The 113570-nt window shown below is 66.2% G+C and carries 103 protein-coding genes and 3 tRNA genes (1 of these 106 running past the window's edge); 59 read left to right on the forward strand and 47 right to left on the reverse strand.

What is annotated here, in order from left to right; translation table 11 throughout:
- Positions 1-107 precede the first annotated feature (107 nt).
- Both SSA01S_RS03435 and SSA01S_RS03440 read right to left on the reverse strand, forming a co-directional pair.
- Positions 108-593 carry a hemerythrin domain-containing protein gene (locus SSA01S_RS03435; RefSeq protein WP_058715197.1) on the reverse strand — a complete coding sequence of 162 codons (486 nt, stop codon included), beginning with the start codon at positions 591-593 and terminating at the stop codon, positions 108-110.
- Positions 594-659: 66 nt separating this feature from the next.
- Positions 660-1904 (reverse strand): putative DNA modification/repair radical SAM protein, encoded by a 1245-nt coding sequence (locus tag SSA01S_RS03440; RefSeq protein ID WP_061779243.1) that lies wholly within the window; start codon positions 1902-1904, stop codon positions 660-662.
- Between the two features lie 106 nt (positions 1905-2010).
- On the opposite strand from SSA01S_RS03440, the gene SSA01S_RS03445 reads away from it, so the two are divergent.
- Genes SSA01S_RS03445 through SSA01S_RS03455 form a run of 3 tightly spaced genes read left to right on the forward strand, consistent with a single transcriptional unit; the run spans position 2011 to position 3855 of the window.
- The gene (locus SSA01S_RS03445) at positions 2011-2724 is read left to right on the forward strand and encodes a DUF4163 domain-containing protein (protein WP_061779244.1); all 714 of its coding nucleotides are present in this window, start codon (positions 2011-2013) and stop codon (positions 2722-2724) included.
- Positions 2721-3416, forward strand: a complete 696-nt coding sequence (locus tag SSA01S_RS03450) for a VIT1/CCC1 transporter family protein (RefSeq protein ID WP_061779245.1) — start codon at positions 2721-2723, stop codon at positions 3414-3416. Before SSA01S_RS03445 ends, SSA01S_RS03450 begins: the two co-directional genes overlap by 4 nt.
- A gap of 7 nt (positions 3417-3423) precedes the next feature.
- Complete coding sequence (locus SSA01S_RS03455) at positions 3424-3855, forward strand: GFA family protein (protein ID WP_061779246.1); 432 nt, start codon at positions 3424-3426, stop codon at positions 3853-3855.
- Between the two features lie 51 nt (positions 3856-3906).
- Here the strand turns inward: SSA01S_RS03455 and SSA01S_RS03460 are convergent, their stop codons facing one another.
- Together SSA01S_RS03460 and mnmA are read right to left on the reverse strand one after the other, a co-directional pair.
- Entirely contained in the window at positions 3907-4179 is a 273-nt protein-coding gene (locus SSA01S_RS03460; protein ID WP_061779247.1) for a UvrB/UvrC motif-containing protein, read from the reverse strand.
- Positions 4180-4194: 15 nt separating this feature from the next.
- Complete coding sequence (gene mnmA, locus SSA01S_RS03465) at positions 4195-5313, reverse strand: tRNA 2-thiouridine(34) synthase MnmA (RefSeq protein ID WP_061779248.1); 1119 nt, start codon at positions 5311-5313, stop codon at positions 4195-4197.
- A gap of 153 nt (positions 5314-5466) precedes the next feature.
- Here mnmA and SSA01S_RS03470 point away from each other — a divergent pair, with 153 nt between their 5' ends.
- The 3 genes from SSA01S_RS03470 (at position 5467) to SSA01S_RS03480 (ending at position 6508) form a co-directional block, all read left to right on the forward strand.
- Positions 5467-5697, forward strand: coding sequence for a hypothetical protein (locus SSA01S_RS03470; RefSeq protein WP_058715190.1), 231 nt, complete (start codon positions 5467-5469; stop codon positions 5695-5697).
- A gap of 95 nt (positions 5698-5792) precedes the next feature.
- A complete protein-coding gene (gene sciP / locus SSA01S_RS03475) occupies positions 5793-6092 on the forward strand; it encodes a CtrA inhibitor SciP (protein ID WP_058715229.1) in 300 nt (99 codons plus the stop codon).
- 158 nt (positions 6093-6250) lie between these two features.
- The gene (locus SSA01S_RS03480) at positions 6251-6508 is read left to right on the forward strand and encodes a GlsB/YeaQ/YmgE family stress response membrane protein (protein ID WP_042483991.1); all 258 of its coding nucleotides are present in this window, start codon (positions 6251-6253) and stop codon (positions 6506-6508) included.
- A gap of 141 nt (positions 6509-6649) precedes the next feature.
- On the opposite strand, the gene SSA01S_RS03485 is transcribed toward SSA01S_RS03480, so the two are convergent.
- Positions 6650-7402, reverse strand: coding sequence for an SIMPL domain-containing protein (locus tag SSA01S_RS03485; RefSeq protein ID WP_061779249.1), 753 nt, complete (start codon positions 7400-7402; stop codon positions 6650-6652).
- Positions 7403-7603: 201 nt separating this feature from the next.
- On the opposite strand from SSA01S_RS03485, the gene SSA01S_RS03490 reads away from it, so the two are divergent.
- The 11 genes from SSA01S_RS03490 (at position 7604) to SSA01S_RS03540 (ending at position 22227) form a co-directional block, all read left to right on the forward strand.
- Complete coding sequence (locus SSA01S_RS03490) at positions 7604-8782, forward strand: efflux RND transporter periplasmic adaptor subunit (RefSeq protein WP_061779250.1); 1179 nt, start codon at positions 7604-7606, stop codon at positions 8780-8782.
- Position 8783: 1 nt separating this feature from the next.
- Positions 8784-11993 (forward strand): efflux RND transporter permease subunit, encoded by a 3210-nt coding sequence (locus SSA01S_RS03495; RefSeq protein WP_061779251.1) that lies wholly within the window; start codon positions 8784-8786, stop codon positions 11991-11993.
- A gap of 275 nt (positions 11994-12268) precedes the next feature.
- On the forward strand, positions 12269-13474 hold the full coding sequence (locus tag SSA01S_RS03500; protein ID WP_061779343.1) for a DUF445 domain-containing protein: 1206 nt from the start codon (positions 12269-12271) through the stop codon (positions 13472-13474).
- A 97-nt stretch (positions 13475-13571) separates the two neighbouring features.
- Positions 13572-14678: an ABC transporter permease gene (locus SSA01S_RS03505; RefSeq protein WP_061779252.1), complete on the forward strand. Its 1107-nt coding sequence runs from the start codon at positions 13572-13574 to the stop codon at positions 14676-14678.
- Positions 14678-15595: an ABC transporter ATP-binding protein gene (locus tag SSA01S_RS03510; RefSeq protein WP_061779253.1), complete on the forward strand. Its 918-nt coding sequence runs from the start codon at positions 14678-14680 to the stop codon at positions 15593-15595. The genes SSA01S_RS03505 and SSA01S_RS03510 overlap by 1 nt, the downstream gene beginning before the upstream one ends.
- Entirely contained in the window at positions 15595-16557 is a 963-nt protein-coding gene (locus SSA01S_RS03515) for an MlaD family protein (protein ID WP_061779254.1), read from the forward strand. The genes SSA01S_RS03510 and SSA01S_RS03515 overlap by 1 nt, the downstream gene beginning before the upstream one ends.
- 44 nt (positions 16558-16601) lie before the next feature.
- On the forward strand, positions 16602-17162 hold the full coding sequence (locus SSA01S_RS03520) for an ABC-type transport auxiliary lipoprotein family protein (RefSeq protein WP_170171463.1): 561 nt from the start codon (positions 16602-16604) through the stop codon (positions 17160-17162).
- 272 nt (positions 17163-17434) lie between these two features.
- Positions 17435-18910, forward strand: a complete 1476-nt coding sequence (locus SSA01S_RS03525; RefSeq protein WP_061779256.1) for an efflux transporter outer membrane subunit — start codon at positions 17435-17437, stop codon at positions 18908-18910.
- Positions 18910-20301, forward strand: a complete 1392-nt coding sequence (locus SSA01S_RS03530; RefSeq protein WP_061779257.1) for an efflux RND transporter periplasmic adaptor subunit — start codon at positions 18910-18912, stop codon at positions 20299-20301. The genes SSA01S_RS03525 and SSA01S_RS03530 overlap by 1 nt, the downstream gene beginning before the upstream one ends.
- A 43-nt stretch (positions 20302-20344) precedes the next feature.
- A complete protein-coding gene (locus SSA01S_RS03535; protein ID WP_058733152.1) occupies positions 20345-21022 on the forward strand; it encodes an ABC transporter ATP-binding protein in 678 nt (225 codons plus the stop codon).
- A complete protein-coding gene (locus tag SSA01S_RS03540; RefSeq protein WP_058733130.1) occupies positions 21022-22227 on the forward strand; it encodes an ABC transporter permease in 1206 nt (401 codons plus the stop codon). The genes SSA01S_RS03535 and SSA01S_RS03540 overlap by 1 nt, the downstream gene beginning before the upstream one ends.
- Here SSA01S_RS03540 and SSA01S_RS03545 read toward each other — a convergent pair.
- Genes SSA01S_RS03545 through SSA01S_RS03565 form a run of 5 tightly spaced genes read right to left on the reverse strand, consistent with a single transcriptional unit; the run spans position 22196 to position 27487 of the window.
- The gene (locus SSA01S_RS03545; protein WP_061779258.1) at positions 22196-22819 is read right to left on the reverse strand and encodes a nucleotidyltransferase family protein; all 624 of its coding nucleotides are present in this window, start codon (positions 22817-22819) and stop codon (positions 22196-22198) included. The genes SSA01S_RS03540 and SSA01S_RS03545 overlap by 32 nt on opposite strands.
- The gene (locus SSA01S_RS03550) at positions 22806-23729 is read right to left on the reverse strand and encodes an XdhC family protein (protein ID WP_061779259.1); all 924 of its coding nucleotides are present in this window, start codon (positions 23727-23729) and stop codon (positions 22806-22808) included. Before SSA01S_RS03550 ends, SSA01S_RS03545 begins: the two co-directional genes overlap by 14 nt.
- On the reverse strand, positions 23729-25966 hold the full coding sequence (locus SSA01S_RS03555; RefSeq protein WP_061779260.1) for a xanthine dehydrogenase family protein molybdopterin-binding subunit: 2238 nt from the start codon (positions 25964-25966) through the stop codon (positions 23729-23731). The genes SSA01S_RS03550 and SSA01S_RS03555 overlap by 1 nt, the downstream gene beginning before the upstream one ends.
- 4 nt (positions 25967-25970) lie before the next feature.
- Positions 25971-26954 carry an FAD binding domain-containing protein gene (locus SSA01S_RS03560; protein WP_061779261.1) on the reverse strand — a complete coding sequence of 328 codons (984 nt, stop codon included), beginning with the start codon at positions 26952-26954 and terminating at the stop codon, positions 25971-25973.
- Positions 26951-27487 (reverse strand): 2Fe-2S iron-sulfur cluster-binding protein, encoded by a 537-nt coding sequence (locus SSA01S_RS03565; RefSeq protein ID WP_058752873.1) that lies wholly within the window; start codon positions 27485-27487, stop codon positions 26951-26953. Before SSA01S_RS03565 ends, SSA01S_RS03560 begins: the two co-directional genes overlap by 4 nt.
- Before the next feature lie 113 nt (positions 27488-27600).
- On the opposite strand from SSA01S_RS03565, the gene SSA01S_RS03570 reads away from it, so the two are divergent.
- Together SSA01S_RS03570 and SSA01S_RS03575 are read left to right on the forward strand one after the other, a co-directional pair.
- On the forward strand, positions 27601-28599 hold the full coding sequence (locus SSA01S_RS03570; protein WP_061779344.1) for a glycerophosphodiester phosphodiesterase: 999 nt from the start codon (positions 27601-27603) through the stop codon (positions 28597-28599).
- A gap of 14 nt (positions 28600-28613) precedes the next feature.
- On the forward strand, positions 28614-28922 hold the full coding sequence (locus SSA01S_RS03575) for a hypothetical protein (protein ID WP_061779262.1): 309 nt from the start codon (positions 28614-28616) through the stop codon (positions 28920-28922).
- Here SSA01S_RS03575 and SSA01S_RS03580 read toward each other — a convergent pair.
- Positions 28916-29626, reverse strand: coding sequence for an esterase/lipase family protein (locus SSA01S_RS03580; RefSeq protein ID WP_156477655.1), 711 nt, complete (start codon positions 29624-29626; stop codon positions 28916-28918). The two genes, SSA01S_RS03575 and SSA01S_RS03580, sit on opposite strands and share 7 nt — an antisense overlap.
- Positions 29617-30312 carry a TIGR02117 family protein gene (locus SSA01S_RS03585; RefSeq protein ID WP_061779263.1) on the reverse strand — a complete coding sequence of 232 codons (696 nt, stop codon included), beginning with the start codon at positions 30310-30312 and terminating at the stop codon, positions 29617-29619. The genes SSA01S_RS03580 and SSA01S_RS03585 overlap by 10 nt, the downstream gene beginning before the upstream one ends.
- Positions 30313-30326: 14 nt before the next feature.
- Between SSA01S_RS03585 and phhA the strand changes: the two genes are divergently transcribed.
- The 11 genes from phhA to SSA01S_RS03640 all read left to right on the forward strand — a co-directional run bounded on the left by phhA (position 30327) and on the right by SSA01S_RS03640 (position 43386).
- Positions 30327-31196, forward strand: a complete 870-nt coding sequence (phhA, locus tag SSA01S_RS03590; protein ID WP_061779264.1) for a phenylalanine 4-monooxygenase — start codon at positions 30327-30329, stop codon at positions 31194-31196.
- A 50-nt stretch (positions 31197-31246) separates the two neighbouring features.
- The gene (locus SSA01S_RS03595; protein ID WP_061779265.1) at positions 31247-31822 is read left to right on the forward strand and encodes an ATP-dependent Clp protease proteolytic subunit; all 576 of its coding nucleotides are present in this window, start codon (positions 31247-31249) and stop codon (positions 31820-31822) included.
- 108 nt (positions 31823-31930) lie between these two features.
- Positions 31931-32710 (forward strand): succinate dehydrogenase iron-sulfur subunit, encoded by a 780-nt coding sequence (locus SSA01S_RS03600; RefSeq protein ID WP_058715170.1) that lies wholly within the window; start codon positions 31931-31933, stop codon positions 32708-32710.
- A 171-nt stretch (positions 32711-32881) separates the two neighbouring features.
- On the forward strand, positions 32882-34018 hold the full coding sequence (gene zapE, locus SSA01S_RS03605) for a cell division protein ZapE (protein ID WP_061779266.1): 1137 nt from the start codon (positions 32882-32884) through the stop codon (positions 34016-34018).
- Positions 34019-34139: 121 nt separating this feature from the next.
- Complete coding sequence (gene mdh, locus SSA01S_RS03610) at positions 34140-35102, forward strand: malate dehydrogenase (RefSeq protein WP_061779267.1); 963 nt, start codon at positions 34140-34142, stop codon at positions 35100-35102.
- Positions 35103-35161: 59 nt separating this feature from the next.
- A complete protein-coding gene (locus SSA01S_RS03615) occupies positions 35162-35458 on the forward strand; it encodes a GIY-YIG nuclease family protein (RefSeq protein ID WP_061779268.1) in 297 nt (98 codons plus the stop codon).
- Between the two features lie 53 nt (positions 35459-35511).
- The gene (sucD, locus tag SSA01S_RS03620; RefSeq protein WP_042484035.1) at positions 35512-36396 is read left to right on the forward strand and encodes a succinate--CoA ligase subunit alpha; all 885 of its coding nucleotides are present in this window, start codon (positions 35512-35514) and stop codon (positions 36394-36396) included.
- 130 nt (positions 36397-36526) lie between these two features.
- Positions 36527-39520 carry a 2-oxoglutarate dehydrogenase E1 component gene (locus SSA01S_RS03625; RefSeq protein WP_061779269.1) on the forward strand — a complete coding sequence of 998 codons (2994 nt, stop codon included), beginning with the start codon at positions 36527-36529 and terminating at the stop codon, positions 39518-39520.
- A 112-nt stretch (positions 39521-39632) separates the two neighbouring features.
- Positions 39633-40862, forward strand: coding sequence for a 2-oxoglutarate dehydrogenase complex dihydrolipoyllysine-residue succinyltransferase (gene odhB, locus SSA01S_RS03630; RefSeq protein ID WP_061779346.1), 1230 nt, complete (start codon positions 39633-39635; stop codon positions 40860-40862).
- Positions 40863-40973: 111 nt separating this feature from the next.
- Entirely contained in the window at positions 40974-42368 is a 1395-nt protein-coding gene (lpdA, locus tag SSA01S_RS03635) for a dihydrolipoyl dehydrogenase (protein ID WP_061779270.1), read from the forward strand.
- Between the two features lie 133 nt (positions 42369-42501).
- On the forward strand, positions 42502-43386 hold the full coding sequence (locus SSA01S_RS03640) for an AraC family transcriptional regulator (RefSeq protein WP_334316358.1): 885 nt from the start codon (positions 42502-42504) through the stop codon (positions 43384-43386).
- A 240-nt stretch (positions 43387-43626) separates the two neighbouring features.
- On the opposite strand, the gene pyk is transcribed toward SSA01S_RS03640, so the two are convergent.
- Positions 43627-45096 carry a pyruvate kinase gene (gene pyk / locus SSA01S_RS03645; RefSeq protein ID WP_061779271.1) on the reverse strand — a complete coding sequence of 490 codons (1470 nt, stop codon included), beginning with the start codon at positions 45094-45096 and terminating at the stop codon, positions 43627-43629.
- A 72-nt stretch (positions 45097-45168) separates the two neighbouring features.
- Between pyk and SSA01S_RS03650 the strand changes: the two genes are divergently transcribed.
- The 4 genes from SSA01S_RS03650 to SSA01S_RS20140 all read left to right on the forward strand — a co-directional run bounded on the left by SSA01S_RS03650 (position 45169) and on the right by SSA01S_RS20140 (position 46546).
- Positions 45169-45471, forward strand: a complete 303-nt coding sequence (locus SSA01S_RS03650; protein WP_056437009.1) for a DUF1244 domain-containing protein — start codon at positions 45169-45171, stop codon at positions 45469-45471.
- 145 nt (positions 45472-45616) lie between these two features.
- Complete coding sequence (locus tag SSA01S_RS03655) at positions 45617-45877, forward strand: DUF2312 domain-containing protein (RefSeq protein WP_037570224.1); 261 nt, start codon at positions 45617-45619, stop codon at positions 45875-45877.
- A gap of 169 nt (positions 45878-46046) precedes the next feature.
- Positions 46047-46310 (forward strand): hypothetical protein, encoded by a 264-nt coding sequence (locus SSA01S_RS03660; RefSeq protein WP_061779272.1) that lies wholly within the window; start codon positions 46047-46049, stop codon positions 46308-46310.
- A 101-nt stretch (positions 46311-46411) separates the two neighbouring features.
- Complete coding sequence (locus SSA01S_RS20140) at positions 46412-46546, forward strand: hypothetical protein (RefSeq protein WP_272867541.1); 135 nt, start codon at positions 46412-46414, stop codon at positions 46544-46546.
- Between the two features lie 98 nt (positions 46547-46644).
- Here the strand turns inward: SSA01S_RS20140 and SSA01S_RS03665 are convergent, their stop codons facing one another.
- Entirely contained in the window at positions 46645-48108 is a 1464-nt protein-coding gene (locus SSA01S_RS03665; RefSeq protein WP_061779273.1) for a helicase HerA domain-containing protein, read from the reverse strand.
- 71 nt (positions 48109-48179) lie between these two features.
- Between SSA01S_RS03665 and SSA01S_RS03670 the strand changes: the two genes are divergently transcribed.
- From SSA01S_RS03670 to ruvA, 4 genes are all read left to right on the forward strand, one after another.
- Positions 48180-48719: a DUF1003 domain-containing protein gene (locus SSA01S_RS03670; protein ID WP_061779274.1), complete on the forward strand. Its 540-nt coding sequence runs from the start codon at positions 48180-48182 to the stop codon at positions 48717-48719.
- A gap of 27 nt (positions 48720-48746) precedes the next feature.
- Positions 48747-49490: a YebC/PmpR family DNA-binding transcriptional regulator gene (locus SSA01S_RS03675; protein WP_042484083.1), complete on the forward strand. Its 744-nt coding sequence runs from the start codon at positions 48747-48749 to the stop codon at positions 49488-49490.
- A 55-nt stretch (positions 49491-49545) separates the two neighbouring features.
- Complete coding sequence (ruvC, locus tag SSA01S_RS03680) at positions 49546-50064, forward strand: crossover junction endodeoxyribonuclease RuvC (RefSeq protein WP_061779275.1); 519 nt, start codon at positions 49546-49548, stop codon at positions 50062-50064.
- A gap of 221 nt (positions 50065-50285) precedes the next feature.
- Positions 50286-50885, forward strand: a complete 600-nt coding sequence (ruvA, locus tag SSA01S_RS03690) for a Holliday junction branch migration protein RuvA (protein ID WP_056437027.1) — start codon at positions 50286-50288, stop codon at positions 50883-50885.
- A gap of 25 nt (positions 50886-50910) precedes the next feature.
- Here the strand turns inward: ruvA and SSA01S_RS03695 are convergent, their stop codons facing one another.
- Positions 50911-51816 carry a 2-hydroxyacid dehydrogenase gene (locus SSA01S_RS03695; RefSeq protein WP_061779277.1) on the reverse strand — a complete coding sequence of 302 codons (906 nt, stop codon included), beginning with the start codon at positions 51814-51816 and terminating at the stop codon, positions 50911-50913.
- Between the two features lie 143 nt (positions 51817-51959).
- Here SSA01S_RS03695 and ruvB point away from each other — a divergent pair, with 143 nt between their 5' ends.
- The 3 genes from ruvB to SSA01S_RS03710 all read left to right on the forward strand — a co-directional run bounded on the left by ruvB (position 51960) and on the right by SSA01S_RS03710 (position 55269).
- Positions 51960-52985, forward strand: a complete 1026-nt coding sequence (ruvB, locus tag SSA01S_RS03700; RefSeq protein WP_061779278.1) for a Holliday junction branch migration DNA helicase RuvB — start codon at positions 51960-51962, stop codon at positions 52983-52985.
- Between the two features lie 330 nt (positions 52986-53315).
- The gene (locus SSA01S_RS03705; protein ID WP_061779279.1) at positions 53316-54530 is read left to right on the forward strand and encodes a toxic anion resistance protein; all 1215 of its coding nucleotides are present in this window, start codon (positions 53316-53318) and stop codon (positions 54528-54530) included.
- Positions 54531-54534: 4 nt separating this feature from the next.
- Positions 54535-55269 carry a hypothetical protein gene (locus SSA01S_RS03710; protein WP_244885547.1) on the forward strand — a complete coding sequence of 245 codons (735 nt, stop codon included), beginning with the start codon at positions 54535-54537 and terminating at the stop codon, positions 55267-55269.
- A 601-nt stretch (positions 55270-55870) separates the two neighbouring features.
- Here SSA01S_RS03710 and SSA01S_RS03715 read toward each other — a convergent pair.
- Positions 55871-56401: a hypothetical protein gene (locus SSA01S_RS03715; protein WP_061779280.1), complete on the reverse strand. Its 531-nt coding sequence runs from the start codon at positions 56399-56401 to the stop codon at positions 55871-55873.
- A 125-nt stretch (positions 56402-56526) separates the two neighbouring features.
- Between SSA01S_RS03715 and SSA01S_RS03720 the strand changes: the two genes are divergently transcribed.
- Positions 56527-56898 carry a PRC-barrel domain-containing protein gene (locus tag SSA01S_RS03720; RefSeq protein WP_058718338.1) on the forward strand — a complete coding sequence of 124 codons (372 nt, stop codon included), beginning with the start codon at positions 56527-56529 and terminating at the stop codon, positions 56896-56898.
- A gap of 186 nt (positions 56899-57084) precedes the next feature.
- On the opposite strand, the gene uvrB is transcribed toward SSA01S_RS03720, so the two are convergent.
- The 9 genes from uvrB to SSA01S_RS03765 all read right to left on the reverse strand — a co-directional run bounded on the left by uvrB (position 57085) and on the right by SSA01S_RS03765 (position 63595).
- Positions 57085-59277 (reverse strand): excinuclease ABC subunit UvrB, encoded by a 2193-nt coding sequence (uvrB, locus tag SSA01S_RS03725; RefSeq protein ID WP_061779281.1) that lies wholly within the window; start codon positions 59275-59277, stop codon positions 57085-57087.
- Between the two features lie 100 nt (positions 59278-59377).
- On the reverse strand, positions 59378-59734 hold the full coding sequence (locus SSA01S_RS03730) for a hypothetical protein (RefSeq protein ID WP_061779282.1): 357 nt from the start codon (positions 59732-59734) through the stop codon (positions 59378-59380).
- A 148-nt stretch (positions 59735-59882) separates the two neighbouring features.
- Positions 59883-61073 (reverse strand): MBL fold metallo-hydrolase, encoded by a 1191-nt coding sequence (locus tag SSA01S_RS03735; RefSeq protein WP_061779349.1) that lies wholly within the window; start codon positions 61071-61073, stop codon positions 59883-59885.
- Between the two features lie 11 nt (positions 61074-61084).
- Positions 61085-61831, reverse strand: a complete 747-nt coding sequence (locus tag SSA01S_RS03740; RefSeq protein WP_061779283.1) for an SDR family oxidoreductase — start codon at positions 61829-61831, stop codon at positions 61085-61087.
- A gap of 16 nt (positions 61832-61847) precedes the next feature.
- Complete coding sequence (locus SSA01S_RS03745) at positions 61848-62246, reverse strand: DUF4345 domain-containing protein (RefSeq protein ID WP_061779284.1); 399 nt, start codon at positions 62244-62246, stop codon at positions 61848-61850.
- Entirely contained in the window at positions 62246-62698 is a 453-nt protein-coding gene (locus SSA01S_RS03750) for a DUF2721 domain-containing protein (protein ID WP_058715716.1), read from the reverse strand. The genes SSA01S_RS03745 and SSA01S_RS03750 overlap by 1 nt, the downstream gene beginning before the upstream one ends.
- Before the next feature lie 266 nt (positions 62699-62964).
- Positions 62965-63273, reverse strand: a complete 309-nt coding sequence (locus SSA01S_RS03755) for a polyhydroxyalkanoic acid system family protein (protein ID WP_058715717.1) — start codon at positions 63271-63273, stop codon at positions 62965-62967.
- A 120-nt stretch (positions 63274-63393) separates the two neighbouring features.
- A tRNA-Gly gene (locus SSA01S_RS03760) sits at positions 63394-63467 on the reverse strand.
- 42 nt (positions 63468-63509) lie between these two features.
- Positions 63510-63595: transfer RNA gene (locus SSA01S_RS03765), tRNA-Tyr, on the reverse strand.
- Positions 63596-63766: 171 nt separating this feature from the next.
- Between SSA01S_RS03765 and SSA01S_RS03770 the strand changes: the two genes are divergently transcribed.
- A complete protein-coding gene (locus SSA01S_RS03770; protein ID WP_061779350.1) occupies positions 63767-65377 on the forward strand; it encodes a M20/M25/M40 family metallo-hydrolase in 1611 nt (536 codons plus the stop codon).
- Positions 65377-66120 (forward strand): 23S rRNA (guanosine(2251)-2'-O)-methyltransferase RlmB, encoded by a 744-nt coding sequence (gene rlmB, locus SSA01S_RS03775; protein WP_061779285.1) that lies wholly within the window; start codon positions 65377-65379, stop codon positions 66118-66120. The genes SSA01S_RS03770 and rlmB overlap by 1 nt, the downstream gene beginning before the upstream one ends.
- Before the next feature lie 467 nt (positions 66121-66587).
- Here the strand turns inward: rlmB and SSA01S_RS03780 are convergent, their stop codons facing one another.
- Positions 66588-66905 carry a 2Fe-2S iron-sulfur cluster-binding protein gene (locus tag SSA01S_RS03780; RefSeq protein ID WP_061779351.1) on the reverse strand — a complete coding sequence of 106 codons (318 nt, stop codon included), beginning with the start codon at positions 66903-66905 and terminating at the stop codon, positions 66588-66590.
- Between the two features lie 69 nt (positions 66906-66974).
- Here SSA01S_RS03780 and SSA01S_RS03785 point away from each other — a divergent pair, with 69 nt between their 5' ends.
- A complete protein-coding gene (locus SSA01S_RS03785; RefSeq protein WP_061779286.1) occupies positions 66975-67604 on the forward strand; it encodes a DNA-3-methyladenine glycosylase family protein in 630 nt (209 codons plus the stop codon).
- A 3-nt stretch (positions 67605-67607) separates the two neighbouring features.
- On the opposite strand, the gene SSA01S_RS03790 is transcribed toward SSA01S_RS03785, so the two are convergent.
- The gene (locus tag SSA01S_RS03790; protein ID WP_061779287.1) at positions 67608-67787 is read right to left on the reverse strand and encodes a hypothetical protein; all 180 of its coding nucleotides are present in this window, start codon (positions 67785-67787) and stop codon (positions 67608-67610) included.
- Between the two features lie 30 nt (positions 67788-67817).
- Positions 67818-68984 (reverse strand): hypothetical protein, encoded by a 1167-nt coding sequence (locus tag SSA01S_RS03795; RefSeq protein ID WP_061779288.1) that lies wholly within the window; start codon positions 68982-68984, stop codon positions 67818-67820.
- Between the two features lie 115 nt (positions 68985-69099).
- Here SSA01S_RS03795 and SSA01S_RS03800 point away from each other — a divergent pair, with 115 nt between their 5' ends.
- Both SSA01S_RS03800 and SSA01S_RS03805 read left to right on the forward strand, forming a co-directional pair.
- The gene (locus SSA01S_RS03800) at positions 69100-70446 is read left to right on the forward strand and encodes a TldD/PmbA family protein (protein ID WP_061779289.1); all 1347 of its coding nucleotides are present in this window, start codon (positions 69100-69102) and stop codon (positions 70444-70446) included.
- Positions 70433-71224, forward strand: a complete 792-nt coding sequence (locus SSA01S_RS03805; protein ID WP_061779290.1) for a 3'(2'),5'-bisphosphate nucleotidase CysQ — start codon at positions 70433-70435, stop codon at positions 71222-71224. Before SSA01S_RS03800 ends, SSA01S_RS03805 begins: the two co-directional genes overlap by 14 nt.
- Here SSA01S_RS03805 and SSA01S_RS03810 read toward each other — a convergent pair.
- Genes SSA01S_RS03810 through SSA01S_RS19930 form a run of 3 tightly spaced genes read right to left on the reverse strand, consistent with a single transcriptional unit; the run spans position 71214 to position 73275 of the window.
- On the reverse strand, positions 71214-71915 hold the full coding sequence (locus SSA01S_RS03810) for an NAD-dependent deacylase (RefSeq protein ID WP_061779352.1): 702 nt from the start codon (positions 71913-71915) through the stop codon (positions 71214-71216). The two genes, SSA01S_RS03805 and SSA01S_RS03810, sit on opposite strands and share 11 nt — an antisense overlap.
- Before the next feature lie 32 nt (positions 71916-71947).
- A complete protein-coding gene (locus SSA01S_RS19005; protein ID WP_244885549.1) occupies positions 71948-72259 on the reverse strand; it encodes a hypothetical protein in 312 nt (103 codons plus the stop codon).
- The gene (locus SSA01S_RS19930; protein WP_082794911.1) at positions 72256-73275 is read right to left on the reverse strand and encodes a hypothetical protein; all 1020 of its coding nucleotides are present in this window, start codon (positions 73273-73275) and stop codon (positions 72256-72258) included. The genes SSA01S_RS19005 and SSA01S_RS19930 overlap by 4 nt, the downstream gene beginning before the upstream one ends.
- A 325-nt stretch (positions 73276-73600) precedes the next feature.
- Between SSA01S_RS19930 and dapB the strand changes: the two genes are divergently transcribed.
- From dapB to SSA01S_RS03830, 3 genes are all read left to right on the forward strand, one after another.
- Positions 73601-74329 carry a 4-hydroxy-tetrahydrodipicolinate reductase gene (gene dapB / locus SSA01S_RS03820; protein ID WP_061779292.1) on the forward strand — a complete coding sequence of 243 codons (729 nt, stop codon included), beginning with the start codon at positions 73601-73603 and terminating at the stop codon, positions 74327-74329.
- Positions 74330-74334: 5 nt separating this feature from the next.
- Positions 74335-75003 (forward strand): endonuclease III, encoded by a 669-nt coding sequence (gene nth, locus SSA01S_RS03825; protein WP_061779293.1) that lies wholly within the window; start codon positions 74335-74337, stop codon positions 75001-75003.
- 46 nt (positions 75004-75049) lie between these two features.
- A tRNA-Arg gene (locus SSA01S_RS03830) sits at positions 75050-75126 on the forward strand.
- Positions 75127-75398: 272 nt separating this feature from the next.
- Here SSA01S_RS03830 and SSA01S_RS03835 read toward each other — a convergent pair.
- Positions 75399-75980 carry a hypothetical protein gene (locus SSA01S_RS03835; RefSeq protein ID WP_061779294.1) on the reverse strand — a complete coding sequence of 194 codons (582 nt, stop codon included), beginning with the start codon at positions 75978-75980 and terminating at the stop codon, positions 75399-75401.
- A 92-nt stretch (positions 75981-76072) separates the two neighbouring features.
- Between SSA01S_RS03835 and SSA01S_RS03840 the strand changes: the two genes are divergently transcribed.
- Positions 76073-76750, forward strand: coding sequence for a helix-turn-helix transcriptional regulator (locus tag SSA01S_RS03840; protein WP_061779295.1), 678 nt, complete (start codon positions 76073-76075; stop codon positions 76748-76750).
- Between the two features lie 161 nt (positions 76751-76911).
- On the opposite strand, the gene SSA01S_RS20145 is transcribed toward SSA01S_RS03840, so the two are convergent.
- Positions 76912-77178 carry an alpha/beta hydrolase gene (locus tag SSA01S_RS20145; RefSeq protein WP_338124149.1) on the reverse strand — a complete coding sequence of 89 codons (267 nt, stop codon included), beginning with the start codon at positions 77176-77178 and terminating at the stop codon, positions 76912-76914.
- Between SSA01S_RS20145 and SSA01S_RS20030 the strand changes: the two genes are divergently transcribed.
- Positions 77113-77349 (forward strand): hypothetical protein, encoded by a 237-nt coding sequence (locus tag SSA01S_RS20030; RefSeq protein ID WP_061779296.1) that lies wholly within the window; start codon positions 77113-77115, stop codon positions 77347-77349. The genes SSA01S_RS20145 and SSA01S_RS20030 overlap by 66 nt on opposite strands.
- A 355-nt stretch (positions 77350-77704) precedes the next feature.
- Here SSA01S_RS20030 and SSA01S_RS03850 read toward each other — a convergent pair whose 3' ends face one another.
- The 3 genes from SSA01S_RS03850 to SSA01S_RS03860 all read right to left on the reverse strand — a co-directional run bounded on the left by SSA01S_RS03850 (position 77705) and on the right by SSA01S_RS03860 (position 79638).
- Complete coding sequence (locus SSA01S_RS03850; RefSeq protein WP_061779297.1) at positions 77705-77944, reverse strand: DDE-type integrase/transposase/recombinase; 240 nt, start codon at positions 77942-77944, stop codon at positions 77705-77707.
- A gap of 105 nt (positions 77945-78049) precedes the next feature.
- Entirely contained in the window at positions 78050-79057 is a 1008-nt protein-coding gene (locus SSA01S_RS03855; RefSeq protein WP_240954694.1) for a FecR family protein, read from the reverse strand.
- 11 nt (positions 79058-79068) lie between these two features.
- Positions 79069-79638: an RNA polymerase sigma factor gene (locus SSA01S_RS03860; RefSeq protein WP_240954695.1), complete on the reverse strand. Its 570-nt coding sequence runs from the start codon at positions 79636-79638 to the stop codon at positions 79069-79071.
- A gap of 222 nt (positions 79639-79860) precedes the next feature.
- Between SSA01S_RS03860 and SSA01S_RS03865 the strand changes: the two genes are divergently transcribed.
- The 3 genes from SSA01S_RS03865 (at position 79861) to SSA01S_RS03875 (ending at position 87851) form a co-directional block, all read left to right on the forward strand.
- On the forward strand, positions 79861-83043 hold the full coding sequence (locus tag SSA01S_RS03865; RefSeq protein ID WP_240954696.1) for a TonB-dependent receptor domain-containing protein: 3183 nt from the start codon (positions 79861-79863) through the stop codon (positions 83041-83043).
- A 207-nt stretch (positions 83044-83250) separates the two neighbouring features.
- Positions 83251-86112 carry a M16 family metallopeptidase gene (locus SSA01S_RS03870; protein ID WP_061779300.1) on the forward strand — a complete coding sequence of 954 codons (2862 nt, stop codon included), beginning with the start codon at positions 83251-83253 and terminating at the stop codon, positions 86110-86112.
- Positions 86113-86195: 83 nt separating this feature from the next.
- Positions 86196-87851 (forward strand): peptide-N4-asparagine amidase, encoded by a 1656-nt coding sequence (locus SSA01S_RS03875; protein ID WP_061779354.1) that lies wholly within the window; start codon positions 86196-86198, stop codon positions 87849-87851.
- A 6-nt stretch (positions 87852-87857) separates the two neighbouring features.
- Here SSA01S_RS03875 and SSA01S_RS03880 read toward each other — a convergent pair whose 3' ends face one another.
- The gene (locus SSA01S_RS03880; protein ID WP_244885550.1) at positions 87858-89603 is read right to left on the reverse strand and encodes a DUF6055 domain-containing protein; all 1746 of its coding nucleotides are present in this window, start codon (positions 89601-89603) and stop codon (positions 87858-87860) included.
- Between the two features lie 505 nt (positions 89604-90108).
- On the opposite strand from SSA01S_RS03880, the gene SSA01S_RS03885 reads away from it, so the two are divergent.
- The gene (locus tag SSA01S_RS03885; RefSeq protein ID WP_061779302.1) at positions 90109-91023 is read left to right on the forward strand and encodes a LysR substrate-binding domain-containing protein; all 915 of its coding nucleotides are present in this window, start codon (positions 90109-90111) and stop codon (positions 91021-91023) included.
- Positions 91024-91052: 29 nt separating this feature from the next.
- Here the strand turns inward: SSA01S_RS03885 and SSA01S_RS03890 are convergent, their stop codons facing one another.
- On the reverse strand, positions 91053-93830 hold the full coding sequence (locus tag SSA01S_RS03890; protein ID WP_061779303.1) for a TonB-dependent receptor plug domain-containing protein: 2778 nt from the start codon (positions 93828-93830) through the stop codon (positions 91053-91055).
- A 155-nt stretch (positions 93831-93985) separates the two neighbouring features.
- On the opposite strand from SSA01S_RS03890, the gene SSA01S_RS19020 reads away from it, so the two are divergent.
- Both SSA01S_RS19020 and SSA01S_RS03900 read left to right on the forward strand, forming a co-directional pair.
- Positions 93986-95926, forward strand: a complete 1941-nt coding sequence (locus SSA01S_RS19020) for an isoaspartyl peptidase/L-asparaginase (RefSeq protein ID WP_244885553.1) — start codon at positions 93986-93988, stop codon at positions 95924-95926.
- A complete protein-coding gene (locus tag SSA01S_RS03900) occupies positions 95913-96365 on the forward strand; it encodes an Lrp/AsnC family transcriptional regulator (protein WP_058715504.1) in 453 nt (150 codons plus the stop codon). Before SSA01S_RS19020 ends, SSA01S_RS03900 begins: the two co-directional genes overlap by 14 nt.
- Positions 96366-96371: 6 nt before the next feature.
- Here the strand turns inward: SSA01S_RS03900 and SSA01S_RS03905 are convergent, their stop codons facing one another.
- The 8 genes from SSA01S_RS03905 to SSA01S_RS03940 all read right to left on the reverse strand — a co-directional run bounded on the left by SSA01S_RS03905 (position 96372) and on the right by SSA01S_RS03940 (position 108922).
- Complete coding sequence (locus tag SSA01S_RS03905; RefSeq protein WP_061779304.1) at positions 96372-99254, reverse strand: FAD-binding and (Fe-S)-binding domain-containing protein; 2883 nt, start codon at positions 99252-99254, stop codon at positions 96372-96374.
- Positions 99254-100630, reverse strand: a complete 1377-nt coding sequence (gene hglS, locus SSA01S_RS03910) for a 2-oxoadipate dioxygenase/decarboxylase HglS (RefSeq protein WP_061779305.1) — start codon at positions 100628-100630, stop codon at positions 99254-99256. Before hglS ends, SSA01S_RS03905 begins: the two co-directional genes overlap by 1 nt.
- Before the next feature lie 21 nt (positions 100631-100651).
- On the reverse strand, positions 100652-101668 hold the full coding sequence (locus tag SSA01S_RS03915; RefSeq protein ID WP_061779306.1) for an arginine N-succinyltransferase: 1017 nt from the start codon (positions 101666-101668) through the stop codon (positions 100652-100654).
- On the reverse strand, positions 101665-103086 hold the full coding sequence (gene astD, locus SSA01S_RS03920; protein ID WP_061779307.1) for a succinylglutamate-semialdehyde dehydrogenase: 1422 nt from the start codon (positions 103084-103086) through the stop codon (positions 101665-101667). Before astD ends, SSA01S_RS03915 begins: the two co-directional genes overlap by 4 nt.
- Positions 103083-104279 carry an aspartate aminotransferase family protein gene (locus SSA01S_RS03925; RefSeq protein ID WP_061779308.1) on the reverse strand — a complete coding sequence of 399 codons (1197 nt, stop codon included), beginning with the start codon at positions 104277-104279 and terminating at the stop codon, positions 103083-103085. Before SSA01S_RS03925 ends, astD begins: the two co-directional genes overlap by 4 nt.
- Positions 104280-104408: 129 nt before the next feature.
- Positions 104409-105551 carry a succinylglutamate desuccinylase/aspartoacylase family protein gene (locus tag SSA01S_RS03930; RefSeq protein WP_061779309.1) on the reverse strand — a complete coding sequence of 381 codons (1143 nt, stop codon included), beginning with the start codon at positions 105549-105551 and terminating at the stop codon, positions 104409-104411.
- A 392-nt stretch (positions 105552-105943) separates the two neighbouring features.
- Positions 105944-106264, reverse strand: a complete 321-nt coding sequence (locus tag SSA01S_RS03935; RefSeq protein WP_061779310.1) for a hypothetical protein — start codon at positions 106262-106264, stop codon at positions 105944-105946.
- A 201-nt stretch (positions 106265-106465) separates the two neighbouring features.
- Positions 106466-108922 (reverse strand): S9 family peptidase, encoded by a 2457-nt coding sequence (locus SSA01S_RS03940; protein WP_061779311.1) that lies wholly within the window; start codon positions 108920-108922, stop codon positions 106466-106468.
- A 366-nt stretch (positions 108923-109288) separates the two neighbouring features.
- Here SSA01S_RS03940 and SSA01S_RS03945 point away from each other — a divergent pair, with 366 nt between their 5' ends.
- Positions 109289-112360 carry an autotransporter domain-containing protein gene (locus tag SSA01S_RS03945; protein WP_156477656.1) on the forward strand — a complete coding sequence of 1024 codons (3072 nt, stop codon included), beginning with the start codon at positions 109289-109291 and terminating at the stop codon, positions 112358-112360.
- Between the two features lie 45 nt (positions 112361-112405).
- Here SSA01S_RS03945 and SSA01S_RS03950 read toward each other — a convergent pair whose 3' ends face one another.
- A protein-coding gene (locus SSA01S_RS03950) for a M13 family metallopeptidase (RefSeq protein WP_061779313.1) crosses the window boundary here: on the reverse strand, positions 112406-113570 show its 3' portion. 881 nt of this gene lie beyond the right edge of the window; 1165 of the gene's 2046 nt are visible here — the last part of the coding sequence; the start codon falls outside the window, past its right edge; its stop codon occupies positions 112406-112408.

The raw sequence follows: 113570 nt of genomic DNA on the forward strand, positions 1-113570 counted from the left end.
GGGGGGGGGGGGGCGTGCCACACGGGTCATCCTTCGCGGCAAGCCCCCTCCACCATGCTTCGCATGGTCCCCCTCCCCGTGCCGGGGAGGATCAAGGTCCCTCCCAATCAATCGCGCTCGTCGCCGCCCGGTGGGTTGGCCTTGGCTTCCTTCGCCTCGATCGGCTTGCGCTCCTCATAGATTTCCGCGAGCTTTTCTTCGGTCGCGTCGTCGAGTTCCTTCTCGGCGGCGGGGAACATCTCTTCCTCTTCCTCGTCGATATGATGCTCGTAGCGATGGCGCATATGGAAGAATTTCGACTCCCACTCGTCCGACGCGAAGTCGAGGTCCATCATCTCGCCGAGCAGATCGTCGATCTCCTTATGCTCGGACACCGAATGGCGCGCATCGTCGCGCAGTTCGGGTTCGCCCAGCATGGTGGCGTAGAGCGATTCCTCCTCGGCAGCGGCGTGGCTCTGCACCTCGACGCGGAACGTCTCGAACAGCTTCTTGCGCTTGGCGCTGTCGCCCTTCAGCTCGGCGAGCTGCTTCAGCATGTCGCGCTGCTTGTCGTGGTCGCGCTTCAGGTCGGCATAGATGTCGGCGGTGGCCATGATCGTCTCCTTCGCGGAGCGTAACGGCGCACGATGACGCCCGTTTCACCCGCGAATCACTCTCATTCAGGCAAAGAGTTCGAGCTGCTTGTGCGCAGGCTTGACCAGCGGCCTCAGGTCCGCCCGCTCGGCCAGCGCGACCGGACGCCAGTCCTCGGCGATCAGGAAGGGACGCAGCTTGGTGATCGACACGGTGAGCCGCCCGACATCCTCCAGCCGCAGCTTGCGCCATTTGCGGGTCGCGATGATCCGGTCCACCGCCTTCACGCCCAGCCCCGGCACGCGCAGCAGCATCTCGCGCGGGGCGCGGTTGACATCGACGGGAAAGTTCTGCCGGAATTTCAACGCCCAGGCGAGCTTGGGGTCGATGTCGAGCGGCAGCATCCCCGTCGCCTCGTCGGCCGCCGCCGCGACCTCGTTCGGCTGATAGTCATAGAAGCGCATCAGCCAGTCGGACTGGTACAGCCGATGCTCGCGCATCAACGGCGGGCGCTGCAACGGCAGGACGGCGGAGGCATCGGGGATCGGGCTGAACGCCGAATAATAGACACGGCGCAACCGGAACCGGTCGTACAGCGTCGCCGCTCGCCCGACGATGTCGCGGTCGGTGGCGGCATCCGCGCCGACGATCATCTGGGTCGACTGTCCGGCGGGAGCAAAGCCGGGGGCGGACTTGTACTTCTTGGCCGCATCCGTCCGATCCTCGATCGCGGTCTTCACATCCGCCATCGCACCCTCGATCCGACCCGCGTCCTTTTCCGGCGCAAGGCGACGTAGACCGCCGACGGTCGGCAGCTCGACATTGATCGACACGCGGTCGGCATGGACCCCGGCCAGGCGCACCAGCTCGGGATCGGCATCGGGAATGGTCTTCAGGTGGATATAGCCGCGAAAGCCGTGATCCTCCCGCAGGCTGCGTGCGACCTCGACGATCTGCTCCATGGTATAGTCGGACGATTTGATGATGCCCGAGGAGAGAAATAGCCCCTCGATATAATTGCGCCGATAAAAGGCGAGCGTCAGGTTCACCACCTCCTGCGCCGTGAAGCGCGCGCGGCGGACGTTCGACGACTTGCGGTTGATACAATAATGGCAGTCGAAGATGCAGCTGTTGGTCAGCAGGATCTTGAGCAGCGAGATACAGCGGCCATCGGGCGCATAAGCATGGCAGATGCCCATGCCCTCGGTCGATCCGATCCCCTTGCCGTCGCGGCTGTTACGCTTCGACGTGCCGGATGACGCGCAGGAGGCGTCATATTTCGCGGCATCCGCGAGGATCGCCAGCTTTTCACGGGTGTCGAGTTGCGCCATCCGTTCTATATACGTTCCCTGATTGTCGCTCTCAAGAGGAACCGTGCCGCTCATCGCCCGTACAGCGCGTTTGATACAGGAATGAGCCTTTTTGGGGAGATCGGTGATGCGGAACGGATGGATCGCGCTGGCCTTGGTCGGGTGTGCAAGCCCGGTGCTGGCGCAGGACGAAGTGCCGACGGTAAAGACCGCCGATTATGAATTCGGCTATGCCTATCCCGCCGCCGCAGGCCGGGTACCGGGGCTGAAGGCGTGGCTGGAGGCCGATCGCGCGCGGCTTCGTGCCAAGACCATGCGGGACGGCGCGGCCGCGCGGCGCGAGGCGGCGAAGTCGGGCTTTCCTTATCGCCGCTATTCCTATGTGCAGAGCTGGAAGCTGGTGACGCAGACGCCGCGTTTCGTCAGCCTGTCGGGTGACAGCTATGACTATACCGGCGGCGCGCATGGCCAGCCCGCATCCTATGGTCTGGTCTGGGACAAGGCGACGGGGCGGCCGTTGCAGCCCAGGGCGCTCTTCACCTCCGAAGCGGCGCTTCAATCGGTGACACGGACCAGCTATTGTGCGCGGCTGAAGGCCGAGCAGATGCGGCGCACTCAGGGAACGGTGTCGTCCATGAACAGCTGTCCGTCGATCAAGGAGCTGACGCTGTTGCTGGGATCGAGCAACGGCCGGGCGATTGACCGGATCGGGCTGATTGCCGATCCTTATGTCGCGGGCTCCTATGCCGAGGGGACTTATGAGGTGACCTTGCCCGTGACGCCCGCGATCCTGAAAACGGTTAAGCCCGCCTATCGCGCCGCCTTTGCGGTGCGGCCGTGACCGCCCCGCATCGCGAACGCCACCGGATCGACCGGGTCGGCTGGCTGCGCGCGTCGGTTCTGGGGGCCAATGACGGGCTGTTGTCGACCGCCAGCCTGGTGGTCGGTGTGACGGCCAGCGGCGCGGACCGCCCGGCAATCCTAGTCGCGGGGCTGGCCGGACTGGTCGCGGGCGCCTTTTCGATGGCGGCGGGCGAATATGTCTCGGTCAGCTCGCAGGCCGATCTGGAAGCCGCCGACCTGGCCCGCGAGAAGGCCGAGCTGGCCGCCGATCCGGTTGCGGAGGAGGCGGAACTGGCCGCCATCTATCACGCGCGGGGTCTGAGCGAGGCGACCGCCCGGCTGGTCGCGCGGGAGCTGATGGCGGGCGATCCGCTGGCCGCGCATGCGCGCGACGAACTGGGCATCACCGACGAAGGGGCGGCACGACCGGTGCAGGCGGCGCTGGCCTCGGCGGCGTCCTTCTCGGTGGGGGCGGCGGTGCCGTTGCTGCTGGCGATCCTGGTGCCGCACAGCGCGGCTTTGTGGGGAATCGTGGCGGGCGTGCTGGTCTGCCTGGCCGCACTCGGGGCGGTCAGCGCGACGGCGGGCGGGGCGAGCCAGTCGAGAGGCGCGGTGCGCGTGCTGATCTGGGGCGTGCTGGCCATGTCGGCGACGGCGGCGATCGGGCATCTGGCGGGGACGGCGTTGTAGGGGAACGATGATGGATGCGGGGAAGGTGCGCATTTCTGGTCAATGCCATTGCGGCAGGGTGCGCTTTCAGGCGACACTAAGCGATGGTTTCCGAACAGTGCGTCGCTGCACCTGTTCCTACTGCCGGATGCGAGGTGCCGTTGCCGTTTCGGCGGATATGGGGGGTGTCGTCGTCACGGAGGGCGAAGAGTTTCTCACCCGATATCGCTTCAACACGGGTCAGGCAGAGCACTTCTTCTGCTCAGCCTGCGGTATTTACACCCATCACCAGAGGCGCTCGAACCAAAATCAATATGGGGTCAACGTGGCATGCCTGGAGGGCATATCGCCATTCGACTTTACGGATGTGCCGGTCAATGACGGGATCAATCATCCAAGTGATACCAACGCCCCGGCGCGACAGGTCGGGGTACTTCGCTTCATCCCGTCGAACGGCTAGTCGCAATACCGGCGGGGTAGGAAATACTCCTCGGCAGGCCGTAGGCCACCGCTAACCCTGCCGCCGCCCGCGCCCCTTGGTCATCGGGTCGGGCTTTTTCGGTGGGACCCAGCCTTCCGGGCGTTCGGGACGCGACTGGCTGGTGCCCAGGCCCATGGTGCCGGGTTGCTGGCGAGTCAGGCCGCTGGTGTCGACGTGCGCATCCGCCGCACCACCGCGCAGCAGGTTGATGCGGTCACGCAGGCGCTTGGCCTCCTCGAAGTCGAGGCGTTCGGCGGCCGCTTCCATCTGGCGGCGCAGGTCTTCGATGCTGGGGCCGGTCATGAGGCGGGAAACGCCTCAGGCGGCGATCCGTGCCGCCTCGGTCTCGGCGATCCAGCCGCCGCCCAGCACCCGGTCGCCGTCATACAGCACCGCTGCCTGGCCCGGCGACACGCCATATTCGGGCGCGTCGAAGACCAGCCGGTCGCCGACCATGCGCGCGGGCACCGGCTTGGCCATCGAGCGGACCTTGGCGAAGAGCGGTCCGTCGAGCGGGCCGAGCACATTCATGCCGGTCAGCCGCGCTGCCTCCACCGCCAGCGCGGTGCGCGGGCCGACGACGACGCGCTTCGTATCCGGCTCCAGCCGGACGACGTAGAGCGGCTCGGGACTGCCGCCGATCTCCAGCCCGCGCCGCTGGCCGACCGTGTAGTGGATCAGGCCACGATGCTCGCCGAGCTTGGCGCCCGACAGATCGACGATGTCGCCGCGCGTATCCGCCTCGGGGCGCAGCTTGCGGACCAGCCCGGCATAGTCGCCATCGGGCACGAAGCAGATATCCTGGCTGTCGGGCTTGGCCGCGACCCCCAGGCCGAGTTCGGCGGCGATCTCGCGCACCCGCGCCTTGGGCAGCGCGCCGAGCGGGAAGCGCAGAAAGTCGAGCTGACCTTGCGTCGTGGCGAACAGGAAATAGCTTTGGTCACGCGCCGGATCGGCGCCGCGATGCAACTCCGCTCGTGCCGCCCCCTCGACCCGGCGGACATAATGGCCCGTCGCCAGGCAATCCGCGCCCAGGTCGCGCGCCAACTTCAGCAGGTCGGTGAACTTGGGGCCCATATTGCACTGGACGCACGGGATGGGGGTACGCCCCGCCAGATATTCGTCGGCAAAGCGGTCGACCACCTGCGTCCGAAAACTGTCTTCATGGTCAAAGACATAATGCGCGATGCCCAGCCGGTCGCAGACCGCGCGCGCGTCGCGAATGTCGCGCCCGGCGCAGCAGGCACCCGCCCGCCCGACCGCTTCGCCATGGTCATAGAGTTGCAGGGTGACGCCGATCGTCTCGGCCCCTGTGGCATGGGCGAGCGCCGCCACGACCGAGCTGTCGACGCCGCCCGACATCGCGACCACGATCCGCTTGGCTCGCGGGTCGCCCCCAAGCTGGAAATCCACCATCTGCTCCATGGTCGCGTCCATACGCCTTTCGCGCCGTGCATGCAAAAAAGGCAAAAAAGACGGGCGGCCCCGTGAATAAGGCGTGCGAAAAAGTGGACATGCTTTCCGGCCTTTACCCGGCTTTCATATCCACCCGATAACAGGGGGCTTCACCAGTCGGGATGGATTGCGCTTTTGGACCTCAGCTTCAACCGGTTTGATCGGGATACCGAACTGACGGTGCTACCGCCCGACCTGGCGGTGCTAATGGTCGGCGCGACCACGCGGCAGGCCGCCAGCCGGACCGCCGCGGTCCAGGCCGGATTCACGCGCGGGGCCCCCGATCCGAGCCTGTTCGCCCCCTTGGACGGGGCGTTCAACGGACCTATGGCACGGGCCCTCGCACGCTGGGGCAGGAATGAATGACACGTTAACCTTTCGATTTTAGGTGATGTTCAAGGGCCCGGGTTATGCAGGGCCAACAGACGACATGGGGTGGGGAGCCCCAGTGAGGTTGCATGATGATCGAGAACCAAAAGATCCGCCCTGCCAAGGTAATCGGGCCACTCGGCGAACCGCTGACGCTCGAAAATCTGCCGCCGCCCAGCACCACACGCTGGGTCGTCCGTCGCAAGGCGGAGGTGGTCGCGGCCGTCAATGGCGGGCTGCTCTCGGTCGACGAGGTCTGCGACCGCTATGGCCTGACCGTCGAGGAATTCGCCGGATGGCAGCGCGCCATCGATCGATCGGGAATGCCCGGCCTGCGCGTGACCCGCATCCAGCATTATCGCTCGCTCTACGAACGCCAGCAGAAATATTGATCGCGGCACCGCTTGGGAGCGAAGCGGCATAAAAACGATCGCATCATTGACTTCTTGAAAACGGTTCATCGAATCGCCGGTACGGGGACGGAACAATAACCGGCATTCGCACGTCTTCCCCCCGTGTCCCGCTCGCGGGCCCAACGGAGGGAAAGACAATGGGTATTATCCTGTGGCTTATCGTCGGTGGTGTCATTGGCTGGCTGGCCAGCATCATCATGCGTACCGATGCTCAGCAGGGCATCTTCCTGAACATCGTCGTCGGTGTCGTCGGCGCGTTCATCGGCGGCCTGATTTTCGCAGGTGGCTCGATCAACAATGCCGGTCTGACGCTGACCTCGTTCCTCGTTTCGCTGCTGGGCGCTGTCGTCCTGCTGGCGATCGTGAACCTGGTTCGTCGCGGTCGGGTGCGTTAAACAACGCATCTGCTCGTTGAGCCAGAAAAAGCCGTCCGGGCGACCGGGCGGCTTTTTTCGTGTGTCGGGTATGGCGCGGACCTTGATCTGCCCACCGGAACGGTCGCCCCCATGCCGTCAAGGCGATGGGGGCGTCATCACTCAGTTCAGCAGGAAGCGGACCGAGACATTGACGGTCACGTCGCGCTCGCCGGGGGCGATGCTGGTTTTTTCCATCGCGTCGGAGCGCATCGCCATCGTGCGGATCATCATCGGCGGCTGCGGGCCACCCGCATCCGCGCCGTTCTCGGTGATCGAGACGATCCGCGTCACCCGCATCCCCGCCGCCTTGGCATAGAGCTCGGCGCGGGCGCGGGCGCGCTGGACCGCATCGGCCCGGGCCTCGTCCAGCGCGGCATCGGGCTTGTCGATCGACAGGTTGGGCCCCTCGATCTGGTTCGACCCTTGCGCGACCAGGGCGTCCAGGATGCTGCCCGACTTGGCGATGTCGCGGAAGCGGATGCTGAGTGTGTTGGTCGCCTGATAGCCGGTGATGGCCGGCGGCACATTATCACCATAGCGATATTGCGGCTGGAGCTGGACGATCGCGGTCTGAATGTCGCGGTCGGCGACTCCGGCACGCTTCACCGCCGCCAGCACACGAGCCATGCGCTGGGCATTGTCGCTGAGCGCGGCGGCGGCGGTCGCGCCCTGGCTGACCACACCGGCGCGAATGGTCGCGATGTCGGGCACGCGCGTCGTGCGCCCCTCGGCCGAGATGTCGAGCACGGTGCCGGCGGCGGGGACCAGCGGTTCGACGGTGGTCGGCGCGGACGCGCTTTGCGCCTGTGCCATGCCGGGAATCAGCGCGGCGGGGGCCAGCGCGGCGGCAAGCAGGATCTTGTTCATCATCATCTCCCTTTGATGCGGCCAAGGCTTTGGCGGACATCGGCAAAACGTGCGATGAACGCGTCGGAATCATCTTTGAGCCAGCTTGATCCAGACATGTGCAAAGATGCTTGTACAGGGTGCTATATTTCTATAACACAGCCGTTAATGGCGCCTTCTGCGTAGGTTGCACGCAATGGGAATGCGGGTCGGGGATCGGTGACAAACATGAATTACGAGACGGGGGCGATTGGTGGCGGCCAGCATCTGGGTCTGGAAGGGCCCGCGCCCCGGCGGCGCGGACGCTGGATCTGGGTGGTCGTGGCGATCGTTGCCGTGGCGCTGCTCGGCTGGGTCCTGTTCGCGCCCAAGAAGCATGAGGCGGGCCAGGGAGCGGGTGCGGGAACGCAGGTGCCCAACATCACCGTGGTCGTGCCGGGCCAGCAGTCGGTCAGTCGCGAAATCTCCGCGACCGGCACACTGGCGGCGCGGCGCGAGATGCCGGTCGGCGTCGCGGGCGAGGGCGGCATGATCACCCGCGTCCTGGTCGAGCCGGGCCAGTGGGTCCGCGCCGGACAGGTGCTGGCGACTGTCGATCGCTCCGTGCAGACCCAGACCGCCTCGGCGCTGAATGCGCAGATCGCGGTGGCCCAGTCGGACCAGAAGATCGCGCAGGCCGAACTCGACCGCGCCCAGCAGCTGGTCGATCGCGGTTTTATCTCCAAGGCGGACCTCCAGCGCCGCGCCGCGACCCGCGATGCCGCCGCCGCGCGCGTCCGGCAGGCGCAGGCCTCCTATAAGGAAGCCCTGGCGCGCAACGGCCGCCTTGACATCCGTGCGCCCGCCGAAGGGCTGATCCTGACCCGCGCCGCCGAGCCGGGCCAGATCGTCAGCTCGGGTTCGGGCGTGCTGTTCCGCATGGCGATGGGCGGCCAGATGGAGCTGCGGGCCCAGTTGGCCGAATCCGACCTAGTCGGCCTGGCCGTGGGCGCCCCCGCGACCGTCACGCCGGTCGGCGGCGCCAAGAGCTTCAAGGGCGAGGTGTGGCAGGTGTCGCCGGTCATCGACCCGCAGACCCGCCAGGGCGTGGCGCGCATCGCGCTGTCCTATGACCCCGCGCTGCGTCCCGGTGGTTTTGCCGCCGCCACGATCCGCGGCGGCACGGCGCGTGCGCCGGTCCTGCCGGACTCGGCGATCCAGAGCGATGACAAGGGCAGCTTCGTCTACATCGTCGGACCCGACGACAAGGTGGCGCGCCGCAACATCAAGATCGGGCAGGTCTCGGACAACGGTGTGACCATCGCCTCGGGCCTGAAGGGCGATGAGCGGGTGGTGCGTTCGGCGGGCGGCTTCCTGGCGGCGGGCCAGCTGGTTCATCCCATCGTGGCAGGCCAGGGGGCCCAGTAAGATGAGTTTCCGCAACATCTCGGCCTGGGCGATCCGGAACCCCGTTCCGCCGATCGTCCTGTTTGTCGCGCTGACGCTGGCGGGCATCGTCAGCTTCATGCGGATGGACGTGAACAACGACCCCGACATCGATTTCCCGATCGTCGTGGTCGTCGTGAACCAGCCGGGTGCGGCCCCGACCGAACTGGAGACGCAAGTCACCCAGCGGGTCGAGGCGGCGTTGCGGAACCTGCAGGGCGTCGACCAGATCACCTCGACCGTGACCGAGGGCACGTCGCAGACGCTGGTCCAGCTCGACATCGGCACCCCCATCGACCGCGCGGTTAGCGATGCGCGCGATGCGATCACCCAGATCCGCTCGATGCTGCCCGACGGTATTCTCGAGCCGCAGGTGATCCGCGTCGATTCGACCGATAACGACCTCGCCAGTTACTCGGCGGTGGCGTCCAACATGACGCCCGAACAGCTCAGCTGGTATATCGACAACAACGTCACCAAGGAGCTGTTGTCGGTTCCCGGCCTGTCCAAGGTCATCCGCAATGGCGGCGTGACGCGCGAGATTCGCGTCATCCTCGATCCACTGAAGCTCCAGGCCCAGGGGCTGACCGCCAGCGAGGTCAACGCCCAGCTGCGCATGACCAACCTGAACGCGGCGGGCGGCCGGGCCGAGATTGCGGGCACCGAGCAGGCGGTGCGCGTGCTGGGCAATGCGCGCAACGCCTATGACCTGGGCCAGACCCAGATCAACGTGCGCGGCGGCCGTACCGTGCGGCTGGCCGACATCGCCACCGTGCGCGACCTTTATGCCGAGCAGCGTTCGCAGGCTGCGGTCGACGGGCGGCAGGTCATCAGCTTCGACTTCCAGCGCGCCAAGGGCGCCTCGGACGTCAGCGTCTATAACGGCGCGGTCGAGAAGCTGAAGGCGCTGGAAAAGCGCAACCCGGAGGTGAAGTTCGTCCTCCGCTCGAACAGCGTGAAATATACCGAGGCGCAATATGAAAGCGCCATCCATGCGATGATCGAAGGCGCGGTGCTGGCCGTCATCGTCGTCTTCATCTTCCTGCGCGACTGGCGCGCGACGGTGATCTCGGCGCTGGCGATACCGCTGTCGGCGATTCCGGCCTTCTGGTTCATGGACCTGCTGGGCTTCACGCTGAACCAGATGACGCTGCTTGCGCTCAGCCTGGTGGCGGGTGTGCTGGTCGACGATGCGATCGTGGAGATCGAGAATATCGTCCGGCACATGCGCATGGGCAAATCCGCCTATCAGGCGTCGATCGACGCGGCGGACGAGATCGGTCTCGCCGTGCTGGCGACCACCATGGCGATCGTCGCGGTGTTCCTGCCGGTCGCGCTGATGCCGGGCGTGCCGGGCCAGTATTTCAAGAATTTCGGTCTGACCGTCGTCGTCTCGGTGCTGATGAGCCTGGCGGTGGCGCGCATGATCACGCCGATGATCGCGGCCTATTTCCTGAAGTCGGCGGGCCATGCCAGCCATGGCGAAGGCAGGCTGATGGACGCCTATATGGCGACGTTGCGCTGGTCGCTGCGGTTCGACCGGCCGACCGATGGGGTGAAGCGGGGGCTGTTCCGGCGCATCCTGGGCCGGTTCCGCGACCATCGCCTGTGGGTGATCGGCATCGGCGTCGGCGCGTTCGTGCTGACCGTGGTGATGTTCGCCATCATCCCCAAGACCTTCCAGCCGCCGCAGGACAATGACCAGGCGGTCGCCAAGATCGAGATGGTGCCCGGCACGACGCTGGCCCAGACCGATGCTGTCGTAAAAAAGGTTGCGACCTTCCTGAAGAAGCAGCCCGACGTCGAATCGGTCTATTCGCGCACGAGTGTCGGCAATGGCCGGGTGGTCGCGACGCTGAAGGAGGATCGCTCGATGAAGAGCACCGACTTCGAGCGTTCGCTGGCTCCCCAACTGGCGGCGATCCCCGACGCGCGCGTGACCTTCCAGTCGCAGTTCGGCTGGGGATCGAGCGGGCGTGACCTGACCATCACGCTGGGCGGCGACGACCCCGCCGTGCTGCGCGATACCGCCAACAAGATCGTGCAGCAGATGGGCACGCTGCCCGGCCTTGTCGCGCCGCGCATCGTCGGCAATCTCGACCGGCCGGAAATCGTCATCCGTCCGCGCCTCGACCTCGCGGCCAATCTGGGCGTGACGACTCAGGCGCTGTCGAGTGCGATCCGCATCGCGACGCTGGGCGATATCGACCAGAATTCGGCGCGCTTCTCGCTGTCGGACCGCCAGGTGCCGATCCGCGTCGCGCTCGACCAGAATGCCCGCGCCCGGCTGTCGACCATCCAGAACCTGCCGGTGCAGACCCAGACCGGCGGCTCGGTGCCCTTGAGCGTCGTCGCCGATATCGGCCTGGGCGCAGGGCCGACCCAGATCGACCGCGTGAACCAGCGGCGTCAGGTGACGGTCGGCGCGGACCTCGCCAAGGGCGTCATCAGCGGCGACGCGATGAAGAAGGTCCATGACCTGCCCATCATGAAGAACCTGCCCATGGGGGTCAGCGAGATGGTGCTGGGCCAGGCCAAGATGCAGGCGGAGATGATGAAGAACTTCTTCACCGCCATCATCTCGGCGATCTTCCTGGTCTTCGCGGTGCTGGTGCTGCTCTATCGCCGCTTCCTGCCGCCCTTCGTCAACATGGCCTCGCTGCTGCTGGCACCGCTGGGCGGGTTGCTGGCGCTGTATTTCAGCGGCAATCCGCTGTCGCTGCCGGTCTATATCGGCCTGCTGATGCTGCTGGGTATCGTCGCCAAGAACTCGATCCTGCTGATCGACTTCGCGCTGGAGGAGATCGCCAAGGGCGTGCCGATCCGCGAGGCGGTGCTGGACGCCGGGCACAAGCGCGCCCAGCCGATCGTGATGACCACGGTCGCGATGGTCGCGGGCATGATCCCGACCGCGCTGTCGCTGGGCGGTGACGGATCGTGGCGCAGCCCGATGGGCGTGACGGTGATCGGCGGCCTTGCCATGTCGACCATCCTCACCCTGTTGATCGTGCCCGCCGCGTTCAGCCTGGCGGTCGGTGTCGAACGCTGGATCGGCCCGCGCCTGGGCCGGCGATTGCTGACCTATACGCCCGGTGATGAACTGGGAAGCGGTGGCCCGGTGATCGAGGGGCCTGCGGGCGGCCCCGCGTTGCCGCCCGCGACCGGCAAGCTGGGATATGATCCGGCGGAGTGAGTTGTGATCTTCCTCCCCTGCAAGGGGAGGTGGCGCGCGTAGCGCGTCGGAGGGGTGTAGCCGGTCGTGATGGAGACGATCGCTGGCCGTGACACCCCTCCACCAGCTTCGCTGGTCCCCCTCCCCTTGCAGGGGAGGAATGAAGAACCGCCCCGTTTCGTTACGCTCGGGAAAGATTCCTCTTGAACAAAGTCGCGTCCCACGAATTGTCCTGAATGATGGAAGTCGCCATGCGATCGGGGGGTAGCCAGACCGTTCCACCCGCCCTGCGGAAGATGCGGGTCGTGGCGACGGGGCTGCTGGTCCTAATGGCAGCACTGTTCCTTTTGTCGCGCGCGATGCAGCCGGTCCATCCGGCCTGGGGTTTCGTCCGCGCCTTTGCCGAGGCGGCGATGGTCGGCGGACTGGCCGACTGGTTCGCCGTTACCGCGCTGTTCCGCCATCCGCTCGGCCTGCCCATTCCGCATACCGCGATCGTGCCGCGCAACAAGGACCGGATCGGCGACACGCTTGCCAATTTCCTGCGCACCAATTTCCTGATCCCGCGCGTGGTCGCACGGCGGATGCACAGGTTGGACGTGGCGGGCGCGGCGGGGCGTTGGCTGGCGCAGCCGCCGCAGGAGGGCGGGCGTATCCGGCGCGGGGCCTCGCGCCTGTTCGCCGAGATGCTGACCGCCTTCGATCCTCAGCGGCTGGGCGGCATGGTGAAGGCAGGGATCGCCGGGCGGCTGCGCGCGACCGAGGTCTCGCCGATCCTGGGCCAGTTGCTCAGGGCCAGCATCGCCGAGGGCCGGCATCTGCCGCTGCTCGACTCCGTCCTGCGCTGGGCTGCTTCCGCGCTGGAAGCGAACGAGACGATCGTTCGCACGATGGTGCACGAGCGGGCTGGGGCCATCCTGCGCTGGACCGGTCTGGACGAGACGCTGGCCGACAAGCTGATCGACGGGCTGCACAAGCTGCTCCACGATGTCGCGGAAGATCGTGACCACCCGCTGCGTCAGAAGATCGAGGAGGGGCTGGATCGTCTTGCCTGGGACCTGCAGTATGATCCGCGCACCCGCGAGCGGGTCGAGGCGATGAAGGCGGACCTCATCGTGAACCCGGCGATGCAGCGCTGGCTCGACGGACTGTGGGAACAGGCGCGCGAAGCCCTGCTGCGCATGGCCCGCGATCCGCAGGCGGTGACCGCCGGGAAGCTGGGCGAGACGCTGCGTCAGCTGGGCCAGACATTGCAGGACGATCCCCGGCTGTCGGCCACCATCAACCGCTTCGTGCGCCGCGCAGTGGCGGGCGTCGCGGCCGATTATGGCAACGGTATCGTCCGGCTGGTGTCGGAGACGGTGCGCGGCTGGGACGCCGATACCGTTACCTCGCGACTGGAAAACGCGGTGGGGCGCGACCTGCAATATATCCGTATCAACGGCACGCTGGTGGGTGGCAGTGTCGGCCTGATCCTGCATGTCGTGGATCGGCTGCTATGAAAACGTCACTCAATCGTCTAATTACCGCGAATAGTCGATTCGTCGCTGCTATGAAGCGCCTTGTCGATGCTCCCGCTTTCCCGCAAAGAGGCAGGTGATGAACGCCAAGGCCGATTATCAGCATGATGCGGGGGATGGGGGCGCGCTGCGCTTTTCCGGCAGCCTGTCGCTGGCGACGCTGGGCGACCTGCCCGAACGGCTTGACCGGGAGGAGGGGAGGGTCCGGCGGATCGACCTGTCCCAGGTCGACCGTATCGACACGGTCGGCGCGTGGCTGATCCACCGGTTCGCCGCCCGCAATGATGCCCAGATCGAAGGGCTGGACGACGACCAGCAGCATCTGTTCGCCAAGGTGGTCGAGGCGGACCAGCCGGTCGCGATGCGGCCCAAGCCGGTCAGCCCCTTTTCGCGGGTCGCGGGCGAGGTCGGCGATGCGGTCGTCGCGGCCTTCCAGACGCTTTACGGCCTGCTGGGCTTCATGGGCGCGACGGTGCTGGCCGGGCTGGCGGTGATCCGCCATCCGCGCCGTTTCCGGTTCAACGCGGTGGTGCATGAGTTCGAGACGGTCGGCGTCTCCGCGCTGGCCATCATCGGACTGATGAGCTTCCTGATCGGCATCGTCATCGCGCAACAGGGGGCGGTGCAGCTCCGCCAGTTCGGCGCGGAGGTCTTCACGATCAATCTGGTCGGTCGCCTGACGCTGCGGGAGCTGGGCGTGCTGATGACCGCGATCATGGTCGCGGGGCGCTCGGGCTCGGCCTTTGCCGCGCAACTGGGCACGATGAAGCTGACCGAAGAGATCGACGCGATGCGCGTCATCGGCGTGTCACCGATGGAGGCGCTGGTCGTGCCGCGCACGCTGGCGGCGGTGACGCTGATGCCGCTGCTCGGTTTCTACTCCTCGCTGATCGCGATCATCGGCGGTGGTTTCCTGGCGGCGGTGTCGCTGGGCATTCCGCCCGTCACTTTCGTGTCGCGCATTCGCGAAGTGGTGCCGATCACCGACCTATATGTCGGCCTAATCAAGGCCCCCGTCTTCGGCGCGATCATCGCGATCGCGGGCTGTTTCCAGGGGATGCAGGTCAAGTCGGATGCCGAGCAGGTCGGCCTGCGCACCACGGCGGCGGTGGTGCAGGCGATCTTCTTGGTGATCGTGCTCGACGCGTTCTTCGCGGTCTTCTTCACCTGGATCGGATGGGATTGATGGCCGAGCAGGACGATATCCTCATCCACATCCGGGGCCTGCGCAACAGCTTTGGCGAGCAGGTCATCCATGATGGCCTCGACCTCGACGTGCATCGCGGTGAGATTCTGGGCGTGGTCGGCGGGTCGGGCACCGGCAAGTCGGTGCTGATGCGCACGATCATCGGCCTCCAAAATCCCGATGCGGGCGACATCACCGTCTTCGGCGAGCAGACCATCGGCCGTGACGCGACCGAGGCGATCGATGTCCGCAAGCGCTGGGGCGTGCTGTTCCAAGGCGGTGCGCTGTTTTCGACACTGACCGTGGCGGAGAATGTCGCGGTGCCGCTGAAGGAATTTTACCGCGATCTGCCCCAGGCGTTGATGGACGAGATCGCGTCCTACAAGGTCGTGATGACCGGCCTGCCCGCCGATGCGGGACCCAAATACCCGGCCGAACTGTCCGGCGGCATGAAGAAGCGCGCCGGGCTGGCCCGGGCGCTGGCGCTCGACCCTGAACTGCTGTTCCTGGACGAACCGACGGCGGGCCTCGACCCGATCGGCGCGGCGGCGTTCGACCAGTTGATCGCCTCGCTCCAGAAGACATTGGGGCTGACCGTCTTCCTCATCACCCATGACCTGGATACGCTCTATGCGATCTGTGACCGGGTGGCGGTGCTGGCCGACAAGAAGGTGATCGCGGTCGGGACGATTGACGAGCTGATCGCGCTCGACCATCCGTGGATCGAGGAATATTTCAAGGGCCCGCGCGGTCGCGCCGCCATCGCCGCCAAGGACGAAGTGGCCGATATCCGGCCCCGTTCGGCGGACACGGATGCCGCGCGCCACCCCACCGAAGTCGACGCCGATGCCACGGGACACCATTCCCAAGGCAGTGCGGCCGATGCCCATGCGAGAGGCGAAGCAGGGACACGCTGATGGAAACCCGTTCAAACCACGTCCTCGTCGGCTCTGTCGTGCTGATCCTGCTCGCAGTGCTGGCCATCTTCACCGTCTGGATCGCCCGTCTGGGCGGCACGACGGAGAAGGAATATGACATCTTCTTCCGCCAGTCGGTGGACGGCCTGGCCAAGGGCTCGGCGGTCACCTATTCGGGCGTGCCGTCGGGCCAGGTGAAGGAAATCGCGCTCTGGCGCCCCGATCCGCAGTTCGTGCGCGTCCGCGTCTCCGTCAATGACCAGACGCCGATCCTGCAGGGCACGACCGCGTCGATCTCGGCCAGCTTCACCGGCACCAGCACCATCTCGCTGGATGGCGCGCGCAAGGGCGCGCCGCCGATCGCCTGTCCGGTGCCGGAGAACAAGACCGTCTGCCCATACGGCGTGCCGGTTATCCCGACCAAGCAGGGCGGCATCGGGGCGATCCTGAACTCCGCGCCGCAGCTGCTCGAGCGGCTGTCGACGCTGACCGAGCGTCTGACCGGCCTGCTATCGGATCGTAACCAAGCGTCGATCGCGGGCATTCTGGACAACACCAACCGTCTGACCGACGCGCTGGCCGATCGCGGGCCGGAGATCGCCGCGACGCTGGCGCAGACCCGCGTGGCGATCCAGCAGGCGGGTGACGCAGCCCAGTCGATCGGCCAGCTGGCGGCGACCACCAACGGCCTGCTCGCCGAAGAGGTCAAGCCGACCATGACCAATCTGAACAAGGCGATCGCCTCGGCACAGAAGAGCGCGGACACGCTGAATTCGGCGATCGGCGATGCGCAGCCGGGCCTGCAGACCTTCTCGAAGCAGACCGTGCCGGAGGTGGATCGTCTGGTGCGCGACCTGCGCGTGATGACCCAGTCGCTGTCGGCGGTCGCCGAAAAGGTCGACCAGCAGGGCGCGGGGTCGCTGATCGGGCAGCAGAAGCTGCCGGACTATAAGGGCAAGTGAGGAAGCCGATGAGGACCGTCATAAAGACTCCGCTGATCGTTCTGATGGCATCGCTTCCGCTGGCGGGCTGCATCAGCTTCGGCGCCAAGCCGCCGCCCTCGCTATTGACGCTCCAGGCGCAGTCGGCGCCGACCGTCGGCCAGACGCAGGATTCGGCGCGCGCCAAGTCGATCACCATCCAAGTGCCGACCACGCCGCAGGAACTGGCGACCGCTCGCGTGCCGGTGCAGGAGGATGCGACCAGCATCGCCTATGTGAAGGATGCGCAATGGGCTGAGCCGCCCGCGCGCCTTTTCGCGCGGCTGATGGCCGACACGCTGACCGCGCGGGTGAACCGCGTCGTGCTGTCGGCGCGGGACTCGGTGAGCGATCCGGGCGATCGGCTGGCGGGTGAGCTGCGCCAGTTCGGCATGGACGCGACGCGGCGCGATGCGGTGGTGATATTCGATGCGGCGCTCCAGCGTGACGGCCAGACCGGCGTCGAAAAGCGTCGGTTCGAGGCGCGCGTGCCGGTTGGCAAGATCGACGCGGCAAGCGTCGGCCCCGCGCTGAACCAGGCGGCAAACCAGGTGGCGCAGCAAGTGTCCGACTGGGTAGGGCGGTAAACCTCTTTTCCTTCCCTGATAAGGGGGGGGTGGCGGGCCGCAGGCCTGACGGAGGGGTTTCCCGGTTGGCGTCGAGCGCCACTGGTAGCGGCGACACCCCTCCACCAGCTTCGCTGGTTCCCCTCCCCTTGCAGGGGAGGAATTTGTTTTTCTTCGGAACTTTCGCCTTTCCAAAACGTGTGCGGCGAGATGAAGGAAATCTGCCCTATCCGTCACACTTTGCGACAGAAACGCACTGGACGGGGCCGTAACGGCACGGCACGTTCCTGCGCATGAAGCCTCGCGCCCGCGTCCTTCTTCTCGTCACCGCCGCCTTGTCCGGCTGTACGGTCGGCCCCGATTACCGCCCCGCGGCTCCGCAAGTGCTGGGGGTGCCCGCGAACTGGTCGGTGCCCGCCGCCAATGCGCAGGCGCAGGACCTCAGCCGATGGTGGCGCTCATTCGACGATCCGCTGCTGGCCGAACTGGTCGAGCGGGCGGTGGTCGCCAATACCGATGTGGCGCAGGCCATCGCCCGGCTGCGGCAGGCGCGCGAAAGCCTGATCCAGAGCCGCGCCTCGCTGCTGCCCAATGTGTCGGGCTCGACCGGCTATCAGCGCAACGAGAATCTGCGCGGTGGTGGACGCAGCTTCACGCTGCCCGACGGCACGGTGGTCGATACCGGCGGGGGCGGGAGCAACAGCTTCACGGTCGGGCTGTCGGCCAGCTATCAAGTCGGCCTGTTCGGCGAAGTCCGCCGCACCGTCGAGGCGACACGCGCCACGTACGAAGGGGCCGGGTTCAGCTATGCCGCGACGCTACTGACCGTCGAGAGCGAGCTGGCGCGCAACTACGTGCTGGCGCGCGCCTATCAGGCACAGCTCGCCAATGCGCGCGCCAGCCTGGCCCTGCAGGACGACAATCTGGAGATTGCCGGGTTCCGCGTCCAGGCAGGCCTGGTGTCCTCGCTCGATTCCGAACAGGCGCGCAGCCAGCGGGCGCAGACCGCCGCGACCATCCCCTCGATCGAGCAGCAATATAACGCTGCCGTCTCGCGCCTGGGCGTGCTGACCGCCCAGGCCCCCGGTGCGGTCAAGGCACGGATGGAGGCCGTGCGGCCCATTCCGCAAGGTCCGGCGGTGATCGGCGTCGGTATTCCGGCCGATATCCTGCGTCGTCGCCCCGATGTCCGCGCGGCCGAGCGCAACCTGGCCGCCGCGACCGCCCGGATCGGCGTGGCGCAGGCCGCGCTTTACCCGGCGCTTGCGATCTCCGGGAATATCAACACGGCGGCGACCAGCCTCGGTTCGCTGGGTGACGCGATCACCGGCAGCCTGTTCGCGGGGCTGACCCAGGCGATCTTCAACGGCGGGCGGCTGCGGTCCCAGGTCCGCAACGCCCAGGCGCTGACCGATCAGGCCTATGCCGCCTATCAGGGCACCGTTCTCCTCGCGCTGGAGGATGTCGAGAACGCGATCGTCGCGCTCAACACCGCCCGCGAGCGGGAGCGGCAGTTCGCCATCCAACTCGACGCCGCGCGCAACTCGGCGATCCTGGCGCGCAGCCAGTATCGCAGCGGCCTGACCGACTTCACCACCCTGTCGCAACAGGAGGCCGCGCTGCTCAGCGCGCAGAACGGGCTGGTGCAGGCCCGCTCGGACGCCGCGACCGCGCAGGTGCAGTTGTTCGCCGCGCTGGGTGGCGGCTGGGACGACACCACCACACCCGAAGCGCCGCCGCGCTCCACCCCAACCCCGGACAACCGCTGATGGCCGACCAGACTCTCGACGATTTCCTGGGCGTGAAGCCGCAGCCGCGCTGGCGCAAATGGGTGCAGTGGGGCGTCGTGATCGTCGGCGTGGTGCTGCTGGCGCTGCTCCTGAAAAGCTGTTTCGGGGGCAATAAGGATGCCGGATATGCGACTGCCCCCGTCACGCGCGGCAACCTGACGGTCACCGTCTCGGCGACCGGCAAGCTGGCGCCGACCAACCAGGTGACGGTCGGCTCGCAGCTGTCGGGCCTGGTGACCAAGGTGGTGGTCGACGTCAACGACCGTGTGAAGGCGGGCGAGGCGCTGGCGCTGATCGATCCCGAACAGATCGACGACCAGATTCGCGCCGCACAGGCAACGCTGGCCGCCAACACCGCGCAGGTGGCGCAGGCGCGCGCGACCGTGGCGGAGGCGCAGGCGCAGCTCGCGCGACTGGAGCAGGTCTATAAGCTGTCCAACGGCCGCGTCCCCTCGGCCACCGAGCTTCAAGCCGGACGCGCCGATGCGCAGCGCGCGGTCGCCGCGCTCCGGGTCGCGGAGGCCAATGTCGCCGCCGCGCGCGCCCAGCTCGCCCAGTCGCAGACCCAGCGCCAGCGTGCGATCATCCGCTCGCCCGTGTCGGGCGTGGTGCTGGCGCGGCAGGTCGATCCGGGCCAGACGGTCGCGGCATCGTTCAACACGCCGACCCTGTTCGTCATCGCCGAAGACCTGACCAAGATGAAGCTGGAGGTCGCGATCGACGAGGCCGATGTCGGCCAGGTGAAGATCGGGCAGAAGGCGAACTTCACCGTCGACGCCTTTCCGGGACGGACCTTTCCGGCCACGATCACCCGCGTCGATCTGGGCTCGAACCTGACGGTCAGCGCGGCCACGTCGTCTGCCTCCTCGACCGCCAGCGCGGCGTCGACCACGGGGCAGGTGGTCAGCTATGCCGCCGACCTGACGGTCGCCAATCCCGACCTGCAACTGCGCCCTGGCATGACCGCGACCGCCGATATCGTGACGTCGGACAAGCGCAACGTCATGCTGATCCCCAATGCGGCGCTTCGCTTCCAGCCCTCCGATGGGGCGGGCCAGGGCGGTGGCGGTATCGCGGGTTCGTTGACCTTCCGCCCGCGTCGGGATCGCGCGGCGCGCACCGCCACCGTACAGCGCGGCGCGACCCAGACCATCTATGTGCGCGGGGGCGACGGTAAGCCGCAGCCGATCCAGATCGTCACCGGCGACACCAATGGTTCGATGACCGAGGTGCTGTCGGGCGACCTGAAGCCCGGCATGGAGGTCATCACCGGCCAGCTTGCGGCGGGCCAGGACGCCAAGGCGGGCGGTGGCGGCCAGCGGCGTCAGGGGCGCTCCGGCGGTGGGCAGGGAGCAGGCGGTGGCCGCTGAGGCACCCCTGATCCAGCTTCGCGGCGTCACCAAGAGCTATGGCATGGGGGCGACCCAGTTCCAGGCGCTGAAAGGCGTCGACCTGGATATCGCGGGCGGGGATTTCGTCGCGGTCATGGGACCGTCGGGTTCGGGCAAGTCGACGACGATGAATATCCTGGGCTGTCTCGACGTGCCCAGCGGCGGCAGCTTCCTGTTTCGGGGGCACCATGTCGAGACGCTGGACCGCGACCAGCGCGCGATGCTGCGGCGGCGCTATCTGGGCTTCGTGTTCCAGGGGTTCAACCTGCTGTCGCGCACGACTGCGCTGGAGAATGTCGAGCTGCCTCTGCTCTATCGCGGCGAAGACAAGAAGACACGGCGCGAACTGGGCATGGCGGCGCTGGAGAAGGTCGGGCTCGACAAATGGTGGGACCATACCCCCGCCGAACTGTCGGGCGGGCAGCAGCAGCGCGTGGCGATCGCGCGCGCCATCGTCACCAGCCCCGACGTGCTGCTGGCCGACGAGCCGACCGGCAATCTCGATTCCGAACGTTCGGTAGAGATCATGGAGTTGCTGACCGGGCTGAACCGGGACAGCGGCATCACCGTCCTGATGGTCACGCATGAGCCCGACATGGCGGCGTTCGCGCGCACCGTCATCCACTTCAAGGACGGGCTGGTCGATCGGATCGAGGCACAGCACCGGCCGGGTGAAACCCCGACGATGGACATGAACTGATGTTCGGCACCACGCTCATTCTCGCGATCCGATCGATCCGGCGGCATGTGCTGCGCTCGTTCCTGACGACGCTTGGCATCATCATCGGTGTCGGTGCGGTCGTGACCATGGTGACGCTGGGCAAGGCGACGACCGCCGCCGTGCAGCAGTCCATTTCGTCGCTGGGCACCAACATCCTGCAGGTCCGCCCCGGCCAGGGCTTCGGACGCGGCGGCGGCGGTCCGCGGCCGCCCGACTTCAAGCCCGAGGACGTATCCGCCATCGCCGAGCAGATCGCAGGCGTGACGGCGGTGGCGCCCCAGGCCCAGGCCAGCGCGACCGCCATTTATGAGGGCGCGAACTGGTCGACCACGGTCACCGGCACGACGCTCGCCTATTTCACCGTCCAGCCCTGGCCGCTGGCTTCCGGGCGGCTGTGGACCCCGGCCGAACAGGCGTCGGGCAAGGCGGTGTGCATCATCGGCAATACGGTCCGCAAGAACCTGTTCCCCAGTACCGATGCGGTCGGCCAGCGCTTTCGGATCGGTGCGATCAGCTGCGACGTGATCGGTGTGCTGACGACGCGCGGGCAGGGTGGCTTTGGCGATCAGGACGATGTGGTGCTGATGCCGATCAAGGCGGTGCAGCGGCGCTTTACCGGCAATCGCGACATCCGCCTGATGCTGGTCGGCGTCGATCAGGCCTATCAGACCAGCGCGGTGCAGGCCTCGCTGACCTCGCTGCTGCGCGAACGGCGCAACATTACCGGCGACAAGGCCGAGGACTTCAACATCTTCGACACCAAGCAGATCAGCGACACGCTGACCAGCACGACGACGATGCTGACCCGCATCGTCGCGGCGGTGGCGGCGATCAGCCTGGTGGTGGGCGGCATCGGCATCATGAACATCATGCTGGTGTCCGTCACCGAACGCACGCGCGAGATCGGTATTCGCCTGGCGATCGGCGCGGTCGCGCGCGAAGTGCTGATGCAGTTCCTGGTCGAGGCGGTGGTGCTGTCCTGCCTGGGCGGGATCATCGGCCTGCTCCTGGCGCAGGCGATCATCGCCCTGCTCGTGCCCGTGATGCAGGTGCCCTGGACCTTCGACCTTCAGATCAACGTCATCGCCTTTGCCATTTCGGCGGTGATTGGCGTGGTATTCGGTTATTTCCCGGCACGGCGGGCGGCGGCGCTCAATCCGATCGACGCGCTTCGGCACGAGTGATGGTGCGCTCGGGCGCGTGGACGAGCTGACGCAGCCGCTCCAGATCCTCGGGCGTGTCGATGTCGATCAGCTCGGCGGGCGCGGTCACGACATGCCGCCCGCCCGCGACCAGCTTGCGGCCGCCCTCGTCGCCCTCCAGCTTCAGCAGCGCCTCGAACCGGCCTGATCCGAAGACACCCGGCGGGGTGGGGTGCTCGCCATTGCTCGATACCACCACCGAATCCGGGCCCTCGAAAGCGTCGAACAGGCGATAGATGTGCGCCGCCGTCACACGCGGCATATCGGCCAGCGCGATCAGGATCGCCTGGGGCGAGGCCTTCATCGCCTCGCGCACGCCGAGGTGCATCGAGTGGGACATGCCCTGGCCGACATTCTCATTGTGGATCACGCGATAGCCGCGCGAGGCGAAGTCCAACTGACAGCCGTCCGTCACCACAATCCGGTCGGCAAAGGGAATGCTCTCCAGCGCGGTGGTGACGTGGAAACCCACTGGTTTGCCGAGAAATTCGGCCTCCAGCTTGTTCTCCATCCCGAAGCGGCTCAACTGCCCCGCGGCAAGCAGGACCAGCACCACATCCTTAGCGTCGATCATGAAAGGCTCCTATCATCGCCGCCGCGATCGACAGTGCGATCTCGGACGGACCGATCGCCCCGATGTCGAGGCCTACGGGGCCATCGATCCGGTCGATCGCTGACAGGGGAACGCCCATCGAACCGAGACGCTCCCGCCGCGCGGCATGGCTGCGGCGGCTGCCCAGCGCGCCGACATAAGCGGTGTCGTGCGCCAGCGCGGCGACCAGCGCGGGGTCGTCGATCTTGGTGTCGTGGCTCAGCGTCACGACGGCGGTGGCGGGGCCGGGCGCATAGGCGGCCACCGCCTCATCGGGCCAGCGGTCGTCCAGCGTCACGCCGGGAAAGCGTTCTTCGGTCAGAAAACGCGCGCGCGGATCGATGACGGTGGTGGCGATACCCAGCGTCTGGGCAAGCTGCGCCAGGCTCTGCGCGATCTGCACCGCGCCGACGATCAGCAACCGGCGCGGCGGGTCGTAGCGGTTGGCGAAGACCTCGCCCGTCTCGATCGGGCGCAGGTCCGAATGGCCGGTGGTCAGGTCGGTGGTGACGGTCAGCGCCTGGCCTCGTTCGCGCGCCTCGGCGATCCGGTCGAACAGCTCGGGGTCGAAGCCGTCCGCCGACACCGGCTGGACCATCACCGCGATCTCGCCGCCACAGGGCAGGCCGACTTCCCAGGCCGAGGCGTCGGCGACACCATAGCGTTTCACTTGGAACGGCGCGCCCGCGATGACCTCGGCGGCGGTGTGGAGGATGTCGTTCTCGACACAGCCGCCCGACACCGATCCCTCGAACCGGCCATCGGCATGGACCAGCATATGGCTGCCACGCGGGCGCGGTGCCGACCCCCAGGTCGACACCACGGTCGCGATCGCCATCGGCTCGCCGCGCCATGTCCGGGCTGCGGCGAGAATACCGTCATGGTCGCTCATCAAAGCGCCGGGAGATGGTCGAGCAGCTTGTCGAGCGTCACCGGCATATCGCGCACCCGCACGCCGGTGGCGTTGTAGATGGCGTTGACCACCGCCGGAGCCGCGCCGGAAATGCCCAGCTCGCCGATCCCCTTGGCATGGATCGGATTGGCATGGATGTCCCGTTCGTCGAGGAAGTGGACTTCCAGCTGGGGCACGTCGGCGTTCACCGGCACATGATATTCGGCGAGGTCGTGATTGACCAGCTTGCCGGTGCGCGGGTCGTGGATCAGATCCTCGGTCAGCGCGGTGCCGATGCCGAAGGTCATGCCGCCCAGGCATTGCGAGCGTGCGGTCTTCGCGTTGAGCACGCGCCCCGCCGCGAACACGCCCAGCATCCGCCGCACGCGAACCTCGCCGGTAACGACGTTGACGCCAACCTCGGCGAAGTGCGCGCCGTAACTCGCCTGGTTGAACTGCTTTTCCTGTTGGCCGGGCTTGATCGTGCCCACTGCAGACAGGCTTTCCTTGCCGACCAGTTCGCCGATCGGGACCGAGCGGTTGTCGCCGATCGCCATGCCGTCCTTAAGCGTCAGGCTGTCCGTGTTGACGCCCATCGCCTTGGCCAGCTTCTCTCGCACCCGTTCGGCCGCCAGATAGACCGCCGAACCTGCCGAGCCCGCGCCCCAGGACCCGCCCGAACCGGCGGCGGGGGGATCGTTGGTGTCGCCCAGCGCCATGGTGATCTTCTCGACCGGCAGGCCCAGAATCTCGGCAGCGATCTGCGCCATGATCGTATAGCTGCCCGTGCCGATATCGGTCATCGCCGAGCTGACGGTCGCGGTGCCGTCGGGGTGGAGTTCCACCTTCGCGGACGACTGCTGGAGCATGTTGGACCGCGCGGCCGAGGCCACGCCCATGCCGATCAGCCAATCGCCCTCCCGCCGGGTGCCCGGCGCCTGGCGCTGGTCCCAGCCGAAATGCTTGGCTCCTTCTTCCAGTGCGCGGGTCAACTGCCGCGAGGAATAAGGGACCTTCAACTCGGGGTCCTGTTCGGGATCGTTGATCTTGCGCAGGGCGATCGGATCGATGCCGACCGCTTCGGCCAGTTCGTCCATCGCGCATTCCAGCCCGACCATGCCGACCGCCTCGCCCGGCGCGCGCATCGAGCCGGAGAGCAGCCAGTTCAGCCGCACCACGTCATGGTTGATCCGCCGATTCTCGCCCGCATAGAGGAAGTGCGTGCCGATCCCCACGGGCTCGAAGAAATCCTCGTCGGGCAGGTTGGAGGTGATGGATTCATGGCCCAGCGCCACGATCCGACCGCCCGCCTCGGCGCCCAGGCGCATCCGCTGTTCGGTATTGGAGCGGCGGACGGTGGCGTCGAACACTTGCTGGCGCAGCATCACCGCCTTGACCGGGCGGTTCGACCGCTTGGCCGCAATGGCGGCGGCGACGCTTTCGGGCGCGATGCCCAGCTTCGATCCGAAGCCGCCGCCGATATAGCGCGAGATGATCCGCACCTTGGACGGCGAGACACCCAGCGACTTGGCGAGCTGCTGCGCATCCGAAGTCGGCATCTGGTATGCGCCGTAGAGCGTCAGCGCGCCGTCCTCCCATACTGCGATCGAGGCATGCGGCTCCATCGCGGCGGAGTTCTGGCTGGGGGTGGTATAGGTCACGTCGACCTTGACCGCCGCACCATCGAACGCCCGGTCGAAATCGCCCTGGTCGTAATGGCCCTTGATCAGGCCATCGGGGGCGGGTTCGGCCTCGGCCTTGTTCGCCTCGTAATCGAAGGTCCCGTCGAGCGGTTCGTACTCGACCTTCAGGCGCTTGGCCGCATCGCGGGCGATCTCGAAGCTCTCGGCAACGACGATGGCGATGATCTCGCCGAAATAGTCGACCGTGCGTACCCCTTGCGTGGGTGCGCTCGTTTCACCGCCCTGCTGCGAATTGCGGATGAAGGTGTCGTAATCGGTGATGACGTCGATGACGCCGGGGATGGCCTTCACGGCGTCGGCGTCGATCGATTTGATCTTCGCATGACCCTTGGTCGCGCTGACCAGCACGCCATGCGCGCAGTTCTCGATGGCATATTCGGCGGCATAGGTGGCGGTGCCGGTCACCTTTTTCGGGCCGTCCACGCGGTCGAGCGGTTTGGAAATGACGCCTTGCACACCGGTGTCGAGCAGGCTGTCGGGATGCGGCTGATTCATGGTCAGCGCGTTGGTATCGTCCTTGCCGAATCCGAGCATGGGATCAGCCCTCCTGCGTCAGTTCACGGAGCGTCGCGATCAGCGTGCGGCGCGTCAGCGGAATCTTGAAGTCGTTCGAGCCATGGCCCTTGGCCTCGGCCAGCAGCGCATCGGCGGCGGCGTGAAAGGCCGCGTCGGTCGGGGCCTGGCCGACCAGTGCGGCCTCCACCGCTTCGTCACGCCACGGCATCGGGCCTAGGCCGCCAAAGGCCAAACGCGCCGAGGCGATCTTGCCATCCTCGACCGCGACGATGCCGGCCACCGATACCAGCGCAAACGCATAGGAGGCCCGGTCGCGCACTTTGCGATAGGTCTGGCGGCCCTTGGGCGGGGGCGGCAGCTCGACATGGGTGATCAACTCACCCGGCTCCAGCACATTCTCGACCTCGGGCGTGGTGCCGGGCAGGCGATAGAATTCGCCGATCGCGATCCGGCGGCGGTCGCCGTCGGGCTTTTGGGTGACGATGACGGCCTCCAGCGCGCGCATGGCGACCGCCATGTCGCTGGGGTGCGTCGCGATGCACTGGTCCGAGGTGCCGAGGATCGCCAGGATGCGGTTCTCGCCACCGATCGCCGAACAGCCGCTTCCCGGCTCGCGCTTGTTGCACGGGGTGGCGGGGTCGTAGAAATAATAGCAGCGTGTCCGCTGGAGCAGGTTGCCGCCGGTCGAGGCCTTGTTACGCAACTGCCCCGACGCACCCGCCAACAGCGCGCGGGAGAGGACCGGATAGCGCTCGATGACGCGAGCATCGGCGGCCAAGTCGCTGTTGGGGACGAGCGCGCCGATGGTCAGCCCGCCATCCTCGCGCTCCTCGATCGCGCCCAGGTCCAGGCGGCTGATGTCGATCAGCGTTTCGGGCGTCTCGACCTGCAGCTTCATCAGGTCGAGCAGATTGGTCCCGCCTGCGATGAAGCGCGCACCCGGCAGCGCGCCGCTGCGGGTGGCGGTGTCGATCGAGTCGGCGCGGGCATAGTCGAACGGTTTCATGCCGCGACCTCCTTGCCTACATCATCATTGGGATTGCGGTTGCCCTGCCCGGCCACTTCGCGAATGGCATCGACGATATTGGGATAGGCGGCGCAGCGGCACAGATTGCCGCTCATCCGTTCCGAAATTTCCTCGACCGTCAGCTCGGCATGGCCCAGATCCTCGGTGACATGGCTCGGCCAGCCCTTGGCGACCTCGGCCAGCATTCCCACTGCCGAGCAAATCTGCCCCGGCGTGCAATAACCGCACTGATAGCCGTCGTGGCGGACAAAGGCGTCCTGCATGGGATGGAGGTTGCCCGGCTGGCCCAGCCCCTCGATCGTGGTGATCTCGTCATCCTGATGCATCACCGCCAGCGTCAGGCAGCTATTGATGCGGCGGCCATCGACCAGCATGGTGCACGCACCGCACTGGCCATGGTCGCAGCCCTTTTTGGAGCCGGTCAGCCCCAGATGCTCGCGGCACAGGTCGAGCAGCGACGTTCGGACATCGACCTCGATGTCATGCGATTGACCATTGATTGTGAAATGCATCGCGCCATCCCCTTGGGATTACAATTGGATGAACAAACGCCATGAATCTGTTGGGTTTCCCGTTGCGAACCACTCTCATTGCCGCGTCGCTCGTGATCGGGCAGGGTGAGGCCATGTCCGCCGAACCTGCCAAGCCGCTGTCCTCGCCCATCGTCATCGCGCATCGCGGGGCGAGTGGAGAGCGCCCAGAACACACGCTAGCCGCCTATGATCTCGCGATCCGGGAGGGCGCGGACGTGATCGAGCCCGATCTGGTGCCGACCAAGGACGGCCATCTGGTCGCCCGGCACGAGAACGAGATTTCGGGCACCACCGATGTCGCGTCGCATCCCGAATTCGCCGACCGCAAGACGACGAAGACGATCGACGGCCAGACCGAAACCGGCTGGTTTACCGAGGATTTCACGCTGGCCGAGCTGAAGACACTGCGCGCGCGGGAACGCCTGCCGCAGCTGCGCTCGACCGCCTATGACGGCCAGTTCGCCATTCCGACGCTGGAGGAGATCATCGCGCTCGCCAAGCAGCGGACGAAGGAGACCGGGCGGACCATCTCCATCTATCCCGAAACCAAGCACCCGACCTATTTTGCGAGCATCGGCAAAGGCACCGACGCCCCGCTGGTCGCCGCGCTGGCCAAGGCGGGTTGGACGACCGCCGAGGCACCGGTCTTCATCCAGTCGTTCGAGGTGAACAACCTCAAGCATCTGAAGACGATGACCGGTATCCGCCTGATCCAGCTGGTCGCGGGCGAGGCCGGTCCGGCGGACAAGGCCGCGCCCAGCTATGCCGCGATGATGACGCCGGAAGGATTGAAGCAGGTCGCCACCTATGCCTGGGGCATCGGGCCCGACAAGGCGATGCTGTGGAACGGCGATGCGCCGACGACGCTGGTGGCCGATGCCCATGCGGCGGGCCTGCGCGTCCATCCCTGGACCTATCGCGCGGAAAACTACTTCGTGCGGCCTGCCTTCCGAAAGGGCACCGATCCCAAGGCGCATGGCGATGTCGCGGGCGAAATTCGCGCCGCGCTGGGCCAGGGTATCGACGGTTTCTTCACCGATTTCCCGCACATCGGGGTAGAAACGCGCAACGCTTTTTTGCGCGCCCGCTGAAAGACCCTGTGACCATGCGTAACCTCGTCCTGAAACTCGCCGTCCTGACCCTGCCGCTGGCGACCGGAGGGTGCGTCAAGACGGTCGCCAGCGTGGTGAAGGCGCCGTTCCAGGCGGCGGGGCAGGTGGTCGACTGGACGACGACCAGCCAGGACGAGGCGGACCGCAATTACGGCCGCAAGATGCGCAAGCAGGAGGCCAAGGAAGGCCGCGCTCGCCGTGACTATGAGAGGCAGTGCCGCAAGCACCCCGAGCAATGCCAGCAGAACCCGCAGGGCCGGCCCAGCCAGCAGGGCTATGACGGTTACCGGGCCGGTTATTGAGCGCTGACGGGCGGCGGCCATCCGGCGAGGATGGTTGCCACCGCCGCCAGCACCTGTGGTCGATGCTGAACCCATAAATGGCTGGAGCGGACCTCGATCGACGGGGTCGCATCGTCGCGACAGATGATCCCGGCGACCAGCCCGTCGCTTCGGCTCCAGATCGCGGCCGAGGGGCAGGGTAGCGGCCCCGCGATCGCCGCGGAGCGGGCCAGGACGGCGGGATCGTCGACCTGCTCGCCGGTCAGCCGCTCGAACGCTTTCCACACATTGGTCGCGCGTGGTGGCCCGGCATAGGGCGAGGATATGGTGACCACGCCCGCGACCAGATCGGGACGCGCCTGGGCCGCCATTCGCGCCATGATCCCGCCCAGGCTGATACCGATCAACGTTACCGGTCCGTTGTAGGCCAGCGACTCGATGCGCGCGATCAATCGCTCGGCCTCCGCTCCGACGCTGCGCACCCCCCGGTTGCGGCCCAGCCTCCAGCCATGGACGCGATAGCCCTTGGCGGCGAGATAGCGGCGCAGCACGATGTTCGAGCCGTCGGTGTTGAACAGGCCGGGCAGCACCATGACCGTCCGCCCATCGCCAGGCGGCGCGGCGGCGAGTTCCGCGCGATACCGCCACCATGTCGCGCCCATCCACAAGGCGCGCGGCAGTTCGGCGGCCCACAGCGCCTTGGAGGGCGGCGGGATCACAGCCATGCCATCACCGATGCGGGGAAGGGCGTCCACCACCCCATTCGTACCCCGGCCGCCGCCAGCGCATCGCCGGTCCAGCTGTTACAGGTATGGGCGGCGCTGTATCGCCCGTTCGCCTCGTAAAAGGCATCGTACACGTCATAACCCGGATAATGCGGCCCGCCGCGTTTCCAGCTTGTCTGGATGAAGCCGACCAGGCGGCGATAGGCTTGCGGCGACAGGCGCACCGCGCGGACATCGTCGCCATTGGCATGAGGGAGCGGCAGATGGTCGACATGGATCAGCGTCCGGTCGCTGCCGAATGCGGCGCGCAGGATCGTACCGGCTTTCACATCACGCCAGTGCGGCGTCTCGTGAAAGAAGCCCGCCTCGCCCCAGCCGATGGCGAGGAAGGGAAAGCCCGCATAGCGCGGGTCGCGCAAATCCTGCCCCGGTGCCCAGTCGCGCCAGTCCACCCCCGCCGCCTGTTTGGGCACGATGATCGCGGTGTGAATCGCGCTCGACTCGACGAAGATGGTGACGGCATCCGCGCCGGCAGCAGGCAGGGGGGCGGTCGTGCGGGGGATCGCGCCCAGCGCCAGTCCCAAGCCAAAATAACCGAACAGGATCAGGCCGATCGCGGCCGCCAACCCCCTTGCAACGTGCCCCAGCCGTCGCCACGATATGGTTTCATTTGTCACCATCATCATGATAGGCTCTCCGCATGGCACAGGATACCCATGTTCTCGCTGCCCCGCCCGAAGGGGCCGGAGCCGATTGGACCATCCCGCAGGGGTGGGAGCATTACACGGCGCAAGAGCATGCGACCTGGGATACGCTGTTCGCGCGCCAGTCCAAATTGCTGCCCGGACGTGCATCCGAAGCGTATCTTCGCGGGCTGGACGTGCTCAAGCTGTCGCGGCCGGGCATTCCCGATTTCGAGGAACTGTCCGACCGGCTGATGAAACTGACCGGGTGGCAGGTCGTGGCGGTGCCGGGGCTGGTGCCCGACGATGTGTTCTTCGACCATATGGCCAATCGCCGTTTCGTCGCGGGCAATTTCATCCGGCGGCCTGATCAGCTGGATTACCTGCAGGAGCCCGACGTCTTCCATGACGTGTTCGGTCATGTGCCGATGCTCGCCGATCCGGTCTTCGCCGATTATCTCGCCGCCTATGGGCGCGGCGGGCAGCGCGCGCTGGGCATGGACGCGCTGAAATATCTGGGGCGGCTCTATTGGTATACGGTCGAGTTCGGGCTGGTGCGCGAGGATGGCGACCTGCGCATTTACGGGGCGGGGATCGTGTCGAGCTATTCGGAAAGCCGTTTCGCGCTGGAAGACCCGAGCCCCAACCGGATCGGCTTCGACCTCGCCCGCGTGATGCGAACGGAATATCGCATCGACGATTTCCAGCAGAATTACTTCGTCATCCCGAGTTACGAGGACCTGCTCAAGACCACGCTGGAGACGGATTTCGCGCCGCTCTATGCGGAGATCAAGGCGTTGCCGGACATTCCTGTCGCCGAGATCGTGGAGGGGGACGCGGTGGTGACGCACGGAACCCAGGACTATGCGAAGGCGAGACTGGGATAGGGTTCCCCCGATTGGCGGAACCTTATCCCGCACCCCCGGTTCGCCACCCCATGCACGACCTGCCCAACAAAGCGGTGAAATACCCGCTGCTCGCCCGCCCGCACATCCAGCTTTACGGCACGGTGGACGAGGTGATGTATGCCGGTTTCAAGGACCAGCTCGCCGCCGCACCGACCGACGGGCCGCTGGTCGTGTCGATCACCACCTTGGGCGGCGACCCGGAAATGGCGCGGGCGATGGGCGACTCGATCCGCCTACTGCGCGACTATACCGGCCGAGAGACGCTGTTCCTGGGCAAGGTCGCCGTCTATTCGGCGGGGGCGACCTTCATGTCGGCCTTTCCGGTCGAGACGCGGTTTCTGACGCGCGGCACCCGGCTCATGCTCCACGAACGACAGATGTCGGGCTCGATCGACCTGACCGGCCCGCTGACCAGCCTGCCCGCGATCCTGAAGGCCAAGCTGCATGAGATCGAGCAGTCGGTTCTGATCCAGGAAGAGGGCTTCCGCGCCATCGTCAACGGCTCGCAGGTGTCGTTCGAGACGCTGCGCGAAAAGGCGGTCAGCAACTGGTATGTCGATGCCGAGGAGGCGCGCGATCTGGGTCTCGTTCTTGATGTGATCTGAACCCGCGCCTAAATCGGTCAAGACATTTGCGACAAGCGCCCCTGTCATGTATCGGCGGGGGCGATCCTTTGCCGACAGCCTGTCGGCCCATCCAGCGGGTTTGTGACCATGGCCGAATTTGCCCTGCCGAAGAACAGTGTCATCAAGAAGGGCGAAACGCACAAGGCGACCACCGGCGGCCGCCTGAAGAAGTTCAAGGTGTACCGCTACGACCCCGATTCGGGTCAGAACCCGCGTTACGACACGTTCGAGATCGATCTGGACGAATGCGGCCCGATGGTCCTCGACGCGCTGATCAAGATGAAGGCCGAGCAGGACAGCTCGCTGACCTTCCGCCGTTCGTGCCGCGAGGGCATTTGCGGATCGTGCGCGATGAACATCGATGGTCGCAACGGCTTGGCTTGCACCACCGCGATCGAAGATGTGAAGGGCACCGTCCAGATCACGCCCTTGCCGCATATGGACGTGGTCAAGGATCTGGTCCCCGACTTCACGCACTTCTACGCGCAATACGCCTCGATCAAGCCGTGGCTGCAGACCGTGTCGCCCGCCCCCTCGGGCAAGGAGCGGCTCCAGTCGCCGGACGACCGCGCCAAGCTCGATGGTCTGTACGAGTGCATCCTGTGCGCCTGCTGCTCGACCTCGTGCCCCAGCTATTGGTGGAACAGTGACAAGTTCCTGGGCCCGGCGATCCTGCTCCAGGCCTATCGCTGGCTGGCCGACAGTCGCGACGAGATGACCGGCGAGCGTCTGGACGAGCTGGAAGACCCCTTCCGCCTGTATCGCTGCCACACGATCATGAACTGCGCGAATGTCTGCCCCAAGGGTCTGAACCCGGCCAAGGCGATCGCCGAGATCAAGAAAATGGAAGCCGAGCGGGTCATCTGATCCGGTTCGTTTCTATCTGGTCTCTTAGCCACCCTCACCCTTCCGGCGCTGACGCGCCTCCCTCCCTCTCCCACTGGGAGAGGGAAGGGGCCCGCCCGCGTTCGCGGGTGGGAAGGGTGAGGGTGGAGAGGGGTTGACGCCAGCCACCCCAGGGCAGACATCGCCCCCAACATGCCCGACATCCTCAATGCCTATCGCCGCCTGGTCTCCGCCGAAGAGCTCCGCCCCGATCCCGAACAGGCCGCCGCCGCCGCGCGACTTGAAGAGCTAGCCAAAACGCTCGAAGCGAGAGAAAATCGCAAGAAGCCCAGCTTTCTGGAGCGCTGGCTCACAACCAGTCCAGTGATCCTGTCGCGCGGCGTCTATCTCTGGGGCGATGTCGGGCGCGGCAAGTCGATGCTGATGGACCTGTTCTTCGATCACGTCGCGGTCGAGGCCAAGCGCCGCGTCCACTTCGCCGAGTTCATGCTGGAGGTGCACGCCCGCATCGCGACCGAGCGCGCCAAGCAGGCCGGCGACCCGATCGCCCCCGTCGCCACCGCGCTGGCCGAGGAAGTGCGGCTGCTGGCATTCGACGAGATGATGGTGACCAACAGTCCCGACGCGATGATCCTGTCGCGGCTGTTTACCGCGCTGATAGAAGCGGGGGTGACGATCGTCACCACCTCCAACCGGCCGCCCAAGGACCTCTACAAGAACGGGCTCAACCGCGAGCATTTCCTGCCCTTCATCGCGCTGATCGAGGCGCGGCTGGACGTGCTGGCGCTGAACGGGCCGACCGATTACCGGCGTGACCGGCTGGGGCGGCTCGACACATGGCTGGTGCCCAATGGGCCGAAGGCGACGATGACGCTGTCGGCGGCGTTCTTTCGCCTGACCGACTATCCGGTCGAGGATGCGGCTCATGTGCCCTCCGAGGACCTGAAGGTCGGCGGGCGGGTGCTGCATGTTCCCAAGGCGTTGAAGGGCGTCGCGGTCTTCTCATTCAAGCGACTGTGCGGCGAGGCGCGCGGGGCGGCGGACTATCTGGCGGTCGCGCGGCGCTTCCACACCGTGATTCTGGTCGGCATCCCCAAGCTGGGCCCGGAGAACCGCAACGAGGCGGCGCGCTTCGTCCAGCTGATCGACGCGCTGTACGAACACAAGGTCAAGCTGCTCGCCGCAGCCGACGCCCAACCCGCCGATCTCTATGAAACTGGTGACGGCCGTTTCGAGTTTGAGCGTACGATCAGCCGGTTGGAAGAGATGCGTTCCGAGGACTATCTGGCCCAGGGTCATGGTCCCGATGAAGGGCTAATGAACGCTTAATGCACTTGCGAACCATTATCGTTTAAAATCTTAAACTCTGCGGATTAACGGTTGCCCCGACGCCCATATGGGCGTAGGCCGCGTGACCAATCACGTACGTCCACTACGGAGTAGGATTGGAATGGCTCGCAAGAAGATCGCGCTGATCGGCGCCGGTAACATCGGCGGCACGCTGGCGCACCTCGCCGCGCTCAAGGGGCTGGGCGATATCGTCCTGTTCGACGTCGTCGAGGGTGTTCCCCAGGGCAAGGCGCTCGACCTGTCGCAGTGCGGCCCGGTCGAGGGTTTCGACGCGAACATCAAGGGTTCCAACGACTACGCCGATATCGCGGGCGCCGATGTGATCATCGTCACCGCCGGTGTCGCGCGCAAGCCCGGCATGAGCCGTGACGACCTGCTCGGCATCAACCTGAAGGTGATGAAGGCGGTCGGCGAGGGTATCGCCGCCAACGCACCCGACGCCTTCGTGATCTGCATCACCAACCCGCTCGACGCGATGGTCTGGGCGCTGCGTGAGTTCTCGGGTCTGCCCGCGAACAAGGTTGTCGGCATGGCGGGCGTGCTCGACTCGGCGCGCTTCTCGCACTTCCTCGCCGAAGAGTTCGGCGTGTCGGTGAAGGACGTGAACACCTTCGTGCTCGGCGGCCACGGCGACACCATGGTCCCGGTCCTGGAATATTCGACCGTCAGCGGCATCCCGGTCAGCGACCTGATCGAGATGGGCTTCTCGACCCAGGAAAAGGTCGACGAAATCATCAAGCGCACCCGCGGCGGCGGCGGCGAGATCGTCGCGCTGCTCAAGACCGGCTCGGCCTATTATGCGCCCGCCACCAGCGGCATCGCGATGGCCGAGGCGTATCTCTACGACCAGAAGCGCATCCTGCCTGCCGCGGCGCACCTGTCGGGTGAGTATGGCATCGATAACCTCTATGTCGGCGTCCCCGTCGTGATCGGCGCCGGTGGCGTCGAGAAGGTCGTCGAGGTCAAGCTGTCGGACGAGGCGAAGGCCAACCTTCAGGTTTCGGTCGACGCGGTCAAGGAACTGCTCGTCGCCTGCAAGGGTATCGACGAGAGCCTGGCGTAATCAAGGAGTGAGCACCCACCCCGGCGAAAGCCGGGGTCCAGTTGGGAGTGTCCCCGACCATGGACGGTCCGGCCCATGTTTACATCATGGCCAACCGCCGGAACGGGACGCTCTATCTCGGGTCGACGATCAATCTGCCAAAGCGTGCCTGGGAGCATCGCAACGGCGTGGTCGAGGGGTTCACGAAACGATATGGCTGTCATCTGCTCGTCTGGTACGAGGTGCATGAGAGCCTGGAATTTGCACGGCAGCGCGAGCTGCAGATGAAAGAATGGAGACGGGGCTGGAAGTTGCAGGAGATCGAAGGGCTCAATCCCGACTGGGATGATCTTTACGATCGGATCGCGCTTCCATGACCGTCTTCCCAACTGGACCCCGGCGTACGCCGGGGTGGAAGGGCGATTAGCAGATGAGCATCCTCGTCAACAAGAACACCAAGGTCATCACCCAGGGCATGACGGGTGAAACCGGCACGTTCCACACCCAGCAGGCGTTGGCCTACGGGACGCAGATGGTCGGCGGCGTGACGCCGGGCAAGGGCGGCACCGAGCATATCGGCCTGCCGGTCTTCAACACCGTCGCCGAAGCCAAGTCGAAGACGGGCGCCGATGCGTCGGTCATCTATGTGCCGCCGCCCTTCGCGGCCGACTCGATCCTGGAAGCGATCGACGCGGAAATCCCGCTAATCGTCGCGATCACCGAAGGCATTCCGGTCCTCGACATGGTAAAGGTCAAGCGCGCCCTGTCGGGCTCCAAGTCGCGCCTGATCGGTCCGAACTGTCCGGGCGTGCTGACGCCGGGTGAGTGCAAGATCGGCATCATGCCGGGTTCGATCTTCAAGAAGGGCTCGGTCGGCGTCGTGTCGCGTTCGGGCACGCTGACCTATGAGGCGGTGTTCCAGACCTCGAACGCTGGCCTGGGCCAGACGACCGCGGTCGGCATCGGCGGCGACCCCGTCAACGGCACCAACTTCATCGACGTGCTGGAGCTGTTCCTGGCCGATGACGAGACCCAGTCGATCATCATGATCGGCGAGATCGGCGGCTCGGCCGAAGAGGAAGCCGCGCAGTTCCTGCGTGACGAAGCCAAGCGTGGTCGCAGCAAGCCGATGGCCGGCTTCATCGCGGGCCGCACCGCGCCTCCGGGCCGTCGCATGGGCCATGCCGGTGCGATCGTGTCGGGCGGCCAGGGCGGCGCCGAGGACAAGATCGCGGCGATGGAAGCGGCCGGGATCAAGGTCGCGGCCAGCCCGTCGGAACTCGGCTCGACCCTGTTGTCGGTGCTGAACAAGTAAGGCGTATCGCGTCACCCCGGCACAACCGCCGGGGTCCGTGGCGGCAGGCGGGCCGCTCGCGGCTGCGGACCCCAGGCGGATGTGCCGGGGTGGCGATCACAAAGAAGTCGGGCGGTCGAGGAAGCGTCTCATGGGCTACGAAGGCCAGGAATTCAGCGACATCGCGGCGGGCGTCAGCCCCGCTTTCATCGAAACGCTCTATGCCAAGTATCAGGCCGACCAGTCGTCGGTCGATGCGGGCTGGCGGACCTTCTTCGAGGGTCTGGAGCAGGGCGTGGGCGCCCCCAGCTGGCAGAATAAGCGCTGGCCGCTGACCTCGACCGACGATCTGACGGCGGGCCTCGACCCGACCCAGATGGAACCGGCCCCCAAGCCCGGCCGTGATGGCAAGGGGGGCGGCAAGCCCGCCGCCGCTGCACCGGCCGCTGCGGCACCCTCGACCGCCGACATCGTGAAGGCGGCGGGTGACGCGATCCGGGCGCAGATGCTGATCCGCACCTACCGGGTGCGCGGCCATCTCGCGGCGAACCTCGACCCGCTCGGCCTGTCGGGCCTTCGCGAGCTGCCCGAGGACCTGAAGACCGAATATCACGGCTTCACCGACGCCGATATCGACCGCAAGGTGTATCTTGGCGGCACGATGGGCTTTGAATGGGCGACCGTTCGGGAGCTGGTCGACACGCTGCGCAAGAATTACTGCGGCAATATCGGCCTCGAATATATGCACATCGCCGACGTGGAGGAGCGCCGCTTCCTTCAGGACCGGATGGAAGGCCAGGACAAGGCGATCGACTTCACCGTCGATGGCAAGAAGGCGATCCTGAACAAGGTGATCGAGGCCGAGCAGTGGGAAAAGTTCCTCGGCAAGAAATATGTCGGCACCAAGCGCTTCGGCCTGGACGGCGGCGAGTCGATGATCCCCGCGCTCGAATCGGTCATCAAGTACGGTGGCCAGATGGGCGTGCGCGAGATCGTGTTCGGCATGGCGCATCGCGGCCGTCTGAACGTGCTGGCCAATGTCATGGCCAAGCCGCTGCGCGTGATCTTCCACGAATTCGCCGGTGGTTCGGCCAACCCCGATGACATCGGCGGTTCTGGCGACGTGAAGTATCACCTGGGCACCTCGACCGACCGCGAGTTCGATGGCCACAAGGTCCATATGTCGCTGGTTGCCAACCCCTCGCACCTCGAGGCGGTGAACCCGGTCGTGCTGGGCAAGACCCGCGCGATCCAGACGATCGCGGGCGACCTGGAGGACCACACCGCTTCGGTGCCGGTGCTGATCCATGGCGACGCAGCGTTCGCTGGCCAGGGCATCGTGTGGGAATGCCTCGGCTTCTCCGGCATCCGTGGCTATAACACGGGTGGTTGCGTCCACTTCATCATCAACAACCAGGTGGGCTTCACCACCTCGCCGCAGTTCGCGCGCTCCTCGCCCTATCCGTCGGATGTGGCCAAGGGCGTTCAGGCACCGGTCTTCCACGTCAATGGCGACGATCCCGAAGCGGTGACCTTCGCCACCAAGATGGCGATCGAGTTCCGTCAGAAGTTCCACCGCGACATCGTGATCGACATGTGGTGCTATCGCCGCTTCGGTCACAATGAGGGCGACGAGCCGGGCTTCACCCAGCCGCTGATGTACAACAAGATCCGCTCGCACCCCGGTGTCGCCGAAACCTATGCGAAGCGCCTTGTGTCCGAAGGCGTGGTCGATCAGGCCTGGGTCGACGAGAACATCAAGCAGTACACCACCCGCTGCGAAGGCGAGTTCGAGGCGGGCGCGAGCTACAAGCCCAACAAGGCGGACTGGTTCGCCGGTCGTTGGTCGGGTCTGTCGGCACCGAAGGAAAGCGATCAGGGTCGCCGCAACGTGGAGACCGGCCTCGACAAGAAGCTGTTCGACGCGATCGGCCGTACGCTGACGACGATCCCCGAGGGGCTTCAGGTCCACAAGACGCTGAACCGCGTGCTCGACGCCAAGCGCCAGATGTTCACGACGGGCGAGAATTTCGACTGGGCGACCGGTGAGGCCTTGGCCTTCGGTTCGCTGCTGTCGGAAGGGTATGGCGTCCGTCTGTCGGGCCAGGATTCGGGTCGCGGCACCTTCTCGCAGCGTCACGCGGTCTGGGTCGACCAGACCGACGAGCATAAGTATGTGCCGCTGAAGACCGTCGAGCATGGCAGCTTCGAGGTGCTGGACAGCCCGCTGTCCGAATATGGCGTGCTCGGCTTCGAGTACGGCTACGCACTGGCCGATCCGAAGACGCTGGTGCTGTGGGAGGCGCAGTTCGGCGACTTCGTCAACGGCGCGCAGATCATGATCGACCAGTTCATCACGAGCGGCGAGTCCAAGTGGCTGCGCGCCAACGGCCTCGTGATGCTGCTGCCGCATGGTTATGAAGGGCAGGGTCCGGAGCACTCGTCGGCCCGTCCCGAGCGCTTCCTCCAGTCCTGCGCCAACGACAATATCCAGGTTGCGAACTGCACCACCCCGGCCAACTATTTCCACCTGTTGCGCCGCCAGATGCACCGCAATTTCCGCAAGCCCCTGATCGTGATGACGCCCAAGTCGCTGCTACGTCACAAGCTGGCGGTGTCGAAGGCCGAGGACTTCCAGGGCGAGAGCCACTTCCGTCGCCTGCTGTCGGACACCAATGGTGCCGCCGACGAGGCCACGACGCGGCTGGTCCTGTGCACCGGCAAGGTCGCCTACGACCTGATCGAGGCACGCGACGCGGCGGGCGATACCACGACCCAGATCGTGCGTGTCGAGCAGCTCTATCCGTTCCCGAGCGATGCGCTCGCCAAGCGGATCGCGCGGATGCCGAACCTGCAGGACGTGGTCTGGGCGCAGGAAGAGCCGAAGAACAACGGTTACTGGTTCTTCGTCGAGCCGCTGATCGAGGAGTCGCTGGCAGCCGCCGGTGCGAGCGTGAAGCGGGCGCGTTATGCGGGTCGTGCGGCGGCGGCATCGCCCGCCACCGGCCTGATGAAGCGCCACACCGCCGAGCAGGGCGCGCTGGTCGCCGATGCGCTGGGCCATAATGTCCGCGAGGAAATCCGCCGGACGCGCGCCGAGGGCAGCAACACCACCGCCAAGCCGACCACGGCGGCGGCGGACTGACTTACCGAGTTCCCCGGTTCGTGATCGAGCCGGGGAGGGATGAAATCTGGCGCGGGCGTTTTGCCCGCCCGCGTAAGAGCCCCGGTCGATGGACCGGGCGGAGGAAATGGAAATGGCGACTGAAGTTCTGGTCCCGGTACTGGGCGAATCGATCTCCGAAGCGACGCTGGGCGAATGGCTGAAGCAGCCGGGTGACGCGGTGGCGGTGGACGAGCCGATCGCGAGCCTGGAGACCGACAAGGTCTCGGTCGAAGTGCCCTCGCCGGTGGCGGGTGTCATGGGTGAGCATGCCGTCAAGGTCGGCGACACGGTGCAGGTCGGCGCGCTGCTGGCGACCGTCGATGCCGGTGGCTCGGCCCCGGCCAAGACCGAAGCGGCGACCCCGGCCGTGACCGCAGCCCCGGCGGCGGCTCCGGCTCCCGCCGCGGCGCCTGCCGCTGACGAGGCGAGCGACTCGCCTGCCGCGCTGTCGCCTTCGGTGCGTCGTGCGGTGCTCGAGCACGGCCTCGACCCCGCGACGATCAAGGGCACCGGCAAGGACGGCCGCATCACCAAGGAAGACGTCGCCGCCGCCGCCGCCAACAAGTCGAGCGCCCCGGCCCCGGCCGCCGCTGCTCCGGCCGCTGCGCCTGCCGGTTCGGCGCGCAAGGAAGAGCGCGTGAAGATGACGCGCCTGCGTCAGACGATCGCCAAGCGCCTGAAGGAAGCGCAGAACACCGCCGCGATGCTGACGACGTTCAACGACGTCGACATGACCGCGGTGATCGAGGCGCGCGCCAAGTATAAGGACCTGTTCGAGAAGAAGCACGGCGTCCGCCTGGGCTTCATGGGCTTCTTCGTGAAGGCCGCGACGATGGCGCTGAAGGACATTCCTTCGGTCAACGCCTCGATCGAGGGCGATGAGATCGTCTATCACGACTATGCCGATATCTCGGTCGCCGTCTCGGCCCCGAACGGCCTGGTCGTGCCGGTCATTCGCGATGCGCAGGACCTGACGGTCGCGGGCATCGAAAAGACGATCGGCGACTTCGGCAAGCGCGCCAAGGACGGCACGCTCAAGATGGACGAGATGAAGGGCGGCACCTTCACCATCTCGAACGGCGGCGTGTTCGGCTCGCTGATGTCGACCCCGATCATCAATCCGCCCCAGTCGGCAGTGCTGGGCCTTCACCGTATCGAGGAGCGCCCCGTGGTCGTCGACGGCCAGATCGTCATCCGCCCGATGATGTACTTGGCGCTGTCCTACGACCACCGCATCATCGACGGCCGCGAGGCGGTGACCTTCCTCGTCGCGCTGAAGAACGCGATCCAGGACCCGACCCGCATCCTGATCGACCTCTGATCGCTTTGTGACCTATACGGACCCTCGCAACCGCGGGGGTCCGTTCCTATTGTGTGAAGGCGGGCGCGCCCGCGAGGCTGGACCCCGAACGCCGGGGAACGGGAGAGACAAATGGCTGAGTATGACTATGACGTCCTGGTGATCGGCGCTGGCCCCGGCGGCTATGTCGCGGCGATCCGCGCGGCGCAGCTGGGCCTGAAGACCGCATGCGCCGAAGCGCGCGAGACGCTGGGCGGCACCTGCCTCAATGTCGGCTGCATCCCGTCCAAGGCGCTGCTCCACGCCTCCGAGCTGTTCGAGGAAGCATCGCACGGTGCCCTCGCCAAGTTCGGTGTCGAGATCGAGGGCGCGAAGCTCAACCTCGACCAGATGCACGCCGAAAAGGCCAAGGCGGTCGGCGAGCTGACCGGCGGCATCGAATATCTCTTCAAGAAGAACAAGGTCACCTGGCTGAAGGGCAAGGCCGCGTTCCAGGATTCGAGCACGGTCCAGGTCGGCGACCAGACCGTCACCGCGCGCGACATCGTGATCGCGACCGGCTCGGTCGTGACTCCGCTGCCCGGCGTGGAGATCGACCAGAAGGTCGTCGTCGACTCGACCGGCGCACTGGCGCTGCCCAAGGTTCCCGAGCATCTCGTCGTCATCGGCGGCGGCGTGATCGGGCTGGAGCTGGGCTCGGTCTGGCGTCGTCTGGGGGCCAAGGTCACGGTCGTCGAATATCTCGACCAGATCCTCCCCGGCTTCGACGGCGAGGTCCGCAAGGAATCGGCCAAGCTGTTCAAGAAGCAGGGCATGGAGCTGAAGACCTCGACCAAGGTGACCGGCGTCACCGTCGAGGGCGACCGCGCGACCGTGTCGGTCGAACCGGCGGCTGGCGGTGCGGCGGAAACGCTGTCGGCCGACGCCGTGCTGGTCGCGATCGGCCGCAAGCCGAATACCGACGGGCTGAATCTGGAAGCGGCGGGCGTGAAGCTGAACGGCCGTGGCCAAGTCGAGATCGACCATGACTTCGCGACCAATGTCGACGGCGTCTGGGCGATCGGCGACGTGGCACCCGGCCTGATGCTCGCGCACAAGGCCGAGGACGAAGGCGTCGCGGTGGCGGAGAACATCGCGGGCCAGACCGGCATCGTGAACCACGATGTCATCCCCAGCGTGGTCTACACCATGCCCGAGATCGCCGGTGTCGGCCTGTCGGAAGAGGCCGCCAAGGAGCGCGGCGAGGTGAAGGTCGGTAAGTTCCCCTTCATGGCCAACAGCCGCGCCAAGACCAACCGCGACACCGACGGCTTCGTGAAGGTCATCGCCGACGCCAAGACCGACCGCGTGCTGGGCGTGTGGATCATCTCGAGCCTTGCGGGCACGATGATCGCCCAGGCCGCGCAGGCGATGGAGTTCGGCGCGACGTCGGAAGACATCGCCTATACCTGCCACGCCCATCCGACCCATGCCGAGGCGCTCAAGGAAGCCGCCATGGCGGTGCAGGGCAAGCCGATCCACATTTGATCGGCTCTCACTGGACGAACGAAGGGGGGCGGGCATCGCGAGGTGCTCGCCCCTTTTGTTATGAGCAAAGCGCAAGATCGGTCGAGAGCCGGTGGTTGGGTAGCGTCTAACTAGACCGGCCACGGAGGACAGGATGATGACGGCGGCGCTTTGCCACTATCAGGACCGGATGCAGCGGGTGCTCGATCATATCGATCGGCATCTCGACGATGATCTTGACCTGGATACGCTCAGCGGCGTCGCGGCCTTCTCGAAATATCATTTCCACCGGCAATTCGCGGCGACCTTTGGGCTCACGGTGCATCGCTATGTCCAGCTCGCCCGGATGAAACGGGCATCCTATCGGCTGGTCTATCGGGATGCGCAAAGCGTGACGGAAATCGCGATGGATGCCGGTTACGAAGCGCCCGATGCCTTTGCCCGCGCCTTTCGACAAAGGTTCGGGCAATCGCCGTCATCCTTCCGGACAGCGCCCGACTGGGCGCCGTGGCTCGCGGCCTTCGGGCCTCTCGACAAAGCGAGGAGCACGTACATGCAGAACGCATATACCCCTGACGATGTGACGATCCGCGAGGTGAGTCCGACCCCGGTGGCGATCATGGAGCATCACGGCGATCCGGCAACGATCGGTGCGACCGTCCAGCGCTTCATCGCCTGGCGCAAGGCGGCGGGCCTGTCGCTGAAGGTCAGTTCGACCTTCAACATCTTTCACTCGGACCCCCGCACCACGCCACCGGCCGATTATCGGATCGATCTGTGCGTCGGCACCGACCGCCCCATCGATGTCGAGGAGCAGGGAATCAAACCCGGCACGATCCCCGGCGGTCGGTGCGCGGTCCTGCGAGTCGTCGGCCATGCCGACAGTCTCGAGCCCGCCGCGCTCTATCTCTATCGCGAATGGCTGCCCGCCAGCGGTGAGGAGGCGCGAGACTTCCCGCTCTATTGCCAGCGCCTGAGCATGTTCCCGGAGGTGCCGGAGCATGAGACGGTCGCAGAACTGTTCCTGCCGGTGAAGTGAGGGGCGTGTCTGTCAGAACGATCAAGAAAGGCCCATATCCGCCATCGACCGATGAAAGCCATCTGCCGGCGCGTCGATCCTAACGATTGCAGCGGGCCAGCTGGGCTGCATCGCGGACATTAGTTCAGCCGCGATCATCGTCGATCGGCGGACTGCTGACCATCGTCCCGAACAAGATGGGGGCTGCTAACGCGTTCGCGCTGCCGCCCCCATTCCAGTCATTCGACGGGTCAGAGAGGCTCAAGCCTCGCTACGATCCCCGTAATTGGCCAGTTCGTCGCCCATGATGCGGGTGACATGGAGCACGTTGGTCGAACCCGGCGTGCGGAAGGGAACGCCGGCCATCAGCACGACCTGGTTGCCCGCCTCGGCGATGCCGTGGCGCAGCGCCATGCGCTTGGACTTAGCGACCATTTCCTCGAATGACTCGACGTCGCGAGTGTGGACCGCATGTGCGCCCCAGAGCAGGCCCAGCCGACGGGCCGTCTCCAGTTGCGGCGTCAGGACCAGCAGCGGCACCGACGGACGCTCGCGCGCGATGCGGCGCGCGGTCGAGCCGCTGGTGGTGAAACAGATGATCGCCTTGGCCGACACGGTGTCGGTGATCCGGGCCGCCGCCTCGGCCAGTGCGTCGGCGGTGGTCGGATCGGGGGTCATCGCGGTAAAGTGGACGCGGTCGCCGTGGCCGGGGTCGTTCTCCACCGACACGCCGATCGCATTCATCATTGCGACCGATTCGACCGGCCAGGCACCTGCCGCCGACTCGGCCGACAGCATGATCGCGTCGGCGCCGTCATAGATGGCCGTCGCCACGTCCGACACCTCGGCGCGGGTCGGCGACGGGCTCTGGATCATCGATTCGAGCATCTGCGTCGCCACGACCACCGGGCGGCCCATGCGGCGCGACACCTCGACGATGCGCTTCTGGAGCGGCGGCACGGCCTGGGGCGGCAGTTCGACGCCCAGGTCGCCGCGCGCGACCATCACGCCGTCGCACTGCTCGACGATTTCCTCCAGCCGGTCGATCGCCTGCGGCTTCTCGATCTTGGCGAGAAGCGCGGCGCGTCCCTTGATCAGGCCGCGCGCCTCCATCAGGTCCTCGGGGCGCTGCACGAACGACAGGGCGATCCAGTCCACGCCCTGTTCGACCGCAAAGGCCAGGTCCGAACGATCCTTCTCGGTCAGCGCGGCCATCGGTAGCACGACGTCGGGAACGTTCAGCCCCTTGTTGTTCGACAGCGCGCCGCCGACCTCGACCAGCGTGGTGATCTTGTCCGCGTCATGGAAGGCGACGCGCAGCACCAGCTTGCCGTCGTCGAGCAACAGGCGCGCACCCGGCTCGATCGCGGCGAAGATTTCCTTGTGCGGCAGCTCGACACGGGTCGCGTCGCCCGGCGTTGGATCGCGATCGAGGATGAAGGTGCTGCCGGTCTCCAGCATGACCTTGCCCTCGGCGAATTTGCCGACGCGCAGCTTCGGCCCCTGAAGATCGGCCAGGATCGTGGTGGGACGGCCGAACCGCTCTTCCAGCCCGCGGATCGCCTGGATGAGCGGGATCTTCGACTGCTGATCGCCATGGCTCATATTGATTCGGAAGGCGTCGGCGCCCGCCTGGAACAGGGTGGCGATCGTCTCGGGATCGCTGCTGGCCGGGCCGAGCGTGGCGAGGACGCGGACTTTGCGCGAACGAGGTGGGAGGGCCTTGGTCATGTTCACATCCTGCTTCTTTGCGGCCAGTGTCCTAAAGCCTAATGCGTTACGATCAACCTAGGAGCGACGAATATGAGCGATACGCTGGATGCGTTGAATGCAATCGATGACGCGGCGGCCGCAGCGGCTTTTCGTCGCTTGGTGATGCACTTGCGTCATCGGACCGATGCGCAGAATGTCGACCTGATGGGGCTGGCGGGCTTTTGCCGCAACTGCCTGTCCGACTGGGTGGGCGAGGCGGCGGGCGTCGACAAGGCGACCGCGCGGGCCGCGATCTACGGCATGCCGTACGACCAGTGGAAGGCCGAGCATCAGGCCGAGGCGACGCCGGAGCAGCTGGCGCGCATGGCCGAGAGTGTGAAGAAGAACCGTTAACCCCCGCTTGAGCGACGGCGCGGAAGCGCCTAGACCGCACCCCGATCCCGACATCCGCGCCGGACCGACCTTGCCCATGGGCGGGGCCCGTGTCGTGGCGGCGGGTTCGTGGGGGCGGACAGGATTTCAAGAAGGTTAGAAGACCATGGCGGACGAGAATTTCGACAGCAGCGGCAATGTCACGGCCGACGAGCTGCGCCTGCTGATCGAGCGGGCCGAGCGGCTGGAAGAAGAGAAGAAGGGCATTTCGGACGACATCAAGGATGTCTTCGCCGAAGCCAAGGCACGCGGGTACGATCCGAAGGCGATCAAGAAGATTATGGCGATCCGCAAGAAGAAGCGCGAAGAATATCAGGAAGAGGAAGCGATCCTCGAAGTCTATATGAAGGCGCTGGGCATGATCTGATCCCGGTTTCGGGATTCGATAGGCGAAGGGCGGCGGGGCTGGTGGCTCCGTCGCCCTTTTTGTTTGTGGCGGGCGGTGGTGCGTGGCCTTCGACTTCGCTCAGGTTGAGTAGGGGGAGGGGGTAGGGGCCGCTTGATGGCTCTCAGTCGATCGGGCATGTCCGTTCATCATGCTGATCTTCCCTCTCGCCTTGCTCGCTGCCGCCATCGAGAAGCCCTTTCCAGAGCAGGTGCCTGTTCTCATGGAAGCCTGTCTGGGCGAGGCCATCGATGCAGGTCGGGTCCGCGACACGGAGGAAAGCCACAAATACATTTGTGCTGGCGAGGCAGCGGACAAGCTATGGGCGTTTCTGGAGCGTCATAAGGTTCAATCTTATGAGCAGGACACACCCGAGGGGAAGTGGCTGAGCCGTGAATTTCCGCTGGGAGGCTGATTCAAGCGCGTTCGGATGCCGGATGGCGGGCCATTGGTCGAAGGACTCTCCTGTACGATCTGGGTGCCGAGGCTTAAGGGCAAGGCAGAGTCGGAGGTTCAATGACTTGGCTGGGCGCTATTCTGGCCGTTCCCGCCATCATCGCGCTCTGCTGGTCAGATCAATTGCTTGCGATGCTGTTGGATCGGAAAATGCGCCGTGATGACGACAAGGTCGCAAAGCGTCGAGAGAAATAGGGCGTTGGTTCGCGCCATAACTGTGGCGCTGCTTTTCACCGGCATAAAATCCCTAACCTCCGTTCTCATCAAGCGAAGTCGAAGGCCAAGGGAAACCCTCACCCCATCTCTGCCGCCTGGGTTGTCCACCCCAGCCGCGGAATCGTGATCGACCGCTTGCCCGTCAAATCCGTCCGGCACACGAACAGGTCGCGGCTTTCGATATAGGCGATCAGCCGCTTTACCCGACCGAGTGAGCTGGTCCCGTACGTCTCGGCGATCTTGGTATCCGGCGGGCAGGGCAGGCCCTCTCGCGCCGCGCGCGCAACCAGCAGGAACGCGCCCAGCATGTCGTCGGGCAGCATCGCGGCCAGCGCCAGCGCTTCCTGCCAGTCGGGATCGTTGACGTCGAAAATGCCCGCCCGCGCGCAGGACAGTCGTCGCGCAAAGCCGTTCAGGTCGAGCGGCGGCCGGGCGAGGCCCGCCATCCGGCAGCGCACCTGGAAATCCTGGAACAGCACAGAGGCGGGGCGGAAGGTCGATTCGGGGTCCTCGACGATCGCGCGCAGCACCTGTTCATAGATCGCCTCGACCTCGGCCTCGTCCATCTCGGGCGGCGGCGGCGCGGCGGTGGTCGGCAAGGGCGGGCGGCCGAGATCGGCCATCAGTTCCTCGGCGGGCACGCGGCGCGGGCGCGGGTCGAAGGTCATGGGCAGGGTCGGCGCTTCCTCGACCGGCGCGAAGAGCAGTTCCTGCAAGTCGGGCGGCGGCGCGTCGGGCAGGGGGGTCAGCTTGGGGCTGCCCGAACGGGCCGAGGTTTCGACCGCGCCGATCTTCACCGTGATCGGCCGCCGCGAGACGGCGGGCCCCAGCGCCAGGAACGTGCCGCGCGCCAAGTCGCGGATCGAATCGGCCTGCCGCCGCTCCATGCCGAGCAGATCGGCCGCGCGCGCCATGTCGATGTCGAGGAAGGTGCGGCCCATCAGGAAGTTGGACGCCTCCGCTGCGACATTCTTGGCCAGCTTGGCGAGTCGCTGGGTCGCGATCACGCCCGCGAGGCCTCGCTTGCGCCCGCGACACATCAGATTGGTCATCGCGGACAGCGAGGCGCGACGGACCTCCTCGGTCACTTCGCCGCCGGTGGTGGGGGCGAAGAGCTGGGCTTCGTCCACCACCACGAGCGCGGGATACCAATGCTCGCGCGGGGCATCGAACAGGGCGTTCAGGAAGGTCGCGGCGCAGCGCATCTGACCCTCGATCTCCAGCCCCTCCAGGCTGAGCACCACCGAGGCGCGGTGCTCGCGGATGCGGCTGGCGAAGCGCCCGACCTCGCGCTCGGCATAGTCGCCCGCCTCGATCACCACATGGCCGTAAGCCTTGGACAGGGTGACGAAATCGCCTTCGGGGTCGATGACCACCTGTTGCACTTGGCCCGCCGACTTTTCCAGCAGGCGGCGCAGCAGATGCGACTTTCCCGACCCCGAATTGCCCTGCACCAGCAGGCGGGTCGCCAGCAGTTCCTCAAGATCGATCGGCACCGACGAGCCACGCTCGTCGGTTCCCATATCCACGCGTACCGTCATGACTCTGGCGTTTGGCCGATCAACGCCCCAAGGAGCAAGGCATTTGATTCCTTACGAGGAGCGCCAAGCCCATGGCCCTGTCGACCGCTGCCGAAATCGCCCGCCGCACGCTGGGCAAGCCCGCGCATGAGCTGGACGAGGAGGAAGTCCAGGTCATCGCTGATATCGAGTCGGGCCAGCTCAGCGCACGCGATGCCGCCGATGTCGCGGACGAGACCTCGACCTGGGGTGAGAAGCTGGCCGATCGGGTGGCGGCGGTCGGGGGCAGCTGGGGCTTCATCATCACCTTTTCGGTGATCCTGCTCGGGTGGATGCTGCTCAACTCGGACGTGCTCAGCCATTTCGGCATGGCGTTCGATCCGTACCCGTACATCTTCCTGAACCTGATGCTCTCGACACTGGCGGCGATCCAGGCGCCGGTCATCATGATGAGCCAGAACCGGCAATCGGCGAAGGACCGGCTGGCCGCCAGCCTCGACTATCGCACCAATTTGCGCGCCGAGATCGACATATTGCGGCTGCACCACAAGCTGGACAACGCCGTCACCGAACGGCTCGATAGCCTGGAGGCGAAGATCGACGGGTTGGCAAAGGCCCTTGGGCAGTCGTAAAGAGCCCGATCATCTCGAGAGGCACCGATGGCAGGCCACAGCAAATTCAAGAACATCATGCACCGCAAGGGCGCGCAGGATAAGAAGCGCTCGGCAGCATTTTCCAAGCTCTCCCGCGAAATCACCGTCGCGGCGAAGATGGGCACGCCCGACCCGGACATGAACCCGCGTCTGCGCGCCGCCGTCAACGCGGCCAAGGCGGCCTCGATGCCCAAGGATAATATCGCGCGGGCGATCGACAAGGCCTCGCGCGGTGACGGGGAAAATTACGAAGAGGTCCGGTACGAGGGCTTCGGCCCCGGCGGCGTCAGCCTGATCATCGAGGCGCTGACCGACAATCGCAACCGCACCGCGACGAACGTACGTACTGCGGTGTCGAAGAATGGCGGCAATCTGGGTGCGGGCGGCTCGGTCAGCCACGGTTTCGACCGGATGGGCCTGATCAACTATCCCGCCAGCGCCGGTGACGCCGAAAAGGTGTTCGAGGCCGCACTGGAAGCAGGCGCCGAGGACGTGACCTCGTCGGAAGACGGCCACGAGATCTGGACCGCGCAGGGCGACCTGCACGAAGTCGCCAAGGCACTGGAGCCGGTGCTGGGTGAGGCGGAAGGTGCCAAGCTCGCCTGGCGTCCGCAGACCATGGTCTCGGTCGATGAAGCGGCGGCGGCGACTTTGTTCAAGCTGATCGATACGTTGGACGATGACGACGACGTCCAGACCGTCTGGGGCAATTACGAAGTCTCCGACGAAGTGATGGAAAAGCTCGGCTGATCCTGATGCCTCCCCGGTTTCGTGCCGGGGAGGGCAGGCGGGCGCGGAAGACCCTATGACCCCACCCCCCGCCATCATCCTCGGGCTCGACCCCGGCCTGGGCACCACCGGCTGGGGGGTTATCGCGGTGGAGGGCAACCGCCTGCGCCACGTCGCCAACGGTCAGATCAAGACCGAGCCGTCGATGGTGCTGCCGCGCCGCCTCGCGAACCTGCACGCCGCGCTTTACGATGTGATCCGCCAGCAACAGCCCGACGGCGCGGCGGTGGAAGAGGTGCTGGGCAACAGCAACGCGCAGTCCACGCTGAAGCTGGGCCAGGCGCGCGGGATCGTCCTGCTGGCGGCGGCGCAGGCCGGGCTGGTCGTCGGCGAATATCACCCCAGCATCGTCAAGAAGGCGACCGTCGGCACCGGCGGCGCGGACAAGAAGCAGGTGCAGGCCATGGTCGGGCATTTGCTGCCGGGCGTGAAGCTGACCGGGCCGGATGCCGCGGATGCGCTGGCGGTGGCGATTACGCATGCGCATCATCTGGCGAGTGCGCGGGCTATGTCCCGGCGGGTGGGGGCGGTTTAACGAGCCAGCTGGGTTGTGGCGGAGCCCTCCCCCATCCCCTCCCGCCTGCGGGAGGGGTGCGTTACCGGGCTATCCGCAAGCTCAGCTTCGAGAGATTCCCGCAACGGAACCTTGGCACGCCCCTCCCGCAGGCGGGAGGGGATGGGGGAGGGCAGGCCACAGGCGACGAACCCAACGATAACCCTCGTGACGTCCACCCCCTTTTGTTCTAACCCATATCCATGATCGCGCATCTCAAGGGACGTTTGGACTCCACCGGTATCGACCATGCGGTGATCGATGTCGGCGGTGTCGGCTATCTGGTCGGTGCCTCGGCACGCACCTTGTCGTCCATCGGCCCGGTGGGCGAGGCGGCGATGCTGCATACCGAGATGCTGGTGTCCGAGGACTCAATCCGCCTGGTCGGCTTTGCCAGCGCGGACGAACGAGACTGGTTCCGGTTGTTGACCGGCGTGCAGGGCGTGGGCTCGCGCGTGGCACTGGCGATCCTGTCGGCGCTGGAGCCCGCCGACCTGATGCGCGCGATCGCCAGCGGCGACAAGGCGATGGTAGCGCGGGCGAATGGGGTGGGGCCGAAGCTCGCCCAGCGGATCGTGATGGAGTTGAAGGACAAGGTCGGCGGCATCGTGCTCGCGCCGGGGTCCGGCGGCGGAGTCGCCGCGTCGGCGGGGGCTGGCGCGGACGCGGTATCCGCGCTGCTCAACCTGGGCTTTCGTCCGGCCGAGGCCAATGCCGCGGTCGCGGCCGCCGAAGAGGAATTGGGGGCGGGCGCGTCGCTCGATGCGCTGGTGCGGCTGGCGTTGCGGAAAGCCGCCAAGTAACGCGCGCCGGAGGCACGGGAAAACCCTACCCCAGCAATCCCGGCACCGCGTGCCCGGCGAAATGCGCCTCCAGATTCGCCACCACCATCTCCGTCATGGCGGCGCGTGCTTCGCGGGTGGCGCTGCCCTGGTGCGGGGCGAGCACGACATGGTTCATCCGGCGCAGCGCATAGGGCACGTCGGGCTCGTCGGCGAACACGTCCAGCCCCGCCCCGGCCAGCCTGTGCGACTCCAGCGCGGCGATCAGCGCGTCTTCCTCGACCAGGCTGCCGCGTGCGACATTGACAAGGACGCCATCCGCGCCCAGCCGCTCCAGCACCTCGGCATCGACCACGCCTCGCGTCTCTTCGCCGCCCGGCGCGGCGAGGAACAATACGTCGCTCTCCGCCGCCAGCGTCGCCAGATCGGGGACGAAGCGCCACGCCACCGGCTTCTCCGACCGTGCGGTATAGAGGATCTCGCCGTCGAACGGCTCGGCGCGGCGGGCGATGGCCTGGCCGATCCGGCCCAGTCCGAAAATCCCGATCCGCCGCCCGCTTGCCCGACGGCCGAGCGGCACCGCCCAATTTCCCATGCGCACCGCCCGGTCGTTCGCCGCCACCCGCCGATCGACCGCCAGCCACAGCGCGATGGCGAGGTCGGCGACATCGTCGGTCAGCACGTCGGGCGTGATCGCGATGCGGATACCGCGTGCCGCCACCGCGTCATGGTCGATCCCGTCATGACCGACGCCGTGCACCGCGATGATCTCCAGTTCGGGCAGTCGCTCCAGCAGCGCGGCGTCGACCGTCATCTGGCCGCCCCCGACGATCGCCTTGGTGCCGGGCGGCGGCGTGTCGCGGTGGAGCGTAAAGCGTTCGGCGAGCATCACCTCCAGGGCGGGCGAGACGGCGGTGGCCAGATAGACATCGTGCGGCATGACCCCGATCATAGCGCGTTTCCGTGTGCGAGTCCGCTATCCGGGGTTAAGCCGTGGCATGGGCGATTGGCGCGGACCCGCCTGGGCTGCTATGTTCGTGCAATGTTCGCTTGGCTCCTCGACAGCCATGCCCCCCAGCCGCTAGGGCTAGCCGCGTGACCGACCAAGACCGCCTTTTGTCCGCCAGCCGCCGTCCCGAGGATGTCGACGCCGCGCTCCGCCCGAAAAGCCTGGACGAGTTCGTCGGCCAGCAGGCGGCGCGCGATAACCTTCGCGTCTTCATCCAGGCGGCGCGCGGACGTGGTGACGCGCTGGACCATGTGCTGTTCTTCGGCCCGCCGGGTCTGGGCAAGACGACACTGGCGCAGATCATCGCGCGCGAGATGGGCGTGGGGTTCCGTGCCACCTCCGGCCCGGTCATCGCCAAGTCGGGTGACCTGGCCGCGCTGCTGACCAACCTCGAAGACGGCGACGTCCTGTTCATCGACGAAATCCACCGCCTGCAACCGGCGGTCGAGGAAGTCCTGTATCCGGCGATGGAGGACCGGGTCCTCGACCTGATGATCGGCGAGGGGCCGTCGGCGCGCTCGGTGCGGATCGACCTGCCGCGCTTCACCCTGGTCGGCGCAACGACGCGGCAGGGGTTGCTGACCACCCCCTTGCGCGATCGCTTCGGTATTCCGGTTCGTCTGCAATTCTACACGATCGAGGAGCTGACCCGAGTCGTCACCCGCGCCGCCCGCCTGCTCGACCTGCCCATCGCCGAGGATGGCGCGATCGAGGTCGCGCGCCGCTCGCGCGGGACGCCGCGTATCGCGGGCCGCTTGCTGCGCCGGGTGCGTGATTTCGCCAGCGTGGCGGGACATGAGATCGTCCATGCCGCCGCCGCCGATCAGGCGCTCAACCGGCTGGAGGTCGATGCACTGGGGCTCGACGCGATGGACCGGCGCTATCTGACGATGATCGCCGATGTCTATCGCGGGGGGCCGGTGGGGGTGGAGACGCTGGCCGCCGGGCTGTCCGAGCCGCGCGACACGATCGAGGAGGTGATCGAGCCGTTCCTCATCCAGCTCGGCCTGCTGGCACGCACCGCGCGGGGGCGTATCCTCAATCCGGGCGGTTGGAAGCATCTGGGGCTGAACCCGCCGATCGGGTCGCAGGACGGTCTGTTCGACGCCTGACAGACCCAAAAAAGCCCCCTGACGGCGTTAAACCGGCAAGGGGGCAGGCGGGTGTCTCTGTCTGCTGCGATTCGGCCCGGCTTCTTCGGTCGGGGCTCGATCGCCGTTCCGTAACCGCATGATCCGCCACGCAAAAGCATGGGAGCCCAGGGCTTTGGGGGACGATCGAACCGCTCGGAGAGGCAAGGTCGAGGTCGGGTAACGAACCCCCGGCGCTTCGGTTGCGCGTCCGCGTCATCAAATCGACGTATAGTATTATCCCCATAATACACTTGAACCGGGTCGCCATCCCCTCCACACTAGGTGCCAGGGCATTTGGAGACTTTGAGCATGGCCACGACCGCCGATACCGTGACCCAGGAAAAGGGGCTGACGCTGACGCCGCCCGATCCCGTGCCGACGGTGGCGCCCGCCCAGGCCGCGGGGCTGGTCCCCGTCGACGACAAGACGCGCACGCAGCTGGAGCAGAAGGTCGACGGCTTCGTCGCCGAACTGATCGCGCAGGACGTGAACAGCCCCGAATTCGGCCGCCGCGTCGATGCGATCACCGCCATGGGGCAGAAGGAAATCCGCGAGGCCGCCAGCCAGTCCAACCGCTTCCTCGATCGCCCCGTCAAGGCGATGGATGGCGAGACGGGTGTCGGCAAGGACCTGACCGAGCTGCGCCGCGTCGTCGAAAGCCTCGATCCCGGCCGCCAGGGCAATCTCTCCGCGCCGCGCAAGCTGCTCGGCATTTTGCCCTTCGGCAACAAGATGCGCGACTATTTCGACGGCTATCGCTCGTCGCAGACGCATATCGCGGCGATCCTGAAGAGCCTGTCCTCGGGCCGCGACGAATTGCTGATGGACAATGCCGCGATCGATACCGAGCGCGCGAACCTCTGGTCGGCGATGGGTCGGCTGGAGCAGATGATCCATCTGTCCAAGACGATGGACGCCAAGCTGGAGGATACGGCGAACGAGCTGGATCATACTGATCCCGCCAAGGCCAAGGCGATCCGCGAGACGGCGCTCTTCTACACCCGTCAGCGCACCCAGGACCTGCTGACCCAGATGGCGGTCACGGTGCAGGGTTATCTGGCGCTCGATCTGGTCAAGAAGAACAATGTCGAGCTGGTGAAGGGCGTCGACCGCGCCTCGACCACCACCGTCTCGGCGTTGCGCACCGCCGTCACCGTGGCGCAGGCGCTGGCCAACCAGAAGCTGGTGCTCGACCAGATCACCGCGCTCAACTCGACCACCGCCAACATCATCGATTCGACCGGCAAGCTGCTGCGCAGCCAGACCGCGCAGATCCATGAGCAGGCGGCGGCCTCGACCATCCCGCTCGAGACGCTGCAGCGCGCCTTCCAGAATATCTATGACACGATGGACGCGATCGACAGCTTCAAGATGAAGGCGCTCGATTCGATGAAGACCACGGTCACGACGCTGGGTAACGAGGTTGAGAAGTCGAAGGGCTATATCGCCCGGGCCGAAGGGGCGCAGAATCCGCAGCTGACCAGCGGATCGTCCGCGTCGGCCTTCAAGCTGGAGGCGCTGTAAGCCTGTGACCACCCCTCGCTCGAACGAGGTCGATGCCCAGATCGAACGGGCGCGCGAAGTGATGGCGCGTATCTCGCAGGATTACAGGGGGCAGGCGGGGCAGACCGTCAAGCGGGTGCGCCGCCGGGCACGCTCGGCCTTGCAACGCCTGATCCTGATCGCGGTCGCCAATGCGGTCATCCTGATTGCGGCGATGGTGACGGGCCTGATCCTGCCCGGCGGGATCGGCATTTTCGGGGCATTGGCCGCGATAATGCTGATGCTGGCGGCCACACTCGCCATCGCGCTCGCTCCGGCGGCGCGCGCGCCGACCCCGGCCAAGCTGGCGCAGGTCGATATCAAGGCGCTGCCCGCCCAGACCGAACGCTGGCTGGACGCACAGCGCCCGTTGCTGCCTGCGCCCGCCGTCCAGCTGGTCGACCGGATCGGGCGGCGGCTCGACACGCTGTCACCGCAACTGGCCGGTGTCGACAACGACACCGCCGAGGCGATGGAAGTCCGCCGCCTGATCGGCGAACAGCTCCCCGCCTTCCTGCGCGATTACGAACGCGTGCCCGAACCGCTGCGCCGGGTCGAGCGCAACGGACAGACGCCGGACACGCAATTGGTCGACGGTCTGAAGCTGATCGAGAAGGAAATCGGCGACATGACCCAGCGACTTGCCCAGGCCGATCTCGACAGTCTGTCGACGCGCGGGCGGTTCCTGGAAATGAAGTATCGGGACGAGAAGGCGGAGTAAGCGGCGGAATTGCCAAAACTGTGTATGAGGCACGCCTGATTTTCTTACCCCGCTACCACCCCGGCGAAGGCCGGGGTCTAGTTTCTATGGACTGTGATTGGAAGGCATAGCCCATCCCACCGGCTGCGGCGCAGCTGGACCCCGGCCTTCGCCGGGGTGGTGGCAAGGCATGACGTGTGAGGCCAAAAGATGCCTTGGCCGGCTGAGCTGAGGCTGCGGGCAAAAAACCGCTTCCCCAAAAATGAAAAGAGGCTGCCGGGACGTCATCGCGACGGCCCCGGCAACCCCTAAACATGGTCAGCGGCCGGAGAGCTCCAGCCCGGGAGACCATGCGGGCCTCAAGACATCAGGCACGACCGTTGATTGGGGGAAAATACCCCCCGAACCGCGCCTATCGATGTCAGAGACCGGCCCCCCGAACGAACTGAACCGACCCCCTTGCTGAACCATGAGACATCGGATCACCTCCTTTCGCTAGTTAAAGCCAATGCACCCTTTCAAAGGGCGCAATGGCAATGTGCGTAGTCGCGGAGCGATAAACAAGACTTGTTTTGCGACGATGTTTGACCGAACATCCTGCGCCCGCGAACGGACGCGGGATTCAGCCCCGGCAATCCTCGATCACCCGCCCGATTTCGGCATAGGCGGGAATGACGAGCGGTGGCTGGCCCGCCTGCTCCACGGTGAATCGTCCCCGGCTGAATGCCATCGCGTCGAGCAAGGAGTCGGCGGCAGGCAGGCTGAGCTCCGAGCCCGCAGCGACGGCGTGAGTCGTCACATTGCGTGTCGTGCTGGAGGTGCGGATGGTGACCGCTCCGGCGATCGAGCCGGGCCGTCCAAGCCGAACCTGCCGCGCCCGGGGATCGCAGGTCAGCGTCAGGCGCGTGACACCGCCCGTGCCGAACGTCGCGACCGATCCTTGCGCGGTCCGCTGGTAATGCCAGTCCCCCGGCGTCAGCGGCCAGTCGCGCCAGTCCTGGCCCAGCACCGGGCGCGGGGCGGGTGGGACCGGGCGGGGCGCCTGGCGCACCGGCGGCGCGGCTTCCGGATGAGGGGCGGCGGGGATACAGCCCGACAGGGCGGCGGCCGCGACCATCGTCGGGGCGAGACAGGATAGGGACAAGCGACGCATCGGGGCCAGCCTATGCGGGAGGGGGGCGGGATGCTCAACCCCGTGGTGCGACGGAGCGTGCCGATGCGGCGGGCGTCGGAACCGGGCCCGCCTCCGGCGGTTCATCCGGCTAAACGGAGGTTAATATGGCCGAACACGACACACCGACCCTGATCCTGGTTCAGTCCACCGTCTCGGGCACGCTGAAGCTGGAAAGCCGCGATGGGGACTCCATCGGCAGCGTCCATGCCTTCATGGTCCACAAGCGGTCTGGCCGCGCGACCCACGCGGTGCTGGCGCTGGGTGGGTTCCTGGGCATGGGCAAGAGCTTCTACCCCGTGCCGTTCAGCCTGTTGCAGTTCGATCCGGTGGGTGACCAGTATGTCATCACCGTGGATCGCCGTTTGCTGGAGGGCGGGCCGAGCTGGTCCAACAATGCGCCGGTGTTCGATCAGGCTTATGCCGACCGCGTGGCGGGTTATTATGGGGTGGGGACCGAGAACTTGGATTTGGGGTGAGATTTTGGAGGGTGGCCCTTGGGGCGATGCCCTCCCCCATCCCCTCCCGCTTGCGGGAGGGGCGTGCCCTTGGCAGCGGCAAGATTTCCTCAGACGTAGCGCCTTAGCGCTGGCCCGGTAGCGCACCCTTCCCCCAGGCGGGAGGGGATGGGGGAGGGCAAAGGCCAAGCAGCCCACCCCCAACGATCAATTCGCCTTCCGCCCGCTCGCGAACTTCTTGCTCTTCCCGAACCGCGTCTTGCGCGTCCCCGGCTTGCCTTCGTTGGAGCGGCCCATGATCGGGGCCTTCTGCTCATGGACGGGCAAGCCCAACTCCTCATTCTCCAACTGCCGGATTTCATCACGTAACCGGCCCGCTTCCTCGAATTCGAGGTCGGCGGCGGCCTTGCGCATCTTCTTCTCGAGTTCCTCGATATAGGCGCGCAGGTTATGGCCAACCATGTGCGGACGGTCCTCGTCGATCGGCACCGTCACCTGGTCGCCCGACGCCACATGCGCGATGATGTCGCCGATCTGGCGGCGGATCGTCTGCGGCGTGATGCCGTGTTCGGTGTTGTACGCCATCTGCTTCTCGCGACGCCGCGAGGTTTCCAACATGGCGCGCTCCATCGATCCGGTGATCCGGTCGGCATAGAGGATCACGCGACCGTCGACGTTGCGCGCCGCGCGCCCGATCGTCTGGATCAGCGAGGTCTCGGACCTCAGGAAGCCTTCCTTGTCCGCATCGAGGATCGCGACCAGCCCGCATTCCGGGATGTCCAACCCTTCGCGCAGCAGGTTGATGCCGATCAGCACGTCATACACGCCTAAGCGAAGGTCGCGGATCAGCTCGATACGCTCCAGCGTCTCGACGTCGGAGTGCATGTAGCGGACCTTGATTCCCGCCTCATGCATATATTCGGTCAGGTCCTCGGCCATGCGCTTGGTCAGCGTGGTGACCAGGGTGCGGTAACCGAGTTCGGTGGTCTTGCGCGCCTCGATGATCAGGTCCTGCACCTGCTCTTCGACCGGCTTGATCTCGACGGGCGGGTCGATGAGGCCGGTGGGGCGGATGACCTGTTCGACGAAGACGCCGCCGGTCTGCTCCATCTCCCAATTGCCGGGCGTGGCCGAGACGCTGACCGTCTGCGGGCGCATCGCGTCCCATTCGTTAAAGCGCAGCGGCCGGTTGTCGATCGCCGAGGGCAGGCGGAAGCCATATTCGGCCAGCGTGATCTTGCGCCGATGGTCGCCGCGCGACATGCCGTTGATCTGGCCGATGGTGACATGGCTCTCGTCGACGAACAGCACCGCGTTTTCCGGCAGATACTCGAACAGCGTGGGCGGCGGCTCGCCGGGCAGGCGGCCGGTCAGGAATCGGCTGTAATTCTCGATGCCGTTGCAGCTGCCGGTCGCCGCGATCATCTCCAGGTCGAAATTGGTGCGCTGCTCCAGCCGCTGGCGCTCCAGCAGCTTGCCCTCGATCTCCAGTTCTTTCAGCCGCTCGGTCAGCTCGAATTTGATCGCCTCCGTGGCCTGCTTCATCGTCGGGCCGGGCGTGACATAGTGCGAATTGGCGTAAATGCGGATCGAGTTGAGGCTGGCGACCTTCTTGCCGGTCAACGGATCGAACTCGACGATCTCCTCGATCTCGTCACCGAAGAAGGACACGCGCCAGGCCGAGTCTTCATAGTGCGAGGGGAAGATTTCGAGATTGTCGCCGCGCACCCGGAAATTGCCCCGCATGAAGGCGGCGTCGTTGCGCTTATACTGGAGCGCGACGAGCTTGCGGATGATCTCACGCTGGTCGACGCTCTGGCCCTTCTTCAGGTCGAAGATCATCGCCGAATAGGTTTCGACCGAGCCGATACCATAGAGGCACGACACCGAGGCGACGATGATGACGTCGTCGCGCTCCAGCAGCGCGCGCGTCGCCGAGTGGCGCATCCGGTCGATCGACTCGTTGATCGAGCTTTCCTTCTCGATGTACGTGTCGGAACGCGGCACATAGGCCTCTGGCTGGTAATAGTCGTAATAGCTGACGAAATATTCGACCGCGTTGTTGGGGAAGAAGTTCTTGAACTCCCCGTACAACTGCGCCGCCAGGATCTTGTTGGGCGCAAGGATCAGGGCGGGGCGCTGCAACTCCTCGATCACCTTGGCCATGGTGAAGGTCTTGCCCGAGCCGGTGACGCCCAGCAGCACCTGATCCTTGTCGCCCGCGCGCGCGGCGGCGGTCAGTTCCTTGATTGCAGCGGGCTGGTCGCCGCTGGCGGTATATTCTGTGACGAGCTCGAACCGCTTGCCGCCTTCCGCCTTTTCGGGGCGCGACGGGCGGTGGGGGATGAAGCTGACCCCGGTTTCGGGCTCGTCGAGGGTGGTGCGGATCTGGATCGCCATGAAAGGGAATATGGGTATCTGTTCCCGTTTCGTCACCCCGCCTTCGGCATTTCCGGCCAAGGAAACCGGCCGGACCCTGTGGGACCGGCCGGTCGGCGATTCAGCAGCTGCCGAACACCTTGGTGATGACCGTGATGCCCGCGATCGAAATGGTGACCTTCACGCCACGCGGAATCCCGAATATCGTGCAAATGCTCAAGCAGGCCTGGGCGGCGGTGCCGTCGGGAAACTTGACCGGGATCGGGATGCAGAACTGCTTGCTGATGGGCTTGGGCAGCTCGAGGCAGATCTTGTGATCCTTCACCGTCACGCTGATACAGTGGGCAAGCACCGCCATTTCGCCTGCCTGCGAAAGATCGAAATGGTCTCCGGCCTGATTGACCATGAATTCATGGCTATACTTGGCATAGGCAAGTGCGTTGGCCACTTCGGTTTCGTCGAACTTATGATAGCTCATCGATTCTCTCCCTGTACCGAATCTTTTTGGCCTGGGGGGATGTGCTACCATTCGGTGTTGGGAGTCTTGGTCGTCAAAAATCTATTGCATCTGAAATATAGTCCCTTTCGGATGTTGCGCGACGGAAAAACTAAACTGGATAAAGTCTTTATCTCAAGGCGCGAACCTGTGGCGTATTCAGGCAGCGGCGCATTTCCGCATCATCCGTCCGTCCTGCGACTGGCCGCGTAACGACCGGGCCGATCACGATGGGCTGGCCCAGGGGGGCGGCCGCGAACGTCGCGCCCGGCCGCGCTTGCGAACACCGCATCGCTGCGTCGAGCAGGCGCGGGGGCGTGTCATAGCCCTCGTAGGACAAGCGGAACGTGCCCCAGTGAATGGGAATGGCGGTCGAGGCACCCAGCCGCTCGAAAATCTGCACCGCCTGGGCTGGGCCGATATGGCTGCCCGACGCCATCTGGCCGGGCTCGAAGCGGAACGCCCCGATCGGCAATAACGCCAAGCGGACCGGCCCCAGCCTCACGGCCTCTTCCGGCCAGCGTCCGTCGCCCATGCCCGTGTCCCCGGCGAAGAATATGTTGCCGCCGGGCAGCTTTACCACGAAGCTGGACCACAGCGCGCGGTTGCGGTCGGCGAACCAGCGGCTGCCCCAATGATGGTTGCGCGTGACCACCACCGACACGCCCGGCCGGATCGCCTTTTCTCGGCCCCAGTCGAGTGCGGTGGCGGGCACGCCGACCTGTCCGATCACGCTGTCATTGCCCAGGCTGGTCACGATCAGCGGGCGGTCGCGTTGCCATAGTTTCTTTAGCACCGCCTGGTCGAGATGATCGTAGTGATTGTGGCTGATGACGACCAGATTGATCCTGGGCAGGTCGTCGAACGCGACGCCCGGCTTTGCCACGCGTTTCGGGCCGACGCCGAAGGGGCCCGCGCGCTCGGCATAGATCGGGTCGGTCAGGATATTGAGGCCCTGGGTCTGGACCAACACGGTCGCATGGCCGATCCAGGTCGCGACCATGCGCTGTCCGTCGACGCGCGGCTCCGGCTTGCTCTGGCGCACGGAAACCGTCTCGGGCCAGGCGGGGCGTCCATCGTCGCCGGTCAACTGGCTCCACAGGAAACCACGACGCCCGCCGCGCTTGGGCATGCGGAAGGTATCGGCATCACCATCGGGATTGAAGAAACGTGCGCCATCATAATGGCCGCTCTCCGGTCCTTCGTAATAAAGCCGGTCGAGATAATGCGGCACGATCGTCGCGGCCAAGCCGACCAGGATCAGGATCAGCGCCAGGCTCTTGGCGATCCATCTGATGATCGTTATGCCTCCATTCGTCATGCCCCCATTCGTCATGCCATGGTGAGCCCGCCATCGACCCGGTATTCCGAGCCGGTGACATAGGCGGCATCGTCGGACAGCAGGAAGCAGGCGACGCCCGCGACATCCTCGGGCTTGCCCAGGCGGCCGAGCGGCACCGCCTTCGACACCTTGGCCTTGTATGCGGACAAGTCGGCATCACTCATGCCGCCGCGCGTGTGGAAGCGGGTTTCGGTCGCGCCGGGGGCGACGACGTTGACGCGAATCCCACGCGGCGCGAACTGAGTGGCCAAGCTGCGCGCGGCCTGGCGGATGGCGGACTTGCTGGCGGCATAGACCAAAGCATCGGCGCGTCCGCCGCCGACCGTACCCGATCCGATCAACAGGATCGCGCCGCCATCCTTGATCACGGGGCTCAGCGCCTGCGCTTGTAGCATGGGCGCGCGGACGTTCAGGTCGAAATGCGCGTCGAATTCGTCCGCATCGATCGCATCGAGCGTCTTGAACCGGCCGATCCCGGCATTGAGGAAGGCACCGTCCAGCCCTTGCGGGGCGAAATCGCGTACCGCGTCGATCAGGGTCGCCGTCGCATCGGGGTCGGCGGCGTCATGCGTGAGGATCGTCGCGCCGGGCAGCGCGGCCTGAGCCTCCGCGATATGGTCCGGGCTGCGTCCGGTGGCGAGCACCCGTCCGCCTTCGGCGATCAGCCGCTGCGCGGTCGCGAGGCCGATGCCGGAGGTGCCGCCGGTGACGATAAAATGCCGGTCGGAAAAGCGCATCGCGGTGCTCCTGAATTCAGCGGGTCGCCCGCGCGACGCGGGCCTGCCACAGCATAAGAAGCGGGACGACGCCCAGTTCCATTACCAGCCCGAAGCGGTGGCCCACCGACGGCGCGCCGATGCTGGCCCAGGACAGCATCCGCGCCAGCCCGCCGACGACGACCAATAGCCCGAGCAGCCGGAACCGCGCGCCCTTGCGCTCGATCGCGGGCACGCAGCTGGTGAAGGCGAGGCCCAGCGCGAAGAAGATGCCGGAGACATAGCGGAACTGGCTGTCCAGATCGGTCGGGATGACGGGGGCATGACCCAGCCAGTCTGGTCCGCGTACCACGCTGATCCCGCCGATGCCCAGCGGCACCAGGCAGGCGATGGCGACGACGACCTGGAGCGCGCGCCGTTCGGCCTGCGAAGACATCAATCCAGGATTTCCTTGCGGACGTGAATGGCGCGCAGCGAAATGCGCACCTCGATCATGAAGGCGACCAGGCACAGGGTCAGCAGGCAGACCGACAGGATGAAGGCCAGTGCGATCCAGGTGCCGATATGGAATTTGCCCAGGTTGGCGATGAACAGCACCGCGATGACGATGCAGGCCATGACCGCGCTCGACACCGCCAGGAACAGGGCGGCGTTGATTATCGACATGCGCCGGTCGAGCAGCCGCAGCTCCCATTTGTGGCGCAGGCGCTCTGGCCCGTCATCGACCTTGTGGATCATCATCTCCAGCCCGCGCGCCCGGTCGATCACCCGGGCCAGCCGCCCGGCCAGCACGTTCAGCAACTGGCCGATCGCGGCGAGAAGGAAAACCGGCGCCAGCGACAGCTGGATGGTCTGGGCGATGGTGGTGACGGCGGGCAATGTGGGCATCGCCGCAAATGGTGGCGGTTCGGGCCCGGTGGGGCAAGGGGGAATGCGGCTTCGGCGGTGGGGGCTATCAGGGAGTGGTGCCTTGGGAAGCCAATCCTTTTCCTCCCCTTGCAGGGGAGGTGGCAGGCCGGAGGCCTGACGGAGGGGTGTCCCGGTCGGCGAAGAAAGACCGTTCACGCGTGCGGTGACACCCCTCCACCAAGCCGAGCATGGTCCCCTCCCCTTACAGGGGCGGAATGAGAGGAAGGCCAGACGTCGTCGCGTCGTTACGCCCGGGCGAGCATCTTCTCGGCGCTGGTCTTCACGAAGTCGCCGATCGGTCCGGCCATCATCGACAGCATCATGGGGATCGCCACCGTACCGCGCAGAGAATCGTCGGCGATGTTCATGTCAGCCTTCACCGTCTGGCCCATGGCGATGATGGTCAGCATCAGCCGGTCATCGGCGGGCCATTCGGAGGTCACCTGGCCACCGCCGGGGATCTTGGATTCCAGCTTGGGCAGGCCCTGTTCGATGCGGCGCCGCGCTTCGGCATGACCCAGGGTGTGGGGGATGTCGAAATTGACCGATGCCATGACGCGCAACTCTTTCCTGAACGGGAACAATCGCGGGCGGAGTGGCGCGTGCTGACGTAAGCGTCAAGCGTTGTGCGACGAATGACGTGGCGGGAAGGGGTGCTGATCGCGTTGGGGGGATGGAGCGGGTAACGGGAATCGAACCCGTGTATTCAGCTTGGAAGGCTGCTGCACTACCATTGTGCTATACCCGCTCAGATCCGGCGCCGTGGTCGACCCTAGCCGATCGGCGGGGATGGTGGAAGGGACTGGATTCGAACCAGTGTACGCTCACGCGGGCAGATTTACAGTCTGCTGCCTTTAACCACTCGGCCACCCTTCCGGGGTGTCACTCCATCGGAGCGAGGCGGGCCCAATGCCGAAGCTGGCGCGGCCTGTCAACGCCGATTTGTGCATTTTGCATGGATGACGCTTGATCCGCTTGCTTGCATCGCCAGGCGATGGGCCATAGCCTTTGACCCAATCAGGACAAATGACCGGGGGAATGATCGATATGCGCCCATCCTTGCTCGCCGCGGTGGCGGCGGCTGCCTTGCTGCCTGTCGCCATGGCCTCCGCGCAGGACCGCACCGTCGCCAACCGGCTGATCGACGAGGGGATGAACCACAGCCAGGTCATGCAGACCGCGCAGCATCTGACCGACGTGATCGGCCCGCGCATGACCAACAGCCCGGCGATGCGCACCGCTGAAGGCTGGACCGCCGAACAGTTCGCGAAATGGGGTCTAAAGAACGTCCACAAGGAAGGCTTCGCGTTCGGGCGCGGCTGGTCGATCGAGCGGGCGAGCGTGCGCATGGTGTCGCCCCGCCCGCTGCAGCTGACCGCGATCCCCATCGCCTGGACGCCGGGCACCAACGGCACGGTGACCGCGCCGGTCATCGTCGCGCCGATGAAGCGCGAGCGGGATTTCGACAAGTTCCGGGGCCAGCTGCGCGGCAAGATCGTCATGGTGTCGATGCCTGGCACCGGCGACGAGCAGACCGGCGCGCCCTTCCGCCGCCTGACCGGCGAGGACATCGCCAAGCTCGACGTCTATGTGCAGCCCGAGCATGATCCCGACAGTGCCGACCGCCGATTGAAGCGGCTCGACTTCGCGCAGAAGCTGGATGCGTTCCTGAAGGCCGAGGGCGCGGTCGCCTATGTCACGCAGAGCTACCGCGACGGCAAGCTGGTGCATGGCGAAGGCTATCTGTTCGGGCGCGGCGAGACGCCCGCCGTCCCCGGCATCGAGCTGGCCGCAGAGGATTATCGCCGCCTCGCGCGCCTGACCAAGACCGGCCCCGCGCCGACGATCGAGGTGCTGAGCGACGTCCGCTACGACGATAGCGACGTCAACGCCTACAACATCATCGCCGAAATCCCCGGCACCGACCCCAAGGCGGGTTATGTGATGGCGGGTGCGCATCTCGACAGCTGGGTCGCGGGCGACGGCGCTTCCGACAATGCGGCGGGCAGCGCGATGATCATGGAGGCCGCGCGTATCCTGGCCGCGACTGGCCAGCGTCCCAAGCGCACCATCCGCTTCGCGCTGTGGTCGGGCGAGGAGCAGGGCATCCTCGGCTCCATGGCCTATGTCGAACAGCATCTGGCGTCGCGCGGTCGCCCCGACGATGCGCCGCAATCGGGCCTGAAGCGCTATTATGGCTGGACCAATCGCTGGCCGATCACGCCCAAGCCGGGCTACGATGAACTGGCGGCCTATTTCAACATCGACAATGGTTCGGGCAAGCTGCGCGGGATCTATGCCGAGAACAACCCGGCGGCGGTGCCGCTGCTGAAGGAATGGCTGTCGCCCTATGCCGCAATGGGCGCGGGTAACGTCGTGCAGCGGACGACCGGCGGCACCGACCATGTCTTCATGCAGGCGGTCGGGGTGCAGGGTTTCCAGTTCATCCAGGACCCGCTGGATTATGGCAGCCGGACGCATCACAGCTCGGCCGATACCTTCGACCATCTGAAGGCCGACGACATGCGCCAGGCCTCGGTCGTGCTCGCCGGGGTCTTGCTCGCGGCGGCGAATGCGGACAAGGCGTTGCCGCGCCCGCCGGTGCCGACGCAGCCGGCGACGACCAAGCCCTTTGACTACACGGACAACGACGACTGATGGCACGCCGAGGACATCGCCCCAGCCAGGCTTCATCCAACCGCCCCCGCTTCTGGGGACGGCATGCGGTGACGGCGGCGCTCGCCAACCCCAACCGGACGGTGCGCAAGATCTGGGGCACGCGCGAGGCGCTGGCCGCGCTCGACCTGCCGCCGATCCTGCCGGTCACCTTTGCCGATGCGGCGGACCTGGGTCGCCTGGTCCCGGCCGACGCGCCGCACCAGGGCCTGGTGGCCGAGGTCGATCCGCTAGAGGATATCTGGCTGGGCGACCTGCTGCATGAGGTGCAGGATAACCAGCGGCCGCTGGTGGTGCTGGATCAGGTGACCGACCCGCACAATGTCGGCGCGATCCTGCGCTCGGCCGCCGCTTTCGACGCGGTGGGCATCGTGACCCAGGACCGCCACGCGCCGCCCGAATCGGGCACGGTCGCCCGTTCGGCCAGCGGCGCGCTGGAGACGGTGCCGTGGGTGCGTGTGGTGAACCTGGCGCGCGCGCTGGAGGAGATCGCGGAAGCGGGCTTCTGGCGCATCGGCCTGACCGGCCATGCCAACCAGACGCTGGCCCAGGCGATGGGTACGCAACGCATCTGCATCGTGCTGGGCGCCGAGGGCGAAGGCATGCGCCAGAATACCGAGGCGCATTGCGACGAACTCGCCAAGCTGCCGATCAGCTCGAAGGTGGAAAGCCTGAACGTCTCGAACGCAGCGGCGATCGCGCTGTACGCGGTGGCGGCGCGGTGATTTGGCGGGCGGCGGGGGTGGACCCTGCCGCCTTTTTTTGCGCGCAGAGGCGCGGAGGGCGCAGAGAGTAGAAGTGGCAAGCGCCGGGCGTGCGCTTCGATTTCGCTCAGCGTGGACGGCTGTTGGTACGCGCGGCCACCATTCCCTAACTCCGTTCAGCCTGAGCGAAGTCGAAGGCCACGGGATGAGGGTTCGCGCGGAGACGCGGAGGCGCGGAGATGGTGTGTCTGGCCGCAAGGCCCCTCTATCCTCGCGAGCCGCCGCAAAAGTCTGCCGGTCGTGATGGCAGGCTCCGCTTGCCCCGCGCCGGACATCTCCGCGCCTCCGCGTCTCCGCGCGAACACAATCTCTTGGATAAGCCGGAATGCCACCCAACAGGACGGCACCTCTGCGCCCTCCGCGCCTCTGCGCGCAAAAAAAGAGGCGGGGCCGAAACCCCGCCTCCGACGTTCCGACGCAATGCGCCGTCAGTCTTCCGCCGCGATCCGTACCCGCATCCCGTCCTGCGCCGCGCCGAAGGGCAGCTGGCACGACAGGCGCGAGGTTGCGTCCCGGTCGCTGGTCGAATCGAGCAGGTCGTCCTCGTCCGGGCCGATCGCTGGCAGCGTGTCGGCAAAGGCCGGATCGACATGCACATGGCAGGTCGCGCAGGAACAGCATCCGCCGCACAGCGCCAGCAGTTCGTCGACACCGGCGTCGCGAATGACTTCCATCACCGACAGTCCGGCCTCGCCGTCGATTTCGCGTTCTTCCCCGTCGCGGGTCACGACGATAAGCTTGGGCATGTCCATTCTCCTTGTCGGACCTGATGTTGCAAGCGCCTCTGCCGGGCCTGAACGCACGGATCAAGCATCATGGGCCTGAGTGCCGAACAGATTCGCGACAGCATGGATGCGCTCGCCGCCGCCGAGCCCGCCATCGCGGCGGCGTTGCAGCGGATCGGCTATCCCGCGCCGCGCATCCGAGCGCGCGGTTATGCGACCCTGGTCCGCACGATCCTGGGCCAGCAGGTCTCGGTCGCCTCGGCCGATGCGCATTGGCGGCGGCTGCATGAGCTGCTTGGCGATGCGAGTGATCCGACCCGGCTCCACGGCGTCACCGATGAAGAACTGCGCGGTGCTGGCATCTCGCGGCAAAAGGCGGGCTATCTGCGCAGCCTGGCGGAGGAGGTGACGAGCGGCCGCCTGAACCTGTCCGACCTGCCCGAGGATGATGAGGAAGCGATCGCCAAGCTGGTCGCGGTCAAGGGTATCGGCCGCTGGTCGGCGGAGGTCTATCTGCTGTTCGCGGAAGGGCGCACCGATATCTGGCCAGCAGGCGACCTGGCGGTGCAGATCGAGATGGGGCGCATCCTGGGACATGATACGCGCCCGTCAGAGAAGCAGGTCCGCGCGCTGGCCGAAGCCTTCCGCCCCCACCGCAGCGCGCTCGCGATCTTTACCTGGCACCATTACGGCGCCGGGGCCGATGCCGCCCCGGTGTAAGAATCAGTGGCGGTCGGGCGTGTGACGCGTCGCCACGCCGACCAGGATGGCCGTCGACAGCAGGATCGACGATACGAGCCCGCCGATCGCCAACAAGCCCACCGGTGTCACTTGAATCTTGGCGCGAAGGGAGACGTGGCGGCCGAGCGTCACGCGCAGCATGGCGATATTGGACTGGGGCATGGCCGATCAACGCGTCATTGGCCCAGCCGTTCATTTATACGGGCCGTACCTTTGCGCGATGCGGGAGGCGGCTTGCGGGATCGGCCGGTCGGGGTTGAGCTGCACGAGCCTGACGCCGGTCGGTGCCATCGCCTGGCGTACGTCCGGCCAGACATCGGCCCGCGCCGCGACATAGAGCGTGACTTTGCTCAGTGAGCCTCGGGGAACTGACGCGGCGAGCTTGCGCAAGACGGGGACCAGATTGGACGAAGAGAGGGACGCCAGCGCGACATGGTCGGCATAAGTCTTGGTCACGGCTTCACGCAGCCATGTCTCGGTGATGGCATAATCCGCCGCCTTGGGATCGCGAAGGACCTTGGTGGCGGGAAACGCCGCGCCGTGGGTCACGCGCTCCACTGCTTCGAGCAGATAGCCGTGCCATTCGCCCTGTTCATTCTTAGCGGGGCCCAGCAATGGGGCGAGGAAAGCAGCCTTTTCCTGTGCTGCTTCCGCCACCTGTTCGGCATGGATTTGGCGGCCGGTCGCCAGGGCCTGCTCCCATGCCAGGCCGCTGGCGGGCGACGTGACGCCGGTCGATGGATCGATGATCATCTCGACATAGGCCCGTTCGCCTAAGGACTCGATCGCTGGAATGATGATGGGGATGACGACCCGGCCATCGGACGCGAAGCGTGGCTGTCCCCGCCACCGGATCGAGCTGGTTGAATGGGGGAGTGCGTCGATATAATATTGCGGCATCATGTCGGACAGGGCCAGCGCCCGAACCTTATCACCCCTCTCATCATAAATGACCACGGCATGCGGACCATAGCCCGTAGTATGCCAGTTATCGAAGGTGACGGTGTAGCGGCCGTCATCGCGCACGATCACCTCGACAGGCGCGACGAAATTGATGATCGGCTTGTCCCACACCTTGCGCCAAGTGTTGTCCCTCCACGTTTCGACCCGCGCGGTCGCCTGGGTAGGCCCGGTTTCCGCCTGCCCCGCAGGTTCGACGCCTTTCACCTTGTCCTCGAAATAGGCGAGCTGGCTTTCCAGGTCGCGCGGAACGACGATGACACGTGCTTGCCCATGGCAGGACGTGAAGGTCCGAGTCGTCGGTAACGCCCAGCTATCGGCGCAGGACGGCGACGGAATGAACGAGGTGCCGAGGATGGCGAGGCCGGTCAGAACCGCTATGCGTGCAAATCTCATCATCTCTCTGCCCGACCCCAGACTGTGCGCCGTCATTGGGACATCAGTGAGCCCTGTTTGGCAATGCCGTTGCAAGCGGGTCTGGCATCCCGCCGCCCGCGCCCCTAAGTCCCTAACCATGCTGACTCCCGAACAGGCCCGCGACCGGGCCGCCGATATCGTTGCCCGTGCCCGTGCTGCCGGTGCCGACGCCGCCGATGCGGTCTTTGCCGCCGATGCCGCGCTGGAGGTGTCGGTGCGCCTCGGCGCTCTCGAGGATGTCGGGCGGTCGGAGAGCGAGGAACTGGGACTGCGCGTGTTCGTCGGGCGGCGTTCGGCCAGCGTCTCGACCTCGGACCTGTCGGGCGATGCGATGGCCCTCGCGGTCGAGCGTGCCGTCGCTATGGCGCGCGAGGCGCCCGAGGATCGCTGGGCGGGGCTGGCCCCCGAAGAGCGGCTCCTGCACGGCGCCCCGCCGATGCTCGACCTGGACGATGGCGGCGAGGTCGAGCCCGAAGCCTTGCGCACCGCCGCCTTGGCGGCCGAGGAAGCCGCGCGGGCCGTGGCAGGCGTCACCAATTCCGAAGGCGGCGGTGCGTCCGCTTCGCGTGTCGTCTCGGCGCTGGCGACCAGCCATGGCTTTGCGGCGGGTTATGGCGCCACCGGATACGGCCTGTCGGTCAGCGTGGTGGCGGGCGAGGGCGCGAACATGCAGCGCGACTATGCCCATCACGGCGCACGTCTGCGTCGCCTGCTCGAAAGCCCCGAGGCGATCGGGACGCGGGCGGGCGAGCGGACCGTGGCGCGGCTGAATCCCGGCAAGCTGGCGAGCGGAGCGATGCCGGTCGTCTATGACCCGCGCGTGGGATCGTCGCTGATCGGCCATCTCGTCTCGGCGATCGCGGGGGCGGCAATTACGCGGCGGACCAGCTTCCTGCTCGACCGGATCGGCGAGCGGGTGATGGCGGAGGGTATCCGGGTCGAGGACGATCCCCATCGCCCCCATGGCCTGCGCTCGCGACCCTTCGACGGCGAGGGGCTGGCGGTGTCGCCGACCGCCATCGTCGAGGACGGCGTGCTGGAGACCTGGCTGCTCGACTCCGCGTCGGCGCGGCAGCTGGGGCTGGAGCCGACCGGCCATGCCGCGCGCGGGACGGCGGGGGCGCCGGGCGTGTCGACCAGCAACCTGTTCATGGCGGCGGGCCGTATACCGGTCGAAACGATGATCGCCTACATCGCCGATGGCGTCTATGTCACCGAGCTGATCGGCAGCGGCGTCAATCCCGTGACCGGCGACTATAGTCGGGGCGCGGCGGGGTTCCGCATCGTGAACGGGCAAATCGCCGAGCCGGTTGCGGAGTTCACCGTGGCGGGTAACCTGAAGGACATGTTCCTCGCCATGACCCCGGCCAACGACCTGGAATTCCGCTACGGCGTCAACGTGCCGACCCTGCGCATTGATGGAATGACGGTTGCCAGCAGCTGAGCTGATCCCGGCTGTCGTCGCGGCGGCGCGTGAGGCGGCGGCGATGGCGCTCGCCCGCTGGCGTACCGATTTCCGCCAATGGGAAAAGACGCCGGGAAGCCCGGTGTGCGAGGTCGATCTGGACGTCGACCGGATGCTTTACGCCCGGCTCCACGCATTGATTCCCGAGGCGGGCTGGCTGTCCGAGGAGACGGCGGACAAGCCCGACCGGCTGGCCGCGCGCCGTGTCTGGGTGGTCGATCCGATCGACGGCACGCGCGACTATATTCGCGGGCGCGAGGGCTGGGCGGTGTCGGTCGCCCTGGTCGAGGATGGTCGGCCGGTGATCGGCGTGCTGGCCGCGCCCGCACGCGGGGAGCTGTGGCTGGCGGAGGCGGGCGGCGGCGCGACCCGTAACGGCCGCACGCTGAGCGCGGGCTATTGTCACCAGATGCCCGGCGCGCGTGTGCCGGTCGATGCGCTGCCCAAGGCCGACCGCGATCTGGTGGCAGTGTTCAAGCCCAACTCGATCGCGCTGCGTATCGCGATGGTCGCCGCCGACGAGGCCGATCTGGTCGCCACGCTGCGCTGGGGCAATGAGTGGGACATCGCCGCCGCCGCGCTGATCGCGTCCGAGGCCGGGGCAGGGGTCGCCGATGCGTTGGGCCAGCCGCTGCTGTTCAACAAGCCCGATCCGCGTGCCTTTGGTGTGCTGGTGACTGCGCGCGCGCTTCAGGACTCGGCGCTCGAGCGGCTGACGCCCCGCGCCCGCGAAGTGATCGTGCCGGTTACCGGCTGAGCATCTGGTCGACCCATTCGGGCACCAGCTGCCCGGCGGGACCCAGGCGGCTTTCATCGAACCAGCCGCTGCCCTCCGATCGATCGAGATTGAGCTCCAGTGTTGCCGCGCCATAGGCGCTCGCCATCCGCACGAACCCGGCGGCCGGATAGACCGCGCCCGAGGTGCCGATCGACACGAACAGATCGGCCTGCGCCAAGGCCGCCTCGATCCGGTCCATGTGATAGGGAATCTCGCCGAAGAACACGATGTCGGGCCGCAGGCGCGGTGCGGCACAGGCGGGACAGGATGTGCCGGGCGGCAGGTCGTCCGCCCAGTCGAACCGCGCCCCGCACGCCGCGCACAAGGCCGACTTCAACGCTCCATGCATATGCAGCATCCGCGTCGCCCCCGCTCGCTCGTGCAGGTCGTCGACATTCTGCGTGACGATCAGCAACTCGCCCGACCATTCCCGATCCAGCCGCGCCAGCGCCTCATGCGCCGCATTGGGAGACACACCGGCCAGCGCCGCCCGCCGCAGGTCATAGAAGCGATGCACCAGCTCGGGATCGGCGGCGAGGGCTTCGGGTGTGCAGACATCCTCGACCCGGTGCCCCTCCCACAGCCCGCCGGGCCCGCGAAAGGTGGCAATACCGGACTCGGCGGAGATACCCGCGCCGGTCAGGATGATGATGTTGTGGGTGGCGCCTATCCGCATCAGTCTTTCGCTTTGCTTATTCCTGATCATTCGCGTGCTTCGCGTATCGCTTCCAACTCTGCCAGCCTTACAGGATCGTCCGCTGCGAGTACCTCTTCAAGATAGAAGCTGTACGGGATGTCGCGCACCACCTGTTGGGCTTCACCGCTATAATCGGCGGCAATGACCGCAAATGCGTCGACCAGCTGACGGAGAAATCCTGGGTCCAGTTCTTCGAGTTGACTCGCAAGGCTTTCCATCATCTTTACGGCGATATCCGGATCGAGTTCATCGTCATCAGTGAGGTCGAGGAACACGACGTAATCCGCTATGATATGGGCAATCTGTACGGCTATCATGGTTTCACAACCTTTACGTGAATGTTGGTAACATTCATCTTCTTGAGCAGTTTGAGTGCTTTGGTCTTTTGAGCAGATGTCGGAACTTCCCATAATCCAATCAGACGATGCTGCGCCAACACCTCCGACTGCCGCAAGATCTGAGCGCGGGCACGCGGTGCGTCTCGGACGCTCCACTTGCGGTCGATGACGTAATCGCCTTGGATGCCATCGAACTTCACAGGCCGTTTCGAGCCGTCCGGCATGGTTCGCATCAATGTCGGCGCTTGGCTGGGGCGTGAGCCGGTTGCCGCGTCGTTATAGGCTTTCCAAGGCTTGTCGGACCTAACCGTTTCCTTCACCCAGCCGATCTGAGGCGGATCAAAATTCGGCCGGGGTGTTGCCATGCGAAGCCGGCGCACGGCGGCAACCTTGGCGAGCGCGGCGCCGGGTGCTGCGGACAGCGCTACGTTCCCGACGACCGTTCCAGTAGCATGACCGACATCCCGTGCAGAGGCGTTGCCAATCGCGCTGGTCGCGCGCGAAATTTGAATTCGCGCTGGCGTACTCTCTGCAGCGATTGCAGCGTCGATCACGTTCGCAATCCCGCGACCAGTCTCCCGAATCGTCGTCATCGGATTCGTCGTCAATGTGGCCTGAACAGCAGCAACTGTCCCTTTCCCGACATCATAAATTCCTTCGCCAACACCTCCGATGAATTCCGTGACGGGGTTCGGCTGACGAGGTCGGTTGGATCGCTGTTTGAGCGTCCCCGGCTGCGGTGATGGCGTGACTGGCGACTTACCCGTCGGGAGTGTGTGCCGAATTCGCCTAGATATGCGACCGCCCGCCGCGTCACTGCCGCCTGTGCCGTGCTGACGTCCCGTCCCTGCGAAGGTGAATCGACCATTCGCGGGATCGTGCCAGGGATTGAATTTGAGTTCGATACCATCAGGACCAAGCACCGACGGCAACCTGCCTGTACGGAGCCAAAACGAAAATGCTTGATCTGGCTTATCGCGAAACGCCTCCGTCATATGGACCCCATCCCCAAATCGACAATGGAACATAACATGAACATTAGGGTGAAGTCAATGTTGAGCTGATTTGGCGCGCATTGATTTTTCCTCGGGCCTGTCCCTCATTCAGGTAATTCTTTGCGTGATCGGCCCTGCTGCGACGTATTGAACATGCCGCGCGTGAAACCCGTAGCCATTTGCCTCGGATATCAAATCCATATCGATCGCCCGAGAATGGATGCCCAAACCTTGCACTTCCCTCGCGCAATCTGTTCCCCCCGGCAGGCACCTGTGCCAAGGAACGCCGCATGACTTTTTCGCTTTTTGCAACCTGGATCATCGCATGACAGCCATCGGTATCTACGGCAGCGCGGGACGCATGGGCCGTGCCATCGCGGACCTGATCGAGGGCGAGGGCGCGACCTTGGCGGGTGGCTGCGATTCGCGTGACGATCCGGACGCGCTGGCCAAGTCCGCCGACGTGCTGGTCGACTTCTCGATCGCGGGAGCGCTCGACGTGCATCTCGCGGCCGCCCGTGCGGCGCGGACCCCCATCGTGATCGGCACCACCGGCCTTTCCCCTGCGCAGCACGCCGCGATCGACGCCGCCGCGACCGACATCGCGGTGCTCCAGACCGGCAACACCTCGCTCGGCATCACGCTGCTCGCCAATCTGGTGCGCGAGGCGGCGGCGCGGCTGGGGAGCGACTGGGATATCGAGATCACCGAGATGCACCACCGGCACAAGGTGGACGCGCCCTCGGGCACCGCGCTGCTGCTGGGCGAGGCGGCGGCAGCGGGGCGGGGGCATCCGCTGTCCGAGCTGCGCGTCGATGGCCGCGCCGGGCTGGTGGGCGCGCGCACCGAAGGGACGATCGGGCTGGCGGCCCTGCGCGGCGGTTCGGTGATCGGCGACCATGAGGTGATCTTCGCGGGCGAGGGCGAGCGGCTGACGCTCGGCCATTTCGCGCAGGACCGGACGATCTTCGCGCGCGGCGCGGTGCGTGCGGCGCTGTGGTTGGCGGGGCAGGCGCCGGGGCGCTATCGCATGGGCGACGTGCTGGGCCTGTAAGCACCATGAAGAAGGCTGACGTCGTCGAATTCTACCACCGGCTGGCGGAGGCGAACCCGCATCCCGAGACCGAGCTGGAATATCGCAACCCCTATACGCTGGTCGTCGCGGTCGCTCTGTCGGCGCAGGCGACCGATATCGGCGTGAACAAGGCGACGCGCGCTCTGTTTGCCGAGGTCGATACGCCGCAAAAGATGCTCGACCTGGGCGAGGAAGGGCTCAAAGCCCACATCAAGACGATCGGCCTGTTCAACACCAAGGCCAAGAACGTCATCGCCCTGTCCCAGATGCTGGTCGACGATTATGGTGGCGAGGTGCCGCAGGCGCGGGCCGATCTGGAGCGATTGCCCGGTGTCGGGCGCAAGACCGCCAATGTCGTGCTCAATACCGCCTTTGGTCACGAGACCTTCGCGGTCGACACGCACATCTTCCGTGTCTGCAACCGCACCGGCCTGGCCAAGGGCAAGACGGTGCTGGCGGTCGAGCTGAAGCTGGACAAGGCGACACCCGCCCCATTCCGGCTGCACGCGCATCACTGGCTGATCCTGCACGGCCGCTATATCTGCAAGGCCCGGCGCCCCGAATGCTGGCGCTGCCCGGTCGAGGATCTGTGCGCCTATCGCCCCAAGACGCCCGCGCCTGCACCCAAGGCCGGAAAAGCCGCGCCTGCGTAAAAAGGGCTGGCGCGCCCGGGCCCGCAATGCTAGTCGGCCAGCCCACGCACCCGTAGCTCAGCTGGATAGAGCGCTGCCCTCCGAAGGCAGAGGCCACAGGTTCGAATCCTGTCGGGTGCGCCAAATACCGCCGATTGCCCTCTATGCCGCGATATTGCCGCCGATCACCGCACACCTACCAACCGGAATGCGAAACGGCCGATTCCACGCTAAAGCCCGATAAAACTCGACTGCCATAAAACGGTAACTTTCGACTCAACGCGGCCGCTCGCTGGCATTTCAGGCGCTCTCGAAAGCAGCCATTGGAGCGCTTGGCGTCCCTCGTCGTGAGACACCAACCTTCCTCCTCCAAACGGGTTCGGGCGCGTTCGGAATGATGTTCCCGACGTGAGCGATCAGATCAGCGTTCCAAACTCCATGCTTTCCGGCTCGATCAGTGCGAGGAAGCGATCGCATTCAGGCGTGCCGACCCATGTCGCGCAGATCGCTTCGGAGCGCGCCTGGTCTTGGGCAAAGGCCAGATCAACGAAGGTGCCGTCCTTCAACCTCACGAGATGCTGGTGCCGCCATCCGGGCTGCAAGGCCAGATGGCTCGCCAGCATCTCGTTGTAGGCGGCGCGCATGTTGAGCTCCTCGACACCCGGCCTCAATCGGAACCGCCCGATTTCCAAGCCGGCTCCGACAGCCACAGGTCGAGGCTCCAGATGGGGCGCGCGGTAATGGCTCATGCTGACGAGATTGGCGACCGAGGATCGAAATTCGGCGAACTCGGACGCCGTGCCCACTGCCCGTGCCGCCGCCTGCGCGCTGTCGAGGTCGGCCCATGCGACGAGGTCGACGCGCGCGTTCGGATCGTGCCATCCCGTGAACGGCGTCCATCCGAGGAACCCGGGAAAGCTTCGGAGCAACGTCTCGGCCTGACGGCGAGCGTGGTTCGCGGCCTCGTCGTCTCCGATCTTGTAGCAGGGACCCGGCATGGCAACCTCTCTAGTTGTTGTGTTCGACAGCCGAGGCGATACACGCTTGACCCTGACAGTTTCCGTCAGGAACCGTGTGATACCGATGTTCCATGCGCTCCCTTCGCCTCCTTGCTCTTCTCGACCACCTGCGTGGATGCTCGGCACCGATTTCGGCCGATACGCTCGCCGTCGCCTTGAGCGTTTCGGCCCGCACCATCTATCGGGACATGGTCACGCTACAGGCCATGGGGGCGCCCGTGCGGGGCGAGCCGGGGATCGGCTATCAGCTCGAACCGGGCTACTTCCTGCCGCCGCTCCATCTCGATCCGGACGAGATGGACGCTGTCATGCTGGGAATGCGGTTGATCGCGGCGCGCGGTGATGAAGCGCTCGCCGCCGCCGCCCATCGCGTTTCGGCCAAGCTCGGGGCCTCGATGGAAGCGGAGAAGGCGCAAGCCTACAAGCGTCTGCCGCTGCGCGCTGTGTCCAGACGGACCCCGACGGGCGCCGCGTCGAACGCGCATCTTGCCCCGCTGCGAACGGCCATCCGCCGACGCTCCATGCTGGAGATCGAGTATGTGGATCTATTGGAGCGCCGCAGCACGAGGATCGTCCGTCCGCTCGGGCTGACGCTGTTCGACGCCGCGTGGCTCCTGACCGCCTGGTGCGAAAGCCGCGATGCGTTCCGCAATTTTCGGATCGACCGACTGATCGCCGCCCGAGGAACTGGCGGAACCTTCCGGCACGAGCGCGGCAAACGGTTCGAGGATTATCTGGAAACGCTCTGACCACTGAGTTCGAAGGCCACCACGACCGGCGCATGTTCCGATAGTCGCATGAGGTCCATCCGGTTTCGACCCGTCCAGAACATGGGCACGGCATGGACGATGTCCCGCAAGCGGACAGCGTCCTTTCCGAGGGAATGGACGCTTTGGTATCCCTCGCCGGCTCAGGCGTTCGAGTAGCGAGTTCCCGACCGAAACGCTGTCAGGAGCCGTCGGCCTTCCGGCCACGATCCCAGACCGCTCGCCCCATTGATATGGCCCAGCGCTCCCACTTCGACGATGCCGGCCTTCCAATCGCGGGCGCGACCTTCGGCATACGTGAGTGAGGCATATTCGCCTTCGCGGTCTGCGCGATCACGCAGGCCATGATGGTCGCGGCCGCACGCAAGGCCCCGAACCTCGCCTCGCCGCTGAACATCAGGGCCTTCAATCTCGGCAACGCCCTCGGCGCCGGCCTGAGCGCGGCGGCTTTGTCGGCCGGCGTGGGTCTGGATGCGATACCGCTATTGGCCGCTGCCGTGGCTGTGCTAGCCGCCGTCGCGGCTCTGTTTTCCACGTCGGTTACGCCATTTCGGTCGGGCGACCGCAAACGAGAAAATTAAGCACCTGCGTCTCCGCCAGCATTTGAAATCGGGAGAACCCATAGCCGGAGGGCTATGGGTCTTATTCCTCGCAAAAGGAGGGCGTTAGAGCGCTACAGCGTAGACATAGTTCTCGTCTTCACCCGGCGCGGCGCGCCATTTCCTTTTCTTTACGCATCAGCCGAGCCGTGATGTTGTTGCCTCCCTAAATGCCTGACGGAGGCCTCGCGGATTTGATTGATGTACTTGCGGGGCGGGCGGTAGCCCAGCAGCGCCTTGTCCGGGTGAACCTCAGTGTCGTGGTCCAGCCTGGCGGGCAACTGCTCGATGACGGTTGCTCGGGTCAGGCGCAGGGTTCACCCGGACATATTCGTGCTTAAGAGTGCGGACGCGCCTCTGCCATTCCGTTGTATTGCGGGCTGCTGACCGGGATAGTGTGCGCGACAAGGCCGATGTGTCGCGCGAAGCGCTTGGTGTCGTTGGCGACATAAAGGCTGCCATTGTCGGTAAGCTCGGCCACGCGGTCCGCGAGTCCGAAGCTGTGCTCGACGCTCGCGACCATCAGATTGCGCACCTCCTCTGCGGCGATGCCGCCAGTGGTGGCGACCTGTCCCATGCCCCCGGATCATGTCCCGTTCGGCACGCGCTTGTCGCGTCCCGGGAAACGCCGCTGATATTTGGCAACCAACTGCTGGGCGAAGCTGGCCTGCCGGTCTCCCGGTCAGGGCTCGACAACGATGCCGTTTGCGTCCGATCGCACCTTCAGACCGTAAGCGGAGTGGAGAAGAGCGAGAAATCCGGCACTGTTATCAATCTGGAATGTTCCGCCGATCCGGATGTCGGCGGTGGTCGGATCGGCGATACGGATCGGGCGATTGGTGTAACGGTTGAAGTCCGCCACCGCGTCCCCCAGTCGCTGGTTGTCGAACACCAGCACGCCGTCACGCCATCCGGTCATCGCTTCGACCCGCGCCGGCGCGGCCAGCGCGACCAGCGTGCCGTGCGATTGGGCATAAGCGATGTCACCCTGGCCGATGACGGCGGAGCGCGTGCCCGCGTCGGACGTCGAATCCTCGATCCGCACACGGCCCGACAGCACCGCCACGGTCACTTTGTCCCCATCGCGGCGAACGGTGAAGCGCGTGCCGAGAACGGTCACCGTCCGTGGCCCCGCATGCACGACGAAGGGATGGTCGGGGCGGTGAACGATGTCGAAATAGGCCTCCCCCTTATCCAGCCAGACCTCGCGACCCAGATCGCTGGCCGCCGTGCGCACAATGGTCGCGGTGTTCAGTTCCACCCGGCTGCCATCGCGCAGCGCAATGGTGTGGCGGATGCCGACCGGCGTCTGCACCCGCACCGGCGTGGACGCCGAAGGCGATGCCTTGCCGCGCGTCAAGCGTCCGGCATCGAAGCCCGTCGGCGATTGCAGCACCATCGTGCCGATTCCCATCGTCACCGCAAGCGCGGCGGCGACCGCTCCGATCGCGCGGGGGCGGGCCCGCAGCATCCTATGCCAACCGCGCCGCGCGCGCGACCGCGGCGTGGCGGTCTGGAACCCCAGGGCCCCGACGCGATCCGACGCCGCCCAGCCGTGGCGCAGACGCCAGAACGCGGCCTTGTGCGCCATCTGCTCGTCCAGCCACGCGGTCAGCGCGGCGTCGTCCTCGGCGGACCAGTCGCCGCTTTCCTGGCGGACGATCCAACGCGCGGCCGTTTCTTCGATCATCGTCGCGCGATTCATTGGCGGCGAGCCTTGCCAGTGCTGGCCGCGCCGCCACGACGGATCTTGCCCGCACCGCCCAGCATCGCATCGGCCATCGCGCGGATGCCCAACACTAGCTGGCGTTCGATCGTGTCGATGCCGACGCCCATGCGTGCCGCCGCCTCGCGGGTCGACAATCCTTCGATCTTGCGCAGGCGCACGACCTCGCGGCAGCGCGGAGGCAGCCGCTCAATCCCTTCCTGCGCCCGGCGCAGCGCGTCGCGCGCATCGAGATGGCGGTCGGTTGCGGACAGATCAACGCCCTGTTCGACGCTTTCCATATCGGCATAATGCTCGAATTGGACGATCCGTTCGCGCTTCGACCGATTGACCAGGATGTTGCGCGCGATCGTGAAGATATAGCCCGCGGTGTGGGACGGCAATTCCTGCCGCCCGCCGGTCAGCGCCGCCTCGTATATGTCCTGCCGGATATCCATGATCTGCTCGGCCGTCCGCCAGTTACGACGCAGATAGCGGGTCAGCGACGCCTCCAGGGGAAGCACCTCTTCGCAAAACCACCGCTCCAACTGCCTGTCGTCTACCATCGTCCGCTCGAGACACTCCTTCGTCCAAGGGGTTCGACCGTCATGACAATCGACCGCGCCAAAACCGTAACGCAGAAACGGCATTAATCCCCTTTTTGCCGTTTTGGTGAAAAGTTCCACATCTGCAAACTTTTTTGAAATCTGATGTTACGGGTCTGTTGCCGTCGAATGACAATCTTACCGGGCGGCGCAGTGGGAGCGACCGCAACGAGGGGGCATCAGATGAAGAAAAGGGATGTGGCGATCGCGTTGGGGGCGACCATGTTGACGGCCTTCGTGCCGAGCCATGTTGCGGCGCAGAGCGTGCAGGGGGCACGCACGGTGCAGCGGTTCGACATCCCGGCCGGGGGCTTGGCAGCGGCCCTGCAAAGCTGGAGCAAGATCACCAAACGCGAGATCCTGTATCGGATGGACGATGTCGGCCGCAAGCGGACGAACGGCATTCACGGCGACTATGCCCCGATCCTCGCGCTCCAGGGCCTGCTGATCGACACCGGTTTGAAGATCGTCACGACGGAGGATGGTGCGGTCGCCATCCGCCCTTTGGCCGGCGACGAGGTCGACACGAGCGCCACGCCTGACATCCTCGTCACGGGCAGGGTCAACTGGTCGCTCAACACCGGCATCGAACGCACGCAAGACGACAGCCAGCCGTTCATCGTCCTCGGCCGCAAGGAGATCGAGCGCAGCGGCGCGCCCAACCTCGAAACGTTCCTGCGCAACCAGTTGAACGTCAACACCTCGCCGATCGTCGGGGATCAGGCGATCGGCGGCGACAACGAATTCAATCCCCGCCGCCCCGTCGGCGTCAGCGCGATCAACCTGCGCGGCATCGGCCTGCGCGACACGCTGATCCTGGTCGACGGTCGGCGCCAGCCCGGCATCAACCTGGGCAATGGCGATATCACCCAGCCGTCGATCACCGGCATCCCGATCGCGGCGGTGGAGCGGGTCGAGGTGCTCGCCTCGTCGGCATCGGGCATCTATGGCAGCGGCGCGTCGGGCGGCGTCATCAACATCGTGCTGCGCCGCGACTTCAAGGGCGCCGAGCTGTCGGCGAATTACGACAATACCGGCGATTTCAAACAAGGTCGCGGGTCGATCGACCTCACCGGCGGCCTGCCGCTGGAAGGGGGGCGTACCCGCCTGACCTTCACCGGCAACTGGACCAAGCAACTGGCGCTACGCTACGGCGACCGCGACAACCTGCGCCGCCGCGGTCTGAACGAAATCCTCGCCAACGACCCCGGCTCGTTTTACGGCGGCTTCACCAATCCACCACAGGGTTCGCTGGTCAACTTCAAGACACAGGACGGCACGCCGCTTCAGCTGAAGCCCGAATATGGCGGTCAGACGCTGTCGAGCAGTCTGGGGACCATTCCCAAGGGCTATGCGGGGATCACGAACGCCGGGTTGGCTCCGCTTCTTTCGTCGCTCGGTACCTTCAACCTCGACCAGGCCAATACCGCCGCGGGCACCGGCGCCCGCGCGCCGCTGCTCTATCCGGTGAATCAGTATAGCGGTTCGGTCGCGGTGCGGCGCACGTTCAACAACTGGCTGACCGGCTATGCCGAAATCGGCATGTCGCATTCGTCGGCGACCAACACATTTTCCAACACGCTCAACTCCGTCTTCCTGAACGCGTCGGCCATCGGCAATCCGTTTACGCAGGATCTCGCGATCGCGTTTCCGGCCAATCCCGCCTATGATGCCCCGATCAAGCAGGTGTCGTCGACGCTGCGCACGCTGGGCGGTGCCATCATCCGGCTACCGGCGGACTGGCAGGCGGTAGCCGAAGTCGCCTATTCCAAGTCTAATTATTCGGTCGCGAACAGCCCGCCGTCGATCAGCGCCTTCGCCTCCAACGATCTCCAGTCCGGGGTTCTGAACGCGCTCGTCGATACCTCGACCTATCCGATTCCCTTCACCTACAACAAGACGCCCTATTATCAGCGCCAGCAGGACGGCAAATCGAGCAACGTCGCGCCCTCGCTACGCCTCGCCGGGCCGCTGCCGTTCTCGCTGCCGGGCGGCAAGCCGCAATTGACCGTCAACGCCGAGATCAACACCCAGAGGCTGAATTCGCGCCTCCTCACGCTGCTGACCGATGATGGCGCGGTCACCACCTTCACGCCGACCGCGCACCAGACGACCAAGTCTGTCTATGGCGAAGTCGTCTTCCCGATCCTGGGCAACCAGCATCAACTGCCGCTGATCCGACTGCTGGAACTGCGCCTGTCGGCCCGGCATGAATCGTACAAGGGCGACGGCACCGATACGTCGGACCCAGTGTCCTGCATGACGCCGCTCGTGGCGGGGCAATATGACTATTTCGGCAACTGTCCGCCGGCGGGAACCGTCATCCCGCGGTCGACCACCACCAATGCGCACACCGATCCCAGCATCAGCCTGCTCTGGTCGCCGATCGATGGCGTCATGCTGCGCGGCTCGTACACGACCGGCTATCTGCCGCCGCAGCTCAGCCAGTTGGTCAAGATCCCCCGCCCGCAGATCACCCTCCAGATGCGCGATCCGCAGCGCGGCAACGAGTTGATCGGCATGCAGGTGTTCGGCCTTGGCATCATCTCGGGGTTCTCGGGCGGCAATCCGGACGTTCGGCCGGAATCGTCCAAGACGTGGACGGCCGGCCTGATCCTGAAGCCGCATTTCATCGACGGCCTGCGCTTCTCGGTCGACTGGACGCGCATCCACAAGCGGGACATGTATTTCGATCCGGTGCTGCTGCTCGCTTCGTTCTTCGGCGGCACACAGACGCAGTTCAACCAGTTCATCGCCTCCAACCCCGACCGCGTCACGCGCGGCCCGGCATCGGGTGGCTTTGCGGTCGGGCCGATCACCGCGCTGGACGTATCGCTGATCAACCTGAAGTCGCTGGTCACCTCGGCCTATGACTTCACGCTCAACTACGACACGAACCTGTTCGGCGGTCAGCTGTCGGCCGTCGGCCGTGCGACCTATGTCGATCAATTGGTGATCCAGCCGTTCGCCGACGCGCCCGCGCAGAATTATGCAGGTGTCGTCACAGCCGGGTTCGCGGCCGGCTCCGGTGCATCCGGTTCGCTGCGCTTCCGGGGCAGCGGGTCGCTGCAATGGACGAAGGACGAGCTCAGCCTCGGCTGGCAGACACGCTACCTCAGCAGCTATTACCTGACGCTGGATCGCAGCTTCGTGGCCGCGCAGGGGTCGGCAAAGGTCGCCAGCCAGATGTATCACGATATGAACATCAGCTACCGCCTGCCGCAGAAGATGACGGTGCGCTTCGGCATCAACAACATCTTCAACAAGATGCCGCCGCTCGATGTGTCGCAGTTCCCGCTATACTACAGCGCATACGGGGACCCGCGCCTGCGCAACTTCTACCTGGGGGTCAGCAAGTCGTTCTGATCTCGGCCGCCGCATCCCACCCAATGACGGGATGCGGCGCGCCTGCCGGCCCCCTCGCCGGGCAGCCGGACACAGCCCCAGACGCGGTCCTCGCCATTACGGTTTTCCCGTCCCCGATTGTCCTGTCCCGCGATGTTTCCGCACCCGTGTCACTCTGCCGAACTGCCGTTCCACCCGTGCCTACCCCCACCGATCAAGGATAAGTCGATGAGCCTGCGTATGATGTTGATGGCCGGTACGGCACTGATCCTGGCCCCCGTCCCGGCGTTGGCCGGACACCCCGCGAAAGCCACAACGACCACGGCATCCCACCCGGACACCGCCCCGGCGGAACTCGTCAAACTGGTCCGCGACTTCACCATTCCCTATCAGACGTTCACGCTGCCCAACGGCCTGACGGTCATCGTCCTCACCGATCGCAGCGTGCCGATCGTCTATACCAGCATCAATTACGCCGTCGGCTCCACCTTCGAGCCTGCGGGGCGCAGCGGCTTTGCCCATCTGTTCGAGCATCTGATGTTCAACGGCAGCGAGAATGCGCCGGGCGACTATTTCAAATATCTGCGCGACGCCGGGTCGATCGGCGTCAACGGCAGCACCGGCTATGATTTCACCAACTATCACGAGGCAGTGCCGACCGGCAGCCTGGACCGCGTGCTGTTCGTGGAAAGCGACCGGATGGGGCATCTGCTCGGTGCGATCACCCAAAGCGTGCTCGACGAACAGCGCGGCGTCGTCCAGAACGAAAAGCGCAACAACGACAACAATCCCGCCAGCATCCTGGGCTATAGCCGCCGCAGCGCGATCTATCCCGCCTCGCACCCCTATGGTCACAGCGTCATCGGATCGATGAAGGATTTGAACGCGGCGTCACTCGCCGACGTGCATCAGTGGTTCAAGGATTATTACGGCCCCAACAACGCCACGCTCCTGCTGGCGGGTGACATCGACCTGGCGACCGCCAAGGCAAAGGCGATGCGCTATTTCGGCGACATCCCGCGCGGGCGCGCGATCACCGCGCCCGCCGCCGAGCCGCCGGTCCTGACCGCGCCGATCGACCAGTCCTTCACCGGCCCCGTCTCGACGGCACAGATCGCCCGCACTTGGCCCGTACCCGGCGGGCGCGACCCGGCGAACTTTTCGCTCGACGCGGTATCGGGCCTGATGACCGGCATCGACGGCGCGCCGCTGTTCGATAAGCTGGTGCGCCGGGACAAGCTGTTCAACAATCTCAGCGCCGACAACACGACCTATCGCGGCGTCGGGGAATTCACCATCTACGGCTCGGTCCGGCAGGGTGTCGATCCGCATGTCGCGGCAAAGGCGCTGGACGATGCCATCGCCGCATTCCTGCACAGCACGCCGTCCGCCGATGCGCTGGCGCGCTACCAGGCGACGCGGATCATCCCTGCGGTCCGCAACAACGAGACGATCGAGGCGCGCGGCGGCTTGTTGATGCAGGCCAATTCGGTGCTCGGCTCGCCCGCCAAATATAAGGACGACCTGATGGCGTATCTGGCCCTGACCCCGGCAAAGGTCATGGCCGACGCGCGCAAGTGGCTGGGCCGTCCGGGCTATCGCGGCATGATCGTCCCGGGACCGCGCATGACCGCGGCAGGCGACGAAAGCGTCGCAGGGACCGAAGTGCCCGACGCACCCAAGACCGCCGTCGTCGCCCCGCAAAGCGGTACGCGCGGCCCCATCCCCGGCGTCGGCGAGCCCCAGGCCGCCCGCTTCCCGCCGGTGCAGCACGCCACTTTGGCGAACGGCATTCCCGTCCTCTACGTCCAGCACGACGCGGTGCCCTTCACCACCGCCGAACTGTCGTTCGACGTGGGCAGCGTCGACGATCCCGCCGGCAAGCCCGGCACGATCCGTGCGATGTTCCAGATGTTGGACGAAGGTGCGGGCGGCCATGACGACCATTGGTTCAAGCAGCTGCGCGAACGCACCGGCGCCGCCATCTTCGGCAGCGCGCAGAACACCGACTCCGGCGTCTCGTTCGCAGCACCCAGCGCCAGCCTGGACACGACGCTGAACACGATGATGCTGATGCTGACCCGTCCCGACTTTCCGCAGGATCGGCTGGAGGAATATCGGCGGCAGGAATTGTCGCGCGTCACGGCCGCGCCGACCAGCCCCGGCACGCTGTTGAGCACAGCCTTCACCCAAGCGCTCGCGCCCGGGACACTGCTCGCCAAGGCGTCGCAGGTGCCCAGCGTGGCCGAGGTCGACGCCATCACGCGCTCCGATCTGGAAGCGGCCTTCCGTCGCTGGGTCCGCCCCGAAGAGGCCAAGCTGGTCATCGTCTCGAACGAGCCGCTCGCCACGCTCCTGCCAAAGCTGAATGCGACGCTGGGCCATTGGAGCGTGCCAGGGCGCGGCCCGGCCCCCATCGCGCTCGACCCGCGTCCGGCGCTGGTTACCGGCCCACCCAAGATCGTGCTGGTCGACATGCCCGGCCAGGTCCAGGCGTTCCTGGGGGGCGGGCAACTGGTCGACATGCCGCGCACCTATGAGGGCGTCGCACCGCGTCTCGCCAATATCGCGCTGGGCGGCGAGTTCACCTCGCGCATCAACATGAACCTGCGCGAGGACAAGCACTGGACCTACGGCGCGTCGGGCAATTTCGACGTCAACGACCTGGGGTCGAGCTATCAGGTCGAGGTGCAGCTGCAGCCGGACAAGGTCGGCCCCGCGATCAAGGAGGTGCAGAAGGAGCTGAACGCGATCGTCACCGACCGGCCGATCACGCAGGAGGAGTTTGACGAGGCCGTCGCCAACACGCTGCGCAAGAACGTCGCCTCGTTCCGCTTCGGCGGACAGGTGATGGCTGCTGCCGCCATGCTCCAACGCAACGGCTGGCCGGACGACTTCTTCAGCACCTTCGACGCGCGCATCCGCGCGGTGGCGCTGCGGGACGCGAACGCCGCGATGCGGCAGTATCTGCAACCGGCCAAATGGGTCTGGACCGTCGTGGGTGATGCCAAGACAATCCGCCCGCAGCTGGAAGGACTGGGCCTGCCGGTCGAGGTGGTGACCCCGGCCCAGGTGCTGGCCAAGCATTGAGCCGCACCGGGGCGGGGCCGATCATGCCCCGCCCCGGGCGGCCCTCGGCGCAGACGCGCTCCTCTTTTGACATGGGACAGGCCATGGACATCGACCATACGCCGCGCTTGCGCCTTTGCGGCATCATGGGGCAGGCGCTGTTCGCCGCCTGGCTATCGGCCAGCGTCGGCGCACCCGCCGCTGGCCAGACCGCGCCACGGCCGATCGGCAACGCCGTCGTCGACCTGAGCCCGCCGCTGCCCCGCCCCAGCGGCCCATCCTGCACCGTCACCCTGTTCGACCGGCGCGAGTTCCAGGGCGACGGACCCTTGCCACTGGCCTACCGCCCACCCGCCGACTGTCCCGGCCCGTGGCGCCAGGTGGTGCTGGAGGCGGACTTCGACGTCACCACGGGTACGCAATTCGACCGCTCCGCCGACCTGACGCTGGGCGGTGCCACCCTCTTCCTCGGCACGACGATGGAGCCCGGCGAAACCTATGCCCCGCACTGGCATGTCGCCCGCGACGTGACGGATTATGCCGCGCTGCTCCGCACGCCGACCGAGGGCCGGGCGATCCTGGTCAACTATCTCGACAAGGACCATGATGCGCATGTCCATTGGGGCGCCCGTCTGGTCTTCTACGCCGGGGAAGCGCCCCGGCCGGACGGCGTGGTCCTGCCGGTGACATCGGGGCTGTCACGGCTCGACCCGCAAAAGCCGGTGGTGTCACGCACGATCCGTTTCCCGCGCAACCTGACGCGACTGGCCATCGACCTGTTCGCCATCGGACAGGAGCGCGAGGAATTCTGGTACGATTGCGCGCCCGGCGATCTTGCCCAGCGCAACATCTTCGGGCCGCCGCCCTGCGACGCACCGTATCGCGAGGTGGAGGTACGGATCGACGGACGGCTGGCGGGCGTCCGCTCGGTCCAGCCCGACATCTTCACCGGCGGCATCAATCCCGGCCTGTGGCGACGCGTGCCCGCCCTGCGCGCACTGAACCTGCCGCCCGCCCGGGTCGACCTCACGCCGTTCGCCGCGCTGCTCAACGACGGCAAGCCGCATGTGATCGCGCTTGCCATGCCGACCGCCGGCACGTTCTTCCGCGTGTCGGGCACGCTGATCGGGACGGTCGATCCCACCCGTCCGGTGGTGACCGGCGCGCTGACCGCCAACACGCTCGCCCCCGCGCGCGTCGTCACGCGACAGCTTCGCGCGCCACGAGGGCCGGGCGCGATCGGCACGGTGGAGACGGTCGCCACGCGCGCCGATCGTGTCGAGGGCTATGTCGACACTTCTCACGGTCGCGTGGTCACCCGCGTCGCCTATGACCTCGACCAGCGGCTGACCAACACCCGCGACACCGGCGTGTCGAGCAAGCGCTATGCCGCACGCCAGATGATGACCGTCACGACGCGCGGCGCGACGCCATCGCGGCGCCGCATCGCCGAACGCGACACGCTGGCGATCGATATCGGCATCCAGCCGCCGCTCTATGGGATACAAAACGGCACACAGATCGCGCAGGCGAGCGAGCGCACGATCAGCGGCGATGGCCCCGACAACGGGCGCACGGCACAAACGCTGACGACCTTCGCGCCCAGCTTCTCACTGTTCACCGCGCCCTTGCAGACGCCCAATCATGTCCGCGTCACCTCGCTGGTCGAGGATGCGACGGGACACCGACGCGACGTCGAAGCCGTCGTGACGGACGACAGCGTGACATATAGCGACACCGCCCACCCGACGGCGAATTAAGTACCGTCAGCAGTCGCGGGGCTGCCCCGGAACGATCATCTGCGGCATCGCGCAATCGACATCGCCCTTCAATCGCGGGGTCGCACCCGTGATATCCAGGGCATAGGGAAAGCGCGCGCCCGCCGTCGGCTTGACCTCGTCGCCGCCGGGGATGGGTTCGTAGACGCCGGGCGTTGCCGTCACCGCCAGAAAGAGGCGCGCATCGCGGGACACGCGATAGGTGATGACCGTGTTGCCTCGCCCCTCGACCGCGCCGAGCGGGGAATAGGTCGGCTCCGTCCCACCCCGCACCGCGACAAGGGCGAAGCGCCAGGCCGCGTCCTTGTCGGTCGTACCGCCGGTCAACCGGACCGAGACGCGGCCGTCCGCTCCGGTCACCGTCAAAGGGATCAGGTCGCTGCCGAACTGGTGCAGCAGCAGGCCGGGCTGCGGCACGTAGCGACCGGGCCGATCCCCCGGCAGCAGCGATGCCCAGCGGGTGCCGCCGAACAGGAACCGCATGACCGCAGCCGCATCGAGCATGGCGCGCTGGTTCAGGAAATCCAGCGTCACGAGGCGCGCGCCATACCAGCCCATGTCATCGGCGAACGATCGCATCCCCTGAGGGTAGGCGCCCGACGCCTGCCCCAGCCGCACGACCGCCGGCAGGAAATCCTCCGTCCCGTCGCCGGTCGGCAAGCGCCGATCGTGGCGCCACGCCCCCCAGACCAACGGCCGCGTCCGCGCATCCTCGAACAGCATGTCGATGAACGGATAGGCGCCATAGCGCGCCACCGGCCAGACCGGGCCGAGATACAGGTGGTTCCCGTAATGCGAGATCCAGGTCGTCTTTCCCGGCACCAGCAGATGCCCCAGCCAGTTTGCGACGCTTTCCCAGACCGGCCCGGCGGTCGTGCCGCCGCGAAAGCCGCCCGAATAGAATTGGATGACATGGCCGAATTCGTGCGCGAAGGTCTTCGACCCGAACGCCATGTCCTGCGCGCTGATCCAGACGCTGGGCGAGGCATTGGCGCCATGCACGGTCAGGTCGCCGCCATCGACATGCGGGCGACCCGTACCATAAAGGTAAATGGCGATACGCCGCCGCTCGCCCGCGGGGCTGTCGGCATAGGGCATGGGCGCGCCGGTCAGGTCGCGGCTCATCCGCCATACCCATTCGGCCCAGTCACCGGCACGCTTCAGAAACGTGGGCCAGTCCTGCCCGCTCGCCCTTACCCAGGCATAGCTTTCGCCCTGGGGATTGGTGCCATACCAGAAGACGAAATGCTGCGTCTCATAGGCGCCGATCCTGCCGCTCTCCCGGTCGCCGGGTTGGACCTGCGCGGGATCAGGCACCGTCGCATAGCGGTGTGGATCTGCGGCGTAAGGGTGGCGCGCCTGTTCCGCGCTGACGAAAGCGCGATCGACTGCCGAAAAGGAATCCGCCCGAAACGCGCGATAGCAGCCGGCCGCCGTCACCATCTCGACGATTTGCCGTGCGTCCCCATCATCCACGCCATAGGCCTGGACCAGCCGGGCACGAAACGGCGCGCCGATCGCCAGCCCCTCGCGATTGCCGCCATCATCGTCGATGGTCGCGGGCTGGCGGACAGGCCGGATCGGCGTCCAGCGTCGCAACGGATAGCGCCCCCACGGTGCCAGCATCGTGTGGCTACGACACCCGCCCGGCGCAGCGGCGAAGGCGGGACTGGCGTGCAACGACGCCGTACCGACCAGCACCGACACCAGCGTCATCCATCGCAATCCCGGCATCACGTGCATCGCTCCCCAGACCCCTCGCGCGCGCCGTCCCTCCATAACGAACGATAGCACGCGCGACCTTCCGACATGCGATAGGACAAGGCAGGTCGGAAAAGCCGTAACGCCGGCCAAGGGGCGTCCCGATTGCAGCAGGGCTCGATGGTCTATCAGGACGTCGCGACCGAGTACGCGCGGCACATTGATCAGGATGATCCTGCGCAGCTAGCTTCTTTGACATTTGCCGAAGCCTGCGCCGCCTGTTGCGGTCGACGACGACCATGTTGCTCAGCGCTCGTTGGTCAACCGCGCGAACCTGCGGCGCCGTGGTGGTGAATGGGTGATCGATGATCGTGTCGGCGATGATCGATCGCCCGTCATTATCCTATGGGAGGCCGGGAACAGGGGTAGATGGGGCAAAGCTTTGCCTGATGCGTACCCGGTATGATGGTCTTGCCGTTTCGGGCCCGGAATGTCAGCGTGGACCAGACGTCATGATAGCGGACCCGGCCGATCCTTCATGCCCAATGATCATAGTGATATCCATCGTCGCGAGCTGCCGCCCTTGCCCGCGCTCGCCAGTTTCCTGGCGGCGGTGGAGACCAGCAGCTTTTCGCGCGCGGCGCAGCGCATGGCGCTGACGCAGAGTGCGATCAGCCGACAGATCGCACTGCTGGAGGACTGGCTAGGCGTGCCGCTGTTCGAGCGGCGCGGGCGGCGGGTGACGCCGACCCCGGCGGCGCTGGCCTATGCCGAGGCGGTGGGACCAGCGGTCGAGCGGTTGCGCAGCGCCACGCGGCGGCTGCTGACCCCGGTGGCCGACCGCGCGCTGACCATCGCGACGCTGCCCAGTTTCGGCATGCGCTGGCTGGCCCCGCGCCTGCCGGGGCTGACCGCGCGGCACCCCGAATTACTGGTGAACTTTGCGGCGCGCTCCTATCCGTTCGACTTCGCCGAAGAGCGGTTCGACGCCGCCATCCATTTCGGCCTGCCCGACTGGCCGGGCGCAGACCATGCGCTGCTGTTCCATGAGGATGTCGTGGCCGTCTGTTCACCCGACTGGCTGGCGCGCCATCCGGTGGCGAGGCCCGCCGATCTGTTGCCGCATACGCTCTTGTCGCTGGAGGCGCGGCCGGATGCCTGGGCGCGGTGGTTCGCCGCCGCCGGCGTGGCCGATGCAGCGATCCGCGAAGGGCCGGTGTACGAGCATTTCCTGATGCTCGCCCATGCTGCGGCGGCGGGGATGGGCATGGCGTTGATCCCGTCCTTCCTGATCCGCCCGGAACTGGCGTCCGGCGCGCTGGTGACGCCGATCAATGTCACGCTCAGCGCGTCGGAGGCCTATTATCTAGTCTGGCCGCGCCGCAGCAGCCACAGCCCGCTGTTCGACCGCTTCCGCCACTGGCTGCTGGATGAAGCCAGGGCGGAGGCGTGAGCGGGCGCTGACGGGCTAGCGGCTTCACATCAAAGCGGCTTCCCGCCCATCTTCCAGGTCAACTGCACGGCATAGCTGCGGCCGATCCCGTCGAACCACGAAATGTCGTAATAGGGATAGGACGCATAGGTCGGATCGTGGATCGGTGCCTGATCGAACAGGTTGGTCACCGTCCCGGTCACGCGGAGGCGTTCGTTCAGGTCGTAACGCATCGACAGGTTGAACAGATAGCTGGCCTTGATGAAGCCGTCCTGATCATAGTTCGGCAGCTTGCCCAGCCGCATACCGGTGATCGTCGTGGAGAAATCGCCAAGGCTCCAGGTCAGGCTGGCCGTGCCCTTATCGCGCGGAATGTCGAAATTGCTGTCGACCGCGAACTTGTTGATGATCGGATCGCCCGGATATTGGCGCACCGTGTGGTTGAAGACATAGGTATAGCCGCCCGACAAGGCGAAGTCGCCGATTGCGGCGGTCGGCAGGCGGATATTGGCGGCGATGTCGATGCCGTCGGTGGTTTCCTCCGCGACGTTGATCGGATTGACCGCCACCGCCTGTAGCTGCCCGGCCAGCGCGCCGCTGGTATAGCGGATCACGCGGGCCAGCGCGTCGCGGCAGGTCGGCGACGACGGATCGGCACCGCCGCCCGCGCGACAACGCGATTCATCGCGCAGCACGGAATCGATGCTGATGTCGCGGACCTGATCCTTCATCTTCACCCGGAAATAATCGACGGACAGGTCGATGCGGCTCGACGGCTGCCACACCACACCGGCGTTGAGTGAGGTCGAGGTTTCGGGCTGAAGCTGACGATTGCCGGTCTTGCGGGCGATGATCGTCTGGTCCGAATAGCTGCAATCGCCGATCGTCTCGTTCGGCTCCTCCACGCGGCACAGGTAATAATCGGTGGCCGAGGGGTGGGTGTTGCCCGGGCCCCGGAAGACATAGTTCAGGTCGGGCGCGCGAAAGCCGGTGCCATAGGCGGCGCGCAAGAGCAGCCGCTTCGTCGGGCGCAGTTCGCTGCCGATATTATAGGTGAAACGACCGAACGTATTGCCTGCGATGTGGAACGAGTCGTACCGGCCGGCGGTGCTGAGTTGCAGGAACGACAGCACGGGCACACGGAATTCATATCCCAGGCCCCAGCGATTGCGCGACCCGCTGCCGTCCGAATCCACCAGCCCGACATAATAGTTGGTCAGCGTCAGCGGATCGGGGCGCAGATCATAGCCCTGCTTGCCCGCCTCCGCGACAAAGGCGAAGCCGACCGGACCGGCGGGCAGCTGGAACAGGTCGGTGGTGTTGAGCGAGGCGGCCAGCGTGTCGGTCCACGAGCGCGGGCGATACAGCGAGTCGACCGAGATCGAGCGATACTCGGCCGGTGTCAGCGGCGTGTAGAGGCGGCGGACATCGGCGTTGAAGATCGCATAGCCGGTGGCGGGATCGATCCCCTGCTGCTGTCCCAGGAACAGCGCGTTCGATTTCGAGATGACGATTTCGGGGAAGGTGACGCGCGAATCATACTGCGCATGGTTGAACGACACCTCATATTTCCACTTGTCGTTCGCGCCGAACTGGCCGCGAATGCCGGGCGTGATGTTGAAGGTGATCGACCGGTTGCGCGTCATCCCGTTCTGAAAACCGCCCATCTCCTCGGGCGTGAACTGGCGGGTCCAGTTGTCGAGCTGCAACCCGCTGTCGGTCGCGTCGGGCGCCAGGTTGGGGTTGAAGAAGGTGCCTTCCTCGTTGCCGTCGGGCGACACGTAATACCAACTCTTGACCCGACGGAAGAGCTTCAGCTTGGAATAGCTGAATTGCAGGTCGGCAAAGAGTTCGGTGCCGCCGCCCAGATCATAGCCCATCGAGCCGTAAGCGGTGATGGACTTACGGTCGGATAGCATCGTGCCGTAGGCGACCGATTCATTGCTGCCGCAAAACTGGCCATAGCGGCGACGATTGGCATAATAGATCGTGCCCTGGTTGAGCGAGGACAGCGCGCTGCACGTCGCCTGACCCGGATCGATATAGTTCGCGTCCTCGTCGGCGCGCAGGAAGGTGCGCTGCGCCAGCGGGGTGGCGGTGGTCGGGTTGTCGGCGGTCGAATCCTGCCGCTTGCGCTGATATTGCCATAAGGGGCGCTGGTTCAGGAATTCGATCCCGGCCACACCGTGGAAGCCACCGGTTTCCCAGCCGGTCGTCGCCATCAGCCGATACGCCGCGCCGCCGCCATGGTCGGTATCGCTGTAGCGCATGTCGATACGGGTGCCGTCGGCCTTGGTCTTCAGCTGGAAATTGACGACGCCCGCGATCGCGTCCGACCCATAGATGGCCGAGGCACTGCCGCTCAGCACCTCGACCCGGTCGATCAGGCCGACGGGAATGTTCGAGATGTCGGTGAAGTTGCTGTTGCCCTGAAACGGCAGCGGGAAGTCGGCGATACGGCGGCCATTGACCAGCACCAGCGTATGGTTGGGCCCCAGGCCGCGCAGGTCGACCTGCTGCGCGCCGGGGCTGAAGCTGGCGCCCGATGCGCTCTGCTGCCCCTGAGTCTCGCCGCTATTCTGGGTCAGGCTGCGCAACACGTCGGGGACGCTGAGAAAGCCGCCCTTCAGGATATCCTCCGACGTCACGACCGTGACCGGTGCGGGCCCTTCCTTCTGCACGCGCGGGATGCGTGATCCCAGGACGGTGATTTCATCCGACGCGTCCGCCGTCGGGGCGTCGGTCGGCAGGTCCTGCGCCATCGCGCTGCCCGCCATCGCCATCATCCCCACACCCGTCAGCCAATGAACGACCGAGGTCCCCCGCATTATAAAGCTCCCCATTTTTACCCCTAGGCGCAATCATAATGCCATGGACTTCTGTCATATTGAAACATAAAAACGCCATGTTGAACGTTCGTCTCTTTGATTTGATGGGGAGTGTGGCCTTGCGACACTATGGTCTGGGTATCGCATTGATATGCGTGGGGATTGGGTCGGCGGTGCCGGCGGCAGGGCAGCAGGCAGTGGGGCAGCAGGCGGCAGGACAACAGGCGGGGGCGACGGTCGCGGGCGCGCGCTTCTTCGTGACCGGCGATCCGGCCAAGCCCCGGCCCGCAACCCCGTCGCAGGGCCTGATGCTGATGGGGGGCGGCGACTGGGACAAGCAGGCGTTCCAGTGGTTTGCGAAAAAGGCGGGCTATGGCCACATCCTGATCCTTCGCGCATCGGGCGATGGCGAAGGCGGACGCGAGATGTTTGCGACGATGACAGGCGTCCAGTCGGTGTCGACCATCCTGTTCACCGATCGCGCCGCGTCAACCGACCCGCGCGTGCTGGCGGCGATCGCCAAGGCGGACGGCATCTTCCTGGCGGGCGGCGACCAGGCGAAATATGTCCGCTTCTGGCAGGGGACGCCGGTCGCCCGCGCGCTGGACGCACATGTCGCGGCGGGCAAGCCGATCGCGGGCACCAGCGCCGGCCTCGCCGTGCTGGGCGGGACGGCCTACGGCGCGATGGACGGCGGCAGCATCGATTCGTTCAAGGCGCTGTCCGATCCGCTGGGCGATGCGGTGACGCTGGTCCGCAATTTCCTGCACATGCCGCGCCTCGCGCATATCATCACCGACACGCACTTCAACGAGCGCGACCGGCTGGGGCGGCTGATCGCCTTCGTGGCCAAGGCGCGGGCGACCGGCGATCCGACCGCGATCGGGCTGGGCGTCGACGAAGCGGGTACGCTGTGCGTCGAGGCGGACGGACAAGCGACCTTTTATGGCCCGGCGAACACCCATGCCTGGCTGGTGCAGCCGCAAGGCATCCCGAAGCTGACGCCGGGCAAGCCGCTGGACTGGGCCGATATCCGCATCACCGGCGTCGCGCCAGGGAACCGGATCGACCTGAACACCATGGCCGTGTCGAAGCCTGCATTCGTCGGCACGGCAAAAGTCGTCGGGGGCAGGCTGATCGATGCCCCTTTGCCGCCCGGCGGCCACTGGTCGCTGGCGATCCATGGCGGGGCAGGCGTGATTCCGAAGGGGTCGCTGACGCCGGAACAGGAGCGGGCCTATCGCAACGGGCTGAACGCGGCGCTCGCCGCTGGTTCGGCGGTATTGGCGAAGGGCGGCAGCAGCCTTGATGCGGTGCAGGCGGCGGTGCGCGTGCTGGAAGACGATCCCCACTTCAACGCCGGGCGCGGCGCGGTGTTCGACGCAGAGGGCAAGAACCAGCTCGACGCGGCGATCATGGACGGGGCGACCCTGCGCGCCGGCGCGGTCGCCGGGGTCAGCGCCACGAAGAACCCCATCGTACTGGCCCGCGCGGTGATGGAGCATAGCCGCCATGTCCTGCTGACCGGCGCGGGTGCCGACCAGTTCGCGCGCGAACAGGGGGTGGAGCAGGTCGATCCCTCCTATTTCCGCACCGAGAAGCGCTGGCGCGAATATCTGGAGTGGAAGCGCGACGAGGAGCATGCCGCACTCGATCCGACGCATCGTTTTGGCACGGTCGGCGCGGTGGCGCGTGACCAGCGCGGGCACTTGGCCGCCGCGACCTCGACGGGCGGGTTGACCGGCAAGCGCTGGGGCCGGATCGGCGACTCACCGATCATCGGCGCGGGCACCTATGCGATGGACCAGACCTGCGCGGTGTCGGCGACCGGCACCGGGGAATTCTTCATTCGCCAGGTCGCGGCGCGCCAGATCTGCGACCGGGTGCAGTGGAAGGGACAGGACATCGCCACGGCGGCTAGCGACACGATCGAGGAGGTGGGCGAGATCGGCGGCGATGGTGGATTGATCGCGATGGACGGTCGCGGGCATATCGCCTTCGCCATGAATACCGACGGCATGTATCGTGGTAGCGTATCGGATGACCAATCCCCACGTACCGCCATCTATGCGGGAGAAATGGATGTCGGCCGATAACCCCCACCCGTCGAAGCGCGAGCTGGACGCGCGATTGCTGGCGCTGTTGCGGCAGGATTCGCGCGTTCCGGTGTCCGAACTGGCGCATGTGCTGAACGTGTCGCGCGCGCATGTCTATGCCAGCATCGCGCGCATGGAGCAGGACGGGACGATCGACGGCTATACCGTGCGGCTGGGCGAGGCACATGACCGCCGCATGGTGCGCGCGCATGTGATGATGACGACTCTGCCCAAGCTGCTGGACGAGACGAACGAGGCGCTGGCCGCGATCCCCGAGCTGACCGGCGTCTATGCCATTGCGGGCGAATATGACCTGATCGCCATGGTCGAGGCGCCCAGCCTGGAGCGGCTGAACGATGTGATCGACGCGATCGGGCGCATGGAAGGGATCGGACGGACGATGTCGGCGGTCGTGCTGGCGACCCGGTTGCGGCGGTAGCGGGTGCTACACCGCCAGCACCCGGTCGATCATTTCGACCGGGTGCAGCGGACGGCGGCCGGTCAGGCGCTTGGTCTGGCAGCGGCAGGAAAAGCCGGTGGCAAGCATCGCATCGTCCCGAGTCGCATCGGCCCAGCTAAGCGCGAAGATATCACGCGACAGTTTCTGGTTCTGCGCCTCATGCCCGAACAGCCCGGCCATGCCGCAGCAACCGGTCTTGGTCGGCTGGGCGGCGATGCCGAACCCGGCCAGCGCCTCCGCCCAAAGCGCCAGCGCCTGCGGGCGAAGCGCCTGTTCGGTGCAATGGCCCAGCAGGCGTTGCGGCGGAACCGCGTGGGCGGCGGCGGGCACGCGGCCTTGTCGAACCGCTTCGGCCAGCAGGGTCTCCAGCCCGGCGACCTCAACACTGTCGCCGGTCAGCTCGGTGAATTCCTGGGTGAACATCAGCGCGGTGGCGGCATCCAGGCCGACCAGTCGCACGCCCAGATCGGCAAACGCCTTCGCCTCCGCCATGCGCTTGGCGGCGATGCGGGCGAAGCGGTCGCGCAGTCCCAACAGGTGCAGCACCTTGCCATTGCTGCGCGGCGGCAGGCGCAACACGGTATAGCCGCAAGCCGTCAGTACGCGGCCAGCGGCGACGACCAGCGGGCCGTCGAAACTGGCAGTGAAGTTGTCCTCGACCAGGATGACGATGTTCGCTCGCGCCTCGGCGGGCAGTGCGTCGATCTTAGCCTTCGACACGACAGGCGGAAGGGTTTGCGGATCGGCCACCGCGAAGGCGGGCAGATCGACATAGCCGAGCGTGCGTTCCAGCACGGCTTTCGCGCGGTCGCTGCTGGCGACGCCATTGGCGATCCCGGGCATTTTCCGCGCGGTGGCGAGCATGGCTTCCATCTGCGCGACGACGCGGTGGCGCAGCGGGCGGGGGCGCTTGGCCCAGTAGCGCTCGGCGAAGCGCGACTTCATCGTCGGCACGTCGACCTTCACCGGGCACAATGTCGTACACGCCTTGCACGACAGGCAGGTGGCGAGCGACGCCTGCGTATCGGCGGCCAGCGCATCGCGTTCGGCGACTTCCGCCGGGGTCGGCTCGGCGATCGAATCCAGCCGGGCCCAGGCACGCAGCAGTGAAGCACGGCCCTTGGGCGATTGCGCGCGGTCGCGCGTCGCCTTGTAGGACGGGCACATCACGTCGAGCGAATCCCAGGCAAAGCACGCGCCATTGCCGTTGCACGCGACCGCCCGGTCGAAGTCCTTGGAGCGCGCCGGGTCGATCCGGCGGTCGGCCTCGCCGCGCAGGGGAACGCCGTCGATCCGGTCGATCGGCTGCCCGGCGGGCGCGGCGAGCTTGCCGGGGTTGAGCCGGTTATGCGGGTCGAACGCCGCTTTCAGCGCCTGGAGTTCGGGGTAGAGGCTGCCGAAGAATAAGGGCGAGAATTCACCGCGATAACCGCGACCATGTTCGCCCCACAGCAGCCCGCCATAGGATTTGGTCAGCCGCGCCACCTCGTCGGAGATCGGCCGGATCAGCGCGGCCTGTGCGGGATCGCGCAGGTCGAGAAACGGACGGACGTGCAGGCAGCCAACATCGGCATGACCGAACATGCCATAGTTGAGGCCATGCCCGTCGAGCAGCGCGCGAAACTCCGCGACGAAATCGGCCAGTTTCTCGGGCGGGACAGCGGTGTCCTCGACAAAGGGAATTCCCTGCCGCGCGCCACCCAGTCGGGCGAGCAGGCCAACCGACTTTTCCCGCAGGGTCCAAAGCTGGCCGATGGCGGCATCGTCGCGCACGATGCGCATGTCGCCCTGCGGTCCGATATCGGCGAGCGCGGTAAGCCCTGCGTCGATGGTCGAATCGTCGTCGGCGGTGAATTCGACGAAGTTCATCGCCGCCACCGGCGCATCGCTCGCTCCGCCCAGCAGCCCTTCGACGCTCGACCAGATGATGTCGCTGTGCGCGACGCCCAGCACCTTGTCGTCGAGGATCTCGATCGCGACCGGGTCGGCGGCGATCAGGCGCTGCACATCGCGCATCGCGGTGTCGAAGGCGGCATAGCGGATGACCGCCAGCGCGCGCTTCTTTGGGCGATGCGCGACCCGCAAGCTGATTGAGCGGGTGATCGCCAGCGTCCCCTCCGACCCCGCAAGCAGATAGCCGAGAAAGAACCGGTCGGCGGCGGCGTCCCAGGTCTTTTGCAGGTTATAGCCGGTCAGGCCGCGGTTCATCTCCGGGAAGATCGCGGCGATATCGTCGGCGCGCTCCGTCACGATGCGCAGCGCCTCGCGGTGGATATCGGCGACGATGCCGTCGCCCGCCGCGATTCTCTCGGCTTCTGCCCGCGTCATCGGCTCGGCGCGCCACGGCGTCCCGTCCGATAGGGTCAGGTCCATCGCGGCGATATAGTCCGACGTCTTGCCCCAGCGGCGCGACCCCTTGCCCGATGCATCGGTCGCCACCATCCCGCCGATCGTCGCGCGGCTGGCGGTCGACACCATCGGCGGGAAGAAGCGGCCATGGGGTTTGAGGAAGGCGTTGAGCTGGTCCAGCACGACGCCCGGTTCGACCGTGACGGTATTCGTCTCGTGATCGAACGCGCCGATGCCGCGCATATGACGGGCGAAATCGACGATGATCCCGTCGTTCAGCGACTGGCCGTTGGTGCCCGTATTGCCGCCCCGCGCGGTCAGCGACAGGCCGGTATCGGCGAGCGTCCGCACCAGCAGGGTCACATCGTCGCCGGTGCGCGGATAGACGATCGCCGCCGGGCGAACCTGATAGATGCTGTTGTCGGTCGATGCGACCTGCCGCGCGCCGACGCCGTCCTCGGCATCACCGGCAAAGCCCGCCTGGTCGAGGCGGCGCAGCAGGTTCGCGACTGCCACCATCAGGCCACCGCCATTCCGCGCAGAGCATCGCGTACCTGCTGCATCGACCGCGCCTGCGCATCGGCATAGAGCGCCAGTTCGTCCTGCACCGTGTCGCCCAGCGCTTCCTCGAACGCGGCCTGCGCAGCGGACGCGGCATAGCTGCGCTGCTCGGTGCCGCCCAGATTGGACTGGAAGATGCCCGCCGCGCTGACCGGCAGGAAATCCTCGTACACGATCGGCTGAGCGCGGACATAGCCCGCCGCCAGCCACGCATCGATATCGCCCGCCGGCTGCACACCGGTCGCGACCAGCCGCTGCCCGGCCTCGGTCAGGTCATAGCGGAACCAGGCCAGTTCCTGTTCGCGCAAGGCCTCCGGCGTATCGGGGAAGGTGGCGAAGGCGGTCGCCAGTTGTTCGGCATAGCTGTCGCCCTGCGACCCCTGTTCGCCACGCGCGGTCGCCAGCAGTTGGTCATACAGCGCGCGCCCCTTGGCGGTCAGCGCCGCGCCACGTTGTTCGATCTCGCCGAAGCGGGCGGTGTGATGGCCCTGTCGGTCGCCGGGGAAGGTCACGCCCTCCTCGATCGCCTTGAAGCTGGTCTGGCGCAGCAGGATTGGCACGGCGCGCGGCGGTGGTCCTTCGATCACCGCCTTCGCCGCGATCCCACGCGCCTGCATCGCCGCCTGCGCCGCATCGATGTCGAGCGTGCGGGGGGTCAGGTGGTTGATATGCGGTCCCCGGAACGACACCACATCGGCGATCAGCCGGTGCGCATCGTGGAGCCGGTCATAGGTCGCGGCATCGACCCGCGCATCGCCGTGCCAGCGGAAGGTTTCGAGCAGCGCGGCGACGAAGCGGTCGGCTTCGTCCTCGTCCAGTCCACCCTGCGCCTCGGCCCGTTCGATCAGGCGGACGGCTTCGTCCGTGAAGATCTGCCGCGTCGACAGGATCGATTCCGCCTCGGCGCGCAAGTCCGCATCCTCGATCAGTTCCAGGCGCAGCAGCGAGGTGAAGACGCGGAACGGATTGGCGTTCAGCGCGGCATCGTCGATCGGGCGGAAGGCGGTCGAATGGACCGGCACGCCCGCCACCGACAGGTCGTAATAGCCGACCGGATGCATCCCCATCACCGCAAAGGCACGGCGCATCATGTTGAGTTCCGCCGCGCTGCCCAGCCGGATCGCGCCGTGGCGTTCGACGTCCAGCCGGTCAAGTTCGCCCGCCGCCGCCATCACCGCCGCCAGTTCGGGGCGGTCGGCCAGCACCTGCGCATTCACTTCGGCCACGATCGACAGCAGGTCGCCGTACAGCGGCACCTCGGCGCGGTACATGGCCGACATGGCTTCGGAAAAGCGGGTGCGGATCGCGTCGGCGGGCGTGAAGCTGTGGGTCATGGTCACCTCGGACAGATAGGGTCAGCGCGGGGCATGGGTAAGGGGATCGCCGATCCCGACATCCAGCGCGTGGGCAGCGTCGGGGTCAAGCAGGATACCGTCGCCCTGGGGCGCGATGCGCGCGAAACAGGCGCGAAACCCAGCCAGCCGTCCGGCGGCGGCGATGGCGGGGGTGGCGGCGTCACTATGGCCGATCGCGCGGACGATGGCGGTGCGCGCCGATCGGATGGTGGCGATATCGTCGGTCGCGGCGGTCACGGTCGGGCCGCCGTCGAACAGGTCGACATAATGGTCATGGCGAAACCCCTCCTTCTCCAGCAGCCGTAGCGCGGGGCGGCCGGAGGGGTGGGGGACACCCAGCACGGCGCGGGCGCTGTCGGGCAGCATCGCCAGCAGCACCGGTGTCGTCGGCATCAGCCCGGCCAGGACATGGGTGCCATGCTCCGCATTGAACGCATCGGCGGCGGCAAAGCCCATGCCGAAGAAGCGCGCGGCGATCCCGTCCCAGAAGGGCGCCTCGCCCGCCTCGTCGACCACGCCGCGCAATTCGGCGATGGTCCGGTCGGCAAAGCGCGGGCGGTGCATCGCGATGAACAGATAGCGGCTGCGCGCCAGCAAGGTGCCCGCCCCGCCCGCCCGGGCATCGGCGCGCAGGAATAGCCCGCCCACCTCGCTGCACCCGGCATGGTCGGTGCAGATGGTCAGCTTCGTATGATCGACCGACCGGCCCAGTACGGCATGGTCCGCGCCATGCCGGTCGATGCGATAGCTGTAGAAGGGCGCGTCGGTGCCGATATGCGAGAAGATCTGGCAGGTGCCGTGGATCGCCTGGGTGCCCAAATCCTCCAGCACGAACAGGAAGCGGTCGACGCCGAAGCGGTCGGTGTCGCGCGCAAAGGCGGCATCGGCGGCGGCCAGTCGCTCGGCCAGCTTGGCCTTGTCCGGCGGCAGATTGACGAACCCGCCGCCGGTGGTCTGCGCCATGGCGTAGAGCGCCGACAGGTCGTGCCCGCCGGCGGCCCGCAGGACGATCGTCACGCCGCGCCGGCTCCCAATACCGGTTTCAGCGCGTCCCAATTGCCCGCCGCGCTGCCCGCCTCGAAGCTCGCCATCGGATAGGCGCAGTAGTCGGCGGCATAATAGGCGCTGGGGCGGTGGTTGCCTGAATCGCCGATCCCGCCGAAGGGCTGCGCCCCCGCCGCGCCCGTGGTCGGGCGGTTGCGGTTGACCACGCCCGCGCGCGCTTCGATGACGAAGCGCTCCCACAACGCATCGTCATCGGTCAGCAGTCCGGCGGACAGGCCGAAGCGGGTTTCGTTCGCGGCGGTGATGGCGGCATCGAAGTCCGCAACGCGGACGACCTGCAGCACCGGCGCGAAAATCTCCTCGTCGGGCACGACCACGCCGGTCACGTCGAGCAGTGCGGGGGTGACGAAGGCGGCGCTGCGCCCCTCAATCCCGCCGAACGGCACGATGGCGCGGGCCCCGGCCGCCTCCAATGCAGCGACCTGCGCATGGGCGGTCGTGGCGGCGGCGTCGGAGATCAGCGGACCGATATAGGGGTTCTCGTCCCAGCGCCCGATGGGCAGGCGCGGGATCAGCGCGGCGACCGCCTCCACCACCGCATCGCCGAACGCGCCCGCTGGCAGGATCAGGCGGCGTGCGCAGGAGCAACGCTGTCCGGTGGTGATATAGGCCGACTGGACGATCAGCGCGGCCACCTCGGTCACGTCGCCGTCCCACGCGATCAGCGGGTTGTTGCCGCCCAGTTCCAGCGCGAGGATCACGTCGGGCCGCTCGGCAAAAGCGCGGCGGAAATGTGCGCCGGTGGTTGCCGATCCGGTGAACAGCAGCCCATCGATATCCGCCGCCACCAGCGCGGCGCCGGTTTCGCGTGCGCCCTGTACGACCTGCAACACGTTTTCAGGCAGACCGGCTTCGCTCCAAGCATTCGCCATCGCCGCGCCGACCGCCGGGGTCAGTTCGGACGGCTTGAACACCACACTATTCCCGGCGAGCAGCGCGGGCACGATATGGCCGTTGGGCAGATGGCCGGGGAAGTTGTACGGCCCCAGCACCGCCATCACCCCGTGCGGGCGGTGGCGCAGGACGGATTCCCCAAACGGCATCGCGCTGCGCTTTTCGCCCGCGCGTTCGGCCTGGGCGGCGATCGACAGTTCGACCTTGCCGACCATCGTGCCGACCTCCTGCGTGGCCTCCCACAGCGGCTTGCCGGTTTCACGCGCGATCAGCTCGGCGAGGTCGGCGGTGCGCGCCTTCAGCACGGCGGCATAGGCGCGCGCGATGGCCACCCGTTCCTCGAGCGAGGTGCGCCGCCAGTCGCGAAACGCCACACTAGCGCGGGCGACCGCTGCATCGACATCCGCGCCGCTGGCGACCGGACCGGTCCAGACGGTGTCGCCCGTCGCCGGGCAGGTCGAGGTCAGCACGCTCATGCCGCCTTCGCCATCAGCCCACGCGCCGCGCCGCAGGCCGCTTCCAGCCGGGTGACCGCCTCGGCAATCTCTTGCGCAGAGATCAGCAGCGACGGCAGCAGGCGCACGCAATTCTCGCCGCCGCCCGCGACCAATATGCCATGGTCGCGGGCAATTCCCATGAACTCGCGATTGTTCGGGATCATCTTGAGGCCGATCAACAGCCCCTTGCCGCGCACTTCGGCGATCACATCGGGGAAACGGGCGCGCAGCGCCTCCAGCCGCTCGAAGAAATCGGCGCTCGCGGCACGGGCATGGGCGAGGGTTTCCTCGTTCGCGATGGTATCGAACGCGGCAATGCCGACCGCCATGGCCAGCGGATTGCCACCGAACGTCGTGCCATGAACGCCCGGCGTCATGCCCTTCGCCGCCTCGGTGGTGGCGAGGCAGGCACCGACCGGGAAACCCGACCCCAGCGCCTTGGCCAGTGCCATGATGTCGGGCGCCGCACCGTCGAACCACTGATGCGCGAAGAGCTTGCCGGTGCGGCCCATGCCGCTTTGCACCTCGTCATGGATCAGCAGCACGCCATGCTTGCGCGTCAATTCGCGCAGGCGCAGCAGCCATTCGCCCGACAGCGCGCGCGCACCGCCTTCGCCCTGCACCGGCTCGACGATCACCGCCGCCGTGGTCGGGCTGGCGATGGCCGCCTCGATCGCCGCCGTATCGTCGATCGACAGCTGGACGAAGCCCGGCAGGCGCGGGCCGCAGCCCTCCATATAGCCCGCATTGCCCGAGGCGTTGATCGCGGCATAGGTGCGGCCGTGGAACGACCCGGCAAAGCCGACGATATCGATCCGCTCCGGCTGGCCGTTCACATGATGATAGCGACGCGCGGTCTTGATCGCGCATTCGACCGCTTCGGTGCCGGTATTGGCGAAGAACACGCAATCGGCGAAGGACGCATCGACCAGCCGCTGCGCCAGCGCTTCCTGCCCCGGAATGCGGAAGATGTTCGAAACGTGCCACAGCTTGCCCGCCTGTTCGGTCAGCGCGGCGACCAGCGCGGGATGGGCATGGCCCAGCGCATCGGTGGCAATGCCCGCCACGCAGTCGAGATAGCGCCGCCCCTCGGTATCGATCAGCCACACGCCCTCGCCGCGATCCACCGCGATCGGTGCGCGGTTGTACAGGTTCATCAGGGGATCGGTCATGACGGCTCCTATTACGGATTCGGGAATGCACTGGCGGGTCAGGCTACCCCCTATTTGGCCCCTGGAACGGCCATGAACAAACGCATTGGCATCATCTATTGATGAGCAATGGGAATGAAGAAGACGGGCTTAGCGTGCCTTGATCGGGGTGACGGTCGACGGGCACCCGTCGCGCTTGCACGGAAGGCTGTCATCCCAGGACAGCAGGCGGACGACCATGTCGCCCGGCTGGGTCCGTGGATCGGTGCCCAAGCCCGCGACCCGCGCGTCGAGCGGCGCGGTCAGCGTGGCGATAGTCCGGCCGAACGGGTCGGTCACGACCGCCAGCACGTCGCCCTTCTTCACATATTGGTTCAACTTCACGCGCAGCTGCGCCCATCCCCCGCGCGGGCTGTCGACATTGGTCACGACATTGCCGAGAAAGGGTTCCGGATCGCGGATATCGGGCTTGCCCGGCAGCATCCCCCGGTCGATCATCACGTTGCGCACGCCGCGCAGGCCCCGCGCGATCATCGCATTGTCGAACACCTCCGCACCGCCCAGCTCATAGGTGACGGCCGGGATGGCGTTGGCATTCAGCATGTCCTCCACCGCGCCGTCGATGCCCGCATTCACATAGACGCTGTCTGGTCGCAGCATCATCGCGATCCGCTTGGCGACCGGGGTCGCGACGAAGACATAGGCCGGATAGGCACCCCCGCGCGACTGGGTATGCAGGTCGATGGCGAAATCGGTATTGCCGGTGAAGACACGCGACCATAGCCGCCGGGCATAACGCTGCGCCGCATTGCCTTCATCGCCCTGCACATGCGGATCGCGCGGAATCAGCCGGTTGAGATTGTCGCCCGAACCATTGTGGCCGCCGGTAAAAGCGCGCGTCGAATTGCGCAGGCCCGGCGCATTGAGGCCGGGCATGGCGATCAGCGTTCCCTTCATGGTCGCCGGGTCGAGCCCCTCGACCAACTGGTGGATCACGCCGATGCCGTTCAGTTCGTCGCCATGGATGCCGGCGGTGAGCAGGAAGCGGGGACCGGGCTGCGCCCCCTTCACTACGATGATCGGCACATAATAGCCCTGTCCGATCTCATTGTCGTCGACCCGCAGCCACAAACGCGTCTTGCCGGAAGGCATGGTGGCGACGTCCAGCTTCTCGATGACCGGCGATCCGTCGATCCGGTCCCCCGGCTCGCCCGCCATCACGGCGGTGGGGAGGGCGGCGAACAGCGCGACGGCCAGCAGGGGCCGGGCAAGAACGGGAAACAGACGGGACATGGCGGCTCTCCAGGACGACAAGAGCAAAGCGTGCCATGTCGTTACGGGGGCGGCCAAGCGATAATCCGTCATGTCTTGATGCGTCCCGCTCATTACCGAAGGGGTGAGCGATCATGTAAAAAAGGCGACGTGAAGGATTTCGCAATTCTGTCAGGGAGGTAGCAGCTTCAGGCACGGTCCGCGTGTCCATTGCTTCCATCCTGGGCGCGCCATTTCTCTGTCCAGCCTGTTGACGGATGGGCATTGGACTCAATTTTCTCGACCGCGACGCGATACCCTTCACGGCCTTTCGCCATCGTCCCGTGCCTGCTCTGCCACTTGCTGGCGCGTCAGGTGTCTGCCCCCCGATTGGACGGTGTGATCCCGAACGCCGCAGGGTGGTGGACTTGGGGTCAGTTGCCTTCGGTGTCGACCGTGAAGACCACCGGCTTGCCGCGCGACATGGGTTCCCAACCCGCTGCCAGAGCGGCCCGCACGCAGCGCGAAATCGTTGCATCATCAAGCTGCAGACGACCGGGCGGCAAACCCCTCAAGAGCCGCTTGGGTGCCGGAAACTCGACCCACGCCTCGCGCTTGGTGTTTTGCTGAACCAGGGAAATGGTCATTCCCTTCCAGCCTTCGTCATCGGAAAGATGCGGCTCACGCTGGAGCCGCCAATCATATTGGTCGCCATCGACGTTGACCGTACCGGTGTTGCTTTGGGATTTTGCCATGCGGCGGCCTCTAGCATGCCAGCTCGATCCACGCACAATTTCGCTGTCGCCGCAGCCCGGCAAGCCCGACCATGAGCGGCGATCGTCTCGTCTCCAGCATCGAAAAAGGCGGCATTGCGTATCGGGTTGGACAGCAAACCAGCGCCACGACCAGCGTTTCTCGACTTCTCTACCATCACGCGTCGCGCGCCGTTGCGGTAATTACCGCGCGGCGGGCGGCGCAGCGGGGACCGGTGGCTTGACGTAGCGGTCGAGCCAGTCGGTCATCTGCCACAGCGTCTCTTCGGTCGACTCCAGCGCGCGATAGCCATGCGGCTCGTTGGGGAGGACGACATAGCGCACCGTTGCGCCATTGCCCTTTAGCGCGGCGTACATCCGCTCCGACTGGATGGGGAAGGTGCCGCTATTGTCGTCGGCGCCGCCATGGATCAGCAGGATCGGCGCCTTGATCCGGTCGGCATAGGTGAAGGGGCTCATCTTCGTATAGGTGTCGGTCGCCTGCCAATAGGTGCGCTGTTCGGCCTGGAAGCCGAAGGGGGTGAGGGTGCGGTTGTATGCGCCCGACCGGGCGATTCCCGCGCGGAACAACTTGGTGTGGGCGAGCAGATTGGCGGTCATGAACGCGCCGTAGCTGTGGCCGCCCACCGCCATGCGGGCCCGGTCGGCGACGCCCAGCTTGACGACCGCGTCGACCGCTGCCTGGGCATCGGCCTGAAGCTGCTGGACATAGGTGTCGTTGGCCTCCGCGCCGCCCTCGCCGATAATCGGCATGGCGGGGTTGTCGAGGATCGCATAGCCCTGGGTCAGCAGGAACAGATGGCTGATCCCGCGCGGCCGCACGAAGCGATTGCCCTGATCGACGGTCTGCCCGGCGACCTTCGCATCGGTATATTCGGCCGGATAGGCCCAGAGCAGCGTCGGCAGCGGCCCGTCGCGCTTCGCATCATAACCGGCGGGCAGATAAAGCGAGCCCGACAACGGCAGCCCGTCGGCGCGGGTGTAGGTGATCGTCCGCTGGGTCACGCCCGCAAAGACCGGTGCGGGATCGGTGAAGCGGGTGACCGGCTTCACGCCGCCGCCCTTTACGGAGCGGATCATGTAATTGGGGACCAGCGTCGCACTTTCGCGCCGGGTCAGGATGCGCCGTCCCTGATCGTCGAGCATCGCGACGACGCTTTCGTAATAAGGTGGCTTGGCCGTCCACAGCCGGGTCTGCTCACTGCCGCTGAGGGGCATCGTCGCCAGGAAGGGGAAGGCCCCCGCCTTGGTCGCGCCTTCGCCGCTGACGTAGACGGCGTCGTGCTTGGGCGTGAAGCGCATCACCGACTTGCCCGCCGCATTCTCCTCCAGGACCGGGCGGCCGGGGTCGCCATATTGGTCCTGGTAATTGCGGGTCAGCAGCATGCGGGTCTCGCCGGGACGGGCAGGGGACACCGCCAGCCGATGTTCGGTGCGCGAGCGCCATTCGCGGTCGACGACCATCGCAAAGTCGTCATCGCCCCACATCGTCGTGGCATAGCGGGCAGGGGTCTTTGCCAGTTCGACCGGCTCGGCAGTGAAGGGGGCCGCCTGCATCATCACCTTGTCGTGAAAGGCGATCTTGGCCTTGGGGTTACCGCCATCGAGTGCCTCGGCCCAGACCAGCGTGGCGGGCGCGTCCGAGCGCCATACCGCGTCCCGCGGGCCCTTGACGGTCGCATCGAAATCGACCGGCAGATCATCGGCGAGCGGCCGGTCGACCAGCGTCTTCACCGGTTGCCCCTCGATCGTGGCAACCGCGATTTCCGTTGGGAAGAAGCGCGCAGGAAGAAGATAGGAATAGGGGCGCTTCAGCCGCTCGGTCAGCAGGTAGCGGCCATCGGGCGAAATGCTGAAGTCCGCAATCAGCCCCGGCGCGCCGATGGCTTGGGCGGCGCCGGACAGGTCGACCCGGACGAGTTGGCCTGTGAAATAATAGTCGAACAGCGCCTCGTCATGCGCATCGCCGAGCAGGTCCTCATAGGTTCGCGCCGCCGATGTGCGGCCATGGCTTTCCTGTACGATCGGGCCTGCCGGGGTCGGGTCGGCGGCGGGCGGAGCGCTACGGTTAGGCGCGACCATATAGGCGATCAACGCGCGGCTGTCGGGCGTCCACATGAAGGGCGTGCCGAAGGTGCCGTTCAGCCCCTTTGCGATCACCCGGGCCGATCCGTCGCGATCGGCGACCCAAAGCGAGAGGCCGTTCGGCTCCTGCACGTAAAAGGCCAAGTGGGCGCCATCGGGCGACCAGTCCGGCGCGGCGAAGCGGGTGCCCTGGGGCAGCTTGACCGCGACCGTCCGGCCGCTCGCTACATCCTGGAAGCTGAGCGCGTTCAGCCATGCGACGCGCACCTCGGCCTGGCCGTTGGTGGCGGGGTCGATGCGGTATCCGCCCAGCCGCAGGATCGGCTTCGACAGATTGGCGATGGAGGGCAGGTTCTCGCGGCCCAGGATCGCCAGGGTGCGATGATCGGGGCTGAGCACGACCGCCGGGGTCGGCGGCGTTTCCAGTGCCTTCGCGATGGCGTCGGGCGCGCGGTGATAGGGGGTGCCGGGTGTTTGCGCCTGTGCCAGGCCGGGGGCCGTGACGGCCGCGCTGGTTGCCAGAAAGACCGAGACCAAACGAGTTCCGACGCGCATTCCCAACCCCTTGTTATAACGTGCAAAGGGGGTGTGGCATGCCCGCGCCGCCCACGCCAGACCCCGGCCGGGGAAATATCGGCTCGACCAAATCCTGCGTCGGAAGTTTTGCGACAGTTTGAGACATTTTGATACAAATATAGCATGAGAATATAAGAGGGAGGTTTCGCCAAAAATTGACATGATGAAGATGTAATCTCCAGATGTAAAATATATCAGCCTTTTAATTTGACGATCTATCGCTGCGATACTTAGGGGCGGGAATTGGTCTGGCTGTGTGGCGGGCCTGTATTCTTTCCAGGCGGATCATCCGCCGCAACACTGGGGTTCCGCGTGGCGCAAAGGGCGATCCATTACCTCTCGACCGTGGCCTTTGGTCTGATCGCCACCCCGGCGCTGGCCGATACGACCGTGGGCGGCGCGACCACCACGCCGCTCGCGACCTCGACCGCGGGGAATGTGACGATCGCCAGCGGCGGGTCGATCACGCCGGGCGGGACGGGAGCGGCCGTCACCATCGACAGCAACGCCACCGTGTCCAATGCCGGTTCGATCACGTCGAAAGACATCAGCAACAGCATCGGCATCCTGGCCAATCCCAGCGTCACCAGCGGGATCACCAACAGCGGCTCGATCGCGTTGACCGAAAGCTATACGCGCACCGACACCAATGGCGACAGCGTGCTCGACGGGCCTTATGCGCAGGGCTCGGCCCGGTTCGGCATCCAGACGCTGGGCGCGTTCAACGGCACGATCACGAATAGCGGCACGATCACGGTCAACGGCAACACCAGCGCGGGCATCGCGCTCGGCGGACCGTTGAACGGCAGCTTGGTCCATAGCGGCACGACCACCGTGTACGGCGATGCCAGCTATGGCATCGTTACCGGCGCGGTGAACGGCGACGTGACGCTGGGCGGTTCGATCTCCGCCTACGGCACGGGCAGCAGTGCGACGGTGCTGAACGGGCCGGTGTCCGGCGCGGTGAACGTGACCGCGACGATGGCGACCAGCGGCTATAGCTCGGTGACACTGCCGACCAGCGTGGCCAGCCTGACCGCGCAGAATCTGGCGCTGGGCGGCCCGACCCTGTGGGTCGCGGGCAATGTCGGCGGCGGCGTCACCATCGCGGCGGCGACCAGCACGACGACCAACGGAACGACCACGACGACGACGGCGGGCACGCTGACCAATTATGGCAGTGCGCCCGCGCTCCAGATCGGGTTGGCCGGCAGCGCGACGACGATCGGCGCGATTGCGGGTGACACCGGCGGTTATAGCGTCGCGATCAATGGCACCGCGACCGGCTCGGGCGTCTATGCGGGCAATGCGACCAATGCGGTGCGTATCGGCGGCCTGGGCGGCGCCACCGCCCTGACCGGCGGCATGGTCGTACGCGGCAGCGTCAGCGCGGCGTCCAATGCCGCCAGCGCGACGGGTATCTGGATCGGCAGCGGCACGACCGCACCCGCGCTCGACAATAGCGGCATCGTCAATGCCAGCGGGGCGGGCGGCGCGGGGCAGGCATCGACGGCGGTGCTGATCGACACCGGCGCCTCGGTCGGGTCGATGACCAACAGCGGCTCGATCACCGCGCTGTCCGCCACCGGCGCGACCAGCTATGCGGTGCGCGACCTGTCGGGCACGCTGGCGTCGATCACGAACACCGGCACCATCCTTGCCAATGGCCAGGGCACCCCGATCGCGATGGACTTGTCGGCCAATGCGACCGGGACCAGCATCACCCAGAATTTCCCGACGACCGGCAGCATCGCCCCTTCGATCACCGGCGCGATCCTGTTCGGCAGCGGCCCCGACAGCCTGACGATCAATGCGGGCAAGGTGGTGGGCAATGTCACCTTCGGCGCGGGCAGCAATGCGATGACGCTGGCTGGGGCGGGGACCTATAACGGCATGGCCGATTTTGGCGGCGGTGCCTCGACGCTGGGCCTGTCGGGCACCTCCTCCTTTACCGGCGGGCTCGCCCATGCGGGCAACACCGCCGTCACGATCAATGGCGGCACGTTGAACCTGAGCGCCACGGGAACGACGACGATCGGCGCGTTGACGCTGAACGGCGGTACGCTGGGCGTGACGGTGAACGGAACGAGCGGCACCGCCAGCCTGCTCGACGTCACCGGCACCGCGACGATCGGCACGGGGGCGCAGGTCGCGGTGCTGGCGACCGCGCTGAACAATGCGGTCGGCAGCTATACCGTGCTGCAGGCGGGCACGCTGAACGGTGCGGCCAATCTGGGGCTGGCCGATCTCAGCCTGCCTTATCTGTTCACCGGGACGCTCGGCGCGGATGCCACCGGCCATGCCGTCATCGTCACCGTCGCGCGCAAGAGCGCCGCACAACTCGGCCTGACCGGAGCGTTGGCGAGCGTCTATGACCCTGCCTATGCCGCCGCGCTGGGCGACGCGGCGGTGGGCGATACCTTCCTGTCCTGGAGCAATGGCACGCAGGTCGCGGCGGGGCTTCGCCAGATGCTGCCCGACGATGGCGGTGGCAATTTCGATTCGGTCAGCCTGTCGTCGCGCGCGCTCAACCGCATCCTGGCCGATCCCGAAATGCCGCCGCTGCGCCACAATGGTTATGCGGGCTGGTTGCAGCAGGTCGCCTGGGCCGACCGCAAGGGTACGGGCGGCAGCGCGGGGTATGACGTCAGCGGCTGGGGCCTGACCGGCGGCGTGGAACATGGCCTGGGCGGCTTTGGCCGGGTGGGCGTATCGGTGGCCTATCTGATCGGCATCAATGACGCGGTCGACAATGCCGACGCAATGACCAGCCAGGAATATAAGGGCGGCTTGTACTGGCGCGGCCAGTGGGGCGGGCTGCACGCCTTTGCGACCGGCATGATCGGCGCGATCAGCTTCGACGGTAACCGGACCTTCAACGGGACCAGTGGGGGCAACGCCTTCAGCCGCACCGCCAATGGCCGTTCGCGCGGGCGGACCTATGACGCGGCGGGCGGCCTGTCCTATCAACTCGATATCGGTCGCCTGTACCTGCGGCCCCAGGCGACGATCGACTATGTCCGGCTGAACCAGAATGGCTATGCCGAAACCGGCGGCGGCGCGGGCTTCGACCTGATGCTGGCGGGGCGCAGCGCCTATGAGACGGGCGTCAACACGACGCTGGCGCTGGGCTATAACTTCCGCAAGCCCGATCCCGAGGACGGCGGCTTCCTGCGCGTCGAGGTCGAGGGCGGCGACCGCGCGCTGCTCAACAGCCATATGGATGCGACGGTGGCGAGCTTCGCCGGCGGCAGCGACTTCGCACTGACGCCCGAGGCGCGCAAGGCGGGCTGGCTGGGCAATGTCCGGCTAAAGGGCGGCAGCCGCTATTTCGCCGTCAATGTCGATGTCGGAGAAGAGCGCCAGCAGGACCATACCGGCGTGGCGGGCAAGATGGGGCTGACGCTCGCCTTTTGATGCGGCTCGTCCCGGCCCGCCCAGACGGCGGGCCGGGGGACCTTGTTACCAGACGTGGACGCGCTTTTCGGGCGGCAGGTACAGCGCCTGGCCTGGCTGGACGTGGAACGGCGCGTACCAGGCGTCGAGGTTGCGCACGGTCAGCACGCGCCACGGGGCGGGCGCGTGGACATCGGTGGCGATCCGCGCGCGCAGCGCCCGGTCGCGCATCTTGCTCCGCCAGCCTTGGGCAAAGGCCAGGAAGAAGCGCTGGTCGCCGGTCAGCCCGTCGATGACGGGGGCAGGCTTGCCGCCCAGCGAGGCCTTGTATGCTTCATAGGCGGCGGTAAGCCCCGCGACATCGGCGATATTCTCGCCCAGTTCCTGTTCGCCGTTCAGATGCAGGCCGGGCAGCGCCTCATAGGCGCTGTACTGCGCGACGAGCGCCTGGCCCGCTTCCTCGAACCGCTTCAGGTCGGCGGGCGTCCACCAATTGTGCAGGCGGCCCGTCGAGTCGAAATCGGCACCCAGATTGTCGAAGCTGTGGCTGATCTCATGCCCGATCACCGACCCGATCGCGCCGTAATTGGCGGCCGCGTCGAACTTCGGGTCGAAATAGGGGCTCTCCAGGATCGCGGCCGGGAAGTTCAGTGCGTTCTGCAGCGGCAGGTTGACCGCGTTCACCGTCTGCGGCGTCATCCACCATTCGCTGCGGTCGACCGGCTTGCCCAGCTTGCCGAGATGATAGCGGTACATGGCGAGGCGGGCGCGCTGGGCATTGCCGACGGGGTCGTCGGCGCGCACCGCGAACTTCGGGTAATTCCACCAATGATCGGGATAGCCGACGCCGACCTTCAGCACGGCCAGCTTGCGCCGCGCCTCCGCCTTGGTTGCGGGCGCCATCCAGTCGAGCGCGGCGACGCGCCGGTCGAAGGCACCGACGATGTTCTTCACCATCGTCTGGATCTCGGTCTTGGACGAGGCGGGGAAATAGCGCTGGGCATAGATCTTGCCCACCGCCTCGCCCAGCGCGCCGTTGACCGCCGCGATGCCGCGCTTCTCGCGCGGTTGCTGGGCGGGCGTGCCGGTCAGCGTGCGACCGTAAAAGCCGAACGAGGCGTCGTCGATCGCCTTGGGCAGGACGCTCGTGACCTGATTGATCGTGTGGAAGGCCAGCCAGTCCTGCCAGCTTTGCAGCGGCTCGCTGGCGACCAGCGCGGACAGCTTGGTG

The organism is Sphingomonas sanguinis NBRC 13937 (assembly GCF_001591005.1).
In the GTDB taxonomy this organism is placed as follows: Bacteria; Pseudomonadota; Alphaproteobacteria; order Sphingomonadales; family Sphingomonadaceae; genus Sphingomonas; species Sphingomonas sanguinis.

Excerpts from the sequence above, each read along its gene's own strand:
- SSA01S_RS03870 (WP_061779300.1), top strand. The coding sequence starts at position 83,251 with ATGAGCCTGCGTATGATGTTGATGGCCGGTACGGCACTGATCCTGGCC.
- SSA01S_RS03510 (WP_061779253.1), top strand. The coding sequence starts at position 14,678 with ATGGCCGAGCAGGACGATATCCTCATCCACATCCGGGGCCTGCGCAAC.
- SSA01S_RS03770 (WP_061779350.1), top strand. The coding sequence starts at position 63,767 with ATGCGCCCATCCTTGCTCGCCGCGGTGGCGGCGGCTGCCTTGCTGCCT.
- SSA01S_RS03640 (WP_334316358.1), top strand. The coding sequence starts at position 42,502 with ATGATGACGGCGGCGCTTTGCCACTATCAGGACCGGATGCAGCGGGTG.
- SSA01S_RS03525 (WP_061779256.1), top strand. The coding sequence starts at position 17,435 with ATGAAGCCTCGCGCCCGCGTCCTTCTTCTCGTCACCGCCGCCTTGTCC.
- lpdA (WP_061779270.1), top strand. The coding sequence starts at position 40,974 with ATGGCTGAGTATGACTATGACGTCCTGGTGATCGGCGCTGGCCCCGGC.
- SSA01S_RS03790 (WP_061779287.1), bottom strand. The coding sequence starts at position 67,787 with ATGCCCCAGTCCAATATCGCCATGCTGCGCGTGACGCTCGGCCGCCAC.
- astD (WP_061779307.1), bottom strand. The coding sequence starts at position 103,086 with ATGAGCGTGCTGACCTCGACCTGCCCGGCGACGGGCGACACCGTCTGG.
- SSA01S_RS03555 (WP_061779260.1), bottom strand. The coding sequence starts at position 25,966 with ATGCTCGGATTCGGCAAGGACGATACCAACGCGCTGACCATGAATCAG.
- SSA01S_RS03560 (WP_061779261.1), bottom strand. The coding sequence starts at position 26,954 with ATGAAACCGTTCGACTATGCCCGCGCCGACTCGATCGACACCGCCACC.
- mdh (WP_061779267.1), top strand. The coding sequence starts at position 34,140 with ATGGCTCGCAAGAAGATCGCGCTGATCGGCGCCGGTAACATCGGCGGC.
- SSA01S_RS20140 (WP_272867541.1), top strand. The coding sequence starts at position 46,412 with ATGACTTGGCTGGGCGCTATTCTGGCCGTTCCCGCCATCATCGCGCTC.
- SSA01S_RS03545 (WP_061779258.1), bottom strand. The coding sequence starts at position 22,819 with ATGATCGACGCTAAGGATGTGGTGCTGGTCCTGCTTGCCGCGGGGCAG.
- SSA01S_RS03885 (WP_061779302.1), top strand. The coding sequence starts at position 90,109 with ATGCCCAATGATCATAGTGATATCCATCGTCGCGAGCTGCCGCCCTTG.
- SSA01S_RS03735 (WP_061779349.1), bottom strand. The coding sequence starts at position 61,073 with ATGACGAATGGAGGCATAACGATCATCAGATGGATCGCCAAGAGCCTG.
- SSA01S_RS03625 (WP_061779269.1), top strand. The coding sequence starts at position 36,527 with ATGGGCTACGAAGGCCAGGAATTCAGCGACATCGCGGCGGGCGTCAGC.
- SSA01S_RS03835 (WP_061779294.1), bottom strand. The coding sequence starts at position 75,980 with ATGCCGGGTCCCTGCTACAAGATCGGAGACGACGAGGCCGCGAACCAC.
- SSA01S_RS03900 (WP_058715504.1), top strand. The coding sequence starts at position 95,913 with ATGTCGGCCGATAACCCCCACCCGTCGAAGCGCGAGCTGGACGCGCGA.
- SSA01S_RS03660 (WP_061779272.1), top strand. The coding sequence starts at position 46,047 with ATGCTGATCTTCCCTCTCGCCTTGCTCGCTGCCGCCATCGAGAAGCCC.
- SSA01S_RS03695 (WP_061779277.1), bottom strand. The coding sequence starts at position 51,816 with ATGATCGGGGTCATGCCGCACGATGTCTATCTGGCCACCGCCGTCTCG.
- SSA01S_RS19005 (WP_244885549.1), bottom strand. The coding sequence starts at position 72,259 with ATGATAGCCGTACAGATTGCCCATATCATAGCGGATTACGTCGTGTTC.
- SSA01S_RS03880 (WP_244885550.1), bottom strand. The coding sequence starts at position 89,603 with ATGCCGGGATTGCGATGGATGACGCTGGTGTCGGTGCTGGTCGGTACG.
- uvrB (WP_061779281.1), bottom strand. The coding sequence starts at position 59,277 with ATGGCGATCCAGATCCGCACCACCCTCGACGAGCCCGAAACCGGGGTC.
- SSA01S_RS03850 (WP_061779297.1), bottom strand. The coding sequence starts at position 77,944 with ATGGGACAGGTCGCCACCACTGGCGGCATCGCCGCAGAGGAGGTGCGC.
- SSA01S_RS03780 (WP_061779351.1), bottom strand. The coding sequence starts at position 66,905 with ATGCCCAAGCTTATCGTCGTGACCCGCGACGGGGAAGAACGCGAAATC.
- SSA01S_RS03575 (WP_061779262.1), top strand. The coding sequence starts at position 28,614 with ATGCGTAACCTCGTCCTGAAACTCGCCGTCCTGACCCTGCCGCTGGCG.
- SSA01S_RS19930 (WP_082794911.1), bottom strand. The coding sequence starts at position 73,275 with ATGACGGAGGCGTTTCGCGATAAGCCAGATCAAGCATTTTCGTTTTGG.
- SSA01S_RS03795 (WP_061779288.1), bottom strand. The coding sequence starts at position 68,984 with ATGATGAGATTTGCACGCATAGCGGTTCTGACCGGCCTCGCCATCCTC.
- SSA01S_RS03550 (WP_061779259.1), bottom strand. The coding sequence starts at position 23,729 with ATGAGCGACCATGACGGTATTCTCGCCGCAGCCCGGACATGGCGCGGC.
- SSA01S_RS03755 (WP_058715717.1), bottom strand. The coding sequence starts at position 63,273 with ATGGCATCGGTCAATTTCGACATCCCCCACACCCTGGGTCATGCCGAA.
- SSA01S_RS03515 (WP_061779254.1), top strand. The coding sequence starts at position 15,595 with ATGGAAACCCGTTCAAACCACGTCCTCGTCGGCTCTGTCGTGCTGATC.
- SSA01S_RS03580 (WP_156477655.1), bottom strand. The coding sequence starts at position 29,626 with ATGGCTGTGATCCCGCCGCCCTCCAAGGCGCTGTGGGCCGCCGAACTG.
- SSA01S_RS03565 (WP_058752873.1), bottom strand. The coding sequence starts at position 27,487 with ATGCATTTCACAATCAATGGTCAATCGCATGACATCGAGGTCGATGTC.
- SSA01S_RS03890 (WP_061779303.1), bottom strand. The coding sequence starts at position 93,830 with ATGCGGGGGACCTCGGTCGTTCATTGGCTGACGGGTGTGGGGATGATG.
- SSA01S_RS03585 (WP_061779263.1), bottom strand. The coding sequence starts at position 30,312 with ATGATGATGGTGACAAATGAAACCATATCGTGGCGACGGCTGGGGCAC.
- SSA01S_RS03535 (WP_058733152.1), top strand. The coding sequence starts at position 20,345 with ATGGGGGCGACCCAGTTCCAGGCGCTGAAAGGCGTCGACCTGGATATC.
- dapB (WP_061779292.1), top strand. The coding sequence starts at position 73,601 with ATGACAGCCATCGGTATCTACGGCAGCGCGGGACGCATGGGCCGTGCC.
- SSA01S_RS03785 (WP_061779286.1), top strand. The coding sequence starts at position 66,975 with ATGGGCCTGAGTGCCGAACAGATTCGCGACAGCATGGATGCGCTCGCC.
- SSA01S_RS03715 (WP_061779280.1), bottom strand. The coding sequence starts at position 56,401 with ATGCGTCGCTTGTCCCTATCCTGTCTCGCCCCGACGATGGTCGCGGCC.
- pyk (WP_061779271.1), bottom strand. The coding sequence starts at position 45,096 with ATGACCAAGGCCCTCCCACCTCGTTCGCGCAAAGTCCGCGTCCTCGCC.
- SSA01S_RS03480 (WP_042483991.1), top strand. The coding sequence starts at position 6,251 with ATGGGTATTATCCTGTGGCTTATCGTCGGTGGTGTCATTGGCTGGCTG.
- SSA01S_RS03855 (WP_240954694.1), bottom strand. The coding sequence starts at position 79,057 with ATGATCGAAGAAACGGCCGCGCGTTGGATCGTCCGCCAGGAAAGCGGC.
- SSA01S_RS03520 (WP_170171463.1), top strand. The coding sequence starts at position 16,602 with ATGGCATCGCTTCCGCTGGCGGGCTGCATCAGCTTCGGCGCCAAGCCG.
- SSA01S_RS03940 (WP_061779311.1), bottom strand. The coding sequence starts at position 108,922 with ATGCGCGTCGGAACTCGTTTGGTCTCGGTCTTTCTGGCAACCAGCGCG.
- SSA01S_RS20030 (WP_061779296.1), top strand. The coding sequence starts at position 77,113 with ATGATGGTCGCGGCCGCACGCAAGGCCCCGAACCTCGCCTCGCCGCTG.
- SSA01S_RS03665 (WP_061779273.1), bottom strand. The coding sequence starts at position 48,108 with ATGACGGTACGCGTGGATATGGGAACCGACGAGCGTGGCTCGTCGGTG.
- SSA01S_RS03720 (WP_058718338.1), top strand. The coding sequence starts at position 56,527 with ATGGCCGAACACGACACACCGACCCTGATCCTGGTTCAGTCCACCGTC.
- sciP (WP_058715229.1), top strand. The coding sequence starts at position 5,793 with ATGATCGAGAACCAAAAGATCCGCCCTGCCAAGGTAATCGGGCCACTC.
- SSA01S_RS03670 (WP_061779274.1), top strand. The coding sequence starts at position 48,180 with ATGGCCCTGTCGACCGCTGCCGAAATCGCCCGCCGCACGCTGGGCAAG.
- SSA01S_RS03705 (WP_061779279.1), top strand. The coding sequence starts at position 53,316 with ATGGCCACGACCGCCGATACCGTGACCCAGGAAAAGGGGCTGACGCTG.
- SSA01S_RS03595 (WP_061779265.1), top strand. The coding sequence starts at position 31,247 with ATGCACGACCTGCCCAACAAAGCGGTGAAATACCCGCTGCTCGCCCGC.
- mnmA (WP_061779248.1), bottom strand. The coding sequence starts at position 5,313 with ATGGACGCGACCATGGAGCAGATGGTGGATTTCCAGCTTGGGGGCGAC.
- SSA01S_RS03875 (WP_061779354.1), top strand. The coding sequence starts at position 86,196 with ATGGACATCGACCATACGCCGCGCTTGCGCCTTTGCGGCATCATGGGG.
- SSA01S_RS03485 (WP_061779249.1), bottom strand. The coding sequence starts at position 7,402 with ATGATGATGAACAAGATCCTGCTTGCCGCCGCGCTGGCCCCCGCCGCG.
- SSA01S_RS03445 (WP_061779244.1), top strand. The coding sequence starts at position 2,011 with ATGCGGAACGGATGGATCGCGCTGGCCTTGGTCGGGTGTGCAAGCCCG.
- SSA01S_RS03650 (WP_056437009.1), top strand. The coding sequence starts at position 45,169 with ATGAGCGATACGCTGGATGCGTTGAATGCAATCGATGACGCGGCGGCC.
- SSA01S_RS03745 (WP_061779284.1), bottom strand. The coding sequence starts at position 62,246 with ATGTCTTCGCAGGCCGAACGGCGCGCGCTCCAGGTCGTCGTCGCCATC.
- SSA01S_RS03530 (WP_061779257.1), top strand. The coding sequence starts at position 18,910 with ATGGCCGACCAGACTCTCGACGATTTCCTGGGCGTGAAGCCGCAGCCG.
- nth (WP_061779293.1), top strand. The coding sequence starts at position 74,335 with ATGAAGAAGGCTGACGTCGTCGAATTCTACCACCGGCTGGCGGAGGCG.
- SSA01S_RS03435 (WP_058715197.1), bottom strand. The coding sequence starts at position 593 with ATGGCCACCGCCGACATCTATGCCGACCTGAAGCGCGACCACGACAAG.
- SSA01S_RS03570 (WP_061779344.1), top strand. The coding sequence starts at position 27,601 with ATGTCCGCCGAACCTGCCAAGCCGCTGTCCTCGCCCATCGTCATCGCG.
- SSA01S_RS03615 (WP_061779268.1), top strand. The coding sequence starts at position 35,162 with ATGGACGGTCCGGCCCATGTTTACATCATGGCCAACCGCCGGAACGGG.
- zapE (WP_061779266.1), top strand. The coding sequence starts at position 32,882 with ATGCCCGACATCCTCAATGCCTATCGCCGCCTGGTCTCCGCCGAAGAG.
- SSA01S_RS03925 (WP_061779308.1), bottom strand. The coding sequence starts at position 104,279 with ATGACCGATCCCCTGATGAACCTGTACAACCGCGCACCGATCGCGGTG.
- SSA01S_RS03740 (WP_061779283.1), bottom strand. The coding sequence starts at position 61,831 with ATGCGCTTTTCCGACCGGCATTTTATCGTCACCGGCGGCACCTCCGGC.
- SSA01S_RS03865 (WP_240954696.1), top strand. The coding sequence starts at position 79,861 with ATGAAGAAAAGGGATGTGGCGATCGCGTTGGGGGCGACCATGTTGACG.
- SSA01S_RS03860 (WP_240954695.1), bottom strand. The coding sequence starts at position 79,638 with ATGGTAGACGACAGGCAGTTGGAGCGGTGGTTTTGCGAAGAGGTGCTT.
- SSA01S_RS03930 (WP_061779309.1), bottom strand. The coding sequence starts at position 105,551 with ATGTCCCGTCTGTTTCCCGTTCTTGCCCGGCCCCTGCTGGCCGTCGCG.
- SSA01S_RS03655 (WP_037570224.1), top strand. The coding sequence starts at position 45,617 with ATGGCGGACGAGAATTTCGACAGCAGCGGCAATGTCACGGCCGACGAG.
- SSA01S_RS03495 (WP_061779251.1), top strand. The coding sequence starts at position 8,784 with ATGAGTTTCCGCAACATCTCGGCCTGGGCGATCCGGAACCCCGTTCCG.
- SSA01S_RS03840 (WP_061779295.1), top strand. The coding sequence starts at position 76,073 with ATGCGCTCCCTTCGCCTCCTTGCTCTTCTCGACCACCTGCGTGGATGC.
- ruvA (WP_056437027.1), top strand. The coding sequence starts at position 50,286 with ATGATCGCGCATCTCAAGGGACGTTTGGACTCCACCGGTATCGACCAT.
- phhA (WP_061779264.1), top strand. The coding sequence starts at position 30,327 with ATGGCACAGGATACCCATGTTCTCGCTGCCCCGCCCGAAGGGGCCGGA.
- hglS (WP_061779305.1), bottom strand. The coding sequence starts at position 100,630 with ATGACCCACAGCTTCACGCCCGCCGACGCGATCCGCACCCGCTTTTCC.
- SSA01S_RS03460 (WP_061779247.1), bottom strand. The coding sequence starts at position 4,179 with ATGACCGGCCCCAGCATCGAAGACCTGCGCCGCCAGATGGAAGCGGCC.
- odhB (WP_061779346.1), top strand. The coding sequence starts at position 39,633 with ATGGCGACTGAAGTTCTGGTCCCGGTACTGGGCGAATCGATCTCCGAA.
- SSA01S_RS03455 (WP_061779246.1), top strand. The coding sequence starts at position 3,424 with ATGATGGATGCGGGGAAGGTGCGCATTTCTGGTCAATGCCATTGCGGC.
- SSA01S_RS03750 (WP_058715716.1), bottom strand. The coding sequence starts at position 62,698 with ATGCCCACATTGCCCGCCGTCACCACCATCGCCCAGACCATCCAGCTG.
- SSA01S_RS03935 (WP_061779310.1), bottom strand. The coding sequence starts at position 106,264 with ATGGCAAAATCCCAAAGCAACACCGGTACGGTCAACGTCGATGGCGAC.
- SSA01S_RS03505 (WP_061779252.1), top strand. The coding sequence starts at position 13,572 with ATGAACGCCAAGGCCGATTATCAGCATGATGCGGGGGATGGGGGCGCG.
- SSA01S_RS03905 (WP_061779304.1), bottom strand. The coding sequence starts at position 99,254 with ATGGTGGCAGTCGCGAACCTGCTGCGCCGCCTCGACCAGGCGGGCTTT.
- SSA01S_RS03440 (WP_061779243.1), bottom strand. The coding sequence starts at position 1,904 with ATGGCGCAACTCGACACCCGTGAAAAGCTGGCGATCCTCGCGGATGCC.
- SSA01S_RS03730 (WP_061779282.1), bottom strand. The coding sequence starts at position 59,734 with ATGAGCTATCATAAGTTCGACGAAACCGAAGTGGCCAACGCACTTGCC.
- sucD (WP_042484035.1), top strand. The coding sequence starts at position 35,512 with ATGAGCATCCTCGTCAACAAGAACACCAAGGTCATCACCCAGGGCATG.
- ruvC (WP_061779275.1), top strand. The coding sequence starts at position 49,546 with ATGACCCCACCCCCCGCCATCATCCTCGGGCTCGACCCCGGCCTGGGC.
- rlmB (WP_061779285.1), top strand. The coding sequence starts at position 65,377 with ATGGCACGCCGAGGACATCGCCCCAGCCAGGCTTCATCCAACCGCCCC.
- SSA01S_RS03540 (WP_058733130.1), top strand. The coding sequence starts at position 21,022 with ATGTTCGGCACCACGCTCATTCTCGCGATCCGATCGATCCGGCGGCAT.
- SSA01S_RS03500 (WP_061779343.1), top strand. The coding sequence starts at position 12,269 with ATGCGGGTCGTGGCGACGGGGCTGCTGGTCCTAATGGCAGCACTGTTC.
- SSA01S_RS03675 (WP_042484083.1), top strand. The coding sequence starts at position 48,747 with ATGGCAGGCCACAGCAAATTCAAGAACATCATGCACCGCAAGGGCGCG.
- SSA01S_RS03490 (WP_061779250.1), top strand. The coding sequence starts at position 7,604 with ATGAATTACGAGACGGGGGCGATTGGTGGCGGCCAGCATCTGGGTCTG.
- SSA01S_RS03800 (WP_061779289.1), top strand. The coding sequence starts at position 69,100 with ATGCTGACTCCCGAACAGGCCCGCGACCGGGCCGCCGATATCGTTGCC.
- SSA01S_RS03600 (WP_058715170.1), top strand. The coding sequence starts at position 31,931 with ATGGCCGAATTTGCCCTGCCGAAGAACAGTGTCATCAAGAAGGGCGAA.